This is a genomic window from Hymenobacter oligotrophus (assembly GCF_003574965.1).
Classification (GTDB): domain Bacteria; phylum Bacteroidota; class Bacteroidia; order Cytophagales; family Hymenobacteraceae; genus Solirubrum; species Solirubrum oligotrophum.
Genome location: NZ_CP032317.1, coordinates 1,542,007 through 1,654,579 on the forward strand (window position 1 = coordinate 1,542,007; position 112,573 = coordinate 1,654,579).

The following is a 112,573-nucleotide window of genomic DNA, read 5'->3' on the forward strand; positions in this document are numbered from 1 at the left end:
GCTGCTTTGGAGGCCCTGCCCGAGGTGCTGCACGGCGTGGTGTACTGCCCCGGCTCCATTTTGCTGCGCCCCTTCGAGCGCCTAGGTGCCGAGCAGTTTCGGCAGGACTTCGAGCTGAACGTGGTGGGTGCCGTGCAGGTATTGCAAGCTTGCATGAAGCGCCTGAAGAAAGCCAGCAACGCATCCGTGGTGTTGTTCAGCACCGTGGCGGCCTACAACGGCATGCCCTTTCACGCCAGCATTGCCACGGCCAAGGCGGCGCTCGAGGGCCTCACCCGCTCGTTGGCCTCGGAGTATGCCGGCAGCGGCATCCGGGTGAATGCGCTGGCGCCTTCGCTCACCAACACCCCGTTGGCGGCTGCCTTGCTGAACACGCCCGAAAAGCAGGAAGCCGGGGCCAAGCGCCATCCTTTGCAGCGCGTGGGCCAGCCTACCGACCTGGCCGAAACCGCCGCCTTCCTGCTCTCCGATGCCGCCAGCTTTATCACCGGCCAAATCATCCGCGTCGACGGCGGGTATTCTACACTGAAATAGTTGTTGGGGCTTAGGGATTAGGACTTAGGGTTTAGTGGTTAAGGCTGGAACGGGCAGTTGAGCGCCGAGCCAAACCTCAGCGGCTGCTGGCCTCGCAAGCCTGCTTTCAGCAACCTACCAAGCGCCAGCCCACTAAGCCCCAAGCCCTAACACCTAAGCCCTACCCATGAAAATTGCGCTGTTCTGGCATCGCCGCGACTTCCGGCAGCACGATAACGCCGGCCTAACGGCAGCCCTGCAAAGTGGCTTGCCGGTGGTGCCCCTGTTCATCTACGACACCGACATCCTCGACTACGTACCGCGCCCCCACGACGCGCGCCTCACCTTTATTTACGACGAGGTGGAGCGGCTGGCCCGGCAAACCGAAGCAGCGGGCGGTACCTTTTTGGCTTATTATGGCAAGCCGGTGGAGGTGTTCCGGCAGCTGCTCGACCGCTATGACCTAGGGGCAGTTTTCACCAACGAAGACTACGAACCCTACGCCACCCAGCGCGATACGGAGGTGGCCGAGGTGCTGCAGGCGCGCGGCGTGCCTTTCAAAGCCTACAAGGATCAGGTCATTTTCGCCAAAAACGAGGTGCTCACCAAGTCGGGCACGCCGCACAAGGCCTTTGGTATGTACCGCGACGCGTGGGTGGCCAACCTGCGCGACGAACACCTACGCCCCTACCCCTCGGCCGAGCTGTACCGCGCCGAACACCTAGGCCGCTTAGCCGGTGCGCCGCCCCGGCCCACGCTCGAGCAAATGGGCTTTGAGCGCTACGAGCAGTACGTGCCCACCGCCGAGATACCCGCCGAGAACTTTGTGCGCGATTACCACCTCACCCGCGACCGGCTGGGGCTGGCCAACAGCAGCACGCGCCGCTCGGTGCACTTGCGCTTTGGCACCCTGAGCGTGCGCGAACTGATGCGGCAGGCCCACGAGCTAAACCCCAAGCTGCTGGCCGAGCTCATCTGGCGCGACTACTACATGATGCTGATGTGGCACTTCCCCAACACCGCCCACGAAAGCTACAACCCGCGCCTGCGCCACGTGGCGTACCGCAACCACGAAGCAGAATACCAGCGCTGGTGCGAAGGGCAAACGGGCTACCCGCTGGTGGATGCCGGCATGCGCGAGCTAAACCAAACCGGCTTTTTGCACAACCGTGCCCGCATTGCCGTAGCGGGCTTCCTGAACAAGCATTTGCTGATTGATTGGCGCCTAGGCGAGCGGTACTTTGCCGACAAACTGCTCGACTACGACCTGGCCCTGAACGTGGGCAACTGGCAGTGGGTGGCCGGCACCGGCGTAGTGGCCGCGCCGTGGTTCCGCGTGTTCAGCCCCGACTCCCAGCTCAAGAAATTCGACCCCACGCTGGAGTACGTGCGCCGCTGGGTGCCGGAGTACGGCACCAAAGCCTACCCCGCGCCCATGGTCGAGCACAAGTTTGCACGCGAGCGGGCCGTGCAGGTATTCCGTCAGGCCTACCAAAATCTGCCAATCACCTAGGGCGTGAGAACAGCAGCGTGGAAATCCGTTGGCTACGCCGACCTGCGGTTCCGCGCTACTTCTTCATTGCTGCGCCTCTCGTGCAAGTGCCTGATAACGCAACGCTGCTTTTCAAAACCCTAGGTGCCCACATGACCCAACCGGTTTAGCAGCCCAATTGGCAACCAATGCACCCTGCCGCCGGTTGTGTTAGTGCCATGGAGAAAGACCGCATTAAGCAGGCGTACCTCGACTACGTGCTGCGCAAGAACACGCCGCCCGCCTCGGTTTTCAAGCTCACCAAAAAGCTCGGCATACCGGAGGCGGAGTTCTACCGCTTCTACCCCAACTTCGAGGCCATCGACCGCGAAATATGGGCCGATTTCGGCCGCGTGGCCCGCGAGCAAGCCAGCAAAGAGCCGGTGTGGCCCGAGTATTCGGCCCGCGAAAAGCTACTGGGCTTTTACTTTACGCTGCTCGAAGTTCTGAAGCAAAACCGCAGCTATGCCTTGCAGTCGTTGCGGCGCTACATGCCCGAGGTGCCCGGCCTCACGCCGCGCGTGCTCGACGATTTTCGGCTCGACTTTCAAGCTTTTGTGGGCGGCATTTTGCGCGCCGGCCAAAACACCAACGAGGTAGCCTCGCGCCCGGTGCTGCAAGAGCGGTACCCGCGCTTGTTCTGGCAACAGGCCTTGTTCGTGCTCGGCTTCTTCGCCAACGACGACTCGCTGAACTTTGAGCGCACCGATGCGGCTGTGGAGAAAGCCGTGCGCCTGAGCTTCGACTTGGTAGGCCCTAACACCCTCGATTCGGCGTTCGACCTGGCGCGCTTCCTGATCCAATCGCGCCGCCGCTAATGAGCACTTCCCTTAACAACGGCGCGGCGCCCGGGCCTAGCAACGCGCAGCCGTTGGTGTCGCTGCCTACTACCAAGGTGGCGCGGGCGGCCCGCTTTGCCAAAACCGGCCTGAAAGTAGGCGCCAACTACGTGAAGCACTACGCCAAGCGCGCAGCCGGTGCCGAGGTCAGCCAAGACGACCTACATGCCGCCAACGCGGCCGAGCTCTACGGCGCGCTCAGCCAAATGAAAGGCTCGGTGCTGAAAGTGGCGCAAATGCTGGCCATGGAAAAAAACATCTTGCCCACGGCCTACGCCGAGCAGTTTGCCCAGGCTCAATACCAAACGCCGCCGCTCTCGGGCCCGCTGGTAACCAAAGCCTTCCGCGACGCCTTCGGCAAGTCGCCCTACGAGTTGTTCGATGCGTTTGAGCCCACGGCCCGACAGGCTGCCAGCATCGGGCAGGTGCACTTTGCGCGCTTGGGTGATAAAGAACTGGCCGTGAAGGTGCAGTACCCCGGCGTGGCCGCCAGCATCAAATCCGACCTAGGGCTGGTGAAGCCCGTGGCCCTGCGCATTTTGGGCCTCGACGAAGCCCAGGTGCGTCCTTACCTGGAGGAGGTGGAAACGCGCCTGCTCGAAGAAACCGATTACGCCCTCGAGCTACGGCGTGGGCAAGCCATTGCCGAGCGCTGCGCCCACTTGCCCCACCTCGAGTTTCCGCGCTACTACCCCGAGCTGTCGGCCGCCCGTATTCTGACGATGGATTGGCTGCCGGGCCAGCACTTGCGCGAGTTTCTGGCAACCCAGCCCAGCCAGGCCGTGCGCAACCAACTGGGCCAGGCCCTGTGGGATTTCTATATGTTTCAGCTGAATGAGTTGCGGCAGGTACACGCCGATCCGCACCCCGGCAACTTCCTGCTTCGCCCCGACGAGGGCGGCACCGTGGGCGTGCTCGATTTTGGCTGCGTGAAGGAAATACCCGCCGAGGTGCACGCCATTTTCACGGCCTTGCTCGCGCCCGAAACCCTCGCCGACGAAGCCCGCCTGCTGGGTTTGCTTGAAGACGCCGGTGTGCTGCGCCCGTCTGACCCCGCTGCCCGGCGCGAGTTGTACCTGCGCACCCTGCACGACTCGCTGGCGCTGGTAGGCCAGCCGTTTCGTCAACCCACGTTCGATTTTGGCAACCCGGCTTTTCTGGAGTCACTTTACGCCCTCGGCGACGAGTTGCTGCAGAAGCCCGAACTGCGCCAGGAGCGCGAACCGCGTGGTTCCGAACACTTTATTTACCTAAATCGCACCTACGTGGGCCTGTACGCGCTGCTCACCGAGCTAGGCGCTTTTGTGCGTACCGTGCCGGCTGCCTAGGTGTGGTTTGCGGCTGCGCTGCTGGGCACCCAAAACCAGCAGCCGTTTTGGTGGTTAATTGCGGCCCATGAACCTGCAAGACGAGCTGCTGCGCGAGCATTCGCGTTTGCACTACCAACGCCTCACCGCTTACATCGGAGCCGATGAAACCCGCTTTGCCGCGCTCATGCGCCTGCTTTTTGCGGGCCCCCGGCGCCTAACCCAAATGGCGGCGGGCCTGCTCGGCCACTGCGCCGAAGCTCAGCCCCACCTGCTCGCCACTTATTTACAGGAGCTTCTGCCGTTTTGCCAATTGCCCAACCAGCCCGATGCCGTGCTCCGCAACACCATGCGGGCCCTGCAGTTTGCCGACGTACCGGCCGATGTGCAGGCGCAAGCATTCGATTCATGCCTGGCCGCCCTTGGCAACCCGACCACACCCGTAGCCACCCAAACGTTTGCGCTGTCGGCGGCTACGCGGCTCTGCGAGCAGCACCCCGCGCTAGCCGAGGAGCTGCTGTGGGCCCTCGAGCCCTTGTTGCCGCAAGCGCGCAGCGCTTTGCGGAGCCGGGCCCAAAAGGAGCTGCCCAAACTGCGTCGGCTCCGCTTGGCCCACCGCACCGTATGATTTCCGTGCAAGCCAACCTCATAACCATCCGCAACCCATGAAATACCTCTTCGCTTTTCTGGCAGCCTGGCTGCTAAGCGCGGCTGCCCTGCGGGCCCAACAATCGGCCCCGTGCTGCGTTAAGCCCGCGCCCGATGCCATGCTGGCTTTTGCGCAACTAGCCGCCGACCCGGCCTTCGTGAGCGGGCACGACGCGCCCCTGCCCTTCGACTACACCCCGCAGGCCGCGGGCCAAACCATCAGCTTCGCCACCCCCGACAGCAGCACCGCTTACGGCTACGAGGTAAAACCCGCGCAACCCAACGGCAAATTTTTGTTTGTGATACACGAGTGGTGGGGCCTGAACGACTACATCAAGCGCGAAACCGACCGTTTGGCCGCGGCTATGCCCGGCGTTACGGTGCTGGCCATCGACCTGTACGACGGGAAGTTAGCTACCACCGCCCCCGAAGCCAGCCGCCTTGTGCAAACCGTTGACAAAACCCGGGCGCAGAACATCGTTCGGGGGGCGCTACAACACGCCGGGCCCAAAGCGCCAGTGGCCACTCTGGGTTGGTGCTTCGGCGGTGGGTGGTCGTTGCAGGCGGCTATGCTGGCCGGCAAGCAGGCCGCGGGCTGTGTGATTTACTACGGCATGCCCGAGAAGGACGTGGCCAAGCTGAGAACCTTGAACACTGACGTGCTGGGCATCTTCGCCACGCAAGATCAAAGCATCAGCCCCGCCGTGGTAAAGCAGTTTCAGGCCGATATGAAGCAAGCCGGCAAACAGCTAACCGTGCACAATTTTGAGGCCGCCCACGCCTTTGCCAACCCCAGCAACCCCAAGTACGACGCCGCCGCGGCCACCAAGGCCAATACCCTGGCCCTCGGCTACCTCAAAAAGCAACTCAAGCTCAAAGGCTAGGCTAGGTGCTTTTGCAAGTGAGCCGCCGAGCCACCGCTTCCCTAGGTTGCGGTGGCTTTTTCTTGCGCAAGGGGTTGTTCTTCCGCTATATTCCCTCATCAACCACTCCACCAACACCGCTATGCCCACTGCCACCCTCTCGTTGTTGCTGCACGAGTACGGCGAAAGCCACCAGAACCCCACCAACAAACTGGTGCACTGGGTTTGCGTGCCGCTGATTATGTTTTCGCTGCTGGGTTTGCTGTGGTCGGTGCCGGTGCCGGAGGCGGTGCAGCGCATCAGCCCGTGGCTCAATTGGGCCACGTTGGTAATGGCACTGGCCGTGGTTTACTACGTGCGCCTTTCGGTTCCGCTGGCCCTAGGTATGGTGCTGGTAAGCACGGCCATGGCGCTGGCGCTGCGCGCCGTGGAGGCCCAAGCCCCGCTCCCGCTGTGGGCCGTGTGCCTGATCGTGTTTGTGCTGGCCTGGGTTGGTCAGTTTTGGGGCCACAAGGTGGAGGGCAAAAAGCCGAGCTTCCTGAAGGATGTGCAATTTCTGCTGATCGGGCCGTTGTGGCTGCTGCACTTTGTGTACCGCCGGTTGGGCTGGGCCTACTGATGAGCTAACCCGCTGATTTTATTGCTGATTGCTTGGCTTGAGCGCGCCCCGCCCCTGGTTCTGCTCCGAATCAGCAGCGGGGCGCTTTTGGGTCTGCAATGCCCGACAGGGCAGTAATGGTGCGTTCTGGCTTGCCCTGATAAATTCAATTAAATATTAATTTAAGCTTACATAACACGCGCTGGGTACGTACTTTTTGGTCTTATTGTCAAAAGAGTTTTCCCCCAATTTATGCTACCAGCGTTACGCTTTTTGCAGCAGTGGCTTACGGTGGGGTTGTTGGCTGCTTTGCCAGTGGCCGCAACCCTAGGTCAGGCAGCTCCCCGCACCACCGATCCGGCCAAGGCAAACCCCGAGTACAACGCCCGCAAGCGGCAGTTGGCCGAGCTGCTGCGCGGCAAATACCCACCACCGGCCGCCGCTCGGGCTACCCCGCGGCCCGGTGCGCAAAGCCGCACCGCGGCAAGCCTGCCTCCCTGCGCCGAGCCCTTCGACGCTGCCAACCCCGCAGGATGGACGCAGGTGGAGCGCGGCGACGACCCCTCGCTGGGGCCCATCGCGCTGGGTTTTGGGTTTCAGTATTTCGGCACCACCTACACCCAGGTGTACATCAACACCAACGGCAATATCACCTTCAACAGGGCCTATCCGGCGTTCAGCTCGTCGGGCTTGCCCATTCGTGAGTCCGGCGACGAGGACATAGCCATGCTGGCGCCGTTTTGGGCCGATGTGGACACCCAGAACGATAACGGCGGCGCTGTTTGGTACCGGCTTTTCCCCGACCGCCTGGTAGTTACCTACGACCGCGTTGGCTACTACCTCGAGCAGGCCGATAAACTGAACACCTTTCAGGTTATCATCCGGGCCAACACGGCACCGGGGTTTGCCGGCGACGACGTGACCTTTGCCTACGGCGACATGCAGTGGACCACGGCCATCAGCTCCGGGGGTTCGGGTGGTTTTGGCGGCCAATTGGGTGCCGTGGTGGGCGGCAACGTGGGCGACCAGCAAAATTTCTTCGAGTTCGGTAGGTTCAACCAGCCGGGCAGCGCCCCACCCAATATGCCCGCGCCCAACTCGCCCGGCGGCATCGATTGGCTCGACAACCAATGCATTGGCTTTCAGGTGCGCAGCCGCAACAACCCGCCCGCGGCTGTGGGCCTGGCACAGAGTACTACTTTTATGCTTAACCAAGGCGAAACCCGCAGCCTGACGGCGCAATTCTTTGGCTCGGAAGGCAACCAAAACGTAACCGTTACGCCTAGCCTGGGCGGCCTGTGCAACGCCACGGCCAACCTGGCCAACAACGATTCGCCCCACCCCACGCTCAACTTCAGCGTAACGGGCGCGGCCTGCAACGTTGGGAGCAACACGGTTTCGTTTCGGGTGCAAGACAACGGCACGCCCGCCCAAACGCAAACCTACACCGTTACGGTGGTGGTGAGCCCGGGCGCCAGCGCGGCCAGCGTATGGACGGGCGCAGCCAGCACCGATTACAACGACCCGGCCAACTGGAGCAACAACCGCGTGCCCTCCGCCACCGACGACGTGAGCATACCATCCGGCGTGCCGCGCATGCCGCTGGTAAGCAGCACCGGCGCCGCTCGCAACCTGAGCATTGCCACGGGCGCCGCGCTTGGCGTGGCCGAGAGCGGCGCCTTAACCATTACCGGCAACCTTGCTAACAACGGTACCCTAGGTGGCTTGGGCACGCTGCTTGCCAATGGGCCGGCCGCGCAAACGCTATCCGGCAGCGGCAGTGTTAGCGTGGGCAGCCTCACGGTGGGCGCTGCCGGCGCGCAGTTAGCCGAGCCAGTTGCCATCAGCAAACTCCTGACCTTAACGGGCAACCTGGCGACGAACAACAACCTGACGCTGCTTTCCTCGGCCAATGGTACGGCCACGGTGGTAAACCTTGGCGCAGCCGAAATAACGGGCAACGCCCGCGTTCAGCAGTACATCAGCGGCGCCCGAAACGGCGGTTTGGGTTACCGGCACCTAGCCTCGCCGGTGGCTGGCAGCAGCATTGCGGGTGTGCAGGCAAGCGGCCCGGCCGGTTTTGCGCCAGTGGTAAACCCGGCCTACAACACCGCTCCCCAGCCGGGCAGTGTTATACCCTTTCCGAACCTGTTTTTCTACGAGCAGTCGCGGGTAACGGCCAGCGGCCGGGGCGCAGTGGCCGATTTCGACCTAGGCTGGGTTTCGCCGGGCAGCACCGCCGAATTGCTGGTGCCGGGCCAAGGGTACACCGCCAACATAGCCCCCAACCAAATTATCAGCTTTGCAGGCCAGCCCAACAACGGCACCATTGCCCGCAACGACCTAGGACGCAACGCCGCACCCCAAGCTGGCTGGCATCTGCTCGGCAACCCCTACCCCTCGCCCATCGACTGGAACCTTACCTACGCTGGCGCCACCAACCTCGAGAACACCGTGTACGTGTTCAAATCGAACGGTCCGTACTCGGGCAGTTACGCGAGCTACGTGGCGGGCAGCGGGGTTTCCACCAACGGCGGCAGCAATATTCTGCCGGTGGCGCAAGGGTTTTTCGTGCGCACGAGCACACCGGGCGCAAATGGCAGCCTCACGTTTACCAACGCCGCGCGCGTTGCTGCGCCCTCCAATGCACCGCTCGAGCGCACCACCCATACACACGCGCTTGCCAAAATCAGCCTGAACGGTGCTGGCACCTCCGATCAGGTTGCGGTGTACTTCCGGGCCGGCGCCACGCCCGCGTTCGATTCGGCTTTTGATGCCCACAAGCTTTCGGCCGGTGGCAACATGCTGGCCATCGGCGACAACCCCAACGCGCTGCTTTCCATCAGTGGTTTGCCCTTGCTGGGCTCGGCTCCCGTGGCCGTGCCGCTGCTTACTTACCTAGGCGCGGCCGGCAACTTTACCCTGAAGGCCGACGAGTTATTGAACCTGCCCGCCGGAACTGCCGTGCACTTGCTCGATGCTGCCACCGGCGCTGTGGTCGACCTTCAGAAACAACCCACGTACGCCTTCGCTGCCGAAGCCGGCCTGGCCACCTCCCGCTTTAGCTTGCTTTTCACTCCGGCCCGTCCGCTTGCCACTGCAGGCCTAGGTGCACAGCTTGAGGCAGAGGTGTTTCCGAACCCAGCCCACGACCGACTTTGGATACGCTTGCCCGCGGGCAGCCAAATCGCAGAGGCCGTGCTTTTCAACTCTTTGGGACAAGCGGTGCAGCGTCAAACCATACCCGGTGGCCAAGAGCTGCGCGCCATGCCGCTCCAGCACCTAGCCCTTGGCATATACACGCTCCACTTGCACCTAGGCCAAGCGGTAGTCGTCAAGCGCGTGGTCGTCAATTAGTGGCCTCGTACATTTGCCATTGTATACTTTTCTGAAGCCAATTTCCTATGTACCGCCATTATGTTTCGGCCAGGCTCAAATCGCTTTTTATGCGCATTACAGTGCTTGCGCTGCTTGTGATGCTTGTGAATTCCGTTTCGGCACTGGCCCAGGGCCCTGGCACTGGCGGCCCAACCCCCAACATCCCCAATCCCCCTACCGAAATTCCGATCGACGGCGGGGTGTCGTTGCTTGTGGCTGCAGCTGGCGCACTCGGCATTCGGCAGCTAACCCGGCGCCGCCGCTAAGATTTTTAACGGACAAGTGCCCAAAAAGGCCCGCTGGCAGCGGGCCCTTTTGGGCACTTGTCCGTTGGGCAGCAAGCCCGAGCTTATCTCTGGTCGGCCGATACGGTGGCGCCCACGTTTGCGGCCGTAAGGCGCACCGCTAGCTCGGCCGTTGCGTCGGAAAGCTCGGCCCAATTGGGCAGCACAAAGTACGTCGCCTGAAACCCCTCGCGCACTACGGGCGTGGCTACCACGGCCGCTACCTCAAGGGGCTGACGTACTACTTCCTCGCCAAGGCAATGGTGCAGCTCCGAAGCCGACGACAGCAAACCGGCACCGAACACGCGCAGTTGCTCGCCCTCCTGCACCAGCCCAAACTCGGCCGTGTACCAAAACAGGCGCACCAGCTCTTGCACAGCGGCCGCATCGTGGAGGTGGTGGCGCGCTACCTGCCCAAAATGCTCGAGCCAAGTGGCCCACTCGGGGTCGGTGAGCATGGGCAAGTGGCCAAAAGCATCGTGAAACAAATCGGGCCCGGCAATGTAGTCGAACTGCTGCATGGAGCGCACCCACTGCGTAACCGGGTACCGGCGCTCGGCCAGCAAAGCCAGAAACGTGCGGTCGTCGACGCGGCCCGGCGCGGGCACCACGTCCCAGCCGGTGTGTTGGCGCAGGCGTTGCCCTAGGTCATCGAGGTTGGGGGCAGCGTCGCGGGCGAGGCCCAGGCGAGTGAGCCCGGCCACAAACGGCGCCGCGGCCCGGCGGTGCAGCAGGGCGGTTTGGCGGTCGAAGAGAACCTTCCACACGAGGTGGTCTTCGGCAGTGAAGTGAGGGGCTTGCATACGAACTACTTAGGCAGAAAAAAAGCCCGGCCTCCGTTGAGCGGAGCCGGGCTTAGTTGATTTCAGAGAAGGAAGAGTAGCTGCGGTAGCTTCATTTTCTCACATGCAACGGCACGACTCCGGCCCCGTGAATGGGCTGGACGTACAGCGTAAAATTGCATTTGATGGACTGGTGCAGCATGACTACCACAAAAGTAGTAAGAATTTGCAACGATGCAACTTCGCCTAGGTTCGAGCCAAAATTATTGGGAAAGTGCGGGCTGCTTACTCGGCTTTTTGTCGCTGCCCTACTGGTTCGGAGGTCATGCTCAGTCCCTCGCCCCGCGTGATGGTCAGCGCCAAATTGGCTTGCTGATTGGTCGAAGAATTGACCAGCACCGCCGCCGAGCCGGCCGTAAACCGCAAGCTGGCCCGCGCGCCCGGTTGCAGCGTGGCCTTGCCGAAAATACCGCCGCCGCGGGGCCGCTCTTTGATTTCGACCGGCACTTTGCCTTTGTTCAGGGCCTCTACCTTAAAGGTGCCCTCCTGCGAGCCGCCCAACACAAACTGCTTGCCTGGCTCGATGAACAAATCGGAATGCACCGTGCCGGCCCAACTGTTAAAGGCAATCAGCAGTGCGCAAACCACTGCTGCCCCGGCCGCCCAGGCCGGTTGGCGGTTGCCGAGTTGGGCGGCTGCTACGGGCTCGGCCGCAGCGGCCCGCCGGCCGATGTAGTAATCAAGCGAATAGCGCCCGGGGCCAACAGCCGTTATAACCATAAAGGCCCAAAACAACAGTTGTTGGTAGTACATGCCGGTGATGGGCGACGGGTCTTCGTACCACAGAAATGCCACCACGAAAAACTGGAACGCTAGCTGCAGCCCGCTCCAGCGGGTAAACAAACCTAGGGCAATGAGCAACCCGCCCGCAAACTCGCCCCACACGGCGGCGCCCGCCCAGAAGTAGGGCGACGGGAACGTGAACCCAAGCCCTGCCACTTGCTGCACAAACCAGTCGGGCGGGCCGGGTACCTGGGCATTGGCTACGGCCGCCAGGTTGGTGAGCTTGGGCAGCCCGGCGCCATCGGCAATGGAAAGCCCTAGGTGCAGGCGAAACAAAAGCCAGGCGGCATCGATGGCGCGAGTGGGCAGGGCCGCGGCTGAGAACAAGAGCTTTTTCATGGCAAGGCAGTGAGTTGTTTGAACAGCCCAAAACTGCTTTAGCTACACCCCGAAAGCGCTTCAGGTTATGATTCGGGACGACGCAATTTGTGATTTGAGCCGCGTAGCCGCCTCACTAGGCGTTTCGCCCTTAAGCTTTTTGAACACCCGGTTGAAGGTAGATTTGGAGTTGAAGCCCGACTCCAACGCAATGCCTACCAGCGTATAGTGCTGGTACTTGGGGTCGGTTAGCAGGCGCTCGGCCTCTCCTACCCGGTAGCTGTTCACGAAGTCGTTGAAGTTTTGCCCAAAGCCCGCGTTGATGACCTTCGACAAAGTGGTGGTGTTGGTTTGCAGGCGGGTGGCCAAGTCACCGAGCGATAAGTCGGGCTCGAGGTAGGGCCGCTCGGTGAGCATCAGCTGCTCGAGGCGCTCGGCCCAGCGGAGTTGCTCGGTGGTGGGGGCATCGGTTATGGGTTCGGGTGCCGTTTTTACAACTAGCTCGGGTGCTGCCGGGTCGGCCCCCACCGGTTGTGGCTTGAAATGCAGCGGCACGCGCCCGTGGTGCTGCGCTTGCCACCCGCCGATGCTGAGGTAGTAAATGATGAGCCCCGTGAACAAGTAGCCGTACCAGAACTGAACGTACGACAGCCCAGCGCCGAAATCGACCAACGAAAAAGCCACCGACACTACGGTGCCCACCAGCACGGCCACCAACGCATGGCGCAACCACCGGAAACGCCGCCGCTCGGTATCGGAAAAGTTGTCGTTGAGGTAGCGGGTGTACTGCCGAAACTCCCGGAGCGTGAAATACCCGTAGGCACCTAGCGAAATGTAGTTGAGCAGGCTGGCCACATCGTGCACGGCAACGATGCTGATGAGCGCGCCCTTGGTGCCAAAATGCTCGGGCAAAGGCTGCCCCAGCGCGCGGTGCTGCACCAGTACATCGGCCACGAAGCAGAACACATGCCAGGCCACGTAGGCAGCGGCCGGCGCAAAATGCCACAACTGACCTTTGCGCAGCCGAAACTGCTGGTTGGTAAGGTTGCGGAAGTAGAAATAGAACAAAGGCCCCGCCCCTAGGTGAAAAGAGAACGGGAAGTAGAACATGAAGGTGGAGTACGCGTTGTGCGCGTCGTACCAGCCGGCAAACCCCAGCATCCACTGCGCTACGTTGGCCGTGTACAGCAAAATCAGGAGCCCCAGCCAACGGTCGGCGGGCTCCTCGAGGCGCCAGCTGCGCACCAGCAGCAGCACCCCAAACACGATGCCTTGCACAAAAAACGGCAGCAGCAACGAGCTATACGGGCTAAACTCAAACAACATAAAACGAAGGAAGGGCCGGATGAGGCTATTTCCAACCTCAACCCGGCCCTTTCTGCATTGTTTTGCCGAGCGGTGCTACACCAGCTCGCGTTCAATCAGCTCTTGGCGCAGCGCGTAGGTGCGGCGCATGGCCTCCACCAGCCTTGCCGATTCGTCGAAATCGAGGGTTTGTTGGCCATCCGAAGCGGCGCGCTCGGGCACCGGCGCGGTTTCGTACAAAATGCCGTCGGCACCGGCCATGATGCCGGCCAAAGCCAGCGGGGCCACGTGCTCGCGCAAGCCAATGCCGTGCGAAGGATCGACGAACACCGGCAGGTGGGTTTTCTCTTTCAGAATGGGTACTGCGTTCAGATCGAGCGTATTGCGCGAAGCCGTTTCGAAGGTACGAATGCCCCGCTCGCACAAAATGATGTCCTCGTTGCCGCCCGAGAAAATATACTCGGCCGAGTGCAGCAGCTCCTCGATGGTGCCCGATACGCCGCGCTTCAGCAGCACGGGCTTGTCTACGCCACCTAGGGCGTCGAGCAGGTTGAAGTTTTGGGTGTTGCGCGCGCCCACCTGAAACACGTCGACGTAGTCGTACATCTCCTCTACTTGCGACACCTGCATTACCTCCGTTACGATGCGCAAGCCGTGCTGGCGGGCCAAACGGTAAAAGTCGCGCAGGCCAGCCAGGCCCAAACCGCGGAACGAGTACGGCGACGAACGGGGCTTGAACACGCCGCCGCGCATCAGGCGCACACCGCTTCGCACCAGGTGCTGCATCACGGCCTCCATCTGGCCTTCGTTCTCGATGCTGCAGGGGCCAGCCACAATGCTCAGCGAGCCTTCGCCTAGGTGAATACCGTCGCCGAGGTCAAGCACGGTGGGGTGCACGCGCCACTTGCGCGACACCAGCTTGTAGTCGTCGGACACGCGATGCACGTCGCGCACGCCGGGCAGGGACGCAATGCGGCGCAGGTCAACGTCTTGCGGACCTAGGGCCACGAGGTAAGCCGCGCGCTGCGTATGAACCGGAGTGACTTTGAAACGCAGCTGGCGCAGTTCAGCAACCAAGGCTTCTTGTGCAGCAAACGTAAGCTGGGGGTCGAGGTGAATTATCATGGACCGCTGATGTGGGTCTGGGGAAAGTTTCAGGTGATTGCAGAAGCCCGTTGGCCGCTGCTTAGGTGCTAGCGGATGCTTTGAACAAATTGGCGAGCGGCGGCGTGCGGGTCGTCGGCGCCTTCTATGGCGCGCAGCAAGGCCGAGCCGATGATGGCGCCGTTGGCGTGCTGGCAGGCCTGATTGAACGAGGCCCGATCGGCAATGCCAAAGCCTACTAGGCGCGGGTTGCGCAAGTTCATTTGGGCAATGCGCTGCAGGTAAGCGTCCTGCGCGGTTTTGTCGGCGGTTTGGTTGCCGCCCGTCAGGCCCGGGCCCGACACCAGGTACAGGAACGCATCGGTTAGCTCGTCGAGGCGGCGGATGCGAGCTTCCGAGGTTTGCGGCGTGATGAGGAACACCTTGCGTAGGTTATAGCGGCGGAAGGTTTCCTGGTAGAAGTCGGCGTACTCTTCGGCGGGCAGATCGGGCAGGATTACGCCATCGATACCTGCTTCGGAAGCGCGGCGGCAAAAATGCTCCATGCCTAGCTGCATCACGGGGTTCAGGTAGCCCATCAGCAGCAACGGCGTATCGGGCAAATGCTGCCGAACGCCCTGCAGCTCATCGAGCAAACGGCGCAGCGTCATGCCGTTGCGCAAGGCCACGGTGCTGGTTTGCTGAATCACCGGACCGTCGGCCAAGGGGTCGGAAAAGGGTACGCCTATTTCCAGAATATCAGCACCGGCATCGGCCAAGGTGCGCAGCAGCGGAACGGTGTCGTGGAGGCCGGGGTAGCCAGCCGTAATGTATAGGTTGAGCAGCCCCTGCGACTTGCGCGCAAAGAGGTCGGCGAAGCGGTTGGTCTGAACCACGTTATCGGGCTGAGTTGCGGTTTGCACGGTGCCTGATTGTTGAGTTGAGGGTTGGCGCGGCAGCGCGCATATACTAGGCTAGGTGCAGCTCGCGCAGGTAGGTCTCGAGGTCTTTGTCGCCGCGGCCCGACAGGTTAAGTACCACCACATCCGTGGGCTTCAGCTCGAGCTGATCGAGCGCCGAGAAAGCGTGCGCCGTTTCGAGCGCCGGAATGATGCCTTCGAGGCGGCTGCAGAGCTGCGCAGCTTGCAGGGCGTCTTCGTCGGTAACGGCCACAAACTTAGCGCGACCCGAATCGGCCAGAAAGGCGTGCAGCGGACCAATACCGGGGTAATCGAGGCCAGCCGAAATGGAGTGCGGCTCGGTAATCTGCCCGTGCTCGTCCTGCATCAGCAGCGTGCGGCTGCCGTGGATAATACCCGGCCGACCCAGCACTGAAGTAGCGGCCGATTTATCGGTGTGCACGCCGTGGCCGGCAGCTTCCACGGCTACCAACTGCACGGTGGGCTCGTCGAGGAAGTGGTAAAAGGCACCTGCTGCGTTGGAGCCGCCTCCTACGCAGGCCACCACATAGTCGGGCAGCTCGCGGTCGGCTTGCGCGAGCAGCTGCTTCCGGATTTCTTCGCTTATCACCGACTGCAAGCGCGCTACCAAATCGGGGTACGGGTGCGGGCCCACCACCGAGCCGATGATGTAATGTGTATCGGTGGGGTTTGAAATCCAGTCGCGGATGGCTTCGTTGGTGGCGTCTTTCAGCGTTTGGCTGCCGCTGGTGGCGGGCCGCACTTCAGCCCCCAGCATGCACATGCGGGCCACGTTGGGCTTTTGCCGCTCCATATCCACGGCGCCCATGTACACAATGCACTCCAGCCCGCGCAGCGCGCACACTGTCGCCGTGGCTACGCCGTGCTGGCCGGCTCCCGTTTCGGCAATGATGCGCTTTTTACCTAGGCGCTCGGCCAGCAAAATCTGACCCACGGTGTTGTTCACCTTGTGGGCGCCGGTATGGCACAGGTCTTCACGCTTCAGGTAAATAGTAGCTCCGTAGCGCTCCGAGAGGCGCTTGGCTCGGAACAGCGGCGTGGGCCGACCAACGTAGTCGCGCAGCAGCTGCTGGTACTCCTGCTGAAAATCCGGATCGGCCAGAATGCCTAGGTATTGCTCGCGCAGCTCCTCCACGTTGGGGTAGAGCATTTCCGGGATGAAAGCGCCACCAAACTGGCCGTAGTAGCCGCGGGCAGTGGGTTGAAAGGACATAGTTGGTGTGGTGTTAGCGGATGGATGTAGCCGCCGGGCGCAGCTGGCTCAGCGTTTCGCGGAGCAGCGCCGGGTTCTTCAGGCCAGGTGCTTGCTCGAGCTTGCTGTTGAGGTCGAAACCAGCTAGGCCGGGTAAGGTTAGGGCACCGGCTGCAGCAGCATTGTCGGGTCCTAGGCCGCCGGCCAGCAGGTAAGGCGTGGGCAGGTGGTAGCGGCGCAGCAGCTCCCAGTTGAAGGCTACGCCGTTGCCGCCAGCAGCGGGCCCGGCCGTATCGAACACAAACAGGCTGCAGTGCGGCACGTAGGCCTCTAACTGACTGAAGTCGAACGACTCCCCTACTCCGAACGCCTTGATAACCGCGAGGCCGGCCGCAGCCAGCTCAGCGCACTCGGCCGGCGTTTCGTGGCCGTGGAGCTGCACAGCATCAAGACCAAAGTGCAAAGCAATTCGCCGGATTACGGCTGTGCGCTCGTTTACGAACACTCCTACTTTGATAACCGAAAGGCTGCGCATTTGGGCGGCATCCAGGGTATCCAGCGCATAGCGCGGCGACTTCGGGGCGAAGATGAAGCCCAGCATGTCCACCTCCTGCGCAACCACTTGGGCTACGTTGTCGGGGTACTTCAGGCCGCATACCTTCACCAACGGCCGGTTAGCCGATGCGGTAGGCAGTGCAGTGGTCAGCAACGAGTGAGCAGCAGTCATGGCCTCGGCAACAGTTAGCGCACGGTTTGCAGTTCGCGCAGCTGCTGAATAAGCGCGGCGCAGGCTTTCTCGGGGCGGCTGTTGCGCATGAGTGTTTCCCCGATCAGGAAACCATCAAACCCAGCTTGGCGCAGCACCTGAATGTCGGCGGCGGTGCGCAGGCCGCTTTCGGCTACCCGACCTAGGCGGGCGGGCAGCAACTGGGCCAGCTCCAACGAGCGTTCGATGTTCACCGAAAAGTCGCGCAGGTCGCGGTTGTTCACGCCCACCAGGTCCACGGCCTCAATGGCTACGTCGAGGGTGCGCAGCAGCTCTTCGCGGTCGTGCACTTCGAGCAGCACCTCCAGCCCTAGGTCCTTGGCAAACAGACCTAGGCGACGTACCTCAGTAGGCTCGAGCACGCTGGCAATCAGCAGCACGGCATCGGCACCAATGCTGCGGGCTTCGAGCAGTTGGTATTCATCAATCACAAAATCCTTGCGCAGGATGGGGCACAAGTTGAACTTGCGGGCCGTGGTCAGGTCGTCGTTTTTGCCGCCGAAGAACTCGGTATCGGTGAGGATGGACAATGCCGAAGCCCCGGCCATCATGTAGCCTAGGGTGGTACGCTCCACCTTGGCAAACTCGTTGATCCAGCCTTTCGAAGGCGAGCGGCGCTTAAACTCGGCAATGATGCCGCTGAGCTCGGGCCGGCGCAGGTAGCCTAGCAACGACAACGTAGGCGAGTTGAAGTACTGGCTGCGCTCGAGCAGCGTGGTGGGCACCAAGCTGCGGCGCTCGGCTACCTCCTGCTGTTTGTGGGCCACAATGCGGGCGAGTACATCGGGGGGCGAAATGGTAGTGCTCATGTCGGTTGCCTTGGGCTGCGTGCTCGGGCTTAGGTGCGCGGGCGGCAGTGGCAAGGCATATGTGATGTGTTGAAGAATCGGGAGTAAGCTGGCCTTGGGTTAGGTGTTCAGCAAGGTGGTAAAGGCCTGCCGCGCCCGCCCCGAATCGAGCGACTCGTAGGCGGCCTCCAGCGCATCGGGCAGGCTGATGTTGGGGTTGATGCAGGTGATACCTAGGGCGGCATTGGCGGCTACCACATCGCACTGCGGGCGGGTGCCTTTGCCATCGAGCACATCGCGGAAGATGCGGGCCGAACCTTCCACGGAGCGGCCGCCTACCAGGTCTTCGGTGCGGCACACGGGCAGGCCGAGTTCGGCAGCCGTCAACAGCCGCTCGCCCTCGTCGGAAGTAGCAATTTTTGCGTCGCCGGTAAGCGAGAGTTCGTCGTAACCATCGAGGGCGTGCACCACGGCGTAGCGGGTGCCGCTTTCCTGCAGCAAGTATTGGTACAGTCGCAACAGCTCGAGGCTATACACGCCCAACAGCTGCGCCGTAGGGCGAGCGGGGTTGATGAGCGGCCCCAGCATGTTGAAGAACGTGCGCACGCCTAGGTCGCGCCGAACCGGCGCAATGCGGCGCATAGCCGGGTGAAACGCCGGCGCGTGCAGAAAGCAGATGTTGGCCGCCTCCAGCTGATGGCGCAGCCGATGGGTTGGCGAATCGAAATCGTAGCCGAAATAAGCTAAGATATTAGAAGCCCCCACCGACGACGACACGCCAAAATTGCCGTGCTTCACCACCTTATACCCAGCACCGGCCACCACAAAGCTGGCCAGTGTGCTGATGTTCAGGGTTTCTTTGCCGTCGCCGCCGGTGCCCACGATATCGAGCACTTCGTGGGTGCCCAGCTCCGGGTCGCGGCACAGTTCAAGCAGCGCATCGCGGAAGCCAGCCAGCTCGGGCACCGTAATGGGGCGCATCCGAAAAACGGTCAGCAGGGCGGCAGCTTCGGCGTCGTTCACCTCGCCCTGACCTAGGCGCAGCATCAGCTCGTGGGCCTCGATGCGGCTTAGGTTGTGGTGTTCGAACAGGGCAGTGAGCAGTTGTTTCATATGTGCGGGTGAGCGTAGGCTCGGTTGATGCTTGCGGATTGATTACTTAGCGGCCGGCAGGTCGTGTAACCAGTTCTGCAGCAATCGGTGGCCGTGCTCCGTCAGGATGGACTCGGGGTGGAACTGCACGCCCCGCACGTCGTACTGGCGGTGGCGCAGCGCCATGATTTCACCTTCCTCGTCAAACGCCGTGGCCTCCAAACAGTCGGGCATGGTGTCGGGCTTCACCGCCCACGAATGGTAGCGTCCTACCCGAAAACGCTCGGGAATGCCGGCAAACAGCCGCTCGCCGGGTACCGATACCGTAGCGTCGGTAGCCACGCCGTGGCGCACCGCGCTCAGGTTAATCAGGCTAGCCCCGAAGCTTTCGGCAATGCCCTGATGACCTAGGCACACGCCCAAAATGCGTTTGGTTGGGGCGTAGCGACGGATAAGCTCCGGCATCAGACCAGCCTCCGAGGGAATGCCCGGGCCGGGCGACAGCAGCACGGCATCGTACTGCTCTACTTCATCCAGGTCGAGTTGGTCGTTGCGGCGCACGGTAATCTGGTCGCCGTAGCCCAGTTCGCGCAGCACCTGCACTAGGTTGTAGGTAAACGAATCGTAGTTGTCGAAAACGAGAATAGACATCGGTCGGCAGGTTCTACAGAGGTGGGCGGTTGATCAACCTAGGGATTAGCGAGCGGCTGTGGCAGACTCGGTGGCGCCAAGCTCCACGGGCAGCACTTCGTCGCCGGCTGCGGCAGCTTGCTTAAGGGCCTGGCGTAGCGCAGCCAACTTGTGATGCACCTCGTTCAGTTCCGATTCGATGTCTGACTTCGCTACCACCCCGGCTCCGGCCTGGAAGTAAAGCGTGCGGCCCACGCTCACAAACGAGCGAATGAAAATGGCGTGGTTGAAGTCGCCGTTCAGGCCTAGGTGCCCAATGCAGCCGCCGTACAAGCCACGAGCTGTGGGCTCCAGCTGATCTATCAGCTGCATGGCCCGCACCTTTGGGGCGCCCGAAAGCGTACCGGCCGGGAACGTGTCGGCGGCTACCTGCAGCGGATCGGTGCCATCGGCCAGGGTGGCGGCCACGTGGCTTACCAAATGGATTACGTGCGAGTAGTACTGAATTTCGCGGAAGCGGCGTACCTCCACGGTGCGACCGTGGCGGGCTAGGTCGTTGCGAGCCAGGTCGACCAGCATTACGTGCTCGGCATTTTCCTTGGGGTCGTCGGCTAGCTTCTGCGCCAATGCAGCATCTTCGGCATCCTGCCCGGTGCGGCGGAACGTACCGGCAATCGGGAAGATACTGGCTTCGCGGCCCTCTACGCGCAGCTGCGGCTCGGGCGACGAGCCCAGCAGGCGGTACTGGCCGTAGTCGAAGTAGAACAGGTACGGCGAAGGGTTGATGGCCCGCAGAGCGCGGTATACCTGAAACTCGTCGCCGCGGAAGCGCTGGGCAAAGCGGCGCGACAACACAATTTGAAACACGTCGCCGCGCAGGCAGTGCTGCTGGCCGGCAGCCAATACCCGGCGGAATTCGTCGTCGGTTTGGTTGGTTTCCTCCTCCCCTTCCATGGCAAAGCCAAAGGTGGGCCGCACGGGGCTGCGCACCACGCTCAGCAGGCGCTGCAGGGCCGCATCGTCGGGCTCACTATCGGCCGGGGTGTGTTCAAATATGTGCAGCTCCTGCCGGTAATGGTTAAGCGCCAACACATAGCGGTACAGGCCATAGCGCGCATCGGGCAGCGGGCCTGCCACCGGCTTAGTAGCATCGAACTGCACATCCTCGCAGTACTGCGCCGCGCCGTAGCCGAGGTAACCAAACAACCCGCCCGAAATGAAAGGAAAGTCGGCAGCAGGTGCCTCGAAGCGACGGGCAAACTGGCGCAAGCGGTCCAGCGCTTCGTGGCGCGGATTGTCCAGCGTGCTGCGTTCCTCCGATGTGTCGGGCAGGCGCTCCAGCAACTCGGCGCCGCGCAGCTCAAAGCGAGCTAGCTCATCAAATGCGATGTACGAGAAGGCGTTTTGCTGCGCGTGGTAGTCGGAGCTTTCGAGCAACAAGCAGCCCGGGTACTGGTCGCGCAAGCGCAGGTACAGGCCCACTGGAGTAACAGTATCGGCGGGCAGGCTCAGGTGACGGGTGCGAAGCTTGATGGGTGCTGACATGGCGAGTGAGATTCGAAGCTGGCGTTTGGATTTTTCGGCCGGGCCCGAAAAGCAACAAGCCCGGCTTGTTCGGCCGGGCTTGTTGCTTTGTATCTGGTGGTAGCAGCGGTTGCTGCTTCGACTAGCTTACAGACGCAGGTGCGACCCGTCCGAGATTTCGGCCGTGCCACCACCAAAGCTGCTGCGAAGTCGAGATATTCATGGCTGTGTCGTTTTGACGCTGCAAAAGTACATAGGTTTTCAATAAAGCCAAGCCATGACTACAAAATCATCACTAAAACCGACATCCACTGATGTTTACTCAATAAAAACCGGATTATATGAAAATATGTTAATCCGATCAGGCTTCTATTGCCTTTCACTGCTAAACTAACAACGCACCTAGGGTTTATTGTTTGACCAGCGTTTGGTTAACCGCGTACTTTTTGCCCTTTACCCGTGCTACGTAATTGCCTTTTGGCAGCGCGCTCACGTCGATTACGCTGCTAGCCTCGCGCAAGGCTCTGCGCAGCACCACGCGGCCCGTGGTATCTACCAGCTCCAGGCGCGCCTCGGAAAGGCCCGCGGGCAACTGCACCGTAACCTGCTGGTTGGCCGGGTTTGGGTACATTCCGAACGGTTGTTGTGCCGTAGGGCGCTGGCTGTTTACTGTGCCGGGCGCAAAAAGCCATTGGTGAGCAGCCGGAAACTCGCGCTGCCAAAACCACTCGGCGTGTTGCCCATCGGCGCGCACCTGATAGCTCAGGTCGGTGGCGGCGTAGCCGGCTCGCTGTAGCGAGTCGCGCACGGCCTGCATTAGCGGCACCATGGTTTGGCTTTCCTGCGCGCCGGCTACAAAGTAAAAGCGGGTGGGCGCGGTGGCGCGGTGTTGGCGCAAGTAGTTTTTAAGCTCGGTTTCGGCAAACCAAAACGCCGGCGAAAATACGCCTACCCGTCCAAAAACCTCGGGGTGCCGGGTAGCTGCGTACAACGAAATCAGCCCGCCCATGCTCGAACCAGCAATGCCCGTGTTGGCGCGGTCGATGAGGGTACGGTAATTGGCATCGATATACGGCTTAAGCGTTTGCACCAGAAAATCGACGTACAGACCGCCTTGCCCGCCGCCGTATTGGGCGTTGCGCCAAGGCGAGTACTCATCGAGGCGCGAGCTGCCACCGTTGTCGATGGCCACCACCACGCATTTGCCTGCCGCTACGCCCTGCTGCTCCAGCTTACCTAGGGCTTCGTCCACGCCCCACTCGCCCGAAAAACTGGTGCATTTATCAAACACGTTTTGGCCATCGTGGAGGTAGAGCACCGGGTAGCGCTGCTGCGGGTTGGTGGCGTAGTCGGTGGGCAAATACACCCACACCCGGCGCTTGCGCCCCAGTTGCGGCATATCAAACTCGTTGCTGATCACCCGCACTTGCGGCTGCATAGCCGTCGATTGGCACGGCGCGGGGGCATTGGTTCCTAAGTCCTTCCAGCCCAACACCTGCAAATCAATGGTAGTCGGGCCGGCGCCAATCGTGAGCCGGCGGTTGGGCACATCGGCAAATTGGGCGTCGCTTTCCACGGTCTGCCACGAGCCGCGGGTAAACTTAAACTCAACCGCTCCGCTAACCGCTGCCGGCAGCGTAATCTGGTATCGGCCCGCCGCTCCCGGCTGCAGTTGCCAATCGGCACTGGCCGGGTTCCAGTTATTGAAGCTGCCCGCCACGTACAGCTTGGCCCCGGCGGGGGTATTGGCAGGCACACTGGTGAGCTGCAAGGTGGTTTGGGCCTGGGCCTGACCTAGGGCCAGCGCTAAGCCAACGGCAAACAGAAGGCGCATTGAACGTGGTTGAGTAAAGAAACAGCGCAAGTAAAGCGGCTTCGAGCAAACATTTTTGGCCAGAAGAAAAATTGTGCTGCCTCTCCCCGATCTTCGCATGAGCTTTAAGATCAGCTTTGTTTAATTCAACCCATCGGTATTATACTGCGAAACAATCACTTACCTCAAACGATTTCGGTAGAGTTACCGGCCTCCCGGCATGAAATCCTTTGCATAAACACAGAGGTAAAATCATCCCACAAATAGTACTATGTAATCATCTGTCGCAAACGTTTGCGATACGTGCTTTGATTACTTTAACTTGCGGAGTTTATTTATGAGTCGGAATCAACTCTTCAGGTAACCCCTTCACACCAAATTCTCGGCCATTGCTTCAACCCACATTTGAAACGTCGACGGCTCGCCAAACGCCTGCAAACATCTTCTTCAACCCAGTTCATGTGACCATGAAACACTCCTACCTGCCGAAACTTTGGTTTCTGCTTTTCTTCCTTGTCAGTTGCTGCTTGAACGCGGCTGCCCAAACGGGCGCCGTGAGCGGGCGTATCCTCGACGAAAATCAACAAGGCCTGCCGGGCGTAACCGTGCTCATCGAGGGCACGCAGCTGGGCAGCTCCACCAACGCTGAGGGCCAGTACCTGATCCAGAACGTGCCCGTAGGTCCGCGCGTGGTAGTAGCCTCGTTTGTGGGCTTCTCCACCCAGCGCATTCCGGTAACGGTTACGGCCGGGCAAACGGCAACGGTGGCCAACACGGTGCTGGGCGAAAACACCACCCTGCTGAACGAAGCCGTGGTAATCGGCTACGGCACCCAGCGTCGCCAGGACCTTTCGGGTTCGGTAGAGCAGATTTCGGAGCGCCAGTTTGTGAAGGGCCAGGTAACCAACCCCGAGCAACTGGTACAAGGCAAAGTGGCTGGTTTGCAAGTAACCACCAACAGCGGTGCTCCCGGCGCTGGCTCGGTTATCCGCATCCGCGGCGGCTCGTCGCTGAATGCCGGCAACGATCCGCTGTTCGTAATCGACGGCGTACCGGTTGATAACCGCGACCTGCCCGGCGCTTCGAACCCTCTGTCGCTAATCAACCCCAACGACATCGAGAGCATCAGCGTGCTGAAAGACGCCTCGGCGGCTGCTATCTACGGTTCGCGCGCTTCGAACGGCGTAATCATCGTAACGACCAAAAAAGGCCTGCAAGGCGAAAAGCTGCGCGTAAACGTATCGAGCCAAAACTCGGTAGCCACGCCCGTGCGCTACGTCGATGTGCTGTCGGCTGACGAGTTCCGCGCTCTGGTAAACGAGCGTGGTAATGCCCAGCAGAAAGCTTCGCTAGGTACGGCCAACACCGACTGGCAGAAAGAAATCTTCCGCACGGCCCAAACCACCGACAACAACGTAAGCCTGACCGGTGCCGTTGGCAAGCTGCCGTTCCGTGCCTCGGCCGGCTACCTCGACCAAGAGGGTCTGCTGAAGCGCAACGACCTGAAGCGCTACACCGGTGCTTTGAGCCTGACGCCCGTGCTGCTCGACGGCAACCTGCGCGTTGACATGAACGTGAAGGGTTCGTGGATCGACAACAACTTCTCGAACCAGGACGCCGTGGGCGCCGCTGTGTTCTACGACCCCACGCAGCCTATCTTCTCCTCCGAAGGTCGTTTCGCTCCCTACGGTGGTTACTTTCAGTTCCTCGACAACGGCAGCATCAATACCCTGGCTACGCGCAACCCCGTTGGCCTGATTGAGCAAAACCGCCGCCGCAGCACCGTAAAGCGCAGCATCGGTAACCTTCAGCTTGACTACAAACTGCCCTTCCTGCGCGATTTGAGCGCCAACCTGAACCTGGGCTACGACATTCAGCGCAGCCGCGGTACCAGCGTAACCGACCCCAACTCGGGTCAGTTGACGGGCGCCCGCCTCGGTCGCGGTATTTTTGAGCAATACGCCCGCGACAACAACAACCGCCTGCTCGAAGCCTACCTGCGCTACAACAAGCAGATTGGCGGCAGCCGCATCGAATTGTTGGGCGGCCACTCGTACCAGAGCTTCGATTACAAAGAGTACGTGTTCGACGACCGCGACGTATTCGGTCAGGTCTTCCAACAACCTGCCGACCGTCCGATTAACGGCAAAGATTACTTCGACCCCGGCTACCGCCTGCTGTCGTTCTACGGCCGTGCCAACTACACTCTCAAAGACAAGTACATCCTGACGGGTACTTTCCGCGCCGACGGCTCGTCGCGCTTCTCCGAGGATAACCGCTGGGGCTACTTCCCCTCGGCTGCTTTCGCATGGCGTCTTAAGGAAGAAGGTTTCCTGAAAAACTCGTCGGCCGTTTCGGATCTGAAACTGCGCCTGAGCGTTGGCCAGACCGGCCAGCAGGACATCGGCAACCGCTACTACGACTACATTTCGCTTTACACCCCGAGCCGCAACACGGCGCAGTACCAGCTGGGCAACCAGTTCTCCAACACGCTGCGTGCTGGTCTCTACAACGAAGAGTTGAAGTGGGAAACCTCCACGACCTACAACGCCGGTCTTGACTTTGGTTTCTTCGACGGCCGCATCAGCGGTGCTCTTGACGCTTACCAGCGCAAAACCACCGACCTGCTGAGCTTTATCCAGGTAGCTGCCCTCACCAACCTCTCGAACGAAGGTTTCTTTAACGTAGGCGACCTGGAGACCCGCGGCGTAGAAGCCAACGTGAACTTGGGCATCGTTCGCGGCGACAAATTCGACTGGTCGATCAACGCCAACGCCAACGTTCTGCGCACCGAAATCACGCGCCTGACCAACGTTGACAACCCCAACTTCGTGGGCAACCCCACGGGTGGCATCGCCGGGGGCGTAGGCAACAACATCCAGATCAACTCGGTAGGCTACCAGCCCCAGACGTTCTTCGTATTCCAGCAGGTGTACGACAGCAACGGCAAGCCGGTAGAAGGCCTATACGTTGACCGCAACGGCGACGGCGTTATCAACGGCTCCGACCGCTACCATTACCAGTCGGCTCGCCCGCGCGCTATCCTGGGCTTTGGCACCAACCTAACGTACGGCAAGGCTAGCCTCGCTGCCACGCTGCGTTCGCACCTAGGCAACTACGTGTACAACAACGTACGCTCGCAGTCCTTCTTCGTGCAGAACTCGAACGGTTTCGTGAACAATACCACCGAGGAAGTAAACGATTCGCGTTTTGGTTCGGCTCAGTACTTCTCCGATTACTTCATGGAGAATGCCTCGTTCCTGCGCATGGAAAACATTACGTTGGGTTACAATTTCGGCAACATCTACAAAGATCGCGCGAACCTCAATGTATCTTTCGCTGTTCAGAACTTGTTCACTATCACGAACTACACGGGTCTGGATCCGGAGCCGCAGCGTGATGGTAACTCCGGTATCGATAACACGATTTACCCGCGTCCGCGCACCTTCACGGTTGGTCTGAACTTCGGCTTCTAACGCATTCCTGAAAATGAAAAATAAGTTTATCCGGAGTTTGGCGGCCGTAATGCTTGCGGCTTCGCTGGCACCGCTCTCCTCTTGCGTAGGCGAACTGGAACAGTCGCCCACGTTCTTGGCCAACACCGAAACGGTTTACCGTGACCCGGCCCAGATTCAGCAGGTACTCACCCGCCTCTACGCTACCTTAGCCATCAGCGGCCAGCAGGGCCCGGCCGGCCTGCCCGATATCACCGGCATCGACGAAGGCTTCTCGAACTACCTGCGTCAGTACTGGAAAGCCCAGGAATTGACCACCGACGAGGCCATCATCGCTTGGAACGACGGCAACCTGCCCGACTACAACCGCCTGACCTGGAACGCCAACAACGAGTTCGTACGCGCCATGTACGACCGTATCTTCTACCAGGTAGGCTTGTGCAACGAGTTCATCCGCCAAACGACCGATGCGAAGCTGAGCGAGCGGGGCATTAGCGGCAACGATGCGGCCACCATCAAAACGTACCGTGCCGAGGCCCGCTTCCTGCGTGCCCTTAGCTACTACCACGCACTCGATATGTTTGGGGGCAACGTACCGTTTGCCACGGAAGAGTCGTCGGTAGGTAGCACGCTTCCCACGCAAACCAACGGCGCGGCACTGTTCAACTACATCGAGGCTGAGCTTAAGGCCGCTGAAGCCGACCTGCCCAATGCTGGCCCGAACGCTGCCACCTACGGCCGCGCTACCAAAGCCGCCGCCTGGACGCTGCTGGCCAAGCTGTACCTGAACTCGAAAACCTACCTAGGTGCTTCGAGCCAGGACCGCTGGTCCGACGTTATTGCCAACTGCAACAAGGTAATTGCCGCCAACTACCAGTTGGCGCCGGAATACCGCCTGCTGTTTTTGGCCGATAACGACCGCACCGCTGCTAACCGCGAAATCATCTTCCCGATCAACTTCGACGGCGTGCGCACCAAAACCTTCGGTGGCATGACGTTCCTGGTACACGCTGCTATCGGTGGTAGCATGCGCGCCGCCGACTTCGGCGTGAACGGTGGCTGGTTTGGTTTGCGCACCAAGAAGAATCTGGTCGACCTGTTCCCGGATGCCAACGGCACCGCCGACAAGCGCGCCATGTTCTACACGGCCGGCCAAAACAAGGAAATCAGCGACATCTTCACCTTCACCGACGGCTACGCCGTTACGAAGTACAAGAACGTAACCTCGACCGGCCAAGCCGGCTCCGACGCTACGGGCGACTTCCCCGACACCGACTTCCCGATGTTCCGCCTAGCCGACGTATACCTGATGTACGCCGAGGCAGTACTGCGCGGCGGCACGGGCGGCAGCCAGGCCGACGCCGTACGCTACGTAAACCAGCTGCGCACCCGCGCGCAGGCAGCCCAGGTAACCACCCTCTCGCTCGACGAAATCCTGAACGAGCGTGCGCGTGAGCTGTACTGGGAAGGCCACCGCCGTACCGACCTGATTCGCTTTGGCCGCTTTACCGGTGGTAACTACGTGTGGCCCTTTAAGGGCGGCACGCCCGAAGGCCGGGGTGTATCCGACAACCTGCGGATTTTCCCCATCCCCACCACCGACCTCACGGCCAACCCCAACCTCAAGCAGAACCCCGGCTACTAAAATGTAGTTGGCAGGTCCCGGTGCCCTAGCTGTGGGCAACCACCTAGGGCACCGGGCGCCTGTCTGCCGAATCAACCACGTGTTTTCAAATTCATCGCATATGAACAATCGGCTTACCCAACTTACTGGGCTTTGCGCTGCCGCTTTGCTTTTGCTCGCCTCGTGCGAGAAAGAAGAGGAGCGCGCAATACTGGCCCCAAAAGATGTTCCTGGCCTGACGGCTTCGGCGACCACGCTGAACCTCTCGATGGCTAGCGCCAGCCAACCGGCTGTAACCTACAACTGGACGCCTTCGACGTTTGGTTACGATGCTGCCGTGACGTACACGCTGCAATTCGACAAGCAGAGCGGTGACTTCTCGACGCCTTACGAAGTTGCGGTGGGCTCGGCGCTTACCAAAACCTTCACGGTTGCCGAAATTAACGACCTGCTCATCAGCCGCCTGAAGCTTACGGCCGGTTCGCCGGCGCAGGTGAAAGTGCGCGTAAAATCGAGCGTAGGCGACAAAGTAGCTCCGCTGAACTCGGGCGTTTCGACTTTCACGGCCACGCCGTACTTGGTGGTTATCAACTACCCCTCGCTGTACGTACCTGGCAATTACCAGGGATGGACGCCCGCCACTGCCCCGAAGATTTCGGCCTTCACCAACAACCCCGACTCGTACGAGGGCTATGTGAACATCACCGATGCTTCGCCGGAGTTTAAGTTCACGAGCGCGCCTAACTGGGACAACACCAACTACGGCGACGGCGGCACGGCTGGCACCCTTTCGAGCAACGGCGGCGCTGGCAACCTGAAGGTAACTGGCCCCGGCTATTACCGCCTAAAGGCCAACACCAAGAGCCTGACGTGGGAAAACCTCAAGACTACTTGGGGCGTGATTGGCTCGGCCACGCCAAACGAGTGGAACAGCGACACCCCCCTCACCTTCGACGCTGCCACCGGCACTTGGAGTGCTCGGGTAGCCTTAAAAGTGGGCGAGATTAAGTTCCGCGCCAACAGCGATTGGGGCGTGAACTTTGGCGACGGCGGCAACGGTGCACCCGTGGACGCTATACTCGATTACGGCGGCGACAACATCAAGATCAACACTGCCGGCACCTACACCGTTACGCTCGACCTGAGCAAGCCTGGCAACTACACCTACACGGTGAAGTAAGCTAACGATCGGTCGGCCCGCGGCTGCGCAAGCACCGTTTGGGTGCCGCTTTTGCAAAAGGCCACTGCCTCGGCAGTGGCCTTTTTTGTTGCCACATATTTTTAGCGTGCACCGCACCTAGGGCCACTGACCACCAAGGCGTAGCGGCAGCCGCCCAAACTTTTCTGCCGCTTTGGCCCGGTATTGCAGCGGCAAAACTAGGTACTTGACATAACCTGCCTATTTTCGCAGATAGTCCGGCTTATCCGGTTTCCCCGCAACCCAATCTGCTCTATGATTTTAATTGCCGACGGCGGTTCTACCAAAACCAGCTGGTGCCAGCTCGATTTAGCCAACCCGCAGGATCGTATCCACTTCAACACCGAGGGGTACAACCCGTATTTCATCGACACCGAAGGCATCGTGAAGTCGCTGGATGGTAGCTTGCCCGAAGCCCTGCCGCGCGAGGCCGTAACCCAAGTAAGCTACTACGGCGCCGGCTGCTCCACCGCTGCCAACGTGGGCATTGTGGAGAAGGCTATGCGCCTCACTTTTCCCAACGCCAACGTGTATGTAGGCCACGATTTGCTGGCTGCCGCGCGGGCATTGCTAGGGCGCGAGGCGGGGTTTGCGGCCATTTTGGGTACCGGCACCAACTCGGCTATTTACGACGGCCAGGACATTGCCCACAACATCGACTCGCTTGGTTATTTCCTGGGCGACGAAGGATCGGGCTCCTGGATTGGCAAACGCCTGCTGCGCGACTACATGCGCCGGCTGCTGCCCGATGGCTTGCAGGATGCGTTCAAGCAAGAGTACGGCCTCGAAAACGAGCAGATCTTCGACCGCATTTACAACCAGCCGTTGCCAAACCGCTTTCTGGCGTCGTTCAGCAAGTTTGCCTACGAGCACAACAACGTAAGCTACTGCCGCGACATCGTGGTAGAAGGCTTTGAGGCATTCTTCCAGAATCTGGTTATCCGCTATCCCGATTACCAGAACTATACCTTCAACTGCGTGGGCTCGGTGGGCTACAACTTCCGCGATGCGCTGGCGCAGGTGGCACGGGCCCACGGCATGCAAGTCGGCAAAATCATCCGCTCCCCCATCGACAGCCTTGTCGACTACCACGTGGAAGTAGCGCAAAGCGAATAACGTTTCTTCCCTAGGTCGGCGGCAGTACCGGCGGCAAGCAACAGGGCCGCTCCCAAATGGGAGCGGCCCTGTTGCTTGCCGCCGGTGCCTGAAACGCGTGCGGCACGGAGTATGTGCTGCAGTTCGCGCCAACGCTTGCTGCGGAAGTCATGCATAGCCAACGGATTCGGCAGCCGCTTGCGTTTCTGACGAAAGTATGCGCCAACAAAAAACCCCGCCGGTTTGGCGGGGCTTTTTGGTTGCCTGGGCTACCTAGGTAGCCAGAGCTTGCAGAGCACCTAGGGCTGTACTACCAAGCGGGTGGTGGCGGTGGTAGCACCGGCTTGCACCTTCACGAGGTATACACCCGGTGCAAGGTTGGCCAGCGGCACCTCAACCCCAACGGGGCCCGCAGCCTGGCGGCCCGGCAGGGCTACGCGGCGTACTTCGCGGCCTATGATGTTGAGCACCGTTACCTGCACGGGTGCGGCCGTGGGCAGCGTAAAGAGCACCGTGGCGCGCGAGGCAGCCGGGTTGGGGGCCACCGTGAGGCCAATGGCCGCTACTTGCTGTGCTGCCTTGGAGGAGGTAACGCGGGCCAGGCGGCGCGAGGTGTACACGCGGTACTCGCCGGGCTGCAGCGTAATAGTAGCGTTTACGTCGGTTACCGTGATGCTGTCGTTAGCTAGGTAGTTGTACCACTTGCCGGTCGTCTGGAACTTGGGGTTCACCGTGGCCGACACCACATCGAAGTTGCCGATAACCGCCACGTTCAGGTTCGCGTCGCTGAGGTGGATGGTTTTGGTGGCGCCGGCTACGTTCTGCACAAAGCTCGACGGGTTGTCGAACACGGCGTTGTTTTTCTTCAGCGAAATGAGGTTGCGATACGTGTCGTAGAGTTTGCGGCGGGCCGGGTTGTTGTAGTACTCCCATAGTATGGGCTTGTTGCCCACGCGGCCGTTCTCGTCGATGCTCTTATCGTAACCTACTTCGCCAAACTGCCAGATCATCTTCGGGCCGGGCACCGTGAAGAAGAACGCGGCAGCGGCTTCGTTGCGGGCCAGCGCCGTGTTCAGGTTTTTCACATCGTGGCCGGGTACCTGCTTGCCGAAGCTGAGGTTCTTGAACGTCAGGCGCTCCTCGTCGTGGCTTTCCATGTAGGTTACCAGGTTCGGCTGCGACCAGTTGCGCGTGCCGTAGTAGCCCCAGCTCAAGTCCGACTTGTTGTTCTCCACGTAGCCCATGGTGGCTTCGTTGTAGTTGTGGTTCAGGTTGCCCCACAACATCATGCCTTCGGCGGCCAAAATCTGCTCCTCGCTGTTGTCGGCGAAGTGCTCCAGAATCACGTAGGCGTTCGGGTCGACGCTGCGGATGTGGTTGTTGTAATCCTTCCAGATGGCAATGCGCGAGTCGTCCTTCTGGCCCCACTTGCCTACGTCGCCGCCCGAGTTTACTTGGGTAAAGCCCTTCGAGAGGTCGAAGCGGTAGCCGTCGATCTTGTATTCCTGCAGCCAAAACTCCATCACGCGCTTCGAGAACTCGCGGGTGTAGGGGCTTTCGTGGTTGAAGTCGTACCCTACGTTGAAGGGGTGCGTGGCATCGGGGTTGTGCCAGGGGTTGCTGGCCGTGGGCTTGCCGTTTTCGAAGTACAGCTGCACCATCGGCGACTCGCCGAACGAATGGTTCAGCACCATGTCGAGAATCACGGCCATGCCGCGGCGGTGGCACTCGTCGATAAAGCGCTTCAGCTGGTTTTTGGTACCGTAGTACTTGTCCGGGGCGAAGTAGAACGAGGTGTTGTAGCCCCACGATTCGTTGCCCTCAAACTCGTTTATGGGCATCAGCTCGATGGCATTTACGCCCAAGCGCTGCAGGTAAGCCAGCGTATCAACGAGGGTTTGGTAGTCGTGGCGGGCGATAAAGTCGCGCACCAGCAGCTCGTAAATCACCAGCTTGGTTTTGGCCGGGCGCTGGAAGTTGGTAGCCTGCCAGGTGTAGGCGGCTTGGTTGGTTTGCAGCACCGATACGTTGCCCGTGGTTTTGCCCGTGGGGTAGGCCTTCAGGCCGGGGTACGTTACCTGCGGGATAAAGGGGTCGTCGCTGGGGTCGAGCACCTTTTCGGTGAAGGGGTCGGCGATGCGCAGCGTGCCATCAACCAAGTACTGGTAAGCGTACTCCTGGCCGGGCTGCAGGTTATCGAGCTGCACCCACCACTGCTTGCCGTCGGGGGTTTTCTTCAGGTAGCCGGCGTCGGTGGGTTCCCAATTGTTGAACTCGCCCAGCACAAATACGTGCTGCTTGCCGGGGGCCGTGAGCACCAGCACGGCCGAGGTATTGCCGGGCAGGTAATTGATGCCGTCGCGCATGCCAGCGGGCAGGGCCTGCGTAACCACGGCCGAGCGGGCGTACACCAGCAGGGTTTGCTCGGCGGTTTGCGCGCCGTCGGTGGCTACTAGCTTTACTTCGTTGCGGCCGGGCTGAGCAATGGTCAGCTCTTTGCTGATGGTTGCGGCGTTGGCTTCTTCCTGCAACGTGTTGTTGAGGTACAGCTTCAGGTTCGTGCTCTTGGAGGCTTCGGCCGATACCAGCAGCTTGCCGCCGGTTTCAACGAGCTGCACGCCTTGGGCCGTGGGCGCGGTAAACCGCACCGACAGCGCCGCGCTCTGCTGCACGCTCACCAGAATATCCTTGTTGCCGGTGTCTTTGCCTTCGGGCGAACCGTTGGCGCCGCGGAACACCATGGCCAGCTTCAGGATCTTGTCGGAGGCCGGCAGCTTATCGTAGTAAGTGCGCGGCACGAAGGTGATGGTGTAGAGGTTCGGGTTGCTGGCGCTGCGCGTCATCTTCTCCTTGGCAATGGGCTGGGAGAAGCTAGTGCCCACCACGGCCTTCCAGTCGGAATCGCTGGCGCTCTTGTCGGAAATTACGCCGGTCCAGATGTACACGTCGCCGGTGTAATCCTTCAGGCCACCCGAGCCTTTGGTGGCGTCGAAAGTGATAGTTACCTGGTCGTCGGCTGTGAAAAACGACGGCTGCGTGGTAACCACCTGGGCGCGCACGGTGGCTGCTGCGCTAAGCAGCATTATCCAAAGCACGCCTAGGAGTCGAAGTTTTCTCATAAACGGTGAGGGGTATGGTTGATGGAGAAGTAAATCCTAAAAAAATGACGCAAGGAACAGAGTAAAGGTACTACCGGCCGCAAACGTTACCAACCCTGCTGCTATCTTTTGTGCGTAGCTTTGGCCAGCGCACAACATTTATGGCATGCGGCCCCTGCAACGCGTTTTTCTTTTGATTTTGGGTTGCCTGTTGGCGGTGGCCGGGGCGCGGGCACAGGTGCCGCCGGTGCGGCCCGCCGCAAACGATTCGGTAACCCTACTGGCTCCGCGCCCGGCCCTAGGTGCGGCACCGGCTCCGGTGCCCCGGCACCGCCTGCCGCTGGTAATCGGCACTTTTGCCACGGGGTATGCGGGCACGTATTACGCCCTGAGCCGCGGCTGGTACACGGGCCCGCGCAGCCTCTTTCATTGGTTTGACGATTCGCGCGAGTGGAAGCAGCTCGACAAAGTAGGCCATTTGTGGGGCGCGTTTCACGAGAGCCGCGGCGCCGTGGATTGGCTGCGCTGGGCCGGCCTCACCCCAAAGCAAGCCCTGTGGTACGGCGGCTTCGTGGGCTTTTTGTTGCAAAGCCCCATTGAGTATTTCGACGGCCGCGACCCGGCTTACGGCGCATCGGCTACCGACCTGGCGGCCAACTTTGCGGGCTCGGCGGGGCTGATAGCCCAACAGCTTGCCTGGGGCGAGGTGCGCCTCATGCCCAAAGTATCGTTCCGGAAAACCCCCTACGCCCTGCGCCGGCCCAATGTGCTGGGCAGCAACCTAGGCGAGCGGCTGCTGAAAGACTACAACGGCCAAACCTACTGGCTGTGCGCCGACGTGGGCGCTTTCCTGCCCGAGGGCAGCCGCTGGCCGCGCTGGCTGCAGCCGGCCCTGGGCTACGGCGCGCAGCAAATGCTCTACAACGACGCCGACGCGAACCGCGCCGCCGGCCTCGATGCCTACCGCCAGTACTACCTGTCGTTCGACATTGACCTGCGCCACATCCCCACGCGTAGCAAAGCCCTACGCACGGTGTTTTACGTGGCCAGTATTTTTCACCTGCCCGCGCCGGCCCTGGAGCTCAACCGCAAGCGCGGCTTGGTGTTGCACGGGCTGTATCATTAAGGCACCTAGAGGCTTGGGGCGCGGCGGGCCGGCCACCCGAACCGGTGGGGCCGCTTTTCACGTTTCATTCGCGACCTTTACCCCTACCTGCCCCCTGGCTGCCGCCCCGCCACCTAGGGCAACCCAGACGAAAAACAGCTGATTATGAATATTGGAGACCGTGTGCGCCTGATGTCGGGCCGCGAAGAAGGCATTGTTACCCGCATCCTCGATCAAAACCTGGTGGAAGTAACCATCGACGACTTTCCGGTGCCGGTGCTGCGCTCGGAGTTGGTGCTGGTAGCCCCCGAGGAGTTTAAAGCATTTGGCGGGAGCGAGTTGGCGCCTTCGCAAGTGGCTGCCCCGCGCCCACTTAAGCCGGGCAAGCCGAGCGGCAAAAACACGCCGCCCGCCGTTACCAGCACTACTTCGCCCAGCGGTAGCACGCCCGTGGCACCCAAGCCGGCGCCGGCCCCGCCTGCGCCCAAAGGCCTGTACCTGGCCTTGGTGCAGCAAACCTCGGAGCTGCTGGTGGCGCACCTCATCAACAACACCGATGCCGATGTGCTTTTCACGTTCGGCGAGGAGCGCAACGGCCAATACCGCGCTTTATCGGCCGAAAAACTTGCCCCCAAAACCGTAAGCCAGCCCCTAGGTCATCGGCACCTCAAGGACTTCGACCAGTGGAGCACGGCCGTGGTGCAGTTGCTGCCTGTGCAACTCAACTCGCCCACGCTGTTCGAAACCCTGCTAAAGCGCGTTTCTTTCAAAGCCAGCTCGTTTTACTCAAGCCGCCGCGAGGCACCGGTTATCAAGCGCGAGGCGTTCTTGTTTCAGCTCGACGAAAAACCCGTGGCGCCCATTCCGGTGCCCACCGCCGACGAGCCCAAGCCCGCTGCCGCCCCGGTTGTCGACCCAGTAAAGCTGCGCGACCAAATTGCCGAAAAGCTGCGCGGCGACGCCAAAACCGTGGTACCCGCCCCCAAGCAAGAGCCCGTGAAAGCCATTGTGCCCCCGTCTCACGAGGTTGATTTGCACTTGGAGGCCCTAAAGCCCGAAGGCGTCACCGAAGGCCTCAGCAACACCGCTATTTTGGAGCTACAGGTAAACGCCTTTGAGGATGCGCTGAGCCGTGCCTTGGCCACCAACATGCACGAAATCGTGTTCATCCACGGCACTGGCAACGGCACGCTGCGCAAAGAACTGCACAAGCGCTTGAGCCGCAACCGCGACATCAAGTTCTTCGAGGAAGCCCGCAAGGAGAAATTCGGCTACGGAGCCACGCTGGTACGGCTGAAGTAAGGAATTTGGCCTAGGCGCTGTCATCCTGAGCAAAGCGAAGGACCTTATCACGTTTGGGTAGTAATTACTATCTCGCGTGATAAGGTCCTTCGCTTTGCTCAAGATGACGGAAGATTCGGAACTTATGCCTTATTACGTCTATATCACTACCAACCCTGCGAAAACAGTTCTGTACATCGGCGTAACAAACGACTTGGCAAACCGCCTTGCGCAACACTACGCCAACCGCGGCGAACCAGGCACTTTTGCAGGCAAGTACTTCTGTTACAACTTGCTCTACTTCGAGCAACATCAGAGCAGCCTCAACGCCATTGCCCGCGAAAAGGAATTGAAAGGTTGGACCCGAGCGAAGAAAGACGCGCTGATTGATACCTTGAATCCTGCTAGAGAATTCCTGCAACCCTAACGGCGCCGGACGTGATAAGGTCCTTCGCTTTGCTCAGGATGACAGCAACTTCATATTGCAAATTTTTACCCATGAAACTACCTGGCCTGCTTGCCGCCTCGCTCCTCGTCCTCAGCACCATCCCCTCATTAGCACAGCAGCCCACAGCACCTAGGCTGCCCGTGCCGCGCAACCTCCAGGACACCTACACCAAAGGCACCCGCGCCGAGGACGGCAGGCCCGGCCCCAAGTATTGGCAGAACGCCGCCGACTACAACCTGCGCATCAATTTCGACCCGAACACGCGCCTGCTGGCGGGCACCGTTGACATAACCTACTTCAACAACTGCCCCGACGAGCTCGGCCAGCTGTGGTTTAAGCTCTACCCCAACCTTTACCAAAAGGGCGCAGCGCGGGCCAGCAACATCAAGCCCGAGGATGTGAGCGAAGGCGTGAAAATTGAGCAGCTGAGCATCAACGGCCAGGCCATCGACCTTGCCAAGCTGAACATCAGTGCCACCAACATGCAGGTAATGCTGCCGCAGCCCCTAGGTGCGCGGCAGCAAGCCAAGGTGTCGGTAACGTACTCCTACACGCTCAACAAAGGCTCGCACACGCGCACCGGCGAGGTGGAGCCCGGCTCGCACTTCTTGGCCTATTTCTTCCCGCGCATCGCCGTGTACGACGACATCGACGGCTGGAACAAATTGCCCTACAACGGCCAGCAGGAGTTCTACAACGACTTCGGCAACTACTCGGCCGCCATTACGGTGCCCAAGGATTACGTGGTGTGGGCCACCGGCGACCTGCAGAACGCCAACGAGGTACTCACGAAAAAATACGCCAAGCGCCTGCGCGATGCCGAGCGCAAAGACGAGGTGGTGAAGATCATCGACGAAGCCGATGCCCAGCGCCGCGACATTACCGCCAGCAACGCTCAAAACACTTGGCGCTTCGAGGCCAAGAACGTGCCCGACTTCGCTTTTGCTACCTCCGACCACTACGTATGGCAGTCGACGAGCTTGGTAGTAGACCCCAAAACCAAGCGCCGCACCCGCGTAGATGCCGTGTACAACCCCAAGCACAAGGACTTTGAGGAGGTGGTGCAGTTCGGCCGCAAAACCGTGGAGGCCATGAGCTACACCTTTCCGAAGTGGCCCTTCCCCTATTCCCACGAAACCGTGTTCGACGGCCTCGACCAGATGGAGTACCCCATGATGGTGAACGACAACCCCGTGGAAACCCGCGCCGACGCCATTACGCTCACCGACCACGAAATCTTCCACACGATGTTCCCCTTTTACATGGGCATCAACGAAACGAAGTACGGCTGGATGGACGAGGGCTGGGCAACCATCGGCGAGTGGGTAATTTCAAGCATTATCGACCCCAAGCTGGTTGACGACTATGGCGTGATGCCTTATGCCCGCGCCGCTGCTACCGAAGTCGATATGCCCATCACCACGCTCAGCACGCAGCAAACCGGCACAGCTTTTTTCCTTAACTCGTATCCCAAACCAGCTCTAGGTTACCTCTACGTGCGCGATTTGCTCGGCGACGAGCTGTTCACGAAAGCCTTGCATACCTACATTCAGAACTGGAACGGCAAGCACCCCATGCCGTTCGACTTCTTTAACTCGATGAACGCCGGGGCGGGCCGCAACCTCAACTGGTTCTGGCAGCGCTGGTTTTTCGACGGCGGCTACCCCGACCTAGGCATTGCCAGCGTTACCAAGCAAGGCGCCGGCTACGATGTGGTAGTGGAAGCCGAAGGCAGCAAACCCGTGCCCGTTGACGTGACTGTGACTTACGCCGACGGCACCACGCAACAAGTGCACCGCAACATCGGCGTGTGGGAGTCAGCGCCTAGGTCCATAACCGTGCAAGTGCCCGGCGACAAAGCGGTGAAGAAGGTAAAGTTGGGTAGCACGTACGTGCCGGACAGCAACCCGCAGGATAACGTGTGGGAGCAGAAGTAGGAAAAAACAATATTGTCATTTTTTATCTGTCATCCTGAGCAAAGCGAAGGACCTTATCACGTTTGGGTAGTAATTACTATCTGGCGTGATAAGGTCCTTCGCTTTGCTCAGGATGACAAATGGACCAAGACAGGAAGAATAACTTACCTTTGCCCGCAAGTGATGCGCCGCCCCACCGCTGCGCAACCGGCCTAGGTCGGGAGCGGAGAGGAAAGTCCGGGCAACGCAGAGCACCCTGCTTCCTAACGGGAAGGACGGCGACTGGCGACGGCCGCCGGACAGCCAGTGCCACAGAAAACTACCGCCTAAGCTGCCCTCGGGCAGCCGGTAAGGGTGAAAAGGTGCGGTAAGAGCGCACCAGCGGGCGGGCAACCGTTCCGGCTGGGTAAACCTCAGGGGTTGAAAGGCCAAATAGGCCGGCAGGCGGGGCTTCGGCTCCGCAACGGGCGGCTCGTTCGTTGTCGGCGGGTAGGCTGATGGAGCCCACGCGCGAGTGTGGGCCTAGATAAATGGTGGGGCCGCTGCCCTTTGGGGTGGCGGACAGAACCCGGCTTACAGGCGCATCACCAAAAACACGAAACCGGCCGTCGTTGCAAGTGAGCAACGGCGGCCGGTTTTGCTTTAGCATCCGGGCAATAGCAAGGCAACTGGGCGCGTATTCGCACCGGCTCTAAAAACTAGTTCCCCTCCTCAGATGAGGAGGGGCTAGGGGTGGTTGACCATACGTTTGAGCAGCACCTAGGACTAGACTTTAATTCTAGACTTTCAACCACCCCTAGCCCCTCCTCATTTGAGGAGGGGAACTAGCCCTAGCCTTTAGCCTCACACGCTACTTCTTATTCGCAGCCCGGATGGCTTTAACCTCGGCGGGCGTTACGGCCGATGCTTTGTTGCCGAAGCTGTTGCGCACGTACGTCAGCACGTCGGCAATTTGCTGGTCGGTGAGGTGGGGCTGCGCGGGCATTACGTTGCGGTACTCTTCGCCGTCGATTTCCACGTCTTCGAGGCCGTTGAGTACCACTTTTACCAAGCGGGTTTTGTCGCCCAGCACCCAAGTGGTTTTGCTCAGCGGCGGGTTCATGGTCTCCACCCCGCCCCCATCGGCCATGTGGCAAGTGAGGCAGTTTTGGGTGTACACCGTTTTGCCGGCGGCCAGCATGGCTGCCGAAACAGCTGCCCCGGCGAGTTTGGCTTTGGAGGCGGTTGACTTGGCCTTCGCGGCCGGTTTTTGTTGGGCGGCTGTCGGGGTAGCACCTACTGTCAGCAGACCTAGGGTCGCAATAATCAGCTTGATAGAAGCCATTTACTTTTTGTTGTACACGATGCGGTAGACGGTGCCCTTCTTATCATCGGTGATGTAGAGGGAGCCGTCGGGGCCTTGGGCCAAGCCGCAGGGTTTGTGGTCGGGGCGGCCGGCAGCGGCTTTGGCGGCGTCGCCCGCAAAATTGTCAGCAAATACTTCCCAATCGCCGGAAGGTTTCCCGTCTTTGAAAGGCTGAAACACTACGTAGTAACCCTTCTGCGGCTCAGGGGCGCGGTTCCAGGAGCCGTGAAAGGCAATAAAGGCCCCGTTCCGATACTTTTCGGGGAACATAGTACCGGTGTAAAACAGCAGCGCATTGGGTGCGGTGTGGGCCGGATAAGCTGCCACCGGGTCGATGAAGTTGCCGGTGGCTTCCTTCTTGCCGTCGCCGCCGTACTCGGGCGCTTGCATTTTCTTCTTCTGCAAGCCGTCGTAGTACATATAGGGCCAGCCGGCGTTGTCGCCCTTCTTCAGCGCGTACATGCACTCGGCCGGCAGTTCGGCCGACTGCTTGGTGTCGTACATGGCCGGGAAGATGTCGTGCAACTGGTCGCGGCCGTGCTGCATTACAAACAGCTGGTTGGCTTGCGGGCTCCAGTCGAGGCCCACCACGTTGCGCAGGCCGGTAACGTAGCGCGTGCCGCTGCCGTAGCTCTGGTTCAGCTTATCGGCCCGAAACTGCCAGATGCCCCCGGCCGAATCGAGCATGGGGCAGTTGGGCCGACCTAGGGAGCCGCGCTGCCGGTCGCGCTCCTGGCACGAGTTGGAGTACGCGCCGATATTCACGTACAGGTTGCCGTCGTTGTCGAGGGCAATGGATTTGCTTTCGTGCTGGCGGCGGTTAATCAGGCCCGTTACAATCTTCTCGGGCTTGTCGGGGTTGGTTACCTGACCCTTGTCGTCCAGCTTGTAGCGGAATACTTCCTGATCGGAAGAGGCATAGAGGTAACCGTTTTTCACGGCGATACCCGTGCCCCCGTACTTGCCAAAACCGCTGGCTACTTCGGCTTTGCCACCGGTGCCGGGGCGCAACATCAGAATGCCGTTGCCGGAGGCATTGGGTCGGTTCAGCTTAACAAACATGGTGCCCTCTGGCGTAGTGGCAATATGCCGGGCGCGGCCACCGGTTTCGGCCACTACCAGCGCGCCAAAGCCGGCCGGCAATTTCAGACCCGCGTTGTCGGCGTCGGGCACTACGCGCTCCTCGGGCCGGAGCGCAAACAAGGACAGGCTCCCGACCACCGCCGCAGGCAGCAGCAGGTAACGCGAAACAGCGTTTTTCATGGGGTATTGATGAGCGGTAAACGTGGTTGGTAGCAGACTTTAATACGGCCGCTGAGGCAAAACGAACAGCCGGGCTCCGCAGCCTCCTGGGTGCGGCGCATGCCTGGCGCACCTAGGGCTGTTCGGGCCAGCCGGGCACGCGGGCCCAGTAAACAGCAAAGCGAAGGTAGTAGTTGCCGCCAACGGTGGCGGTTTTCGGCGTATAATTACAACGCCCTCCTTTTCGTTACTTTCGGCCCCGACTGACTTACCCTGAATCCATGCCCCGCATCCTCATCATCGACGACGAAAAAGCCATTCGCTACACGCTCAAGGAAATCCTGGAGTTTGAGAACTACACCGTCGATCAGGCTGAAGACGGACCCGCGGGCTTGGATATGCTCATCAAGGACAAATACGACGTGGTGCTCTGCGACGTGAAGATGCCCAAGATGGACGGACTCGAGGTGCTGGAACGTGCCCAGAAAATTTCGCCCGACACGGCCTTTATCATGGTTTCGGCCCACGGCAATATTGAAATGGCCGTGGACGCCACCAAAAAAGGCGCATTCGATTTTATTCCGAAGCCGCCCGACCTCAACCGCCTACTCGTAACCGTGCGCAATGCCCTCGACCGCACCAAGCTGGTTACCGAAACCAAAACGCTGAAGAAGAAAATCGCCAAGAACTCCGAGATGGTGGGCGACTCGGCGGCGTTGGAGAGCGTGCGCAAGGCCATTACCAAAGTAGCCCCCACCGATGCCCGCGTGTTGATTACCGGCCCCAACGGCGCCGGTAAGGAAATGGTAGCCCGCCAGATACACGAGCAAAGCAACCGCGCCAACGGCCCGCTGATTGAAGTGAACTGCGCCGCTATTCCGTCGGAGCTGATTGAATCGGAGTTGTTTGGCCACGAGAAAGGCTCGTTTACATCGGCCGTAAAGCAGCGCATCGGCAAATTTGAGCAGGCCGATGGCGGCACGCTGTTCCTCGACGAAATCGGCGACATGAGCCTGTCGGCCCAAGCCAAGGTGCTGCGCGCCCTGCAGGAAAACAAAATAACCCGCGTGGGCGGCGAGAAGGAAATTTCGGTGAACGTGCGCGTGCTGGCGGCCACCAACAAAAACCTGCTGCAGGAAATAGCCGACCGCAACTTCCGCGAAGACTTATATCACCGCCTGTCGGTAATCCTGATTCAGGTGCCGGCCCTGAACGACCGCCGCGAGGACATTCCGGCGCTGGCCGAGAAGTTTCTGGCTGACATTGCCAACGATTACGGCAACAAGCCCAAGCGCTTCGCCCCCGATGCCATGCAGTACCTGCAAAGCCTCGATTGGCGCGGCAACATCCGGGAGCTGCGCAACGTGGTGGAGCGCCTCGTGATCATGGGCGGCGACCCCATCAGCGAAGACGACGCCCGCAGCTTTTCAGGCAAATAACTGATGCTGCTAAAAACAAAAACGCCGGCCTGAAATGGCCGGCTTTTTTGTTTCAGAACTCCTTCGGAAGGCTTTAATCCGGTGTAGAACTAGCTTCGCGAATGTCCCGTTTCTGATCTTTCACGCGGCTTTTTTCCTCACGCTTTTGTACCTGGGCGGCCTGCTCCCGTTGCCGGTTTTGGCGGGCTATCAATTGTTGCTCCCTGAGTTGGCGCTTTTGTACCTGCATGGCGCTGCGCTGCTTGCGCAGCTCCGTTTCGCTGTCGTTAACGGCGCGCCGGCTCTCCACGGTTCGTTGGTGCTGGTCGGCCACTTCGTTTTTGGCATCCTGGGCGCGCTGCTTTTGCTCTATTAAGCGTGCCTGCGCCGAATCTGTGGCGGTTTGAGCGTTTACAGCAGTGCTACCGAATCCCTGCAACCCTACAAGGACGAGGAGGGAGAAAAATATGGGGTAATGTTTCATGGTGCGGGTGCGGCTACGTGTACTATGCTTAACGCACTTCACCAGTATTTAAACAACTAATAATCAGTTATTTTCAGCCGAATCATTAATTAAACGTGTTTACCCTGCCAGTTGGCTGCAACCACGGATGTCGGAGTTATCCAAGCGGCCAAGCACCTCGAAGCTGCCATCCGGATGGCGGCGCCCTAGGTCGCGCGTTTCGATGAAGGCGCAACTATCGATGTTGGCCAGGTCAACCACATTGATGGCACCCGATGCACGTTCGAAGTTGGCGCTGAACGGGTCGGTGGGTTCGCGCAGCAGCACCTGCAATGCCGGAGCGGCATAAAAGCGGCCGTGCCCGGGGCTATACGCTTGCGAGAGCAGCTCCGTCATGCCATATTCGGAGTGGATAACCTCTTGACTAAAAGCCGTTGCTAGGTCGGCGTGCAGCTCCTCCCTGATCATTTCGCGGCGGCGGCCTTTCATGCCGCCGGTTTCCAGCACGGCATCGGGTAGGCGCAACGTCCGGTGGTTGGGGTAGGCAGCGGCCAAGTCGAGCAAGGCGTAGGTTACTCCAATCAGCATAATCTTACGGCCGCCTAGGTGGTGCGCCTGCTCGAGCGCCCGCAGCAGCGCGGCGTGGTCGTGCAGAAAAAACGCCTCTTGCTGCGGCTGGCCCGAGGTGCGCACAAAATGCTCGACCATGGCCACCAGCGACGACTCGCCTTGCTCGAGGTACGACGGCAACAAGGTCAGAAACGTCCAGTCGGTTAGGGGGCCGTACTGCTGCTCGAACAAGCGTTGGGCGTGTTGGTAGTACAGCTCAGGGTCGCGCACTAGGTGGCGGCTGCGCTGCATTTGCGTGGTGCCGCTGCTGCGAAATACCTGCACGGGCTGCCACTCGTCGCCGGGCTCGATGGTAACAACCTCCTGCGTTTTGAAAAACTCGATGGGCAGAAAGGGTACATCGGCCAAGCGCTGCACTTGGGCAGGCTGGCAACCCAAGGCCCCCAACCAGTTGCGGTACGCCGCGCAGCATTCGGCCTGGTAGCGAAACAGGTTCAGGGCCAGCTCCTCGGCGGTGTCGGGGCGCACGGCGGCCAGCTCGCGGAGGTATGCAGCACGGAAACTCATCGGGCCAGTAGCGGGTTTAGGAAGAGCATAACAAATGCGCCGGTGCTGCGTTCTGTGGAAGTAAATTGTGTACTTTTTCGGGCCGGATATCGGCAGCACCTGCTTAGCTTTCTCTCTATGCTGCGCATACGTTTACTCATGAGCTTGTTGGCAGTGGCCGCCGCATCGGCGCTGACAGCCTGCGAGAGTGCACCGGATTACCCGGATACGCCCTCCATCGAATTCAGAAGCGTTACGGCTGAGCGCGTTACGCCCACCACCGGCGAAACGCCCTACAACCGAATTTATGTAACCGTGGCCTACAAAGATGGCGACGGCGACCTAGGCTTGTCGGAAGAAGACATTCAGACGCCGCCCTTCAACTCGGGCCGTTACAGCCAGAACTACTTCATTACGATGTTCCGGCAAAACAGCAGCGGTATCTACGAGCAGTACATTCCATCGATTCCGTTCAACGGCCGCTTTCCGCGCATGCTCGAGCCGAACGAGAAAAGCCAGCCCATTCGCGGCGACCTGACGTACGAAATTTACAAAGGCATCGGCTTCACCATCACCGACCCCAACTTCCGTCCCGGCACCAAAATCAAGTTCAACATCCAGATCGTGGACCGCGAGCTGCACGAGAGCAACGTCATCACCACCGACGAGCTGACGCTGCCCTAGGTACGTACCGGGTTAAGCACCCAATGCAACCGCCCCGCCGCCGGCAATGCTGGCAGCGGGGCGGTTTGCTTTTCGGCACCTAGCTCGTTGTCATTTCGAGCGAAGCGAGAAATCTGGGTTGAAAAGGCGTTTGGCTGCCAGCCCTAGATTTCTCGCTTCGCTCGAAATGACAATACGACCGCTCGAAATGATAAGCTGGGCCTAGTAAATGTCGGGGAAACGCTGCGGCTCTACCTCCTGCATCAGCTCGTACACGGTGTCGAACACGTCCTCGGCGTTGGGCTTCGAGAAGTAGTCGCCGTCGGAGCCGTAGGGCGGGCGGTGGGCCTGCGCCGCGAGGCAGCGCGGCTGCGAATCGAGGTAGCGGTAGCCGCCTTGCTCGTCCACGACTTGCTGCATCATGTAGGCGGTGGCGCCACCGGGCACGTCTTCGTCGGCGAACAGCACGCGCGAGGTTTTCTTGATCGACTCCAGCACCACGCCTTCGCGGTCGAAGGGCAGTAGCGTCTGCACGTCGATTACCTCCACCGAAATGCCTACTTGCTCCAGTTGGGCGGCGGCATCGAGCACGATGCGGCACATGGAGCCGTAGGTTACGATGGTGATGTCGGTGCCTTGCTTCAGCACTTCGGGCACACCTAGGGGCAGCGTAAACTCGCCGATGTTGCTCGGGATGCGCTCCTTGAGGCGGTAGCCGTTCAGGGGCTCAATTACGATGGCCGGTTCGTCGCTCTTCAGCAACGTGTTGTAAAAACCGGCGGCCTGTGTCATGTTGCGCGGTACGCACAGGTGCATGCCCCGAATCGAGCCCAGAATCATCTGAATGGGCGAGCCGCTGTGCCAGATGCCCTCGAGGCGGTGGCCGCGGGTGCGCACAATCAGCGGAGCCTTTTGTCCGCCTTTGGTGCGGTACTGCAGCGAGGCCAAGTCATCCGACAGAATCTGAATGGCGTACAGCAGGTAATCGAGGTACTGGATTTCGGTGATGGGGCGCAGGCCGCGCATGGCGGCGCCAATGCCCTGGCCCACAATCGTGCACTCGCGAATGCCGGTGTCGGTTACGCGCAGCTCGCCGTACTTCTCCTGCAGGCCGGCAAAAGCCTGGTTTACGTCGCCGATGCGGCCTACGTCTTCGCCAATGGCGAAAACGCGCGGGTCGCGGGCCAGGATGGCGTCGAAGCAGGCTTGCAACACCTCGCGGCCGTCGACCTGCGGGGCATCGGCGGCAAACTCGGGCTTTACTTCTTCCACGTTCAGCGCCGATTCTTCGCTTTGGCTGAACAGGTGCGAGTTGTAGCGGTCGGCGTTTTCGGCCACGGCTTGCTCGTGCCAGCGGCGCAGCTCGCCGCGGGCGCCGGAGCGCTTCACGTCGCGCACAAGGCGCAGCGAGCGGCGCACGGCGCGCATGATGTCGGCGCGGATGGGCGTGGGGTTGTGCTCGAGTTGGTGGATCAGCTCGTGCAGCTCGTTTTCGCGGCCGGTTTCGGTAGCGAGGTTGTTGAGCAATTGCACGGCTTCATTACGCTCGGCAACGATGGGGTTGAAGAAGGCCTCCCAAGCAGCGGCCCGCGCTTTACGCACGGCATCCTTGGCTTCGTTTTCAATCTGGTCGAGCTCGGCCTCGGTGGCGTGGCCGTCTTGCAGAATCCACTGGCGCATTTGGCGCAGGCAGTCGTACTCCTGCTCCCAGGTGAGGCGGTCTTTGCTCTTGTAACGCTCGTGCGAGCCCGAGGTGGAGTGGCCTTGGGGCTGCGTGAGTTCGGTTACGTGCACCAACACGGGCACGTGCTCGCGGCGGCACACCTCGGCGGCGCGCTGGTATGTGTCGACGAGGGCGGCGTAGTCCCAACCCTTCACCACAAAAATTTCGAAGCCCTGCTCGCCCGGCGCGTTGCGCTGGAAACCACCTAGGATTTCGGAAATGCTTTGCTTGCAGGTTTGGTACTCGGCCGGTACCGAAATGCCGTAGTGGTCGTCCCACACGCTCATGAGCATGGGTACCTGCAGCACGCCGGCCGCGTTAATGGCCTCGAAGAACATGCCCTCGGAGGTGCTGGCGTTGCCGATGGTACCAAAAGCTACCTCGTCGCCGTTGCGCGAAAACTGCGTGAACTGCTGCAGCTCGGGGTTTTGGCGGAAGAGCTTGGACGCATAGGCCAGGCCCAGCAGGCGCGGCATTTGGCCACCGGTAGGCGAAATATCGGCCGAGGAATTTTTGCTGTCGACGAGGGCTTTGAAGTTGCCGTCTTCGTCGAGGAAGCGCGTAGCGAAGTGGCCGTTCATGGCGCGGCCAGCAGTGGCGGGCTCGGCTTCGGCGTCGGGGTGCGCGTACAGCTGGGCGAAGTACTGCTGCAGCGTCAGCTCGCCGGTGGCGAACATGAAGGTTTGGTCGCGGTAGTAACCCGAGCGGAAGTCGCCGGGGCGGAAAGCACGCGCCATTGCCAGCTGGGGCAGCTCTTTGCCGTCGCCGAAAATGCCGAACTTGGCTTTGCCCATAAACACTTCCTTGCGGCCCGTGAGCGAGGCCTGGCGGCTTTCCCACCCTAGGCGGTAATCGCGGAGCAGTTCTTCTTTGCTAAGCGTGGCGGCGGCCGAAGCTACGGCCGATTCGGCAGTGGACATGCAGTTGGTCGTCGGGGAAAATATAGACGGAGCGGACACCCGCCGGATGGGTGCGGGCGGCCCGCCGAAGCCGACGGGCCCTCAAAAGTACGTAAAAGCGGCACGCAAAGTCGATGCCTGGCAAACGAGCGTTAGGTGCGGGCTTCTGATTATATTTGCTGAGGCTGTTTTACCTGGCTGTTCGGGCCCTAGGGCGCGGCGGTTAGCCGTTGGGCAAGCAGCCATTTGTCCTTCATCTACGCCTTTTTGTTATGCTTCGTACCCTTACTACTTCGCTGCTGGGCCTGTGCCTGCTGCTCACGGCTCTAGGTGCTTCGGCCCAGGGTGTGCTCGAGTTCACCCAAACCCTGCACGATTTCGGCAACGTGGCCGAGGGCAGCGTGGCCACGCACGAGTTCAAGTTTAAGAACACCGGCAACCAACCCGTGGTAATTGCCAACGTGCAGGCCTCGTGCGGCTGCACCACCCCCGACTGGACCAAAACGCCCGTGATGCCCGGCAAAACAGGTTTCATCCGGGCCGCCTACAACAGCGCCGGCCGCCCCGGGCAATTCAACAAAACCGTAACGGTAACCAGCAACGCCGCTACGCCCACCATGGTGCTCACCATTAAAGGCGCGGTGGTGGATAAGGCCGAAATGGCCAAGAGCTACACGGCTGCGCAAATCGCCAAGTCGCCCAAGCTCACCCTCGACCGCAAGCTGCACGACTTCGGCAAGATGGAATCGGGCCAGCAGCTCACGGCCAAGTTCACGGTGAAGAACACCGGCAAAAGCGACCTGCAACTGGGCTCGATTACCTCCAACTGTTACTGCGTGTCGCTGCGCAACCAACCCAAGGCCCTGAAGCCCGGCGAGTCGGCTACCATCGAGCTGCAGTATGCGCAGCGCCAGATTGGCCAGATGGCCGATGTGGTTACGCTGCACTCGAACGATATCACCGGCCCCGACGCCACCATCACGCTCAAAGCCAACGTGGTGCAAAGCCTTTCGCAGCAAAGCATGTTGAAAGAAGGCGCAGCGGCGGTACCGTTTAAGTAAGCTTTCGGCCGCTGAAACCACGCCGCAAACGCAAACTAATTTCCTGCTGATGCCACGACCTTAACCGTCGTGGCATCATTTTTTGTAGAGCCCGCCTGGGTGCATTTTGCGCCTTCCTCTCTCAACAACCTCCACCCTACCCAATGCGTGTTTCTCTACCCCTTTTCCTAGGTCTGACCAGCGCGGCCGTGCTCGGCAGCGGCTGCGTCCGCAATATTCAGGTGCCGCAGGCCACGCCGCAATACGGTTTGCAGCTGCGCATTCGGCTGCCGCAAATCAAGCCCAGCACTACGCTTGATACCGTGCGCGTGGCCTTGGAGCTCACCAATACCAACGATGAACCCTACGTGGTATCGAGCCCGGCGCGGCCGCAGGCCACCCTGCCCGTGGCCTACATCGACGGGGCACCTAGGGCTTGGCAAATGCACATGCGCCGCGGCAAGGATGTGCGCGTTACCATACCAGCCCGCGGCACCTACCGCGCCACCTATGATTTGCCCATGAGCGCCTTTGCGGGCGAGCGGCGCGAGGCCGGCAAACAATATCAGCTGCAGCTGCTTTACCACCCCAAGGTGTACGGCCCCAAAGGGCACCGCTCCACGTTCGTCGAAATCCAGAGCAACAGGCTCTCCTTTTGAGTTAGCTCAACAGAACGCTAGGCGGCGGGCATTGCCTATATTTGCGGCCACTTTTCCCCGTCATCACATCCCACCATATTTCCCATGATCATCGGCGTACCGAAGGAAATTAAGAATAACGAAAACCGCGTGGGCGTTACGCCCGCCGGCGTGGCCGAGTTCCGCAAGGCGGGCCACACGGTGTATGTGCAAGCCAGCGCCGGCGAAGGCAGCGGCTTCTCCGATGCCGATTACGAGCAAGCCGGTGCCCTGATGCTGCCGACCATCGCCGAGGTTTATGGCCAGGCCGAGATGATCGTGAAAGTGAAGGAGCCCATTCAGGAGGAGTACCAGCTCATCCGCGAAGGCCAGTTGCTGTTCACTTACTTCCACTTTGCCTCGTCGGAGGAGCTGACGCACGCCATGATCGAGCGCAAAGCTACCTGCTTGGCTTACGAAACCGTGGAGCTGCCCAACCGCTCGCTGCCCCTGCTGGTGCCCATGAGCGAAGTTGCCGGCCGCATGGCTCCGCAAGAAGGCGCTAAGTACCTCGAGAAACCGCTGAAAGGCCGTGGCATTCTGCTGGGTGGCGTACCCGGCGTGCGCCCTGCCAACGTGCTCATCCTGGGCGGTGGCGTAGTAGGCACCAACGCTGCCAAAGTAGCGGCTGGCTTCGGTGCTCAGGTAACCATCATGGACATCAGCCTGAACCGTCTGCGCGAGCTCGACGACATCATGCCGAAGAACGTGGTAACCCAGTACTCGAACGATTACAACATCCGCGCTGCCATCAAGGAGGCCGACCTGATCATCGGTGCTGTACTGATTCCGGGTGCTAAGGCTCCGCACCTCGTTACCCGCGACATGCTGAAGGACATGAAGCCCGGCGCGGTGGTAGTTGACGTAGCCGTTGACCAAGGCGGTTGCATCGAAACCTGCACGCCCACCACGCACGAAAACCCCACCTTCATCATCGACGATGTGGTGCACTACTGCGTAGCCAACATGCCCGGCGCGGTGCCCTACACCTCTACCCTGGCCCTCACCAACGCTACCCTGCCCTACGCCGTTAAACTGGCAAACCTGGGCTGGCGCGAGGCCTGCTTGCGCGACGCTTCGTTGCGCCTGGGCCTGAACGTGGTAAACGGCGAGGTGGTGTACAAAGGCGTAGCCGAGGCTTGGGGCCTGCCGCTCACCAACGTGAGCAAAATCCTGGAGCCCGCCCACGCGTAATGAATTAAGAAGGAATAATGAGGAAGGATGATTGCGTCCGCAGGCCCAATCATCCTTGTTTTGCCTTCTTCCTTCCTCACTATTCCTTCCTCCTTAAAAAAAGCCTCCCCGCACAAGGGAGGCTTTTTGCTAACTCGAATACCTTCTTTCTGCGCGATGCAAGACATCACCTATATCGGCGAGCCGGTTTCCGATTCGGCCACCTTTAAGCTGCTGCCGTTTGAAATGCAGGCGTTTATGCTGCAGCACAACGGCATGGTTGCCTTTTTGGGCGGCCTGCACATTCGGGGTTGCTGCCACGAGCCCGCCTGGCACTCGCTGCGCGAGGCCTGGCAAGGCGAAAACGCGTTTTGGCGCACTTACTCCAGCGTAAAGCAAAGCGACTTGCCTTTTGCCCAGGATGCAGTGGGCAACCAGTTTTTGCTCCGCCGCGGCGAGGTATGGTGGCTCGATACCGAAACCGGCGAAATGGAAAACCTGGGCGTGGACTTCGTGCGGTTTATCCGCGGGGTGGAGCTGTACCCCAACGACGCCCTCGACCTGCAGGCCGTTTCTATGTTTACCAACCTAGGGGCTGTGCTGCAACCCGGTGAGCTGTTGGCCGTGTACCCGCCCAACTGCATCAAGGCCGAAAACGAGAACTTCAACCTCACGCGCATGCCGGTAGATGTGCGCCTGACTTCGTTGGCCAACCTGTACCAGCAAATCCGCCGCCTCAAGCCGGGCCAAAAAATTCGCCTGCGCAAAGACTATTAATAGTTTGTGAGCTAAAGGGGTTGAGGAGTTTAAGAGTTAGTAGGGATTGAGTTTTGGGTAGATGTAAATCAACCCATTAACTACTTCACCCACCTACTTCCACACTCCTCAACTCCTTCGTTTTTATTTCCCCCTCCCTCGCATGCCCTCTTCTTTGCTGCAACTGCTGCTCCGGCGCTTTGCGCTGCTGCTGGCTGCTTACCTGCTGCTGCGCGGCGGGTTTTACGCGGCCAACTACAGCGTATTTGCCGAGGCCTCGGTGGGGCAAACGTTGCTGGCGTTCTGGCACGGCTTCCGATTCGATTTATCGGCGCTGCTGCTGCTCAACGTTCCGTTCTTGCTGTTGTCGCTGATACCGGCCTACGGGCGCACCTGGCAGCGCACTTTGCGCGGCGTGTACCTCACGCTGAACGCGCCCGGCCTGGCCCTGAACATCATCGACAGCCAGTACTTTAAGTTTATCGGGCGGCGCACCTCCGATGAGCTGTTCACCATCACCGGCGACATCGAGCGCCAGGCTGGGCAGCTGGTGTGGCATTACTGGTTTCTGGTGCCGCCGTTTGTGCTGCTGTTTGGGTTGCTGTGGTATTTCTACCCCATGCCCAAAGCCGCCCCGCCAGTGCAAAGCAACCCGCGCGGTGCCCTGCGCCGCATGGCGGTAGCCATGCTGGAGCTTACGCTGGTGGCTGGGTTGGCCGTGCTGGGCATGCGGGGTGGGCTGCAGCTGAAGCCATTGCGGCCTGGCCACGCCTTTGTGCAAACGCCGCCCACCCTAGGTCATTTGGCCCTAAACAGCACCTTTACTTTTATTAAAAGCATTGGGCAGAAGGTGTTGGAGCGGCGCGAGTTTTTCACCAACCCTGCTGCCCTGCAACAAGCCCTAGGTGCCAGCTACCCCGCGCCGCGCCCGCAGCCCGCTACCACCCGCCCCCACAACGTGTTGATTTTGCTGGTGGAAGGTTTTGCCTCGGAGTACAACGGCATCGAAAACCCCGGGCAGCGCAGCTACACGCCGTTTTTCGATTCGCTGGCAACGCAGGGGCTGCTGTTTCGGGAGCACTACGCCAACGGCCGCCGCTCTATCGAGTCGTTGCCCGCCATCTTGGCCGGCTTGCCGGCCCTGATGGAGTCGCCCTATATCACCTCCAACTTCCAGACAAACGAGCTGCACGGCTTGGGCGAGCTGCTGGGGCGCCGCGGCTACGCTACGTCGGTTTTTCACGGGGCCCAAAACGGTACTATGGGCTTCAACGTGTTTGCCAGCAAGGCCGGTATTCAGCAGTACTTTGGCCTGCAAGACTACCCCAACGGCGCCAAAAGCCCCGACTACGACGGGCACTGGGGCATTTTCGACGAGCCGTACCTGCAGTATTTCGCGCAGCAGCTTACGCAGCAACGGCAGCCGTTTTTCTCGACGGTGTTCACGCTCACCTCGCACGAGCCGTTTCCGGTGCCAGCGCAGTACCAAGGGCAGTTTTCGCCGGGCAAGCTGCCCATCCATGCCTCCATCGGCTACACCGATTTTGCCCTGCGGCGCTTTTTTCAAACCGCCAGCAAACAACCTTGGTACCGCAACACGCTGTTCGTTCTGCTCGCCGACCACACTTCGCAAAGCTTGCAGCCCGATTACCAGAACCTGCTAGGCTCGTACAAAACGCCGCTGCTGCTGTTCCACCCCAGCCGGCAACTGCCCGCCGCCGATGTGCACCGCATCACGCAGCAAGCCGATGTGCCCGCCACCGTACTCGATTACCTAGGTTTCGGGGCCGATGCCAGCCAGCTGCTGCCGTTTGGGTATTCGGTGTTCGACAACCGGGTAACCGGTCGTGCGGTGTTCTTATCGGGCAACACTTACTACCTGGTGCACCGCGACTACGTAACCGAGCTGACGACCGACAATCAGGTGCGCCTTTACCCCTACCGCACCCACAATATGCCCGCCCAGCCGCTGGCTCAGCCACCTAGGGATAAACAACAGGCTTACGGCAACGAGCTACGCGCATTGGTGCAATTCTTTACCAATGGGCTGCTTGATAACACTTTGTATCCGAAGCCGGCCACGCCTGCAACTGTAGCGCGGACATTGTAGTCCGCGTCCGCAGAAAGTAATTTCTGACCTAGGGAAATGCAGCGCGGGCTTAATATTCCAGAACGATTCGTGCCGCGCGGTTACGCCCTAACGACGTCGTGCTGGCACATGCGGGCTGAACCGCAGGAAGGCGTCGCCTAGCGCGCGCTACACCGCACTGCAGCACAACGATTGAGTTTACTATATGGGGACGCGGACTACAAAGTCCGCGCTACTTCCAGCAGCTCCAACGCCTCGGCGTAGGTGGGGATAAACGTAAGCGCCTGCGTGGTACGCTCGATGCTGTGCACGCGCCAGCAGCAATGTTGCACGCCGTTGGTTACGAGCAGCAGCGGCGCGCCAATCGTTTGGTTGTAGGTAGCAATTTGCATGGCCACTTGGGCGGTGAGGGGCACGCTGGCCGCTTTGCACTCCACCAGCAGCAGCGGCTGCCCATCGGGGCCTAGGGCGTGCAAATCGGTGCGCTTGCGGCGTTGGTTGTAGGTGTGGCCGCGCTCCAGGCTGAGCAGGCCGCGCGGGTAACCCAGGTGTTCAACCAAGTAATTTACAACGTGTTGCCGCACCCACTCCTCGGGCGTGCACACCACGTTGCGGCGGCGGAGCACGTCCCAGATCAACAGATTCGGGCCCGATTGCGTAACTTTGTAGGCGAAAGGCGGCAGGTTCAACGCTTGCATCACCTCCAAAGGTACTGCTTACAGGCTCCTGCACCCGCTTTTTCGCTCCGCAGAGCCGTCGTTCAATCCCATGCACGACGGTTTTTTTGTACCCGTTGGGGTGCTGGGCGAGCAAGCACCCAGGCACCCGTCGGCAACTGCCGCCCCGCAAACCCGCGTCTCTCAGAACCCAAGACCCTAAGTTCCCACAATACATGAAGACCAAATCAGACATCGTCAAGAACTGGTTGCCCCGCTACACCGGGGTGCCGCTCGAAGACTTTGGCCAGTACATTCTGCTGACCAATTTCATCAACTACGTAACCATGTTCGCCGACCATTTCGGCGTCGAAATCAAGGGCATTGACAAGCCCATGCAAACGGCCACGGCCAACGGCATCACCATCATCAACTTCGGCATGGGCTCGGCCATGGCTGCTACCGTGATGGACCTGCTCGGGGCCATCAAGCCGAAAGCTGCGCTCTTCCTGGGCAAGTGCGGTGGCCTGAAAGGCAAAACCAAAGTTGGCGACCTGATTCTGCCCATCGCGGCTATTCGCGGCGAAGGTACCTCCGACGACTATCTGCCGCCAGAAATCCCCGCGCTGCCCTCGTTCCGCTTGCAGCGTTCGGTTTCCTCGATGATCAAGAAGCACGAGAAGGACTACTGGACGGGCACGGTGTACACCACCAACCGCCGCGTGTGGGAGCACGACGAAAACTTTAAGAACTACCTGCGCCAGATCCGCGCCATGGCCGTGGATATGGAAACCGCTACCATTTTCGTGGTGGGCTTCGTGAACGAGATTCCGCACGGCGCGCTGTTGCTGGTATCCGACGAGCCGATGACGCCCGAGGGCGTGAAAACCGCCGAGAGCGACAAGAGCGTAACGTCGAACTACGTTACTACGCACTTGCAAATCGGTATCGAATCGTTGCTGGAATTGAAGAACTCCGGCGAATCGGTGAAGCACATGCGCTTTGAATAGGCAGTGCACCTAGGCCGGTTGCCCACCCGGCATCGGCTTACGCCAATCCTCACACCGCCACGGCTTCCCGGCCGTGGCGGTGCTTTTTTCGGGGGCTTTCGTTGGTGGCATGCAGTGACCTAACTTGCCGCCTTTCTTCCTCTGCCATGCTCCAACGACTACGCCCCGTGCTGGCGCCGCTTGCGGCGCTGCCCTTGCTGGCGGGCCTTACCGCCTGCCCCACCACCAAATACCCCGCCGACCTCATCGTGTACAACGCCACCGTGTACACCGTCGATTCGGCCTTTACCAAAGCGCAGGCGTTTGCTGTGCAGGATGGCCAAATCATGTTTGTGGGCAGCTCCGATGAGGTGCGGCAACGCTACCGCGGCAAGGAGGAAGTCGACGCCCAGGGCAAATTCATTTACCCCGGCTTTTACGATGCCCACTGCCACTTTTACCGCTACGCCCTAGGTTTGCGCGATGCCGATTTGGTCGGCACCGACTCGTGGAGCGCGGTGCTGGGCAAGCTGCGCGCGCAACGCCTCCAGTACGCGCAAAGCGCGTGGCTCACGGGCCGCGGCTGGGACCAAAACGACTGGACCACAAAGCAATTTCCGACCAAAGACTCGCTTGATCGACAGTTCCCGAATGTGCCCGTGTTTATTGTGCGGGTTGATGGCCACGCGGCCCTCGTCAACCAAAAAGCGCTCGACTTAGCCGGCGTTACGGCCAGCACGCCCATTTCGGGCGGCGTGATTGAGAAAGATGCCCAGGGCCGCCTGACGGGGCTATTGGTCGATAACGCGGTGGATTTAGTGTCGGCCAAAATTCCGGAGCCCACGCCCGCCGAAGCCGCCAAGTTGCTGCTGCAAGCCCAGGAGCAGTGCGTGGAGCTGGGCCTCACCAGCCTGGCCGATGCCGGCTTAGAGCGCAGCCAAATCGAACGCCTCGACGCGATGCAGAAGGCCAACCAGCTGAAGCTGCGCCTCGACTGCATGATTAACCCCACGCCCGCCAATCGGCAGTACTACCTCAAACGCGGCCCTTACCTCACCGACCGCCTCACGGTGAACTCCTTTAAGGTGTACGCCGATGGCGCCCTGGGTTCGCGCGGGGCCTGCCTAATGCATCCTTACGCCGATCAGCCGAAGCAAACCGGGTTTCTGCTGCAATCGGTAGCCGAATACCGTGCGTTGGCAAAGGAGCTGGCAGCCAGTAAGTTTCAGATGAATACCCACGCCATCGGCGACTCGGCCAATCGGGCTTTGCTGGACATTTACGCCGAAGTGCTGCGCGGCCAAACCGACCGCCGCTGGCGCATCGAGCACGCGCAGGTGGTAAGCCGCCCCGACGTGGCCAAGTTTGGCCGCTTCAACGTGGTGCCCTCGGTGCAGCCCACCCACGCCACCTCCGATATGTACTGGGCTGGCGAGCGGCTGGGTGCCGAGCGACTAAAAACCGCCTACGCCTACCAGGACTTGCTTAAGGCCACCGGCCGCTTAGCCCTAGGTTCCGACTTTCCGGTGGAGGCCCTGAACCCGCTGTTCGGCTTTCATGCGGCCGTAGCGCGACAGGATGCCAAGAACTACCCCAAGGGCGGTTTTCAGCCCGAAAACGCCCTCACCCGCGAGCAAGCCCTGCGCGGCATGACGGAGTGGGCCGCCTGGGCGGCTTTCGAGGAGGAGAAAAAAGGCACGCTGCAAGGCGGCAAGTGGGCCGACTTTGTGATTCTGGAGCAGGACCTAATGACTGCGCCCGCCGAACAGCTCCGCAACATCAAAGTGCTGAGCACTTACATCAGCGGCGAGAAAGTGTACGAACGGAAGTAACCAACTGGCATTCCGACGATAGAGCCGGTTATCATGTAATGCGCCTGACTGTCATTTCGAGCGTGAGCGAGGAATCTGGATCAGCAGCCTCGCGTCGGCAGCACCAGATTTCTCGCTCACGCTCGAAATGACAAAACGCCGAACGGCCCCGCCTGCAGCTGCAGGCGGGGCCGTTCAATTTAAATGCCCCAGGTACACCGAGGATACTCGGCACTTGAGGCTGTGCAGCTTAGTGCGCCTGCAGCGGCGTGCCGGCGTGCGGCGCGGCGGGCGGCGGCTGGTTAATGGCCTCGCTGGGGTGCGGCTCGCGCAGTTTTTTGCCACGCAGCGTCAGCAGAAACAACAGGCCCAGGATGAAGAACACAATGAGGGCCAGGATGCTGTACCGCATCGAGCCAAACCACTGCCCGATAATGCCCCACGTGGCGGTGCCGATTACGATGCTGAGCTTTTCGGTCACGTCGAAAAAGCTGAAGTAAGCGGCCGTGTTGTGCGTGTCTTCGGGGATGATTTTGGAATAGGTGGAGCGCGAAAGGCTTTGGATGCCGCCCATGGTAAGGCCGATAACCGAAGCCAGGGCGTAGAACGTCCAGTCGGCCTGCACGAAGTAGCCCGCAATGCAGATAAACGCCCAAATAACCACAGCCCAGCTAAGGGCGCGCGTGTTGCCGATGCGCTCCGACAGCCGGGCGAACAGATAGGCACCTAGGATGGCCACCAGCTGCAGCAGCAAGATGGTGATAATCAGGTCCTGATCGGGCAGGTGCAGCTCGTCTTTGCCGAAGATGGTAGCCACGTACATCACGGTTTGCACGCCCATGTTGTAGGTGAAGTAGGCCAGCAAAAAGCGCTTCAGGTTGGGCAGGTGCTTGAGCTCGTCCCACACCTTGCCTAGCTCTTTGAAACCGTTGAGCAACCAGCCGCTGTCGGGGGCGGCGGCATCGGCGGCGCGGCCCTCGTCGGCGGGCAGGCGGGCGAAGGGAATTTGCGCAAAGCCAGCCCACCAAATGCCCGTGAGCAGGAACGCAATTTGGGTGGCTTTGCCGGCCGTAAGGCCCAACGACTTATCCAAGCCTAGGGCGGGGTGGCCCATAATCAGCCCCAGGCTCAGCAGCAGCAGTATTACCGAACCGATGTAGCCCATGGAAAACCCGCGGGCCGAAAGGCGGTCGTACTGGTCTTCGGTGGCGATGATGGGCAAGTAGGAGTTGTAGAACACGATGGAGCCCGAGAAACCCACCGTGGCAGCGATGAACACGAACGTAGAAGCCGTGAGCGTGCTGGGCGTGAAGAAGTACAGCGCCGCGCACGAGGCCGCCCCCAGGTAGCAGAAGAACTGCAGGAACAGCTTTTTGCGCCCCGAAAAGTCGGCCAGGGCCGTAAGGAACGGGCTGATGAGGGCAATCAGCAGAAAAGCGGCCGAAATGGCGTAGGTAAGCAACGAAGAGCCGGGCACCTGAAAGCCCAAGAATTCAACGGGGCTGTTGCCGTTGCGGCCGGTTATTTCGGACACCACGCCGCTCCAGTAAATCGGGAAGATGGAGGAGGTGATTACGAGCGGGTACACCGAGTTGGCCCAATCATACATGGCCCAGCCCGAGGTAATGCGCTTGTCGTTTTTCGGCACCGCAACGGGTGTGGCGGCCGCGGCCGAGGCAGTTGTCATAAAGTAAGGCAGTAGAAGAATGCCCAAACTACGCAGTTTTACTTATTGCCCGCGTTGCCCTACGGTTAAGTAACGTGCCCGGGTGGCTGCCCAGGCCAACTACGGCGCCGCGCACCTAGGCCGTCGGTGTTTATTTTGCCGCTTCACCAGCCCTTGCCTTGCAGTGCCTGCCTTCACCTCGGCGCGCCGCAACCCTTTGCCCGTCGAGCTGTTTGGCGTTCCGCAGCACCGTACCTGGCGCTGGTTTGCTTAATGGCATACCTGGTTTCGAGTCACCGCGGCATTTACCGGGCTCAAGTAGTAGGCCAGCCCAAGCACCCGCGTTTCAGGCGCGATGTCGGCCAATGTCTCAACCAACTACTTAAGCGTTAACCCTTACTGAAATTAAGTTTTCAATAAATTTTACAAAAAACGTAACCCCCACGCGGCCGCGGCCGTTTGAGGAGGCGTGTTGTACTGTGCGTGCGTGAGCAGTTGGTTTGAGTTCTTGCCGAGCAAGACTTGTGGTGCCGAGGGCAGCAATACCCAACCCCTTGGCGCGCCCCTACCTCGCGTAGTCGTCGCAAACTCAGCTCCTTCCCCCGCTTTCCCATGACTGCCGAAGAATTAGCACAAGCCGGCTTTTACCCCGCCGACTGGGTGCCATCGGGTACTACCTACACGCAGGGCCAGCTGTACGTCCGTATGTCGGCTACCGGCTCCGTGCGCGTGTTTGTGCCGCTCGATTCCGCTGACATTGAAGTTTCGTCGGGCGACCTGTACAATCCCGACATTCACCACCGCGGGCCGGTGCCCACGCTCACCGAGCTGCATCGTATCCTGAAGGCCTAAACCGCCTCTGTGGCGTTAAAACGAGCGGGCCCCGCAGCCAATATTGGCTGCGGGGCCCGCTCGTTTGCTAAAGCAGGATGTTGGGTTAGTCCGACACCGGGTCGCCGAAGAAAAAGCCTGCGTCTTCGAGCGAGGTGGCCACGGCGGCCGCAATTTGGTGCTGCTGCACGTACTCCAGCTCGTCGGGGTAGGCCTCAAAGTACTGTTCCGTTACAAAATCGGCCGCATCCTCGGTGCCCATGGAGGCCCACAGCAGGCGCGGCATATCGAGCCGCCACGAGTGCGACTGAGCACGCACGCGCACAATTTTCATCTTGCACTGAATGCGCACCGTTACCATGGCCATGTCGGGTTCGGCATCGGCCTGAATGACGTAAGAAATGGTGTTGCTCATGTTACGAGGTGGAGAAGCAACCCGGAGGCTGCAGGTACAAAACAAGCAGCTGCATTAGCGCACCCGTTCGGTGCTGTGCTGCTGCAAAGCATTGGTAATGATGCGGTGCACGTGGCAACTGCCCAGCAAGCGGGCCGCCAACGGGTGCCGCTCCCGAAATATGCGGGCCACCAGTTGGGAGGCAGCCCGGGTGCCCATGCTTTCCCAGAGCAGGTAGGGCAAATCCATTTCCCAAACGTCGGGGTGGTCGTTGCCGAGCGTTACGAGCACAAGGCTTACTACCGGCCCATCGGCCTCGGCTACCGCCCGCAAAGTGTACCGGTTGCCCATGCACGAAAAAGTTTAGCCGTTTCTACGTTTAAGAAAATACATTATTGTCAAAGTTTCATCAGTGCGGTTGCGCTGGCGTGCGACCGGCGGCCTTAAGCAGCTATGCTTGGCCAGCTTTGGTACCACCGTTGTGGCAACGGCTTGGGCCTTGGGCAACCCGGCACCCCGAAAAATGACAACAACCCGGAAACAGACAGCTGTTTAACCCTCTTTCGCAGCAATGCACCGTTGGGTTACGGGGGTAAGTACGGTTTTTCAAGCTGAACAAATACGGACGCGGACGCGGCCCGGCTTTACTCTCAACGTAAACCTGAGAATCTGCCTACCACCACCGAATATCTGGCCCGGCCTCAGCCCTTAGGGCTTGGCGTAGCGTGCTACGGCTTGCTCGTTGCAACGGCCGGGGCAAGTTTCCGCTCGTCAGTAGCATCGTCGGCGGCGCGCTTGCGTACGTTCTTCTGAAACCAACCGCTACGCATATGCCACCCGATACCCCCGCCCCTTCCCCCACGCAGCTTATCCGCTACGTGCTGCAAATCGGCAACATGCCCGACAACGACAGCATTGGCCGCGTGCGCGAGTTGCTCGCCGGCCTGGGTTTGCTGGTCGACCAAGTTGGGATTGGGCAGGCCGAAGTGGCCGTGGCCCAAGGCACCAACCCCGGCCCCGAAGGCATACGGCAGGCCCTCGAGGGCAACGGCTTCCGGCTGGAGGCCTGCACCGCCCAACCCGGCTAACACTACGGCCCCACGGCAAACAGCGCGGGCCCGGAGCAATTGCTCCGGGCCCGCGCTGTTTGCCGTGGGGCCGCGCCAGTGGCTTACTGTTCGTTGTCGTAGCGGCGGTACTCCCGGTTTGGGTCGCGGCGGTCGTAACGGTCATGGAAATCGGCGCGGGGCGGCTGCGGGCGGCCGTACGGCTCGCGACCGGGGCCGCGGCTGTTCATACCGATGTTCATGTGGCGGGTATCGGTTTGGTTGCGGCCGCCCTGGTCGTAGTCGCCGCCGCCGTAGCCACCCCTGAAGGGGTTGCGGTCGACGTCGAAATTGCGGTCCGAAAAACTATCGCGGCCGCCGCTGCCCAAACCACCCCTGATGCCGCTTTCGTCGTAGCCGCGGTCTAGGTCGCCGTTGAAGCCGGCAAAACCCTGGCCGTAGCCGCGGTTGGCGCCGCTGTATTCCGAGCTGCCGTAGCCCGAGCCACCTAGGGCCGCGCCGCGGCCGTAGTTGTCGTTGTACTGTTGGCGCGGGCGCGGGTAATCGTCGGCGTCGTTGTTGTTGCGACGGCGTGGCTGCTCGTTGGGGCGGCCAATGTCGCGGCGGCGTCCGTCGTACTGCTCGCCCATTTCGTTGGGTTGGTAGCCCGGCCCCAAGCCGTTGCGGCGGCCCGCCGCCCCACCCGACGAGGTATCCGAAGTTCCGCCGCGCCGGCTAAAGCCGCGGTCATAATCATCGTCTTGGTCTGAGCGGCCAGCGCCTTGTCGGTTGTCGCGGGGGTAGCGCTGGTCGGAGCGGCCTTCGCGGGGGCGGTTGTCTTGGTTGCGCGGTTCGTCGAAAAGGTAATCCGAATAGTAGGTCATGGCGTTTGGGGCGTTGGTCAGATTCCTTTTTTACCGCTGCGCAGGCCGCAATGTTACACATCGGTGCTAGCAACCACCCGCGCTGCCTGCGCCGCGCATCTTCCTTACTACCAATTTATTGCACCGCACATCGTCCACTAACTCGGCTGTAGTGCTGGCCCATAAAGGTCTCTTCCAGCACGCGCCAATGCTCAGTGCGTGCTGGCCGCCGGCCCTAGGTGCGGCCAGGCGTTGGGCTGGCCAAGAGCTTGCCCGGGCAACACAACGCGCGAAGGCCGCTGGCGCATCGGCTCTTCGTCCGGGCACCAACGGCCTCCGCGTTGTGTTGGCCCTCGGCTGCCGCGCGCCGGCAGTGGGGCCGCCACCTAGGGCGCAGCTAGTTGCTACAGCACGGGCTGCGCCTCGAGCGAGGCGGTGGTCAGCTTACTGAGCAGCACATCGGCCACGCCGTCGCCATCGGGCAGGCCTTGCTGGCGCCACAGCTCCACGCCGCGGCGCACCAGCACGCACGAGGGCAACTCGGCCGCATGAAAGCTGCGCACCACCGTGGGGTGGCTTACTTCGTCAATCTTCAGAACCCGAATGGCCGAGCCCAGCTGCCCCTGCAACATATCGAGCGAAGCCTGTAGCGAAACGTGGTGCTGCTTGCCATGCGCGTTAACCACCGGCAGCAGCACCAGCAATACCGCCGCATCGGTGGGCGGTGGCATCGATTTGGATGAGGAGATGGTCATTGCTGGTTAGGTAATATTGCGGAAGTAAAATTGGGTTTTCCGCCATATCCTTGCTATGACATTCGTCATGCTTTGCGGTTGACAAGGGTCAGTTCGGCAATTTTGCGGCAAACCTTCGTACTCTAGTGTTCAGGCAGCTCCCCGCACGCAGCTGCCTTATTTTCGGCCCATGCCCAACAACCCCTACACCAGTGCCCTAACCGACCTGCTCATCAACCAGGCGCAGGAGTTTATTGGTATTTACGATGCGGCGCAAGGCAAATTCATCCGCGCCAACGAGGCCGGCGCCCGGCTGCTGGGCTTTGCCTCCGAGCAGGAGTTTTTGCAGCGTACGCCCGAGGCGCTGCCCCTGGCGCTGCCGCCCGGTGCCAATTGGCCCATGGTGCTGCAAGAGGCGCAGCAAAACGGCCCGCTCGAAGTAGAAATCGACCCGTCGCGCTCCTCCGGCGCGGCCTGCCGCGGCTTGCTCGAGGTTACCCGTTTCGATTCGGACGGCCACCCGTATTGCCTGGTGCGGTTAAGCGAGCAGGGCCGCCTGCAGCAGGCCGAGCGCGAGCTGGCGCAAAGCGTCAGGCGCTTCGAGGCGGTGGTGGCCAACGCCACCATCGGCATTATTATGTGCGACCGAAGCGGCACCATCGTATCGGCCAACCGCCTATCGGAGCAGCAATTCGGCTACGTACCCGGCGAGCTGCTCGGCCAGCGCATCGAAATGCTGGTGCCCAGCGCCATCAGCGGCCACCACGAGTCGCTGCGCAAGTCGTTTAACGCGCACCCCTCGGTGCGGGCCATGGGCGCCCACCGCGGCGACCTAGAAGCCCAGCGCAAAGACGGCTCGGTGTTTCCGGTAGAAGTCAGCCTCAGCTACTTCAACCTCGACGACGAGCTGTATGTCGTGTCGTACATTATCGACATTACTTATAAAAAAGAGGCCGAGCGCGAGTTGGTGGCCCAGCGCCAGCGCGTGGAGCGCCTCAACGCCGAGCTGGAGCAAAAGGTAGCCGACCGCACCCACGCCCTGCTCAGCACGCTGGAGCAGCTGGAGCAACGCTCCGAGGAGCTGGCGCAGGCCCTGGCCGCCGAGCAGGAGCTGGGCGAGTTGAAGTCGCGCTTCGTGTCGATGGCCTCGCACGAGTTCCGCACGCCGCTCACGGCGGTGCTCACCTCGGCCACGCTCATCGAGAAGTACCCCGGCGGCGACCAGCAGGACAAGCGCTTGAAGCACCTGCACCGCATTCGGGCCTCGGTAAACCACCTCAACGACATTCTCGAGGAGTTCCTGTCGGTGGGCAAAATTGAGGAGGGCAAAATCGAGGCCCGCCCCGTGAGCCTCGACATTGCCACCCTGCTGCACGAAACCGTGGCCGACGTACACGGCATGCTCAAGGCGGGCCAAACCATTGCCGAAACCGTGCAGTGCTCGGGCCCGGTGCGCCTCGACCCCTCTTTGCTGCGCAAAATCCTCGTCAACCTCCTCTCCAACGCCATCAAGTACTCGGGCGAAAACTCCGTGGTGCGCGTGCACGCCGATTGCAACGGCCAGCGCCTGCTGCTGCAGGTGCAAGACCAAGGCATGGGCATTTCGCGCGAAGACCAGGAGCACTTGTTCGAGCGGTTTTTCCGGGCCCGCAACGTTACCAACGTGCCGGGTACGGGCCTAGGTCTGTACATTATCGGCAAATACTTGGAGCTCATGGGTGGCCGTATTGAGCTGCAAAGCGAGCTGAACGTGGGCACCACCGTTACCATCACCATTCCCTATGAAAACCATCCTGCTGATTGAGGACAACGACCTCATTCGTGAGAACACCGCCGAAATTCTGGAACTGGCCGGCTACCACGTGCTCACGGCCGAAAACGGCAAAATTGGGGTGGAAAAGGCACTGGCATCGCGCCCCGACTTGGTCATCTGCGACATCATGATGCCCGTGCTCGATGGCTACGGCGTGCTCAACATCTTCAACCAGAACCCGCAGCTGGCCGGCATTCCGTTTATCTTCCTGACGGCCAAAACCGAGCGCTCCGACATGCGCAAGGGCATGGAGCTGGGCGCCGACGACTACCTCACCAAGCCCTTCGACGAGGCCGAGCTGCTGAGCGCCGTAACCGGCCGCCTCAACCGCTTCAAACACCTCAAGCCCGAGTACGACCTGCAGAGCGAAAGCGGCCTGAACGAGTTTCTGGACGACGCCCGCGCCGTAGGCAACCTCGAAAGCTTGTCGGCCGACCGCAAGGTGCACACCGTGCGCAAAAAGCAGGAAATCTACTCCGAAGGCGACGAGCCCACGCGCTTGTACTTCGTGAAAGCGGGCCGCGTGAAAACCGTGAAAACCACCGCCGGCGGCAAGGAGCTGATTACGGGCCTTTACAACGCGGGCGAGTTTTTTGGCTATATGGCCTTGCTCGAGCAAACCAAGCACGGCGACTCGGCCGTGGCCGTCGATGATTCGGAGCTGGTATACATCCCCAAAGACGACTTTACGCAGTTGCTCCTGCGCAACCCCGAGGTGGGCCAGCAGTTTATTCGCCTGCTGGCGGGCCGCGTAAACGAGCGGGAGCAGCAACTGCTGGGCATGGCCTACAACAGCATCCGGCGCCGCGTGGCCGATGTGCTGCTGCGCATGCACGAGCAGCCCGCCGCCGAGGGCGCCGCCGTCATCCAACTCTCGCGCGACGACATGGCCGCTGTAGTGGGCACCGCGCCCGAGTCGCTCATCCGCACGCTCAGCGAGTTCAAGCACGATGGCCTGATTGAGCTAACGAACAAAACCATCCGGGTGCTGCAGCCCGATAAGCTGCGCCGCTCCAATTGGTAACCTAGTACAAAGGGGCCGCCCAGGTGGGCGGCCCCTTTGTGTGTAGCCGGGCCTTGAGCACCTAGGCCGGCGTGCTTACTGGAGCGTGCTGGCCAGGTCGAGCGCAATTTGGCGCTGCTCCGTGCTGCTGATCTGCATCGGGTAGCGGCGTTGCTCTTTGCCGAGCTGCACTACCAAGGCGTAGTTGCCATTGGGCAACTCCTGCAAGTTAAGCTTGCTGCCGAAAGCCGGTTTGCGGCTGCTGCTTTCATAGAGCACTACCCCATCGGGGAGGCGCACAAGTTGCAGGCGGCCGGTTTGCTGCGCGGGGTTGCTTACGCGCACCACGTACACGCCCGCGCTTACTTGCTCTACGTGCACGGGTTGGGCCTCGCCGGGCTGCGGCCAGTTTGCTTTGGCGCGAGCACCTAGGCACAAAATGCCGCCAAGCATCAGCAACCGAATGGGAGTTTGCAGATACGCTTTCATGGGTTTTCCGGGTTTGGTTTGCCATGGCCGGGGTTGTGTATCCGGCTTTGTTGGCGGCAAAGGTCGGCACGGCCTGTTTTCCCGAATTCACCCCACGGTTACGCTTGTGCTACCATTGCGGCCTGACCGCAGCAAAAAAAAAGCCCGTTCCTGACCTAGGAACGGGCTTTGTTGCAGAGAGGATGGGATTCGAACCCACGATGACCTTTTGGGCCATACACACTTTCCAGGCGTGCTCCTTCGACCACTCGGACACCTCTCTGAATGCGGAAAGCTGCGCAAAGTAACGCGGCTTTTCTCAGAAACGCAACCCGCCGTGCGTAGGTTGGCTCGCGGAGATTTCGCCGCGCAGGTCTTGCATCAGCAAATTGCGGGTGGCAACTACATCAAGGCCCAAGCCCAGCACGAACATGAGTTTGGTGATAGCGGCCTCAGTGGTAATGTCTTCGCCGCCAATTACGCCTAGATCGGTGAGGTGGGCGCTGGTTTCGTAGCGGCCCTGTATTACGCGGCCTTCTTCGCATTGGCTCACGTTGAGCACGTGTACGCCGCGGGCGTGAGCATCGCGCAGGCACTGCAAAAACCACGGCGCGGTGGGCGCGTTGCCCGAGCCGTAGGTTTCGAGAACGCAGCCGCGCAGGTCGGGGGCACTTAGGATGGCGCGCACCATGCGCTCGGTGATGCCCGGAAAAAGCTTGAGCACGGCCACGCGGTCGTCGAGGTGCTGGTGCACGCGCAAGGGGCTGCTGGGCAACAGGCGCACGAGGTTGTCGTTGAACTCCAGCTCGATGCCGGCGCGGGCCAAGGGCGGCAGGTTTTCGCTTTTGAAAGCCGAGTAGTGCTGGCTTTCCACCTTTTTGGCGCGGGTGCCGCGAATCAGCACATCGTTGAAAAACACGCACACCTCGGGCACGCGCACGGTACCGGCGCGGGGGTGGCGGGCGGCAGCAATTTCGAGGGCCGTAACCAGGTTGCGGCGGGCATCGGTGCGGATGCGGCCCACCGGCACCTGCGCCCCCGTAAACACCACCGGTTTGCCTAGGTTCTCGAGCAGGTAGCTGAGGGCGGCAGCTGAGTAGGCCATGGTATCGGTGCCGTGCAGCACCACAAAGCCGTCGTAGTGCGGGTAGTGCTCCTCCAGAATGGCCGCCAGCTGCAGCCACTCGGCGGGTGTTACGTTGCTCGAGTCGATGGGCTCGGGTAAGCTCAGCACCGATACGCGCATGCCCAATTGGCGCAGCTCGGGCATTTTCTTCTGAATCTGGGCAAACTTCATGGGCACCAGCTCGCCGCGCCGGTTTACCGACATGCCTACGGTGCCGCCGGTATAAATCACCAGCACCGAGGCCACGGGCTGCTGCCCGGTAGCGGGCTCCACATCCACTATCACGCTGGGCTGAAGAACTTGCTCGGCCACGGTGCTATAGGTTAAACAGTTCGCGGGCGGTGTGGGTGGTGGCCTCGGCCACTTCTTCCACGTCCTTTTTCATCAGCTCGGCTACGCGCTTGGCTACCAAAGGCAAATAGCTGGGCTCGTTGCGCTTGCCGCGGTGCGGCGCCGGGGCCAGGTACGGGCAATCGGTTTCGAGCAGCAGGTGCTCGAGCCCCAGGTGCGGAAGTACTTGGTCGAGGCCTCCATTTTTAAAGGTAGCTACGCCGCCTATGCCCAGCTTGAACCCGAGCTTGATGGCGCGTTCGGCCTCTTCCTTCGTGCCCGAAAAGCAATGATATACACCGCGCAGCGTGCCGTCCTGAGCCTGCTCTACCAGCTCGGCCGTTTCAGTGAAAGCGTCGCGGGTGTGCAGCACAATGGGCAGTTTGTGCTTCTTGGCTAGGTCGAGCTGCACGCGCAGGGCCTCTTGCTGCCAACCTAGGGTGGTTTTATCCCAATACAAATCGACACCGCACTCCCCTACTGCCGCAAACGGGCGCTTGTTCAGCCAATCCTCTACCTGGTACAGCTCGCGCTCAAAACCTTTGTGCACGTGGCACGGGTGCAGGCCCATCATGGCAAAGCAGTGCTGCGGGTGGCGCGCTTCGGTCTCAAGCATGGCATCGATGCTGGTGTGGTCGATGTTGGGCATGAGAATGGTGCTTATCCCGGCGGCGTAGGCGCGGTCGAGGGCCTCGTCGCGGTCCTCCTTAAACTGCTCGGCGTAAATGTGGGCGTGGGAATCGGTAAGAATCACGGGTTGAGGCAGATTTAGCAAACGGCACGGCTGCGGTGTACGATGGCCGTTGCCGGCAAAGCTACGCAGGCTTGTGCTTAAGGGCGGCACCATCTTGTCGTGGCGGGCTGAGACGCGCGCCAGTGGCCCGCCCCCATCGGCTGTTCCGTATTACGTTTTACCTGTCAACCAATTACTCCTTGTACATCCGTCCTTTCCAGTCGAAAGGTTTGCGGCTGAGGCGAAACCACGTCATGCCGGCCGTTACGCCTACTGTATATAGCTCGAAGAAAGGAAGCAAGTGCAAAGGTGGCTTCAGGCCGGCCTTGCGAAACGCACTGGTAGCCAATAAGCCCTGTGCCAGCATTTTAGCGCCCAACACACCTAGGGCCACCAACAAGCCCCACCACCACGCGGCCAGCAACAAGGCCGGGTAAAAGCCCGCGTACAGCAGCAGCCCGACCCGAATGCCCAAGGGTAGTTGCTCCACGCCGCGCATCCAGCGGCGGCGCTGGTGCATCAGCTTGCTCCACGTGGCTATGGGCAGCGACTCGGCCAGCACCAGCGGGTCGTACACGTTCAGCCACCCAAAGCCGCGGCGCAGAATGGCCTGAAACAACTCGTAGTCTTCGGTTACCGAAAAGGGCAGATTCTCGTAGCCGCCGGTAGCCAGGTAGGCCTCGCGGGTAATGAGCATGTTGTTGCCCATGGCCGTTACGGGTTGGCCGCGGTCGGATACCATTTGCACCAGCGACAAAGACATCAGCCAATCGAGGCCTTGCAGCCGATCGAACAACCTAGGGCCGCGCACCACCGTGAGGCCGGTGATGGTGGCCATGCCCGGCTGCCAATACGCCAGCAAACCCTGCACCCACGTGGGCGGCACGGCAATGTCGGCGTCGGTAATGAGGAAAAACTCGCTGGTGGCTTGGCGGGCCAAGTGGGCCAGCACGTTGGCCTTGCCGCGCGCCGAGCCCAGGTGCTCTTCGATGCGGGTAATCCGGAACGTGCCCGCAAAGCCCTGCATGGTAGCCTCGGCAACGGCTGCGGTGGCGTCTGTGCTGCCGTCGTCGCCGAGGAGCACTTCCAGCTGCTCGTGCGGGTACGCCAGTTGCCTGATGCTGCTCAGGCACCGACCAATAGCCTGCTCCTCGTTGCGCGCGGCTATCAGGATGCTAACGCGGGGCATCGGCTGCGGCAAGGGCTGCGGCCTAGGTGGGCGCCGACGCGCAAACAGCCACCACGAGCTGAGCAAAATGCCAAACCACAAAATCAAGTAACCGAGCAGCAGCTGATGAGCCAGCACCATACACAAACAATGCACCGACCTGGGCAAAAACCGCCCGGCCGGGCAGGCAAAGATAGGCCGATACCCCAGCACGGCGTCAGCTCGGCCCGGTACTTTGGGCCAAGCCCCCACCCCCTGCCTGAGCCTGCTCGGCGCCTAATGTGTTGTTTCTTTGCCGGCCCTTACCCCCGCGCTCATGTCTTTTGCTGACATCCGGCTTATTGCCACCGACGTCGACGGCACCCTGCTCAACTCCCGCCACGAGCTTAGCCCCAACTTCTACTCCTTGTTCGAACAGCTGCAAGCCAACAATGTGGTGTTTGCCGTGGCCAGCGGGCGGCAGTACCACAACCTGCGCAGCCGTTTCGCCCGCATTGCCGAGCACGTGGTGTTTGTGGCCGAAAACGGCAGCTACGTGGTGTGGCGGGGTAAGCAGCTGCTGGTGCAGGCCCTGCCGCTGGCAGCCGTGGCCGATGTGCTGCACCTAGCCCGTCGGCTGCCCGGCGTGCAGGCAGTGCTGTGCGGCAAGCGCAGTGCGTATGTCGATTGTGGCACCGACGATTTTTTGGCCCGCATACGCCCGTTCTACGACGCCGTGGCGGTGGTGCCCGATCTGCTGCAGGTAACCCACGACGAGTTTCTGAAAATTGCTTTGTTAGACGAACGAGGCGCCGAAACGCACCTGCTGCCGCACTTTGCACACTTGCAGGGCGAGCTGCAGGTAATGGTTTCGGGCATGCATTGGCTTGATATTGCCCACGGCCTCGCCAGCAAAGGCCGCGCCCTGGCCGCGTTGCAGCAGCAATACGGCATCGGGCCGGCGCAAACCATGGCGTTTGGCGATTACCTGAACGACCTCGACATGATGCAGTACGCCCAGTTCAGCTACGCCATGGCCAATGCGCACCCCCAGGTAAAGCAAGCGGCCCGCTACCTCGCCGCCAGCAACGATGAGTTTGGCGTGGCAGCGGTGCTCGAGCAGGTGGTGGCTTCGCTTCGCACCACCTAGGCAGGCGGCCTTGCTCTTGCCCGCTTGCGCACTGCTCGGCACCTAGGGCCGCTACAGCAGCCCAAACCGGTAGCCCTGCCCGGCCAGCTCGGCCAGGTAACGGGGCAGCACATAGCGCAGGTTGCGGCTGGCTTTCAGGCTATCGTGAAACACTACCACCGAGCCCGGCCGCGTAAGGCGCAACGAGTCGCGCAGGCAGCGCTCGGGCTCGTAGCCGCGGTCGTAATCGCATGTGAGCACGTCCCACATGATGATGCGGTAGGCGGGCTGCAGCGCGCGGTTCAGGGCCGGCGTGATGCGACCGTACGGCGGCCGAAACAACTTCGGGCCGCTGGGTTGCAGCGCCTCAATAGCCTGCTGGCACCGGGCCACCTCGGCCAGGTACGTCGCCTGCGAGTTCGACCAGCCGCTGATGTGGTGGTGGGTGTGGTTGCCCAATCGGTGGCCGGCGGCCAGCACTTGCCGCGCCACTGCGGGATGACGCTCCACGTTGTCGCCCACGCAAAAAAACACCGCTTTGGCCTCAAAAGCAGCCAGTTGCTCGAGTACCCAAGGCGTTTCTTCGGGTATGGGGCCGTCGTCGAACGTGAGGTACACGGTGGGCTCGGCGGCAGTTGGCCCTTGCCAGATAGCGCCGGGCAGCCAGCGCTGCATGACTTCGGGCAAACGGTGCAAACGCATGGGCAAGCAAAGGTGGTGGAGCCTGCAAAAGTAAGCAGCGGCGCTTGTCGGTGGGGCTCAGTGGCTGTGCTTGCGCCTAGGTGCCGGACTGCGTTGGATCGGGCAGCACCTAGCGCAGCTAGGGCTTGACCTACTCATTTGGCACAGGCCATACAGTGCCCGCTCGCTAATTTCAGCACCGATAACCAACCGACTGTCAGCCATTTGTAGTACCGTAAGCTAGTTTACTTTTTTAGTAAACTAGCTTATTACAACCACTCACTGAGCATCTACCGTGGCCTCAACTGCTTGCCAGAGCCGGCGGGCGCTTTCCTGCCAGTCAAAGCGTTTGGCGTTTTGCAAGCCTTGCTGCACCAGTTGTTGGCGGAGGGCGTCGTCCGAATCGAGTTGAATTAGTGCTTGGGCCAGCTCTTGCACCGAAAACGGATCGGCGAGCAGTGCGCCGCCGGGGCCGGCAACCTCAGGCATGGAGCTGCGGTTGGAGGTAAGTACCGGGCAACCGCTTTGCTGCGCCTCCACAATCGGGATGCCGAAGCCCTCGAAATACGGCACGTAGGCGCAGGCGCGGGCCGCAGCATACAGCTGCACCAGCTCTTCGTCGGCCACGCGGCCCGTGAGGTGCACTGCCTGCTGGTGCTGCATCTGCTGGTAGGCATCGAGGATGGGGCCCGCTTTCCAGGCTTTGCGGCCAACTACCAGCAGCTGCGTTTCGGAGTGGGTTTGCTGCTTGAACTGGTCGAAGGCGCGCAGCAGGTTCACGAGGTTTTTGCGCGGCTGCAGCGCCCCCACAAACAAGATGTAGGGCCGCCCCCCGCTGAATTGCTGCCGCACGGCCGCTTGCTCGGCGGCCGGCAGCGGACGAAAGTGGGCATCGGCCGCATTGTACACCACGTCGATTTTGGCGGCCTCGGTGCCGTAGGTGCGTACCAAATCCTGCTTGGTGGCTTCCGACACGGCCACAATGCGGCGCGAAGCGCGCACGTAGCGCGGCGTGAAGTAGTGGTAGTATTTGCGCACCAGCCAGCCTATATCCTGCGGGTAGTGCTCGAAGGCCAGATCGTGCACCACCGTGAGGCGCGGCACCGAGGTATTAAGGGTGGTAAAGCCGTCGGGGCTGAGAAAAACTGCGGGGCGGTGCCGCCGCAGCCAGGCCGCCACCGCCCCCTCAAACCAGGCCACAAACAAAAACGGGTGGCGCGCCGGCGGGTACAGCACGTGCGGCACCACGTTGGACCCAAACACGTAGCGCGGGTCGAAAGCCCGATCGAAGAGGAAATGAAACGTGTGCTCGGGATGCTGGGCCACGAGGTAGCGCAGCGTTTCGTACGTAAACCGGCCAATGCCTTCGAGCGCGTTGCCGGGCAGCAGAAAACGGGTGTTTACGGCAATATCCAAGTTAAGGCGCGTTGGCTAAAGTGCTGAAATATAATTGACAGTGCCCGCCTGGGCTGACTGCTGCCCCCGTTGCGGGCTGAACTGGTTGCGCATCAGCCCCTAGGTTTCAGGAGGCCGCGCAGCTCAGCCACCCGCACCACGCCGGCGGCAAACAGCAACGCCACGAACATTAGTCCGGCCACTACGCTTTCGGCCAGCCACGGCAGCGCCGCCCAGGTTTGCAGCGCGTACCACCCCGCGCACAGACCCGCAAACACGGCCAGCAAGCGGCCCAGCAAGCTCCAGGGCACGGCAATGTTGGCCCGGTACTGCACCAGCCACAGGTAGCCCGCCGAAACCGCCACCGCGCAAATCAGCGTGTTCAGCGCCCCCGCCACGGCCCCGTACCTAGGCAGCAGCACAAAGTTGAGCCCGATGTTGAGGCCGATGCTGCCGGCCACGAGCCAGCTTACCGGTCGCTCAAAATTGGTGCTGGTGAGCAAGGTGCTGTATATGGCAAAAAAGGCGTGCACCAGCACGTTCAGAAAGAGCAGCTTGGCGCACCACGTCATGCGCTGTACCTCCTCGAAGCTGCTGTTCTGAAACTGAAAAAACAGCAGCTCGCCCCGAAACAGAACAAACGCGCACACGAACAGCAGCGGCACAGCGGCTACGCGCTGCCCAAACCACAGCAGCTGCTTTTGCTCGTCGCGGCTACCTAGGGAATGGGCAAACTTGGCGAAGAACAACGGCAGCACCGTCCAGAGGTACATCATTACGGCATCAACCCAGCGGTAGGCACCGGCGTAGTACCCCGCCTCCTGCGCCGACGAGAGCCGCTCCACCATCAGCATGTCGATGCGTTCGTTCATGCCGTAGAGCAGCGTAATAAGGGCAAACGGCAGACTGCCCCGCAGCATTTCGGCGGCCTGCCGGCGCCGGGGGCGCCAGGCCAGCTTGCCAAACAGCCGCGTTACCAGCACGTAGAGCAGCACAAACGTAAAGGCCGCCGCCACGGTGCGGGCGCCCACGTAGTTCTCGAGGCTGATGCCGATGGGCAGCAACGCCAGCACCAGCCCAAACAGCAGCAGCTTTTCGAGCACCGACAGCCACGCGTCGGTGTTGAAGTGCTGGTGCGCCTGCACCGCCCCGCGCAGAAACTGCGCGTACTGCGTAAGCAACAGCCCCACCCCAATGGCGGCCAACAACAGCAGCGTGTGCCCGCGGTAGCCCATCAGCCAGCCGCCGCCCACCATCACCCCCAAAAACGCAACTCCTAGGGCCCCGCGCAAGGGCAGCACCGTTGGGAAGTACTCGGGCAAAAAGCCGGGCTCGGCGGCCACGCGCTTGGTGGTGTGCTGCGTCAGGCCCAAATCGGAAACCGAGGCCAGCACCAACGTAAAGTTTAGCAGGGCCGCAAACGTGCCGAACGCGGCGTGCCCGATGCGGTCTTGCACCACGTTTTCGAGCACTACCCAACCGGGCTTCACCAGCAGGTTCAGGAGCACGGCCAACCCGATATTTCCGAAAAAGCGTTTGATGCGGCAGGTATGGCTTAGGTGGGCCGCAAAGCTACCAAAAAGACGCTCGTACCCGGTTTTTGTGGTAGCTTTGCTTGTTAGAAAACGGCTTTTGCCCCGGCGCAGCCGCTTACTTCCTCTCAATAACCCGCATGTCCGCACGCACTTATTCGTTACTCGGCCTCTGGCCAATCATTCATCGTTGGAAGCGCTTGGTACTTGCGGCTGTGGGCTTTGCGGCCCTGGTAAGCCTGGTGGTAGCGCTGCTGTTGCCCAATATTTATAAGTCGACGGCCATCTTCTACCCCACCAACGCCGTTTACCCCACCAACACCGAAACCTCCGACCTCGACCGCTTTATCACGGAGCAGGGCAACAAGCGCGAAATCAGCAACCGCCCCGAGGACCTCGACCGCCTTATCACCATCGGCAACTCGCAGCCGGTAGCCGAGCAGATTATCCTGAAGTACAACCTGCACGAGCGCTACGACGTGGGCACGCCGGGCAACGAGCTCGACGACCAGGATGCGCTGGAAGAGTTTACTGAAAACCTCGACATCGTGCACAACGAGCGCGACGCTATTGAGCTGACTTTCCTTGATGAGGACAAGAAGCTGGCCGCGCGCATTGCCAACGACCTGATGGGCATGATCGACTCGATCAACCAGCAGCTGACGCTTGAAAACCGCCGCCGCGTGCTCGATTTGTACCGCACGCGCTACACCTACCTCAACAAAGAGTACACCCGTACCAAGGGCGCTCTGCTCACGGCCCGCAAACGCTTCGGCATTTACGGCATGGACCGCGAGTCGCGTTTTCTGGCGCAGGAAATTATCGAGACGCAGGCCGATATGTACCGCGCCGAAAGCGCCGGCGACGCCGGTCGCGCCGCGGCCCTGCGCCGCTCGCTGCGCGCCCTTACCCAAGCCGACGGCGGCAGTGTGATTAACCTAGAGAACTACGTGCAAGGTGCCGACTCCATCAGCACTTTGGAGGCCCGCTTCGAGGACTTGCAGCTGCGCTTGGTGCAGGCGCAAGCCGCTTTCGAAAACGCCGAACTGGCCCTAAAAGGCCGCGTGTCGTCGTTGTACGTGGTGCAAAAAGCCATTCCGGCGGCGCGTAAGTCGCAGCCGGTGCGCTGGCTGATTGTGGCCTCGTCGGTGCTGATTACGTTCGTGCTGTCGGTAATCGTTGTTACCCTGATCGAGCTGTACCGCCGCAACCTAGGTGCCAACCGCCGCACCTACACCGAGGACCCCGTTCTCACCAACACGCTATGATGCAGCTGCTGGCGCGGTTGCGCCCGCGCGATACCGCTGAACGCGTTTTTGTGGCCTTTGTGCTGCTGCTAGTGCTGGGCGGTGCCGTTGGGTTGGGCTTTAAGTCGCCCCTAGGTTTGGCGCCGGCGCTGCTGGCCGTGGGCGTGGGGGTGCTGCTCGTCGATTGGCGCTGGATTTACTACACGCTGCTGTGCACGCTGGCTTTCTCGCGCGAGATTCCGCTGCCCGGCGGCCTCAGCCTCGACGTGCCCTCCGAGCCCATGATGTTGGTGCTGCTTGGGTGCCTGGGCGTGGCGGTGCTCACGGGGCGCAGCGGCCTCACGGCTCGGCAGCTTACGCATCCCATCGTCATCATCCTGGTGCTGATGCTGTTGTGGTCGGCGGTGTCGATGCTGTTTTCGGTTGATACCACCAAATCGGTTAAGTACCTGCTGGCCAAAACCTGGTACATCGGGCCGTTTCTGCTGATTACGCTGATGCTGGTGCGCACGCCCACCGATGTGTGGCGCATTGCGGCTTGCCACACGGCCTCGGCGTGCCTTACGGTGCTGTACGCGGCCCCCAGGCACGCCACCAAGGGCTTCAGCTTCGCCGACATCAACTGGGCCCTGCAGCCCTTTTACATCAACCACGTTATTTACGCCACGGTACTGGCCATGATGCTGCCCTACGCGTGGTACGCGGCGCGCAGCACCCAGGGCGTTTGGCGCTGGCTGTGGCGTGTGGCGGTGGGCGTAATGGTGTTCGGGCTGCTTACCTCCTACACGCGCGCCTCCATCATGTCCATCCCGATTGCGGCGCTGTACTACCTGGTGCTGCGCTGGCGCTACACGCGCGTGGCACTGGTGGCGGCGCTGCTGAGCGTGTCGGCGGGGGTGCTGTATTTCGTGCAGCAAAACAACTTTATGCTGTACGCGCCCGACTACGAGAAAACCATTTTCAACGGCGACGACTTCGGCAAGCACATTGCCGCTACCTACAACCTGCAGGACCTCTCGGGCATGGAGCGCGTGTACCGCTGGGTGGCCGCCGCCCGCATGGTGAGCGAAAAGCCCCTGACCGGCAGCGGGCCGGCCACATTCTACCCGGAGTACAAGCGCTACACGCTCAAGAGCTTCCGCACGTTCGTGTCGGACAACCCCGAGCGCTCGACCACCCACAACTACTTCTTGCTGCAACTAGCCGAGCAGGGCGTGCCCGGCTGTTTGCTGTTCATTACGCTGCTGTCGGCCACGCTGCTGTTGGTCGAGCACTTATACCACCGCGCCGCCGCCCGGCCCGAGGTGCGGCAGGTAATACTGGCGGCGTCGCTATCGTTGATCGTTATTATTTTCCACCTCACGCTCAACGAGTTGATTGAAGTGGATAAGATCGGTTCGTTTTTCTTTATCGGCTTGGCCGTGCTGATGAAGTGCCAGGAATGGCTGAACAACGGCACGGGTAGCAGCCCCGAGCACCTTGCCTAGGTTGCAACGTTTACACATCAACGAAAAGGCCCGCCAGCAACCAAGCTGGCTGGCCTTTTCGTTGGCCTAGGTACCCCGCCGAGCAGGCTAGCGGAAGCGGCAGCTCAGGATGGTGATGTCGTCGGCGAAGTGGTTGCCGTTGGCGTTGAAGGCCTCGATGCGGCGCAGCAGCTCGTCGTGCAGTTTGGGCAGCGGCAAGTAGCGGTTGGTTTGCAGCGTTTCGAGCACGCCGGCTTCGCCAAACTCCTCGTGGTGCGCGTCGAATACCTCGGTAAGGCCATCGGTGTAGCAGAGCAGCATGCTGTGGGCCGCCACCTGCACACTGCCTACTTTCAGCATGGGCAGCTCGTCCATCACGCCCAGCATAATGGTGCCGTCTTTGAGCAGTTGCACGGGGCCGCAGCCTAGGTCGGGCAGCAGCATGGGGTCGTTGTGGCCGGCGTTTACGTAGCGCAGCTCGCGCGTGGTGCGGTCGTACTCGCCAAAGAAAGCCGTGATAAACCGGTCGCCGCCGGAGTTGCGGAAAATCAGGTTGTTCAGCTCGCTTACCACGGTGGCCAAATCGGCTTGCTGGCGCAGCAGCGTACGCAGGCCGGCCTGAAAGTTCGACATCAGCAGCGAGGCCCCCACCCCCTTGCCCGACACGTCGGCCGCACAAAACAGGAAGCGGTTTTTGTCGATGGGCACCACGTCGTAGAAGTCGCCGCCCACGGCCGTGTGGGGCACGTACGTGGCGTGCACCGCTACGTGCTGATCGTTGGGCAGCTTGCTCGGAAAGAGCATGGCCTGTACCTCCTGCGCAATCTCAATTTCCTTGCGCACGGCCGCGGCCTGCACCTGCTGGCGCACCAACCGCCGCGACGACACCGCCCCGAGCAAAATTTGGCTTAGCGAGTCGATAAACGTAACGGCCTCGCGGCGGGCCTCCAGCGAGCTGGTGTAGTTTTGGTGCAGCGGCCCGATGAACACGAGGCCCAGCAGTTGCTCGCTTTGCCGCACGGGCATAACGGTGGCAAAAAAGTCCCAGGGGCGGCCAAGCTCCAGGTCGGCTACGTCGACGGGGTGCTCCGGCGGAAAGCGCTGCAGCTGCTCGGGCAGCGTAATGCCCCGAAAATCGGGCATGCCCGGCCCAAACGCCACGGCGCAGCGCCACTGTTTATCCTCGGCCACGTACACGGCCAGCTGCCGCACGCCCAGTTGGCCCAGCAGCGTAAACTGAAAGATTTTATAGAGGTTTTCGTCGTTTGGCTCGCCGTTGATGGCCTGGGTTATTTCCAGCAGCGCAGCCAACTCCCGCTCCTTGAGCTTGAGCAGCAAGTGCTCTTCCTTGGTAAGCGGACGCAGGGTGTCGGGCATAAAGGCAATTTATATATCAGCGGGGGCGGGGGCTTGGGAGTTGGCGAAAAAACAAGTTGAGCAATCAGGCGCGCGAGGCACCGGCTCAACTCCTAGGTTCAACAACTCTTAACCCAACCCTACCGGAGGGGCGTTTTGGGGTCGTATGCGTCGCGGAGGCCGTTGCCCAGCAAGTTAAAGCTAAGCACCAGCAAGCTAATGGCAAGCCCCGGCAGCAGCGTAAGCCACAAGCCGGCGCGGGTACCCAACAGCTGAAAGCCTTCGTTTACCATGAGGCCCCACGAGGGTGCCGGCGGCTGCACGCCCAAGCCCAAAAAGCTCAGGCCGGCCTCCAGCAAAATGGCCGCCGCGAAGTTGGAAGTGGCAATAACAATCAGCGGACCGAGCAAATTGGGCAGCAGATGACGCACCAACAACCTTGCGGTTGGCAAGCCTAATACGCGGCCAGCCTCCACGAAGGTTTTTTCGCGCAGGCTCAGCAGCTGGCCACGCACCACCCGCGCCACATCCACCCACATCGTAAGTCCCACGGCCACAAAGGATGTCCAGACGCCTTTGGAGCCAAATGCCAGCGAAATGGCAATAACCAGCATGATGCCCGGGATGCTCCACACCACTGTCATCAGGCCAAGCAAGAGCGAATCGAGCCAGCCGCCGGTGTAGCCCGCCACAGCCCCCACGGTTACCCCAATCAGCAGCGAAATGAGCACCGCCACCAACCCGATACCCAGGGAAATGCGCGTGCCCAACAGCAGGCGGCTTAGCTCGTCGCGCCCGGCTTTGTCGGTGCCCAGCCAGTAAGTGCGCTCGATGATGTGCTTTTGCTCGACCTCCTGGCGCAATTGAGCCGCCGGCCCTAGGTGCCTAACTACCTGGCTGAGCAGGTAGCGGCGCGGGGCCTCGGCCAACGTGCCTTTGGCCTGATAGGGCTGCGCAACAAGCGTGTCGCCGGCCACTCGCCAGCCACTAATGGGCAGCTCCTCGTAGCGGGCGGGCGCACCGGCCAGCCAACGTTGCAGCAACGAGGGGTTATCGGCTACCGAGTCGGTAAGCGGCAACCGGAGGATAATGGCCCGAAAGCCCGGCGGTTGTTTTTGCAGCTGCACCAGGCCGTTGTTGGCGTTGGGGGTGGCATCGGGCAGCACGAGGTAGCCCAGCAGCGCCACCAGCGTGCACAGGCCAATAAACAACAGCCCCGCCATGGCGGGGCTGTTGCCCAGCAGGCGCTGCCGTACGTAATACCCGGGGGTGCGAACCGGCGCGGCCGGAGGTGTTGCTGCGGGAGCCGCCATTAGCGGGTGTTGTGTTGAAGCAGGCCTTCCTTGGTGGCCAGGAAAAAACAGTCTTGCCGCACGGCCCCAAACAAGCTGGGCTCGTAGGCCAATTCGGTGTCGGGGTCGGGCCAGAAACAGCGGATGAGGCCTTGCTCCAGCATGCCGCGCAAATGCTGCTCCAACTCGTTGGGCGAGAAGCTGGTGCGCTGCTGCAAATCGTGGAAGGAGCTGACGAAGTAAAGTTCGTCGAGGATGTCGAATTCGGCGTCGGTCACGGAAGGCTCAGCTGATGGTGAACAAAGGTATCATCAGCTAACCTGAATGCGAAGGAAAAGTCACTGGGGTAAGAAAGTACGCCTCCCGAAGCCAGCGTTTGGACTGATTGCCAACAAGCGCACAGGCCATAGCTTTTTGGCGAACACAATGAGCAAGCGGCTTGGCTTTGCACTAGCTGGCCGCGCCGGGCACCCCGACCGACCTAGGCATTTCTGTTTTTTTTGCGGCCATTTGGCGCCCTTTCCAACGGTACCCGCCGCGCAAACCTAGGAGGCCCACGGCCAAGGCGTACGGGGGGTACACAAGCTGCAGCAGCGGCACCAGCATCAGCCATTTGCGGCGCTCGAAAAACCGCAGCACCGGGTTCAGAAAGGCCACATCGGCCCCCAGCTTCAGAGCCCAGGCTGCCAGCACCCACGGCCACACCGAGGCCTGCCAAAGCAGCAACCCAACCAGCGCCCATAAACCTACGTTGGCTGCCAGCACCAACACGGCCAACCCGCGCGAAGCCCCGCTTTGGTAGTGCCGCCACTTGCTGGCCCACCGCACCCGTTGCTGCAGCAAGGCACCTAAGGTAGGCTGCGCGGCGGTGTGCACCGTGGCCTCGGGGTGCTTGAGAAACTGGATGCCTTGTGGGTAGGCCTCGGCCATCTTATGCAGCAGAAATTCATCGTCGCCGCTGGGCACGTGGGCGTTGCCGCCAAAACCACCGACCTCGTAGAAGGCGGCGCGTTGGTAAGCCAAGTTAGCTCCGTTGCACATGGTAGGTGCTCCGGCGCCAATGCTGGCTGCGCCGGTGCCAACTAAAGCTGCTAATTCGAGGCCCTGCAGTCCTGCCAACAATCCCTTACCGGTAAGCAGCACCGAGCCACTCACAAACTGCACCTCCGGATTGCCAAACACCTGCGCATAGGCCGCTAGCCAACCCGCGGGCACGCGGCAGTCGGCATCGGTGCAGAGCACCCACCGCGCACGGGCCTGCGCAATAGCCGCCACGATAGCCGCTTTTTTGCCCGTGGGCTGGCCAGGTTGCTCGGCCAGGCGCAGCAAGCGCAGTACGTAAGGGCTGTTGGCCGCAACTGCCTGCACTACGGCGGCGGTATCGTCGGTCGAATGGTCATCAACCACAACTACCTCGAAGCGGCCACCTTGCTGCAGCCACGTTTGCTGGCCTAGGTCGGTGAGCAGCAGCGGCAGGTTGGCAGCCTCGTTGCGGGCAGCTATCAGCACCGATACCACCGGCGTCTCCCCTGTTGCCGGGGCATGTGGCCTAGGTGCTTGGGGCTGATTGGCAGCTATGGAGAGCTTCAGCCAGTGGTGGCGGTATTGCCAAAATGCGGCGGCGTACACAACTGCGGGCAGGCACGCGGCGGCCGCCAACCAATGGGGCAGCATCATACCACGCGCAGGTGCTTGCGCCGTTTGCGGTTGCGCCGCAGCACTTTTAGGCGCAGCACAAACAGCAGACCAGCCGCGCTGGGCAAGGCAATATTCAGCACCCACAGGCTTAGGCTGGCGCTCAGCACGGGCAGTACGGGCAAACCCAGCAGACCAAACAGATGTGTGGCCGACAGCTCGCGGGCGCCTACATCGGTAAGCGCGTTAAGCGAGGGTACCAACGACTTCAGCAGGAACGTGCCGGCAATGGCGGCCAGCGCGGCACCTAGGGGCGCCTGGGCACCGTAGGCCCACAGCAGCAAGCCGAACTGCGCCGTGAACACGGCATAGCGCAGCCCCGAAACCAACAGCACCTCGTTGAGCACCTTGGCCGGGTAGTGCGGCAGGTTGGCCACGTAGCGCCTAAACCTACCTAGGGGCCGCCACTGCAGCACCGCCTCCAGCAAATAGCGGCTGCGGTAGAGCGGCAACAGCAGCAAGCCCGAGCCCAGCAGAGCCGTGAGCACCAAGCCGCCCACCACCAGGGGGTACGTATGGCCGATGTAGCGCGCTAAAAAGTACAGCCCGCCCGCTGCGCCTGCCAACAGGGTAATTACCAATTGGCAGTAGCGCCCCAGAAACACGGCACCTAGGGCTTCGGGCCGACGGTTTTTGAGCTCGAGTAAGCGGCCGGCGTAGTCGCCCACTCGGTTGGGTGTTACAAAACCCAGGGTAAGCCCCACCAGCACTGCCCGAAAGCTGCGCGCATACGATACGGGCTCAAGGTGCTGCGCCAGGCGCCACCACTTCCAGGCTTCCAGGGCCCAGTTGAGGGGCACCAGCAGCAAGGCCATCACGGCAGGGCCGCGTTTGGCATCGGTAATCAGCCCGCGCCACGCGGCAGAGGTAGCCGCATCGGCCACCACCGACTGCCACAGCAGCCACAGCGTTAGGGCGGTTACGGCCAGCTTGCCAAGCACCACCCACGGCTTAAGGTTGCGGCGACGGGAACCGGCACTGGGTTTATGTGTGTAGCTTTGTACTGAATGGCTACTTACCCCTCCCCCGCTTTGCTCGACCTGCCCAAGATCATTATGGGCATCGACCCCGGCACCCAGATTATGGGCTACGCCGTGATTGAGGTCACCGGCCAGCGGGTGCAGGTGCTGCGCTACGACGTCATCAATCTCAAGGCGTTTGGGTCCAATCACGCAGTAAAACTAAAGAAGATCTTCGACCGGATGATTCAGCTCATTGAGGAGTACCTCCCCGACGAGCTGGCCATCGAGGCTCCCTTTTACGGCGCCAACGTGCAAAGTATGCTCAAGCTGGGCCGTGCCCAGGGCGTGGCCATTGCTGCCTGCCTCTCGCGCGACATTCCGTTTGTGGAGTACGCCCCCACCAAGGTAAAGCAATCGGTTACGGGCTCGGGCGCTGCCAGCAAGGAGCAAGTGGCCCACATGCTGCGCCAAACGCTTACGTTGCCGCCCATGGAGGAAGCGCCTAAACTCCTCGACGCGACGGATGCCCTGGCCGTGGCGCTCTGCCACCACTACCAAAAGGGCAACAACGTAAAGGCCGGCGGCAAAAGCTGGGGCAAGTTCCTGGCCGAAAACCCCGATAAAATGGCCGCACCGGTGGCCGGCAAAAAAGCCGTGGCCGCCCGCAAAAAGCCGGTAGCTAAGGCCTAAGTTACCCATTGATTCAGATACAAACAGCCCCGGCTCCTAGTTACCTAGGGCCGGGGCTGTTTAATTGAGCAGCCACCGAATAGCCGCCGCCGACATACTAATTGAAATCAATCTCGCCGCGCAGGTAGGTAACGGCGAAACCGCTCATCAGCACCCGGTCGCCGCGCAGCTCGCACCACAGGTCGCCGCTGCGGGGCGAGACTTGCCGGGCGTGAAAAGTGGTTTTGCCGAGGCGTTCGGCCCAGTACGGCACCAATTGCGTGTGGCCCGAGCCGGTGACGGGGTCCTCGGGTACGCCCACGCGCGGCCCAAACCAGCGCGACACGAAATCGACGCCGTTGGAGCCGGGAGCGGTGGCAATTACGCCGCGGTACTCCACCTTGGCCAGGTGCGTCATGCTGGGGCGCAGGGCGCGCACCTCGGCTTCGGAGTCGAACACGGCAATGAGGTCGGGGCCAGCGTGGATGCTCAGGGGCGTGGCGCGCAGGCCATCAAGCAAACCATCGGGGTGGTGCTCCAGGTGCTGCGGCGGTTGGGCCGGGAAATCGAGCGTGAGCTGGCCGTTGGCTTGTTGGCGCACGCGCAACGGGCCGCTTTTGGAGTGAAAGGTAAGCTCCTCGGCCGTGGCGCCTAGGTGCCGGAACAGCACGTGGGCCGTGGCCAAGGTGGCATGGCCGCACAGCGCTACCTCCACGGCGGGCGTAAACCAGCGCAGCTCGTACTCGGCCTCGGTGCCCGGGCGCGGCACGAAAAAGGCCGTTTCGGCGAGGTTGTTTTCGGCGGCAATGGCCTGCATGGTTTCGGCAGGCAGCCACGCTTGCAGCGGGCACACGGCGGCGGGGTTGCCTGCAAATACTTTATCGGTGAAGGCGTCGACCTGGTAGATGGGGAGCGTCATGAGGCAGGGAAAGCAGATAAGCGGGGCTAATGTAGCACCCGCCTCAGCATAGTTGCAGCCCACGGCGGGCGTTTGTGGCTAAGCTACTCGGCGGCAATTGTTTCCGCTACTAATGACCCGGGCTCTGCCGCCCTTGCAGCGCTTACCAAGGCTTTATCAGGAATGCGGCGCCTTGGAAGTTTCCTTGGGCATACGCCACCGCCTCCTAGGTGAGGTGGGCTTGATATAGGTAATGGCAATGCCAAACAGCACGATACACCCGCCCACGATGGTGGTGCCGGTAATGTGTTCGCCAAGAAATACCCAAGCCATCAGCCCCGTAACAAACGCTTGGCTCAGGAGGCTTAGCGACACGCGGGTGGGCTCGAGGTGCTGAATAGAGCGGTTGATGGTAAGCCAACCCGCCAGCTGACACACCAAACCCAAGCCCAGCAGCCCCAACCAAGTGTCGGCGGCAAAGTGCCACAGCGGCTCTTGGTAAATCAGGCAGAGCAACAGCAGAAACACGCTAGCGGCTAGCATGTTCCAGAACATAAACGTGAGCGTGTCGATGCGTCGCAGCACGTCTTTGGTCAGCAGAATATAGATGCCATAGAAGACGCTGGATAATACCGCTAGCAGAAAGCCTAGGTCGAACTGCAAGGCCAGGATGGCGGGCAGCCCGGCCAGCAACACCATGCCGCACAAAGCAACCGAGGTGCCAACCCAAAACGAAACGCCGGGCCGGGCCTTCAGAAACACCACACTGCCCAGGCCCACCCACACGGGTGCAAGGTTGGCCAGCAGCGTTGCTACGGTAGCCGACGACAGCCGGATGGAGATGTTCCAGACGGCAATATCCGAGGCGAATACCAAGCCGCCGAGCAAGGAAATAAGCAAATCATGGCGGCTGATGGGCTTGAGCTTGCGGGCCAGCAGCACATACAGCCCCAACACCACCCACGCCACCACAATGCGGTAGAAAGCCGAAGTAAGCCCCGGCACCGGCATGCCCTTCACGAAAATGGGCGAAAGCGAGATGCAGACGATGCCGATAACGAGCAGCAGGCGCGGGTTCATAGGCGGCGAAGGTACTGCACCCGACCGAGGCATAAGGTGGCGGCGACGCTACTTGCTACGGACGCCTGCAAAGCCCAACAATTCTTGCTGCGAAATCGACGCTTTATTGCTTCATCAGAAGATTTGAATAATTATTTCAGGAGCCATGCAACCGCGCAAACAGGTGCCCGGTCAAGCGTGCAGAAGGTTGTTTTATTCCGGAATATCAGCTTTGCTACTTCGCTCTATCAGTACCGTATGCCGCCAATCGAAGAAATAATCGCCGGGTGCCGCCGCAACCACCCGGTGGCCCAACGGCAGTTGTACGACCACTTGGCTTACCGGCTGATGGGCGTGTGCCTGCGCTACAGCCCCACGCGCGCCGAAGCCGAGGACGCCTTGCAAAACGCCTTCGTGAAAATCTTCAGCAACCTGCACCAATACGCCGGGCAGGGCCCCTTCGAAGCGTGGGCGCGCCGCATTGCCGTTACCACCGCCATCAACGCCTACCACCAACGCAAGCAGCGCGGCCCCCACGTGGATTGCGAAGAAGCCGCCGAGCAGGCCCACCCCGATGGCACCCCGCTCGAGCAGCTTTCGGCGCACGAGGTGCTTAGCCTGATGCAAACCCTGCCCCTGGGCTACCGCACCGTGCTAAATCTGTACGCGGTGGAAGGCTACTCGCACGCCGAAATCGCCGAGCTGCTGGGCATTTCCGAAGGCACCAGCAAATCGCAGTTATCCCGCGCCCGCCACCTGCTCGAAGAACGGCTGGTGGCCTCCAACAAGATTGCCTAATTGCCATGACTGAGCACGATCCGCAAGAGTTTTTCCGGGAGCTGCACGATAAGCTCCACGATTTTGGCGCCGAACCGCCCGCCGATGCCTGGGCGGGCATTCAGAGCCGCCTGCCCCAAAAGAAGAAGGACCGCCGCCTGTTTTTTTACCTGAGCACGGCGGCGGCCTTGTTGCTGCTTGGCGTGACGCTCCTAGGTGGTTTCCACCGCTTCAATATGCCCTTCGGGCAAGGAGCACCTGGCGCGGCGCAGCCCGTTGCTGTGGGCGCGGCCAACACCGGTGGGCAAACGGCCAACACTGGAGTGCAGCCGAATGAGCAACCAGCTAATCCAGGCGCCGATAGCTACCGCAACGCCCGTGCTGCGGATGCGCAAACCGCAACTGCGCAAGCCACGCCGGAAGGCGCACCTGCCGAACCGCTTGGTGGCACCTATGCAAGCGCCTCCCCGGCACTGGCCCGCAAGCGCAACACCCTAGGTGCCCCCGATGCCCGCACTGGCCTGGCACCTGCAACCACCTCTCCCAATTACGCAACTGCTGGCAAGGGCGGCCGACGCACCCCGCGTGCAGCTCGGAGTAAGCACCTAGGCGGGTTGGCTGCGGCGCCAGCCGGCAGCACTGCTGCTCGCTCCCGCGCCGGCCGTTTTGGTAAAGGGCAAGCCGTAGCAAGCTTGGGCAGCCGGGCTGCTGCTACCCGCGCCGGCCGCAACACGTTTGCTGCTGCCTCAAATACGGCAGCTTCCCGCGAGCAGGGTTTGTCGCGGAAGAGCCTGCGCCGCGTTGCTCGTCCGAAAACAGGCCAGGCTTTGGCTAGCCTGTCGGGAGCTGAAACCACGGATGCGGCCGCGGCGCGCAAGGGTAGCAGCGGCCGCATCAAGGGTGCAAGTCAATTGCTCGAGCCCACAGCTCCTGCAGTGGCTTTGGTTGAGCCCGAAGAACCGGAAGTGCAACGCACGCGCCGCAACAGCCGCAAGCCGCAAAGCCGCCGGGCGCGCATCATCAAGGGCTTGAGCGTGGAGCTGCTGGCCGGTGCCGCCTACTCTTACCGCCACTTGTCGGGCAGCGGCACCGTGGCGCAACGGCAGCTTACCAGCCTGGAGCGCCCCGCCGTGGGCTACTCGGGCCAGCTGAACGTGGCCTACGCCCTCAACCGCCGCGCCAAAGTATCGGCCGGCTTGGGCTACACCGATTACGCCTCGCGCTACCGCTACCAAGTGCAGAAGAGCAACGGCGGCGTTCTGAAAGTTGATCAGCGCGATGTGTACCGCTTTATGTTGGTGCCGGTGCAGCTGCAGTACAAACTCGCCGGCAACCACCGCTATGCCCTAGGTTGGCTGGCCGGGGGCACGCTCGGGGTGTACGCCGGGGGCCGCACCACCGAAGGCAGCGCCTGCAACTGCACGCAAAACAACGACCCCGCCGCCGACGCCCGCTACCGCTCCTTTACGGTGGCTGCCAACGCCGGCGCCTTCCTCGATTACAACCTCACGCCCGACGTGCGCCTGCTGCTCCGCCCCACCCTGCAGTACCACCTCACCTCGCTTACCGCCCCCGATGCGGGGCTGTTGCAACGCCGGCCCGTGTCGGTGGGCCTGCAAACGGGTTTGTCCTTCAACTTAAAAGAGCCGAAGCGCCCCGCCCCGGCTATTGCTAAACACTAATTCTTGCCGACTTATGAAACGTATCCTTCTCCTCTCCGCGCTGGCCGCTAGCTTGCTTGGCTGCGCCAAAGAAGACATCGTTATCTGCGAAACCGACGGTGGCGTGGTGCCGCCCGTCACGCCTCCCGTCAAGCTCACCAGCATTGCCGCTTTTACTGGCCGGTACGGGGCCGCTCCGCAGCTTTTCTCGCTGTCGGCGCGCACCGCGCAAACCGTGGTAACCGCCAAAGGCAACCGTTTCAGCTTCGCGGCAAACAATTTCATCCGAACCGATAACCAGCCGCTGTCGAACAGCCCCGTACGGGTGCACATCCGCGAGATTATGGGCAAGGCCGATATGGTGCTGTCGGCCATGCCCACGGTGGCTCAGCAAGGCGAGTTGCTCGAATCAGCCGGCGAATTTCAGATTCAGGCCACGCAGGATAGCGTGCCGTTGCGCATCAACGACACCACGCGGGTACGCTTCCAAACGGTACTGCCACCCGTGCTCAACTCGCAGCAGGGCATGCAGCTCTTCGCGGGCAACGGCGTAGGGGGCGGGGCAGCGGGCTGCTTTAGCTGGATTGCACTGCCGAACGCGCCTTTTTTGGCTACGGGCAACGGCTTTGCCGGCTCGGTGCAGGGCTCAATCATGAACGCCGGCCTGGGTTGGATTAACTGCGACCGGTTTGTGGGCCTGCCCATCTCGCCGCCCCTGCCCATCGCCATCAACGCCCCCAACGTCGGCAAAACCAAAACCGCCGTCTTTGTTGTGTTCGATGAGCTAAACGCCGTGCTGCAGCTTTGCATCGACGGCAACAACAACTTCACGGCCAACCAACTGCCCACGGGCGCCAAGGTAAAGGTGCTGGTCATCCACATCGACAACGAGCGCGTGTATTACGCCAAGCAAAGCCTGGTGGTGGGCTCCACCACGGCCGTTACCCTCACGCCCACCGAAACCGATGTTACGGCCATGGTGGCCGACATCCGCACGCTGTAACCAGCCTTAGCCTACCTTATTCCGGTGTTCGATACGGGCCGGCTCCTAGCACCTAGGGGCCGGCCATTTTTTGTGCTAGACTACTTCGCCGCCAATTACCACCTGCGCCACCGGGTTTTCGCCCAGCCAGTACGGCAGCTCGCGGTAGTCGGGCACGTGCAGCAGCAGCACGTCGGCGCGTTTGCCGGGCTCCAGCGAGCCGCAATCCTGCTGCCGGTCGATGGCCCAGGCGGCGTTGAGGGTTACGGCGGCCAAGGCTTCGCGCGGGGTCAGGCCCATTTTCAGGCAGGCAACCTGCAAGGCCAGCCACAGGTTTTTGCTGGGGCACGAGCCGGGGTTGAAATCGGTGCTGATGGCCACGGGCAACCCGGCATCCACAAACTGCCGACCGGGCGCGTACTGGGCTTGGCGCAAAAACATGGGTACCAATGGCAACAACACCGCCACGGTGCGCCCTTGGCCCGCGGCAGCCACGTGGGCGGCGCCCTCGGGCGTGAGGTAGTCGCAGTGGTCGACGCTGGTGGCGCCCAGCTCGGCGGCCATCAGGCAGCCGCCTAGGTCGTGCAGCTGCTCGGCATGGATCTTCAACTTAAAGCCTAGGTCGCGGGCGCGCTGCAGGTAGCGGCGCGCATCGGCCACGCCAAAGGCGCCTTCCTCGCAAAACACATCCACGAACTCGGCTGCGCCTTGCACTTCGGGCAGCACTTCGGCCGCCAAATACGCGAGGTAATCGGCGGGGCGGCCCTTGTACTCGGGGCCGGGCACGTGGGCACCTAGGAAGGTATTGACGATGCGCACGGGCTGCCGCTGCCCCGCTTGCCGGGCCACGCGCAGCAGGCGCAGCTCGGTGGGTTTGTCGAGCCCGTAGCCGGTTTTGGTTTCGAGGGTGGTTACGCCGTAGTGCCGGAAGCCTTTGAGGTGGTGCAGGGCTTGGGCGAGCAGCTCTTCATCCGAAGCCGCGCGGGTTTTGCGCACCGTGCTCAGGATGCCCCCACCCGAGGCCAGGATATCGAGGTACGACTCGCCCTGCAGCTTGCGCTGAAACTCATCGGCGCGGTTGCCGCCAAACACCAAGTGCGTGTGGCACTCCACCAAGCCGGGCATCACCACGCGCCCCGTGGCCTCGATGATGCGGGTGTCGGGGCCGATCAGCGCCTCGTCGAGCTCGTGCATTGGGCCCACGGCGGCAATGCTGCCGCCGTAGCAGGCTACGTACCCTAGGTCGATGATGCGCCACTCCGACATGGCAGCACCAGCCAAGGGCTTATCGGGGGGTGGGCCGACCAGCGTGAGCACCTGCGCGGCGTTGCGGATGAGCAGCGAGTAGGGTTGGGCGATGGGCACTGCGCAGCGAAACCTAGGCTTGGGGTTGGGTGGCGCGGCGGGTGGCGCGCGTCATCTGCTTGATGTACTCGACGCGGCGGAAGCGCAGCGCCGACCAATCGTCGTCAATAGCAATTTGCCGCACCGGCTCGAAGCCGAGGGCGTGCAGCGGCGCCCAGCCGGTGTCGCGGTTGAAGTCGCAGCGGTACATTTTGCTGGTGCCCTTGGGGTAGGCAAACCACACGGCCGCGTCGCCGGCCGCTACGGCGGCTACCTGCGGAGCCAGCTGATCGATTTCGGCCTGCTGCGTAGCAAACACCAAAGCGGCATCCACGTTGTCGGCGGCAGCAGCATCCGCCACCACAGTGCATTGGGCGCGCATGTCGGCCAGCAGGGGCTGCAAATCGGCGGGCAGCTGGAGCACCAGCACCACGGTGCCGGGCTTTAGCAGCATTTTCTCGACGGCTGATTTCATGGCGCTAAAGGTAGCAGAAGTAACTTCTGATGCCCTAGGTGCCCGGTGGTGTTACGCCTGCCAGGGCCTCACCTCGAAGCCGCCATCGGCCCCAATGCGCACGTAGTACAGCTCATCGAAACCCTCGGCGTAGGTGGGCAACTCGAGGCGGCCTCTCGTGCCTAAAATACCTTTGGCGGGCACCTGCTCCGGCGCGGGGCGCTGCTGGTTGCGGAGCAGGGCCTCGCGCGGCACCGATTGAAAGTAATAGCCCACCACCTGGTAGCCAGCCTGCCGGGCTGCGGCAATGTACACCTGCCGCTCGGCCGCCGTGGGGTTGGTGTTATCCACCACAAAACGGGCCTGGGTTTCGAGGCAAAACTGCAGCAGGCGCCGCTCGCGGTTGCGGGTGCGGAGCAAATCGAGGCTGATGCGCACGTGCGAGTTGAAGAACCGCTGCTTGTAGAACGTGGACTTGCCCGTGGCCTGAATACCACAGAAAACGATGGCCTGCATAGCGTGAAGAAACAGAGGCGGTTACCTACCGCAAATTATTGGTAGTCCTGAAGACGAGGTTCGTATACTTTTTCCAACTCGTCTTTGGTTTTCACTACCTCATCTGATTATTATAGACGAACTTAACCGCAAGAGCCCATGAGACCTATTGCCAACTCACTGCCCCTGCTCACGATAGTCTCTGCGCTGCCCAACGAAGCCGTTGAACGTTCTATTCGGCCCACCGATGAGGCCACTTTTGTGGTTAGCCCCCTGCGGATACAGGCAAGCACGCCAAGCCCCAAAAGCAGCGCTGCCTCCACGGGCTTTATGGTAGCATCGTCGGCCGAGCCCGAGCCCACACCGCCCGAAGCCACCAACCCCAAGCTGCACAAGTACGACGAGTTCGTGAAGTTTTACCTCGATTGCATGAACCGCGCCTAAGCCACGCCAGCCCTTGCAACCGCGCTACTCCCTCCCGCGGTTGCGCGTACGCCCGGCTGCGGCTGCCCATCGGGCGGCTGCAGCCGGGCGTATTTGCTGTTGCGTGCGCGGTGGCCCTAGGTCCAGTACTTCACGGGCGCCTGCGGGAAGCTCTGCTGCCACTCGCTGTAGAAGAACTCCTTGAGGCGGCGCATGTCGTCGGGCTGGTACACGTACTTGTGGCTGCCAAACTTATTGCGCTTCACGGTGCGCTTGGCCTCGTCGAGGTCGAGGGAGGTGTTGGGATACCACTGCAGCAGCATGTCCTTGGAGCCGGGCGTAAAGCGGTGGCTGATGAACTCGGCCGTGAGGTCGCAGTCGAAATCGAGCGTAGCCTCCAGGCGGTCGAACAGCTGGCGGTACTCCTGCTCCCAGTTAGGAATGGGCATGATGGGCGCCAGCACCACGCCCACGGGGTAGCCGCCACCGCCCTGCTCCTTGGGCAAGGCCAACTGGCGCAAGGCCTGCAAGCGCGCTTCAACGGAAGCCGTGCCGCCCTCGAGCTTGCGGGCTACCGACTCGGCGTTGAGGCTGACGCGGGCCCGCGTGTGGCCGTTGTGGGGCAAGTCGAGCAACGAACCCACCTGGTCGTACTTCGATACGAAGCGCAGGCGGGCACCCTCGCGCTGCCCGTAGTAGCGTACGCACTCGGCCAGGCTGCCGGTGAGGTGCTCAATGCCCAGCACATCGGTGTAGCAGCTCACCTCGAAGCTGGTAAGCCGTCCGGACTGCTCGTAGCTGGCGGTGTTTTGCAGCAGGCTGGGCAGGTTGGCAAACACGCGCACCACCGGCGGACCCTGCAGCGAGCCTGCCAAGTAGCAGTACTGACAGTGCGCGGGGCAGCCTTCGGCCAGGTTCATCTGCCAATCGGCCGAAGGGGGCGTGGGCTGCAAGCGCAGCGCACTCGGCGGCGCCTTCACCACGGCCAGCGTGCTTTTGGCACGGCGGTAAGTGTCGCGTTCGTCGGTGCCGCGCAAGCCGGTAAGGCGGTTGCTCTTGAGCACCTCCACCTCCAGGTCGTGCTGCAGCACGCGCTGATATATCTGCTGGCCAAACTCTTCGTCGAGGGCGTCGGGCGTGAAGAGCACGCGCTTAGGCAGCCAAAGCTTGGCGCTGTGGGTGCGTACCAAAGGCTCGGGCTGAGCAATGGCCGGGGCGTTGAGAACGGGTAACGTGAGCTGGTCGATCATCATTAGCCACAACACCGCGCAAGCATTATAAGCTCCATTCAACACATCAAATACTCAATATTTACTCACTGATATACAATAACTTATAGTAACATTTGCTCATACATAATGCTAACCTTTTTACCAGACTACCTGCCCGTTTTGCACGGTGCGTAAAACCCTGCCGAACCAGCGGCAAGGCCCAAGCCAAACCCGCCTTGGCCGTTGCCGGCTTAGCCCTAGGTGCCTCGCGGTGGCCCGGCCCGAGGCACCTAGGTGGCAGTAATTGTTAGCGCCATCGGCACGCCACCCCATTCAGTGGCCCCTACGCCTCTTCGGCTGCACCGCGAACAATACGGTTGGCCACAGTGGCCTTCGGCCTGGCGCATGGTTCTTTCGATGCTAATTACCTAGCAACCGTAATTCCGTCATCAGCTAAGCCAATTCTGAAATTTCAGCTCAAGAATTAACTCAGCCAACATTTATTTTGATTTTTACTTCAATACTTACACAGTAAGTATTTGAAAAACAACATTGTATTTAAGCAAGTACAACCATAACAACGCCTCGATAGTTAAGGCAATATGCCTGCTATTGACGCTCCACTTATCCTCACCCTTTCGCTCGACAAAAAGTCGTTCGACTACTTCAACGCCTTGCGGCAGAAGCACTTTCCGCCGGAGCGCAACTACCTCGACGCCCACTTTACGCTCTTCCACCACCTGCCCAGCGCCGAGTACGATGCCATTACCGCCACGCTGGCAGCTCGGGCCCACGCCCAGCCTCCCCTACCAATGCGGGTAACGGGGTTGCAGTTTTTGGGGCGTGGGGTAGCGTTTGCGCTCGAGGCCCCCGAGGCCGAAGCTTTGCACCGCGAGCTGCAAGCTCTGTGGCGCGAGCAGCTTACCCCACAAGACCAGCAGCGGCGGCGGCCGCACGTTACCATTCAGAACAAGGTAACGCCCGCTGCGGCCCGCCAGCTGTACGAGCAGCTAAGCGCCTCGTTTCAGCCGTTCGAGGCTACCGGCACGGGCTTGCAGCTGTGGGCTTACCGCAACGGCCCTTGGGAGCTGCTGCGAAGTTTCGCGTTTGGCGCCTAGGTTTGCGGCGCGCTCCGTGCCGGGGCAACCCCGCGTTTAGCGGCGCGTTCGTACGGTCATCCACCCTTCCGCAAGCCCATGAAAGCTCTGCTGCTCATCGACATTCAGAACGACTTTGTACCGGGCGGGGCGCTGGCCGTGCCCGGGGGCGACCAAATTATTCCGCTGGCCAACGCGCTGCAACCGCGCTTCGAGCTGGTGGTGGCCACCCAGGATTGGCACCCGCGCACGCACAAAAGTTTCGCGGCCAACCACCCGGGCAAGCACGAGTTCGAAACCACCGAATTGCACGGGCTGGAGCAAGTGTTGTGGCCGGTACACTGCGTGCAGGGCACGTCCGGCGCCGAGCTGCACCCGGCACTCGACACGCAGCGCATCGAGGCTATTTTCCGGAAAGGCACCGACCCTGAAATCGACAGCTACAGCGGCCTGTTTGACAACGGCCACCGGAAGGCTACGGGCCTGGCCGATTACCTGCGCGGCAAAGGCGTGCGGCAGGTGTACGTGGCCGGCTTGGCCGGCGACTACTGCGTGTACTTCACGGCCAAGGATGCCCTACGCGAGGGCTTCGAGACTTACCTGATTGAGGATGCCGCGCGGCCCATTTCGGCGGAGGGTTACGAGCAGGCCAAGGCTGATATTGAGCGCCTAGGCGGCCGGTTGGTAAGCAGCGCCGCGGTGCTAAGCCAGCAAGCCGCCACCTAGGCTATTTTGGTTTTGCGCACGGGGCTGTACACCGCCCGCAGCCCCAATAGGAGTGCAATGGGCCGCAGCAAGCCAAACAATATGTTTTGCACCCAGCGCGGCGGCTCGGCAAGCCGAAACTCACCCTCGAACTCGCCGGCCAACAGCGACGATTGCAGCACGCCGGGCACGCCGCCGGGCGTTACCAACCCAGCCTGCGCCAGGGTGAATACCGTTTCCAGAAACTCCTCGGTGCGCAGGGCGGGCCGGGTAGTCCAGCGCACAGTGGCGCGGGCTTCGGAGCTGTTCCACATGCTGTGTACTTGGCCGGGCGCAATGCGTAGCTCCTCGCCGCAGCGTAAGGTGCGCAGGGTGCCATCGAGGCGTACCGTTACCTCGCCTTGCAGCACCTCGAAATGTTCTTCTTGCGTGGGGTGAAAGTGCGGCTGGGGCTCGAGGCTCCGTCCGCGGTAGCTTGATTCGACGACCAACTCGGCGCCGCAGCTTTGGCGAGTAGTCGTCAGGAAATAAATGCTTTGTCCGGTAATCGGGTTTTCGATGAACTGACCTTGATAAGCCATGGCGTTGCACAGGTAGATAGGCGGAAAACAAACGGGATAGGTGGTGGCTAGGTAAGCGCCCTAGGTGCGCAAGCAGGCAAGTCAATTCGCCAACCAGTAAGGGCAGTGGCCGCGAAAATTCATCTAAATTCTCCCTGCAAAAATACCGTGCGCAAGCAGCTGCGTCATCCACATAAACATGTGAAGCCGGGTGGTTTAGGCCTCGCATAGCCATGTAGCCGAGCTGCTGCGGCCACAACCTTTGCCGTAGGCGCGGGGTACAGCATGAAGCCTGCCGCTGGCCGGCAGCGGCCTACCTATGCTGTTCTGCTTATGTCCGACCTAGGCCTCGACCTCCCCTACCAGCTCGATATTGCCTTACGCACGGCCGCCGTAATCCTGGGCGGTTTGGCGGCCGGGCTGCTGCTCAAGCTGGCCATCTTCGCGGTGTTGCGTACCTACAGCCACCGCCCCAACGACCCCGTGCTGCTGCAATCGGTGGTGCGGCGGCTGAAGCGCCCGAGCGGCTACTTTTTGCCCGTGCTGGTGCTGTCGTTTGTGCTGCCGCTGGCCCCGCTCGCGCCCAAGCCTTTCGAGGTAATGCGCCGAATCGTAGAAACCGGCCTGATTACCTCGTTTGCGTGGTGCCTGGTGCGGCTGGTGCGGGTGGTGCAAGACATGGTGCAGCACCACTACCGCCTCGATGAGGGCGACAACCTGCGCGTGCGCAAACTGTTTACGCAGTTGCAGTTTGTGCGCAAGTTTGTGGTGTCGCTGATCGTGTTTCTGGCCGTGGCATTGGTGCTGATGAGCTTTGCCACAGTACGCAAAATTGGTACGGGGCTGGTCACCTCGGCGGGCATCGCCAGCGTAATTGTGGGCTTTGCGGCCCAGCGCTCCATCAGCAACTTGCTGGCCGGCTTTCAGATAGCCTTTACCCAACCCATCCGGCTCGACGACGTGTTGGTGGTGGAGGGCGAGTGGGGCCGCGTAGAGGAAATTACCTTCACCTACGTGGTGCTGCGCATCTGGGACGAGCGCCGTTTGGTGCTGCCGCTCAACTACTTTATCGAGAAACCTTTCCAGAATTGGACGCGCACTACCTCGCAGCTGCTCGGCACCGTGCACCTGCAAACCGACTACACTATTCCGGTAGACGAGGTGCGAACGGCCCTGCAGCGCATTGTGGAGCAAAGCCAGTACTGGGATAAGCGCCTGTGCGTGCTGCACGTAACCGACTCCAAAGACCGAACCCTGGAGCTGCGCGCCCTGGTTAGTGCGGCCAGCTCGGGCGACATTTGGGAGCTGCGCTGCGAGGTGCGCGAAAAGCTGCTCGGCTTTGTGCAGCAGCATTACCCGCAGTGCCTGCCCCGCATCCGTACCAGCACCCCGGAGCCTAACGCCCTAGGTGCTGCCGCCGAAGCATAGCCCCAATCAACAGACCAGCTAACCACCAAGCGCTTCCACTCCGGCCAGAAATGCGCTTGTTCAACTCAACAAAAAAAGCTGCGTTTTCGGTGCTTAAGGCCAGAAGTCGCACTTAGGAGTTGCCAAAGCCGGCCTCCCGCTAGCCGTTTGCCATGCCCTAGGTGCGGTGCCACCGAGGAGCTTGCGGCACCAATCTTGTTCGTTTCGCATTGCGTATCTTGGGGGTGCCAACTGGCTCGGTTACCCTACTCCGCTGCCTTATGAAATTTCGCTTTTTCGTTGCCCTAGGTGCCCTGCTGCTCTCGGCCGGTGCAGTGCTGGCACAAGATGCCCAAGAGGCGCCTGCGCTGGGTTTGCGCGCGCCGCTGGTGTCGTACAACGTGCAAGCCGGGGCCTCGTTTGCGGGCCGCTACGGCTCGGCTTCCTACCTCAGCCCGCAGGCCAATTTTCAGGTAAGCAACCGCCTCACGCTGTTTGCCGGCGGCACGTTTATGCGCCTGATGCCGGGTGCGGCGCACTACCCCGCCAGCACCGAGGGCGGCGCGCCGCGCGCCAGCCTGCGCAACGGCACCAACCGCTACCTGCTCTACGGCGGCGGCACCTATGCCCTCAGCCCGCGCCTGGCCCTTACCGGCAGCGCCTGGAAAGACCTGACGCCCGGTTTGCCCAACATGGGCCCGGCCGTAAATCCTTACGCGGGCTTCGGCAACCTAGGGCAGGGCGTAAACCTGCGCGCCGATTACAAACTCACCGAGAACATCTCGGTTTCGGGTGGGGTGCGCGTGGTGCAGGGCGCCTCCTCGGCGCCGGGGCTCAACCCCATACTTTACTCGCCCGTGGGGTACTAACCTAGGCGGCCTGATACTCAGAAGGAAAGCAAAGCCCGGAATTTCTCCGGGCTTTTTCTTTGTTTGATGCTCTACATTTGCGGCCCGAATAGGTGCCGTTGGGGGCTGTGGGCGCAAGCCACGGCCTGCGTGGCGGGCTAGTTGGCCAGTTGCTGCATCAGCCAAACCCGCGCTTAGCTGCTGCGGCCGGCCCCTACGGTCGGCCTTTTGGCGTGTGGCCTCGCCCGAGTTTGTGGCCCCCAACCAAATACCTTTTTGCGCGTTGCACGTATTCTGCAAGGCTTTCCCCAACGCCTCATGACTTCTATAGATAACTCTTCCGAACAATCCCTCGACGTAGTGCTCGTTGGGGCCGGCATCATGAGTGCCACCCTGGGCATGATGCTCAAGGAGCTGCAGCCCGAGCTGAGCATTGCCGTGGTGGAACGCCTCGACGTAGCCGCGGCCGAAAGCTCCGACGCCTGGAACAACGCCGGCACGGGCCACTCGGCCTTTTGCGAGCTGAACTACACCCCCGAAAAAGCCGACGGCTCGATTGACACGAGCAAGGCCATCAAGATTGCCGACCAGTTCGAGCAGTCGAAGCAGTTTTGGGCTTTCCTTGCCGAGAAGTACCAGGTAACCGGGCTCAGCCGCTTCATCAACCACATTCCGCACCTCAGCTTTGTGTGGGGCGAGGAGAACGTGAACTTCCTGCGCAAGCGCCACGCGGCCCTCACGCAGTCGCCGCTGTTCAAGGGCATGGGCTACTCCGAAGACCGCGAGCAACTGCTGAAGTGGATGCCCTTGGTGATGGAAGGCCGCGACCCTAGCCAGAAGGTAGCCGCTACCTGCATGGACATGGGCACCGACGTCAACTTCGGCTCGCTCACCCGCGGCATGTTTCACTTGCTGCAGGAGAAGCCCAACGTAGCCTTCCATTTCAACCAAGAGGTAACCAAGCTGCGCCGCAAGGACGACGGCACTTGGCGCATCAAAGCCAAAGACCGCGCCACCGGCGACACCCTGAAGCTGCGGGCCCGCTTTGTGTTTATTGGGGCGGGCGGGGGCTCGTTGCCGCTGCTCATTAGCTCGGGCATTCCGGAGGCCGCTGGCTTTGGCGGCTTCCCCGTGAGCGGCCAGTGGCTGAAGTGCGTGAACCCCGAAGTAATTGAGCGCCACCAAGCCAAGGTGTACGGCAAGGCCGAGGTAGGCTCGCCGCCCATGTCGGTGCCGCACCTGGATACCCGCATGATCAACGGCAAGCGCGAGCTGCTGTTTGGGCCCTACGCCGGCTTCACCACCAAGTTCCTGAAGAAAGGCTCGTTCCTGGATTTGCCGCTGAGCATCAAGCTCAGCAACATGCGCCCCATGATCATTGCCGGCCTCAAGAACATCCCGCTCACACGCTACCTCATCGATCAGGTGCGTCAGTCGCCGGAAGACCGCTTTGCTTCGCTGAAGCAATACCTGCCCGAAGCCCGCTTTGAGGACTGGGAGCTGGAAATTGCCGGCCAGCGCGTGCAGGTAATCAAGAAAGACAAGAAAGCGGGCGGCGTGCTCGAGTTCGGTACCGAGGTGGTAGCCGCTTCCGATGGCTCCATTGCTGCGCTGCTGGGTGCCTCGCCGGGTGCCTCCACAGCCGTGAGCATTATGGTGGGCTTGATTGAGCGCTGCTTTCCGCAGCAGGCCCGCACGCCTGAGTGGCAGGCCAAGTTCAAGGAAATGATTCCGTCGTACGGCGTATCGCTGCACGAGCACCCGCAAATGGTGGAGGAAATCCGGGAGTACACCGGCCGCGTGCTGAACCTGATGGCGGCCGAGCCCACCGAGGCAAAGTAACCTAGGCAAAACCTTGAACCTAAACAGCAAAAGGGCCGCCCACGCGCACGTGGGCGGCCCTTTTGCGTAAGCAGCAAGGCGGCACCTAGGGCTAAATCAGGGGCTGCTCGTCTTCCACAAACGATTTGATGAGGCAAATCAGCGGCTCGTCGACCTCGGGGTGCACCACCGTGGGCAGCAGTTTCTGGTTGGCTTCGGCTTGGTCGATGAGGTGTCGGAAGTCGCCTTCGGCCACGTTCTGAAAGCCCATGGTCCAGTCCGAAAACATACGGTTTTCGATGGGGCCATCGGCCAGGGTAATCACGTTAGTGTGGCGTACGTCGTGCTGAATGGCCTCGTACAGCTCCTGCACCACCGGCTCCTCGCCTTCCAGAATCTGCAGAATGTTGCCATTGCTATACAGCAGCAGCCCGGTAATGCCGATGCGCCGGTTTTTGCGCCGCGCGTGGTCGAGCATCACCCACAGGGCTTCGGCTGAAAAAGGCTCGACGGCGGTGCTTTGGTATACGATGTGGTGCATGGTCGTAACCGGCTGCGAAGGAAATGGAAGCACGAGCCGCGGCTGCCACACCGCGGCGGCACCCTGCCGCCGGGCAGCTAGCCAATATGCCAATCCTGTCCGCCGAAAGCAAATTTATTCTGGCATTAATACCATCACATTAAGTACCCTAGGTTGCAGACTCCGAGTATTGCCGCCGGGGCAGGTATACCTCGCCCAGCATGCAGCGGGCACTGCCGCCCCCAATGGTTTCGATGGTGGGTATGGCCAGCGGCACCAGTTGGCAGTGGCGCTGCAGTTGCTCGCGCTGGGCCTGGGTTAGTGCCGCTTGCGCCTGCCCCGATAGCACCAGCAGCGCTTTGCCAGCCCCGGATTGCAAGGCCAGCATGTTGCCGGCAAACTGCGCCACCTGCCCTAGGCTGATTTCAACCAGCTCGTGGCCGGTGCTGCCCAACTCCGCCTTTACTTGGGCGCGCTCGGCGGCGTCGGTAATGCTTTCGAGGCACACCACGGCAAACTGCGGGCCCACACACATCATTACGTTGGTATGGTAAATGGCTTGGCCCTGTGCATCGTGCGCCCGAAAAGCCACCGTGCGGTACCCCAGCATATCGGCCACTTGCCCGAACAGCGCGGCATCGGTGCGCGGCGACAGGCAGGCGTAGGCCACGCGGTTGGGGTGGTCGAACACGATGCTGCCTGTGCCCTCGAGGTACTGCCCTAGGTTTTCGTACGCCGATAGGTCGACTACTTCGCGCACTTCAAACTCGCTGCCCAGGGCCGCCAAAATATCGGGCCGGCGCTCGGTGCGGCGGTTGGGCGTGCACATGGGGTACAGCACGGCACGGCCATCGGGGTGCAGCGTAAGCCAGTTGTTCGGAAATACGGCATCGGGCTTGGGCGGCTCGGCGGTATCCTCGAACACCAGCACCTCTACCCCTTGTGCGCGCAGCGTAGCCACGGCTGCCTCAAACTCGGCGTGGGCTTGCTGCTGCACCAGCTCGGCGCCGAGGTGGCCGTGGGCTTGCTGAAACGAATTGGAAACGGCGGTTTCGGCATTGAAGCCAAACCGGGCCGGACGAACAACAAATACGGTACGGGCTGCCTGCATAAGCCCAAAGGTAGCCTACGGCTTGGTTGCCGCCACGGCGTACACCAACGGGGCTTTATCACCCAGGGGCCCAATGTGGTAGCGCCCCTCGCCGGCCGGCACCGTGTGGGCAAAGCAGTCGTAGGGCGAGTAATCGTACTCGGAGAAATGCGTGAGCTGCAGCCCCTTCCCCAACAGGCTGCCAATCACCTCGCTCAGGCTATGGTTCCAGGTAATGGATTGGTGTACCAAGGGCGCCTCGCGGTCGGCGTAGGTGCCGGTTTCGGTTTCCTCGATGGCGCCCGCGTTGAAGTAGCTGTACTGCACGTGGGTGAAGTCGTTATTGAACATCCAAACCACCGGGTGAAACTCCACGAGCAGGAATTGCCCGCCCGGTTTCAGGTAGCGCGCTACCACCTCAGCCCAGCGGCCTAGGTCGGGCAGCCAGCCGATTACGCCGTAGCTGGTAAACACCACATCAAACTGCTGCTCGGCGGGCAAGTGCTGGGGCAGCTCGTACACATCGGAGCGCACAAACTCCGCCGTGAGGCCCAGTTCGGTGTTCAGCCGGCGAGCCGCGGCAATGGCTTCGTCCGACAGATCGACGCCGGTTACCTGCGCCCCCAGCCGCGCCAGCGACAACGAATCCTGCCCGAAGTGGCACTGCAGGTGCAGCACCCGCTTGCCGGCCACCTTGCCCAGCAGCTCCAGCTCGATGCTGTTCAGCGACGATTTACCGGCCCGGAAGCCTTCCACATTGTAAAACTCCGACGTTAGGTGGTGCTCGGTACGGGCGTTCCAGAGGGCACGGTTCAGTTCGAGGTAGGTATTGGTTGCGTCCATAGCAAAACGGCGGCGAGTGGCGCAAGTGCATTGTTGCGGGTCCGCCAAATAGAATATGCAGGCAAATATATTTATCCACAGCTATCCACATGAAAATGTGGACAATACAATTTCACTCCGACAGCCGATTGTTCCTGCTTAGCTGGCATTAGGCCTGGGCCTTGGTTACGAAGGCTCAAAAACATAACAAAGCCTTAACAACCAATAACATGCACAAGGCTGGCAGTAGCCGTACATTATAATACCGCTGCAACGCATGTGCCGCACGTTGCCAGCGCGCCACCAATGGCAAGCCGGCGCTGAAACAACCTTTTGATTTTCAGGCCATGTATTCCTCACGCAAGTACGAACGAGCCGTCAGGCGCAACGACCTAGTGCTCTACCTCGTCATGGCCGCTGCTGCGGCCTGCGCGCTCATCTATTCGTTGTAACCCTGTTAAGCACTTAGGGCCGCTGCGCGGCCCCGGCCTGGCCCACCACCGCAAACAGCGGATCGGAAAATCCGCGCGGGCGCGGGCTGCGGTCGAGCAGCTCGATGCCGTGCCAGTTGCCGGCCGCTTGCAGGTATTGCCCTACCAGTTGCAGGTGGCCTTGGTCGCTGAGCTGGTGCCAGGCGGCTATGGCTTTGGTGGGGAAGCAGCGGTTGGAGAAAGTAATGACCAACGGCGCGCCGGGCTGCAACACGCGGCCTAGCTCCTGCATTACCGCCACGGGCTGCGTAAGATAATCAACGGACACGCAAATGGCGCCGCCGCCAAACTCGGCGTCGGCGAAGGGCAGCTGGGGTTGCTGATTGAGGTCTTGCACCACGTAGGCTTGCAGGCGCGGGTTGGCCCGCAGCTCGGCCTCGTTCATGCCCAGGCCCACCACGCGGCCGTACTGCACCTCGGGCGGCAGGTGGCTTACCCAGCTGCTCATCAAATCGAGCAAGGTGCTACCCGCGGCAAAATACTCGCGGTAGAGCTGCGTAACGGCCGCAATGGCGCCCTCATCAATGTGCGTAACAAAGCGCGGCTGCCGGTAAAACTGGGCATCGGGCGTTTCGTCGACGCGCCGAAAGGCATTGGCCGAGAATAGCTGGTTGGGGTCGGAGCTCATAGGCAAGGCGGCTGATGTAGCAACAACGGCCACCGGGTCCCAGGGTTTGGCGGGCGGGCATTGCCCGCAAGCTCAACCATTCTATTTTTAGTGCATGAAAATGCCTGCCCTCGTTCGTGCCCTGCCGTTGCTCTGCCTTAGTGCTTTCTCGGCGGTTGCCGTGGCCCAAACCAAGCCCACACCTAAAGCTTCTGCCAAAGCCCCCATTAAAGCTCCCGCGCCGGCCGCGGCGCCCTGGAAAGGCACTTTGGTGCACGGTTACACCGACGACATCAACGTGTATGATTTCGCATCGAAGGCCGACCGCACGGTGCTGGAGAAAGCGCAGCAGCCGTTTTGCGCAGCCGATGGCGACATCTACTACGTAAACGACGCTTTTCCGAAGGGGAAGTACCTGATCAAGAAGAGCAACCCCTCGGCCTCGCAGTTTCGCAACGTGCTCGATATGAGCGCCGACAACCCCGAGTACAAGCAGGCCTTGGCCGACTACAGCGTAATCAGGGGCACGGGTATTTCGGCTATTCTGAGCAGCATGTACGACCCCAAAGTGTCGCCCGATGGCAAGTACCTTTCCGTAACGGTGCTGGGCTACGCGGGCCAGGCGTTTCCGAAAAACTGCGTGGCCGTGTTCGACAAGGCCACGGGCAAGCTCGTCACCAAATTCGACGACAAGTATTACGGCAACTGGCTGCCCGATGGCCGCTTGCTGATGAGCGGCGCCCACAAAACCGTCAGCACCGATGGCAGCATTTACACCTCGCCGCAACCGGGCATATTCCTCACCGATGCCAGCCTGAGCAACCCGCAGCGCATCGACCAAGGCCTCGACGACCCGGCGCCCTACCACGCCACCGCCAGCCCCGATGGCAAGCGCGTAGCGTTTGTGTTAAATAACCACGTGTGGGTAATGAACCTCGACGGCAGCAACCTGAAACAGCTCACGGCCGCCGACAACGACAACATCGAAACCTACCCTACTTGGTCGCCCGATGGCAAGCACGTGGCCTGCTGGGCTTACAAAACCTTCGAGCGCAGCTACTACACGGCCATTGCGGTGGTGCCCTCCTCGGCTGCCGCGCCGGTGGTGCTGTCCGATAAAGCCGCCGTATGGCCCCGCGACACCAAAGGCTACCGCATCAGCGGCGGCAGCAACCAGTTTTCGTGGCGCTAATGCCCGAGCCCTAGGTGGCTGCCTTGCTTACTGCTGAAAGAGCCGGCCGCACAAGCTGGCTTTTTTAATTAGGCGTGGTTAAGGCGTGGCTTGCAGGGCGTCTTTGCGCATCCAGCCGCGCGAGGTTACGCCTTCCCAATTCGTGAAGGTTACGTACACGGCGTCGCCCTGCTCCTCGCCCAGGCGCACCTTATCGCCGCGCACGCAGTGGGCCTTGCGGCGGTCGGTGAGGTCGGGCGAGTTGTAGAAATAAGAACGCTCAGCGGCCACCACGGCCCGCCCCGCGCCAGCGGCCGGTTGGCGGCGCGCCGAGCGGGGCGGGGCGCTGGGCGCTGGGTTCTCCAGCTCGTAGTTATAGGGCTCATCGGGCTGTGGAGTTGGTTGGGGGCTGGGCTGCGGACGTTGGGCTGTGCGGCCGCGCTGGGTAGCGGCAACAGTAGGTTTGCGGGCCAGGCGGCCCAGGTCATCGGCCTTTAGCCAGCCGGTGGCCGTGGCGCCGTTGGGCTGCTTAAAGCTGGTTTTTACGTAGCGGTTCACCACGTCGTCGGCATACAGCACGTCGCCGCGCAGCAAGTAGCGGCCGTTGGGTTTCTCAGCGCGGGGTGCATCAAAAAAATAGGCTCGCTCGGCCGTAACCCGAAACCAGCTGCCGGGCCCCACCAGAAGGTTATCGTCGGCGTAATCGTCGGGTGCGGTGGCGGGTTCGGCGGCTTCGCGTTGGGCGGTAGCGGGGTCGGTTTGCAGTTCCGTGTCGCGCGGTTTGTCGCCCGAGCAGGCAGTGGCTAGTAGCGCAAAGGCCAGCACTGCCCCCGCAGCGGCAAGCCGCCTCAGGCCACCTAGGCACGGGCGCCAATGTTGCGGAGTAGTTGTTGGGGCTGTGGCTGAGGGGTGCTGCGTCATGAGCGTTGGGGGCAGACGTACGGCTTGTTGCTGGTACGTACGCAGATTGTGGCCCTAGGTGGCAGCGCCGGCGGCACCTGCCCACACCTAAGCCCGCGCTCGGCAGTGCCGCCTCACGCTTTGGCTTGCGCGGCCGTAGTTGGCTGTTTGCCGAGGCGGCTACCCAGCGCAAGGCGCAAACTAAACAAGGCCAGCAGCAAGGTTACGGGCGTAAAGGCGGCCTTCTCGAAGCGGTTAGTTGAAAACAAATTGCCAACGGTGTTGAGCGCAAACACCCCCACCATTAGCCACAACGCCACGCGAATTACGGTGGCGTTTATGGCCAGCTTAAGCCAGCCCACCCGCACGGCCACCACTGCCCAAATCAGCAGGTTGATGGCAATAGAAACCGACTCGAGCACCAGCAGTTGCTGCGCGTCTTTTTGGCCGCCACCCCACACAATGTCGGATGGCACAACGCGGGCCAGCACCAACAGGTGAAACACCACCGATAGGCTAGTTATAAGCAAGATGCCGTAGGCGGCAACGCGTTCGGAGAGTAAAGTTTTCAAGGCTATTGGCGGGTCAGGTTCCGGATTCTCTTACTAAAGCGGAGCGCCACGAAGTAAGCAGTTGGGAGGCGTAAACCGTTGGGCTTAACTCGATTTGTGGTAAACCACCTAGGGCTCCGCACGTTAAGAGTAGCTGCTCCTCCCCGGCAATGCAGTCTTACTCACCCACAAAATCATTGCAATGGCAAAGGAATCAGCCAGCAAAGCCGCAGCTGCGCACAAGCCCGCCGCCAAACGGACGCCGGACGACACCTACACCGACCCCAAGCTGCGCGAAAAGCTAAAGGCACAGATTATGGCCGGCGACAAAGGCGGCGAGGCCGGCCAGTGGAGCGCCCGCAAATCGCAGCTGCTCACCCGCGAGTACAAAAAGGCCGGCGGAGGCTACAACAACCGCAAACCCACCGAAGCGCAAGCGCACCTGCACGAGTGGACGGAGCAGCACTGGCAAACGGCCGACGGCAAACCGGCCCAACGCGCCCGCGGCACCGCCCGCTACTTGCCCAAGGAGGCTTGGGAGCAACTAACACCGGCCCAGCAAAAAGCCACCGACGCCAAGAAACGCGCCGGTTCGCGCGCCGGCAAACAACACGTGGAGAACACGGCTGCGGCCAAAGCAGCCAACCGCAACGCCAGCCAGCACGACTAACCCACGGCCGCCGCAGGCACTTTTTCATCACCCACAACCACACCCCGCATGGCTACTCCCCACAACAACGACGACATTCGCAAGCAGTTCAAGGACGACGTGAACATGACCGCCCCGGAGCTCGAGAAATGGCTACGCACCGACGAATCGAAATCGGTGGGCCAGGACAGCGGCGACGGCAACAGCATTGGCCGCCACTCCGGCGAGCGAATTGTGCAGATACTGCATAAAAAGCAAGCCGACCTCACGCCCGACGACGAAGAACACATGCACCGCGTGCACAGCTACGTGAGCCGCCACCTGGCCCAAGGTCCGCACGATGCGAAAGACGTGGAAAACTCGCGCTGGCGGTACTCGCTCATGAACTGGGGCCACGACCCATTGAAGGACAAACGCAGCAAGTAGCCGCCAGCCCTGGCTGCTCCAAGGCCGCTCCTGCCCAGGGGTGGCCTTTCTTGTTGCTAGCTGCCAGCGCCTTAACAACCAGCGCGCACCTAGGGCCCGAAAGTTATTGCGGGCGTGAGCAACCTAGGGGCTGGCCTTTGGTTATACACCTCATTCCCTAACTACTCCAAGCAAGCATATGGAAAACCTAACCGGGAAAGTTGCCCTGGTAACCGGCGCTGGCAAAGGCATTGGCCGCGCCGTAGCCGTGGCATTGGCCAAAGAAGGCGCCCACGTGGGCCTGCTGGCCCGCTCCGAAAACCAGTTGCAGGAAGTGGCCGCCGAAATTGCCGCCCTGGGCGGCAAGGCCGCCGTAGTAACCGCCGACGTAGCCGACCGCCTGGCCGTGGAGGCCGCCGTGGAGCAAGTGCGCCAGCAGCTCGGGCCCATCGATATCCTCATCAACAACGCGGGCATTGGCACGTTTGCCAAGCTGCTCGACATGCCCGTGGAGGAATGGGAGCGAATTATTCAGGTGAACCTGCTGGGCACCTACTACACAACCCGCGCCGTGCTGCCCGATATGCTTGCCCGCCAGGCCGGCGACATCATCAACGTGGCTTCCACGGCCGGCCAGCGGGGGGCCGCCACCACCAGCGCCTACAGTGCCTCCAAGTTTGGGGTGCTGGGCTTTACGGAGTCGCTGATGCAGGAGGTGCGCAAACAGAACATTCGCGTATCGGCGCTTACGCCCAGTACGGTGGCTACCGAGCTGGCCATCAGCAACAACCTTACCGACGGCAACCCCGAGCGCGTGATGCAGCCCGAAGACCTGGCCGAGTTCATCATCGCGCAGCTCAAGCTCAACCGCCGCATCTTCATCAAAGAAGCCGGCATGTGGTCGACGAATCCCTAGGTGCCCCGGGCCCGCAGCCCGTGCGGCAGCGGCCGGGCACAACAAAAAAAGGAGCCCCCGGGCGGGGGCTCCTTTTTCATGCAGTTAAGCGAGGGAGCTTACAGCTGAGCGCGACGCACCTTTACGGCGTTCAGGCCCTTACGGCCTTGCTCTACCTCAAACTGAACCGTGTCGTTGTCGCGAATTTCGTCGATAAGGCCGGTTACGTGGACGAAGATGTCCTGACCAGTGGCGGCGTCGTTGATGAAACCAAAGCCTTTGATTTCATTGAAGAATTTTACGGTTCCTGTTGACATGATGCTTTAGGAAATGGATGAAAAGAAAGCAACTGGCAACGGAACACTACTTGGATTCTGCAAGCGAATGATGGTAGGTGACACGAGGCAACTTGCCTTAAACATTGTAAACGTAAGCCTTTTATTTGGACTGGCTAGTAAAAACCATCAGAACCATTGGTGGCTGCGTTGTACGAGGAGCTAACCAGCAGCCACTTTCTTAAGTTCAAAACCGGCTTAATTAATGAAAATAACGGCTCCAACTCTCTGCAAACAGGGTTTCCGCTCTTGGCAACTTTTGGCTCGGGGCGCCGGCTTTATTTTCCTGAGCCGGCAATAAATATGCGTGTGCACCAGTCAGGCAGCTAGGCTTGGCGCGCGAGCGGGCAACCTTCGGCCGGGTTTGCGGTATTACCTCCGCATTGTGGCGCTGGCTACCGCTACTTGGTTGGTAGCGGAACAGGCCCGGGCGCTATACTTACTTTTTGCTTTGCATTAATGGCTACTTCGGCTTCTTCTGCTTTCAATTCTGCAACGCCGGTTGTTGTACTGGCCGGCGCTACCGGCGGCCTAGGTCGGCGCATTGCGTACCACCTGCGGCAGCGCGGCGCTGCAGTGCGGGCCTTGGTGCGCCAAGGCAGCGGCACCAAGCCCGAGGCCGAGGAGCTCCGCCAATTGGGCGCCGAGGTGCACGAAGTAAACTACGGCAGCGTGGCCGAAATGGCCCAAGTATGCGCCGGAGCCAGATGCGTGGTATCGGCGCTGTCGGGCCTGCGCGAAGTAATCGTGGAGGCGCAACGCCTCTTGCTGCTGGCCGCCGTGGAGGCCGGCGTGCCGCGCTTTATCCCCTCCGACTTTTGCATCGACTACACCAAGCTGCCCGGGGGCTCGAACCGCAACCTCGATTTGCGCCGCGAGTTCGGCCAGCGCCTCGACCAGGCCCCCATCCGGGCCACGTCCGTCCTGAACGGCATGTTCACCGATTTGCTTACCGGGCAGGCGCCGGTAATCCTGTTTGGCCCGCGGCGGGTGCTCTACTGGGGCAACCCCGATCAGCCCATGGACTTTACCACCCTCGACGACACCGCCGCCTTCACGGCCGCTGCCGCCCTCGATGCCGACACGCCCAGGTACCTGCGCGTGGCCGGCGAGGTAGCCACCACGCGCGATTTGCAAGCGGCGGCCACCGCCGCCACCGGCCAGCCGTTTAAGTTGCTGCGCCCCGGCGGCCTGGGTGCGTTTGGGGCTGTCATCAAGCTCACCCGCGCGCTGGCGCCCAGCCACGGCGAGGTGTTTCCGGCCTGGCAAGGCATGCAGTACATGCACAACATGCTCAGCGGCTTGCCCAAGCTCGAGCCGCTCGACAACCACCGCTACCCCGAAATCCGGTTTACATCGGTGCGCGAAGTACTGGCCACTCGTCAGTAGCCGGCGGGCGGCTTTTTATAGTACTATCAGTGCAGCCTCAACGGGTGCCCCGCCGAAAATCTACCGTCTGCACCTAGGGCAGCCTGGTTGGGCGCCTACTTTGTGAGTTGCCAGCTGAAGCCCACGCCCTTGGCCTCGTCGGTGCGCATATCGGGGTACTTGGGCTTGGCCGGCTCGGGCTGGGCGTAGGGTAGCTGCGTACCATCGGGCGCCACCACCGTAAGGTTGGTATAGGGCACGAACACGTAGATTTTGTCGCCGGGCATAGCGGCCCGCACCCAGGCCGACAGATCCACGTCGGGTTTGTAGGCCCGGATGGTTGGCAACACAGGGCGCCCCGCCCGCAAAAGCGTCAGCTCGGCGTACTTGCATCGGTAATTTGCCTTCTCGGAACAGGCCGGGTCGGAGCTCAGCTGCAACCGTACTGCCGAAGCCATTGCGGCGCCCGCAGCGGTTACGGTTTCGCCGTTGCGCAGCACCGACACCACAGGTTTAGGACAACCAGACTGAGCTTTCGCCCAACTAAAAGAGGCCAGTAATAGCAACGGAAGGAATACCTTTTTCAGCATAGGATAGCCGCGCGGCTGTGTTAATTAGTCAGTGTAAAGCGACGTGTTGCAGCTGTTTCATTCACGACGCTGCTTGCCAACGCAACATAGCGGTTTCCCTTGCCGAAGCTCATCCGTCAGCGCTTAACATATCCGGTACCCTCCGCTATTGCCGGTGCCCAATGGCGCAGTGCAGTTACTGCAAACCGCTTAGCCCCCCCGCCGGTGTGCGAACTAAGAGCTTTCGCGACCTAAGCCAAGCGCAAGGACTTACCCGAGTGTTTCGGTTCGCGTAAGCCGATTGCCAAGGTTGGCGCCCTAGCCGCTAGGCACTTGCCGGCCGCGCCAAATGGCTCATGACTACTACGCTGGGCGCGGTGCAATTGCATCGCTCCGCATTCAGAAAGCGAACATCAGGAACATTTTTTCGTATTTACTTTGCATCTCAAAGTTCTTTACATTCCTTTGCAACACCAACCGCTTGCCCAACACGCCGCCCGCTAACCCAGGCCCGGCGCACGCTCAAGCAACTAACCACCTGACGTTTCTCAGCTTTCAACAACCAACCCTTACTCCCATGACGCTGCGCCTCAAAAACATTGCTGTCGTTACCACCGCAACCGCTCTCCTCCTGCTTATCCCCTTCGTGGCGATGCGGTTTAACACCGGCGTAAATTGGACTTTGTCTGACTTTGTAATTGCCGGAGCGCTCATCTTCACCACGGGCCTTGTGGGCATGGCGGTGCTCAGCCAGCAGAACAACCTGCTCTACCGCCTGGCCGGCGGTTTGGCCGTGGCTGCGGGTTTCCTGTCGTTGTGGGCAAACTTAGCGGTCGGCATCATCGGGGGCGGGCCCAACGTGGCCAACCTCATGTTTGCCGGGGTGTTCCTTACGGTGTTCATCGGCTCGGCTTCGGCGCGCTTGCAGCCGCAGGGCATGGCCAAAACCATGTTCGCGGCGGCCGGGGTGCAGTTTCTGGTGCCCGTGCTCGCGCTGCTGATCGGGCAATCGGGCCCGGTTGACACGGAAGGCATGGCCGCCAACATGATTTTTGGGGCCATGTGGGCCGGCTCGGGCTGGCTGTTCCGCGAAGCCAGCGCCATGCGCACGGCCTAGGTCGTTCGGTGCCGCCCGCGGCCCGGCAGCCTTCGCCGCTGCTTCGAGCCGCGTAATTAGGGCGCGAACGGAGCCACCCCACCCTGCCATACGGCCTACCAACACGTAATTTGCTTTAACGAACCGCGCCGCCCAGGATTACCTAGGCGGCGCGGTTCGTTGAGGCAGGCACTTGCTTTAAGCTGGCCTAGTGAGTGAGGCTTAAGCGTTTTGGGGTTAACCAGTTGTATGCGGTGCCGAACGCCAGACCCACGAAAAAGTAAACTACCAACAGTGCGCAAAAAGGTAACTATGCAAATCTAATGGTAGTGCTTGAATGCGACAGGCGTAGAACCGGTTCTCCCGGCCAGGTATTTTAGCGTTTTGGGTCTGCGTAAGTCGTCGAATTATACTTTGTGACTCAAACCCTTGAGCTGCACCACCAGCACGCTGTTGGTATAACGCGCGCCAATGATGACGTGAGCTAATTTATTCCCTTACTTTGACTCGCTCCGTCCATCCTTATTGTGATAATGATTTCGCGAATCTCTTCTTTGCAAAGCCTAGTGGTGCTGGGATTATGCGGAGCCTTGTTCTTCCACCTGATGGGGTGTGGGGTATATGTGCCAACCTTAGGGCCAGTATCGATGGTGCAGCAGCGGGGACAGGCCGAAGTAGGCGCTATTTACCGTCCGCTTACCATGGCAGAAGCCTATGCTGTTTACTCGCCGGTAAAGCACCTACTCGTGGCGGGTAGTGCATCGAAACTCTGGAGGCCTGTGAGTGGCGACACCGATGCTACATTCCGACAAGCTGATGTGGGCCTAGGTTATTATACCACTTTTGGTAGCCGGCAGCATTGGTATGTCAGCGGTCTGGGAGGTTACGGCGCCGCTGTTTCAAACGTGCGGTACCAAGCCGAAGGAAGCTTATCGCCAATCAAGGACTATAGAGCACGTTACAACCCCGCGTACGGACAAATCCAGATTGGCTTTCAGAATGATGTGTGCGCTCTTGGAACAGCACTGCGCCTAACCAACCTGCACTATACTACGCTTACCCTAAATGGACAACATCCCACTGAACCCGTCGGCGACTTGTATCTGGGAACGTACTTGTATGCACGATTAGGGAGGGGGCCCATACAATTTCAGATCCAGGCAGGTGCATCGCGCCCGCTTCCTAGCGCCGCCGAAGGAACGGAGTATGAGTTAAACACCTCTTCGCCGGCTTTTGGAATCGGGGTGGTATTCCGACCGCACTTGCTAGGTCATAAAGGAAACGCGCCTAGAATCCGTTGAGTCATTTAGCTTCGTTCAGCATTTAAGTGGCTCGTCAAGCGAAAGAGTACCGCTCCTAACATAGAAAAGGACGGTACTCTTTCGCTTGTAGCCAATGACGCTTGAACTCGGCGCTCTGCTTACAACTGCAAGGCTTGGGGGATTTCTTTCAAAAACTGGCGGCAAAATCAGTTTCGGCCCGGAATCTTCGCCCCGCGCTCCTGGGCTACCTGCTGGGCCAGCTCGTAACCCGCATCGGCGTGGCGAAAGACGCCCATGCCGGGGTCGGTGGTGAGGACGCGGCGCAGGCGCTCGGCCTTTTCGGGAGTGCCGGTGGCTACGATTACCATGCCCGCGTGGGTGCTGTTGCCGATGCCCACGCCGCCGCCGTTGTGCAGCGAAACCCAGTCGGCGCCGGAGGCGCAGTTGGCTAGGGCGTTGAGCAGAGGCCAGTCGGCCACGGCGTCGGAGCCGTCCTTCATGCCTTCGGTTTCGCGGTTGGGCGAGGCCACGGAGCCGCAGTCGAGGTGGTCGCGGCCGATGACGATGGGCGCTTTTACTTCGCCGCGGGCTACGAGGTCGTTGATGACGAGGCCAAACTTTTCCCGCTCGCCGTAGCCTAGCCAGCACACGCGGGCGGGCAGCCCGATGAAGGGCACCTTGGCTTGAGCTTTCTCAATCCAACGGCGCAGCATCTGGTTTTCGGGGAAGGTTTCCAAAAGGGCGCGGTCGATGCGCAGGATGTCTTGCGGGTCGCCGGAGAGGGCCGCCCAGCGGAAGGGGCCCTTGCCCTCGCAGAACAACGGACGGATGTAGCCGGGCACGAAGCCGGGGTACAGGAACTGGCCGTGCTGATCGCGCACTTGCAGGCCGCCTTTTTCGGCCTGGCCGCGCAGGTTGTTGCCGTAGTCGAGGGCCACGGCGCCGGCGGCTTGCATGTCGATTATGGCCTGGCAGTGCTTCACGATGGAAGCCAGGGCCCGGCGCTTGAACTCCTCGGGGTTGTCTTTGCGCAGCTGCAGTACCTCCGTGATGTCGCCCTCGGGAATGTAGTCCATCAGGTCGTGAGCCGAAGTCTGGTCGGTGACGATGTCGGCCTTGTAGCCGCGCTGCAGCAGTTCGGGCAGCACGGTGGCGGCGTTGCAGGTCAGGCCAATGCTCCAGCCTTGGCGCTGCTGCTTGTACTGCTGGCACAGCTCGAGGGCGTGCTCCAAGTCGCGGGCTTGCTCGTCCACGTAGCCTTCGCGCACCTTTTGCTTCACGCGGGCGTCGATGGGCTCGATTACCAGGCACACACCGTCGTTCATGGTAACGGCCAGGGGCTGGGCGCCGCTCATGCCGCCCAGGCCGGCCGTAACGGTGATGGTACCGGCCAAGGTACCGCCAAAGTGCTTATCGGCCACGGCGGCGAAGGTTTCGTAGGTGCCCTGCAGAATACCCTGCGTGGCGATGTAAATCCAGGAGCCGGCCGTCATCTGCCCGTACATCATCAGGCCCATGCGGTCGAGCTCGTCGAAGTACTCTTGGGTGCTCCAGGCGGGCACCAAGTTGCTGTTGGCAATGAGTACCCGCGGGGCGTGCGGCCAGGTGCGGATTACACCCACGGCCTTGCCCGACTGCACCAACATGGTTTCGTCGGCTTCGAGGTTTTGGAGGGTGTTTACAATAGTCTGGTACTCCTTCCAGTTGCGCGCCGCGCGGCCGGCGCCGCCGTACACGATCAGCTCGTCGTACACCAGGCTCACGGCGGGGTCGAGGTTGTTCTCGAGCATGCGCAGGGCGGCTTCGGCTTCCCAGGTTTTGCAGCGCAGCGTGGTGCCGTGCTGGGCACGCACGGTTTGCTGGGGCTTGTACTGGTAATACATGGGCCGTTTGGCCGTGGGCTGCGGGGCGTTGGCGTCGTCGGAAGCGCTGGTGGCTTCGAGGTTGAGCTCGGGGGTTTCGAAGGCGGAGTTTGGCATGATGGGTGGGAGAAACAGGGGCTTGGGTGGAGCAGCAAGATATGCTTTTGGCCGCATGCCCAAACACGCCTGGTTGCGTTGTGCCCAGGCCCTAGGAGTCCGGCGTGCACGCCCCGGCCGGCAGCCCAAAGGCGCACCCCGGCCCTCTCCTACTCCTAAAAGCAGCCTGCGCACTCGGCAAGCTCGACATTAGCAAAGTGCTATCGAACCCAGCTTACTGTTGAG

At 61.1% G+C, this 112,573-nt stretch carries 101 protein-coding genes, 1 tRNA gene and 1 other RNA gene (1 of these 103 cut by a window edge); 50 read left to right on the top strand and 53 right to left on the bottom strand.

Annotated features, from left to right (window positions below; all coding sequences use genetic code 11):
* From D3Y59_RS06560 to D3Y59_RS06600, 9 genes are all read left to right on the top strand, one after another.
* Positions 1–534, top strand: partial view of an SDR family NAD(P)-dependent oxidoreductase gene (locus D3Y59_RS06560; RefSeq protein ID WP_119444326.1) — the 3' portion only. 180 nt of this gene lie to the left of the window's left edge; only the last 534 of its 714 coding nucleotides appear in the window; its start codon lies beyond the left edge, outside the window; the stop codon is at positions 532–534.
* 166 nt (positions 535–700) lie between these two features.
* Entirely contained in the window at positions 701–2,026 is a 1,326-nt protein-coding gene (locus D3Y59_RS06565) for a cryptochrome/photolyase family protein (RefSeq protein WP_119444327.1), read from the top strand.
* Positions 2,027–2,223: 197 nt separating this feature from the next.
* Complete coding sequence (locus D3Y59_RS06570) at positions 2,224–2,862, top strand: TetR/AcrR family transcriptional regulator (RefSeq protein ID WP_119444328.1); 639 nt, start codon at positions 2,224–2,226, stop codon at positions 2,860–2,862.
* Positions 2,862–4,211, top strand: coding sequence for an ABC1 kinase family protein (locus tag D3Y59_RS06575; RefSeq protein ID WP_119444329.1), 1,350 nt, complete (start codon positions 2,862–2,864; stop codon positions 4,209–4,211). The genes D3Y59_RS06570 and D3Y59_RS06575 overlap by 1 nt, the downstream gene beginning before the upstream one ends.
* A gap of 67 nt (positions 4,212–4,278) precedes the next feature.
* On the top strand, positions 4,279–4,818 hold the full coding sequence (locus tag D3Y59_RS06580; protein ID WP_119444330.1) for a hypothetical protein: 540 nt from the start codon (positions 4,279–4,281) through the stop codon (positions 4,816–4,818).
* Between the two features lie 37 nt (positions 4,819–4,855).
* A complete protein-coding gene (locus tag D3Y59_RS06585; protein WP_119444331.1) occupies positions 4,856–5,722 on the top strand; it encodes a dienelactone hydrolase family protein in 867 nt (288 codons plus the stop codon).
* 121 nt (positions 5,723–5,843) lie between these two features.
* A complete protein-coding gene (locus D3Y59_RS06590) occupies positions 5,844–6,320 on the top strand; it encodes an Mpo1 family 2-hydroxy fatty acid dioxygenase (RefSeq protein WP_119446358.1) in 477 nt (158 codons plus the stop codon).
* Positions 6,321–6,551: 231 nt separating this feature from the next.
* Entirely contained in the window at positions 6,552–9,656 is a 3,105-nt protein-coding gene (locus tag D3Y59_RS06595) for a nidogen-like domain-containing protein (RefSeq protein WP_119444332.1), read from the top strand.
* A gap of 119 nt (positions 9,657–9,775) precedes the next feature.
* On the top strand, positions 9,776–9,943 hold the full coding sequence (locus tag D3Y59_RS06600) for a PID-CTERM protein-sorting domain-containing protein (protein ID WP_394340470.1): 168 nt from the start codon (positions 9,776–9,778) through the stop codon (positions 9,941–9,943).
* 83 nt (positions 9,944–10,026) lie between these two features.
* Here D3Y59_RS06600 and D3Y59_RS06605 read toward each other — a convergent pair whose 3' ends face one another.
* The 12 genes from D3Y59_RS06605 to D3Y59_RS06660 form a co-directional block, all read right to left on the bottom strand.
* Positions 10,027–10,764 (bottom strand): phenylalanine 4-monooxygenase, encoded by a 738-nt coding sequence (locus tag D3Y59_RS06605; protein WP_119444333.1) that lies wholly within the window; start codon positions 10,762–10,764, stop codon positions 10,027–10,029.
* Between the two features lie 264 nt (positions 10,765–11,028).
* The gene (locus D3Y59_RS06610) at positions 11,029–11,925 is read right to left on the bottom strand and encodes a DoxX family protein (RefSeq protein ID WP_119444334.1); all 897 of its coding nucleotides are present in this window, start codon (positions 11,923–11,925) and stop codon (positions 11,029–11,031) included.
* 60 nt (positions 11,926–11,985) lie between these two features.
* A complete protein-coding gene (locus D3Y59_RS06615; protein ID WP_119444335.1) occupies positions 11,986–13,230 on the bottom strand; it encodes a helix-turn-helix domain-containing protein in 1,245 nt (414 codons plus the stop codon).
* A 75-nt stretch (positions 13,231–13,305) separates the two neighbouring features.
* A complete protein-coding gene (locus D3Y59_RS06620) occupies positions 13,306–14,334 on the bottom strand; it encodes a bifunctional 3-deoxy-7-phosphoheptulonate synthase/chorismate mutase (RefSeq protein ID WP_119444336.1) in 1,029 nt (342 codons plus the stop codon).
* 68 nt (positions 14,335–14,402) lie between these two features.
* Complete coding sequence (trpA, locus tag D3Y59_RS06625; RefSeq protein WP_240410556.1) at positions 14,403–15,215, bottom strand: tryptophan synthase subunit alpha; 813 nt, start codon at positions 15,213–15,215, stop codon at positions 14,403–14,405.
* 46 nt (positions 15,216–15,261) lie between these two features.
* A complete protein-coding gene (gene trpB, locus D3Y59_RS06630; RefSeq protein ID WP_119444337.1) occupies positions 15,262–16,446 on the bottom strand; it encodes a tryptophan synthase subunit beta in 1,185 nt (394 codons plus the stop codon).
* A gap of 13 nt (positions 16,447–16,459) precedes the next feature.
* Positions 16,460–17,152, bottom strand: coding sequence for a phosphoribosylanthranilate isomerase (locus tag D3Y59_RS06635; protein ID WP_119444338.1), 693 nt, complete (start codon positions 17,150–17,152; stop codon positions 16,460–16,462).
* A gap of 14 nt (positions 17,153–17,166) precedes the next feature.
* Positions 17,167–18,000, bottom strand: a complete 834-nt coding sequence (trpC, locus tag D3Y59_RS06640; RefSeq protein ID WP_119446361.1) for an indole-3-glycerol phosphate synthase TrpC — start codon at positions 17,998–18,000, stop codon at positions 17,167–17,169.
* 99 nt (positions 18,001–18,099) lie between these two features.
* Positions 18,100–19,092, bottom strand: coding sequence for an anthranilate phosphoribosyltransferase (trpD, locus tag D3Y59_RS06645; protein WP_119444339.1), 993 nt, complete (start codon positions 19,090–19,092; stop codon positions 18,100–18,102).
* 42 nt (positions 19,093–19,134) lie between these two features.
* A complete protein-coding gene (locus tag D3Y59_RS06650; RefSeq protein ID WP_119444340.1) occupies positions 19,135–19,722 on the bottom strand; it encodes an anthranilate synthase component II in 588 nt (195 codons plus the stop codon).
* A 45-nt stretch (positions 19,723–19,767) separates the two neighbouring features.
* Entirely contained in the window at positions 19,768–21,246 is a 1,479-nt protein-coding gene (locus tag D3Y59_RS06655) for an anthranilate synthase component I family protein (RefSeq protein ID WP_119444341.1), read from the bottom strand.
* A 388-nt stretch (positions 21,247–21,634) separates the two neighbouring features.
* A complete protein-coding gene (locus D3Y59_RS06660) occupies positions 21,635–23,059 on the bottom strand; it encodes an alpha/beta hydrolase-fold protein (protein ID WP_162910604.1) in 1,425 nt (474 codons plus the stop codon).
* Positions 23,060–23,505: 446 nt separating this feature from the next.
* Between D3Y59_RS06660 and D3Y59_RS06665 the strand changes: the two genes are divergently transcribed.
* The 4 genes from D3Y59_RS06665 to D3Y59_RS06680 all read left to right on the top strand — a co-directional run bounded on the left by D3Y59_RS06665 (position 23,506) and on the right by D3Y59_RS06680 (position 30,431).
* Positions 23,506–26,514 (top strand): SusC/RagA family TonB-linked outer membrane protein, encoded by a 3,009-nt coding sequence (locus tag D3Y59_RS06665; RefSeq protein WP_119444343.1) that lies wholly within the window; start codon positions 23,506–23,508, stop codon positions 26,512–26,514.
* A 13-nt stretch (positions 26,515–26,527) separates the two neighbouring features.
* Positions 26,528–28,138, top strand: coding sequence for a RagB/SusD family nutrient uptake outer membrane protein (locus D3Y59_RS06670; RefSeq protein ID WP_119444344.1), 1,611 nt, complete (start codon positions 26,528–26,530; stop codon positions 28,136–28,138).
* 100 nt (positions 28,139–28,238) lie between these two features.
* A complete protein-coding gene (locus tag D3Y59_RS06675) occupies positions 28,239–29,297 on the top strand; it encodes a SusE domain-containing protein (RefSeq protein ID WP_119444345.1) in 1,059 nt (352 codons plus the stop codon).
* Positions 29,298–29,570: 273 nt separating this feature from the next.
* On the top strand, positions 29,571–30,431 hold the full coding sequence (locus D3Y59_RS06680; protein WP_119444346.1) for an N-acetylglucosamine kinase: 861 nt from the start codon (positions 29,571–29,573) through the stop codon (positions 30,429–30,431).
* A 278-nt stretch (positions 30,432–30,709) separates the two neighbouring features.
* On the opposite strand, the gene D3Y59_RS06685 is transcribed toward D3Y59_RS06680, so the two are convergent.
* A complete protein-coding gene (locus tag D3Y59_RS06685) occupies positions 30,710–33,529 on the bottom strand; it encodes an alpha-amylase family glycosyl hydrolase (RefSeq protein ID WP_240410557.1) in 2,820 nt (939 codons plus the stop codon).
* Positions 33,530–33,701: 172 nt separating this feature from the next.
* Between D3Y59_RS06685 and D3Y59_RS06690 the strand changes: the two genes are divergently transcribed.
* The 5 genes from D3Y59_RS06690 to rnpB all read left to right on the top strand — a co-directional run bounded on the left by D3Y59_RS06690 (position 33,702) and on the right by rnpB (position 38,850).
* A complete protein-coding gene (locus D3Y59_RS06690; protein WP_240410558.1) occupies positions 33,702–34,634 on the top strand; it encodes a YfiM family protein in 933 nt (310 codons plus the stop codon).
* A 144-nt stretch (positions 34,635–34,778) separates the two neighbouring features.
* A complete protein-coding gene (locus D3Y59_RS06695; protein WP_119444349.1) occupies positions 34,779–35,915 on the top strand; it encodes a Smr/MutS family protein in 1,137 nt (378 codons plus the stop codon).
* 103 nt (positions 35,916–36,018) lie between these two features.
* On the top strand, positions 36,019–36,321 hold the full coding sequence (locus D3Y59_RS06700; RefSeq protein ID WP_240410559.1) for a GIY-YIG nuclease family protein: 303 nt from the start codon (positions 36,019–36,021) through the stop codon (positions 36,319–36,321).
* A gap of 71 nt (positions 36,322–36,392) precedes the next feature.
* Entirely contained in the window at positions 36,393–38,279 is a 1,887-nt protein-coding gene (locus D3Y59_RS06705; RefSeq protein ID WP_119444350.1) for a M1 family metallopeptidase, read from the top strand.
* A gap of 159 nt (positions 38,280–38,438) precedes the next feature.
* Positions 38,439–38,850: RNase P RNA component class A (gene rnpB, locus D3Y59_RS06710), an RNA gene on the top strand.
* 258 nt (positions 38,851–39,108) lie between these two features.
* On the opposite strand, the gene D3Y59_RS06715 is transcribed toward rnpB, so the two are convergent.
* Positions 39,109–39,582 carry a c-type cytochrome gene (locus D3Y59_RS06715; protein ID WP_119444351.1) on the bottom strand — a complete coding sequence of 158 codons (474 nt, stop codon included), beginning with the start codon at positions 39,580–39,582 and terminating at the stop codon, positions 39,109–39,111.
* Positions 39,583–40,866 carry a PQQ-dependent sugar dehydrogenase gene (locus D3Y59_RS06720; protein ID WP_119444352.1) on the bottom strand — a complete coding sequence of 428 codons (1,284 nt, stop codon included), beginning with the start codon at positions 40,864–40,866 and terminating at the stop codon, positions 39,583–39,585.
* Between the two features lie 260 nt (positions 40,867–41,126).
* On the opposite strand from D3Y59_RS06720, the gene D3Y59_RS06725 reads away from it, so the two are divergent.
* Entirely contained in the window at positions 41,127–42,284 is a 1,158-nt protein-coding gene (locus tag D3Y59_RS06725) for a sigma-54-dependent transcriptional regulator (protein ID WP_119444353.1), read from the top strand.
* A 73-nt stretch (positions 42,285–42,357) separates the two neighbouring features.
* Here the strand turns inward: D3Y59_RS06725 and D3Y59_RS06730 are convergent, their stop codons facing one another.
* The gene (locus D3Y59_RS06730; RefSeq protein WP_162910605.1) at positions 42,358–42,747 is read right to left on the bottom strand and encodes a hypothetical protein; all 390 of its coding nucleotides are present in this window, start codon (positions 42,745–42,747) and stop codon (positions 42,358–42,360) included.
* Between the two features lie 99 nt (positions 42,748–42,846).
* On the bottom strand, positions 42,847–43,863 hold the full coding sequence (locus D3Y59_RS06735) for an acyl-CoA synthetase family protein (protein ID WP_119444355.1): 1,017 nt from the start codon (positions 43,861–43,863) through the stop codon (positions 42,847–42,849).
* A gap of 117 nt (positions 43,864–43,980) precedes the next feature.
* Between D3Y59_RS06735 and D3Y59_RS06740 the strand changes: the two genes are divergently transcribed.
* Positions 43,981–44,526: a hypothetical protein gene (locus D3Y59_RS06740; protein ID WP_162910606.1), complete on the top strand. Its 546-nt coding sequence runs from the start codon at positions 43,981–43,983 to the stop codon at positions 44,524–44,526.
* Between the two features lie 201 nt (positions 44,527–44,727).
* Here D3Y59_RS06740 and D3Y59_RS06745 read toward each other — a convergent pair whose 3' ends face one another.
* The gene (locus D3Y59_RS06745; RefSeq protein WP_119444357.1) at positions 44,728–47,148 is read right to left on the bottom strand and encodes an alpha-ketoacid dehydrogenase subunit alpha/beta; all 2,421 of its coding nucleotides are present in this window, start codon (positions 47,146–47,148) and stop codon (positions 44,728–44,730) included.
* A 251-nt stretch (positions 47,149–47,399) separates the two neighbouring features.
* Here D3Y59_RS06745 and D3Y59_RS06750 point away from each other — a divergent pair, with 251 nt between their 5' ends.
* From D3Y59_RS06750 to D3Y59_RS06770, 5 genes are all read left to right on the top strand, one after another.
* Positions 47,400–48,188 carry a DUF1573 domain-containing protein gene (locus D3Y59_RS06750; RefSeq protein ID WP_119444358.1) on the top strand — a complete coding sequence of 263 codons (789 nt, stop codon included), beginning with the start codon at positions 47,400–47,402 and terminating at the stop codon, positions 48,186–48,188.
* Between the two features lie 143 nt (positions 48,189–48,331).
* On the top strand, positions 48,332–48,826 hold the full coding sequence (locus D3Y59_RS06755; protein WP_162910607.1) for a hypothetical protein: 495 nt from the start codon (positions 48,332–48,334) through the stop codon (positions 48,824–48,826).
* Positions 48,827–48,910: 84 nt separating this feature from the next.
* Positions 48,911–50,038, top strand: coding sequence for an alanine dehydrogenase (gene ald, locus D3Y59_RS06760; RefSeq protein WP_119444360.1), 1,128 nt, complete (start codon positions 48,911–48,913; stop codon positions 50,036–50,038).
* Positions 50,039–50,194: 156 nt separating this feature from the next.
* Positions 50,195–50,794 (top strand): SMI1/KNR4 family protein, encoded by a 600-nt coding sequence (locus D3Y59_RS06765; protein ID WP_119444361.1) that lies wholly within the window; start codon positions 50,195–50,197, stop codon positions 50,792–50,794.
* A 142-nt stretch (positions 50,795–50,936) separates the two neighbouring features.
* Positions 50,937–52,883 (top strand): LTA synthase family protein, encoded by a 1,947-nt coding sequence (locus tag D3Y59_RS06770; protein WP_119444362.1) that lies wholly within the window; start codon positions 50,937–50,939, stop codon positions 52,881–52,883.
* A 197-nt stretch (positions 52,884–53,080) separates the two neighbouring features.
* Here D3Y59_RS06770 and D3Y59_RS06775 read toward each other — a convergent pair whose 3' ends face one another.
* The gene (locus D3Y59_RS06775) at positions 53,081–53,560 is read right to left on the bottom strand and encodes a type I restriction enzyme HsdR N-terminal domain-containing protein (protein ID WP_119444363.1); all 480 of its coding nucleotides are present in this window, start codon (positions 53,558–53,560) and stop codon (positions 53,081–53,083) included.
* Positions 53,561–53,754: 194 nt separating this feature from the next.
* On the opposite strand from D3Y59_RS06775, the gene D3Y59_RS06780 reads away from it, so the two are divergent.
* Together D3Y59_RS06780 and D3Y59_RS06785 are read left to right on the top strand one after the other, a co-directional pair.
* Positions 53,755–54,528 (top strand): AMP nucleosidase, encoded by a 774-nt coding sequence (locus D3Y59_RS06780; RefSeq protein ID WP_119444364.1) that lies wholly within the window; start codon positions 53,755–53,757, stop codon positions 54,526–54,528.
* A gap of 146 nt (positions 54,529–54,674) precedes the next feature.
* Complete coding sequence (locus tag D3Y59_RS06785) at positions 54,675–56,339, top strand: amidohydrolase (protein WP_119444365.1); 1,665 nt, start codon at positions 54,675–54,677, stop codon at positions 56,337–56,339.
* Positions 56,340–56,568: 229 nt separating this feature from the next.
* Here D3Y59_RS06785 and D3Y59_RS06790 read toward each other — a convergent pair whose 3' ends face one another.
* The gene (locus tag D3Y59_RS06790) at positions 56,569–58,005 is read right to left on the bottom strand and encodes an MFS transporter (protein ID WP_119444366.1); all 1,437 of its coding nucleotides are present in this window, start codon (positions 58,003–58,005) and stop codon (positions 56,569–56,571) included.
* A 591-nt stretch (positions 58,006–58,596) separates the two neighbouring features.
* On the opposite strand from D3Y59_RS06790, the gene D3Y59_RS06795 reads away from it, so the two are divergent.
* The gene (locus D3Y59_RS06795) at positions 58,597–58,836 is read left to right on the top strand and encodes a hypothetical protein (RefSeq protein WP_119444367.1); all 240 of its coding nucleotides are present in this window, start codon (positions 58,597–58,599) and stop codon (positions 58,834–58,836) included.
* A gap of 85 nt (positions 58,837–58,921) precedes the next feature.
* Here D3Y59_RS06795 and D3Y59_RS06800 read toward each other — a convergent pair whose 3' ends face one another.
* A complete protein-coding gene (locus D3Y59_RS06800) occupies positions 58,922–59,230 on the bottom strand; it encodes a hypothetical protein (RefSeq protein WP_119444368.1) in 309 nt (102 codons plus the stop codon).
* 54 nt (positions 59,231–59,284) lie between these two features.
* Positions 59,285–59,560, bottom strand: coding sequence for a hypothetical protein (locus D3Y59_RS06805; protein ID WP_119444369.1), 276 nt, complete (start codon positions 59,558–59,560; stop codon positions 59,285–59,287).
* A gap of 479 nt (positions 59,561–60,039) precedes the next feature.
* Here D3Y59_RS06805 and D3Y59_RS06810 point away from each other — a divergent pair, with 479 nt between their 5' ends.
* Entirely contained in the window at positions 60,040–60,297 is a 258-nt protein-coding gene (locus D3Y59_RS06810; RefSeq protein ID WP_119444370.1) for a hypothetical protein, read from the top strand.
* Between the two features lie 83 nt (positions 60,298–60,380).
* Here the strand turns inward: D3Y59_RS06810 and D3Y59_RS06815 are convergent, their stop codons facing one another.
* Positions 60,381–61,139, bottom strand: a complete 759-nt coding sequence (locus tag D3Y59_RS06815; protein ID WP_119444371.1) for a hypothetical protein — start codon at positions 61,137–61,139, stop codon at positions 60,381–60,383.
* A 383-nt stretch (positions 61,140–61,522) separates the two neighbouring features.
* Positions 61,523–61,873 carry a thioredoxin gene (locus D3Y59_RS06820; protein ID WP_162910608.1) on the bottom strand — a complete coding sequence of 117 codons (351 nt, stop codon included), beginning with the start codon at positions 61,871–61,873 and terminating at the stop codon, positions 61,523–61,525.
* Between the two features lie 169 nt (positions 61,874–62,042).
* On the opposite strand from D3Y59_RS06820, the gene D3Y59_RS06825 reads away from it, so the two are divergent.
* Positions 62,043–63,656, top strand: a complete 1,614-nt coding sequence (locus D3Y59_RS06825) for a sensor histidine kinase (protein WP_119444373.1) — start codon at positions 62,043–62,045, stop codon at positions 63,654–63,656.
* Positions 63,634–64,689 carry a response regulator gene (locus D3Y59_RS06830; protein ID WP_119444374.1) on the top strand — a complete coding sequence of 352 codons (1,056 nt, stop codon included), beginning with the start codon at positions 63,634–63,636 and terminating at the stop codon, positions 64,687–64,689. The genes D3Y59_RS06825 and D3Y59_RS06830 overlap by 23 nt, the downstream gene beginning before the upstream one ends.
* A 75-nt stretch (positions 64,690–64,764) precedes the next feature.
* On the opposite strand, the gene D3Y59_RS06835 is transcribed toward D3Y59_RS06830, so the two are convergent.
* From D3Y59_RS06835 to D3Y59_RS06855, 5 genes are all read right to left on the bottom strand, one after another.
* Positions 64,765–65,157, bottom strand: coding sequence for a hypothetical protein (locus tag D3Y59_RS06835; RefSeq protein WP_162910609.1), 393 nt, complete (start codon positions 65,155–65,157; stop codon positions 64,765–64,767).
* A gap of 174 nt (positions 65,158–65,331) precedes the next feature.
* Positions 65,332–65,419: transfer RNA gene (locus D3Y59_RS06840), tRNA-Ser, on the bottom strand.
* 36 nt (positions 65,420–65,455) lie between these two features.
* Positions 65,456–66,574 (bottom strand): asparaginase, encoded by a 1,119-nt coding sequence (locus D3Y59_RS06845; RefSeq protein ID WP_240410560.1) that lies wholly within the window; start codon positions 66,572–66,574, stop codon positions 65,456–65,458.
* A 4-nt stretch (positions 66,575–66,578) separates the two neighbouring features.
* Complete coding sequence (locus D3Y59_RS06850) at positions 66,579–67,346, bottom strand: TatD family hydrolase (protein WP_240410561.1); 768 nt, start codon at positions 67,344–67,346, stop codon at positions 66,579–66,581.
* Between the two features lie 172 nt (positions 67,347–67,518).
* Positions 67,519–68,634 carry a glycosyltransferase gene (locus D3Y59_RS06855; RefSeq protein ID WP_119444377.1) on the bottom strand — a complete coding sequence of 372 codons (1,116 nt, stop codon included), beginning with the start codon at positions 68,632–68,634 and terminating at the stop codon, positions 67,519–67,521.
* Between the two features lie 175 nt (positions 68,635–68,809).
* On the opposite strand from D3Y59_RS06855, the gene D3Y59_RS06860 reads away from it, so the two are divergent.
* On the top strand, positions 68,810–69,622 hold the full coding sequence (locus D3Y59_RS06860) for an HAD family hydrolase (protein WP_119444378.1): 813 nt from the start codon (positions 68,810–68,812) through the stop codon (positions 69,620–69,622).
* Positions 69,623–69,673: 51 nt separating this feature from the next.
* Here the strand turns inward: D3Y59_RS06860 and D3Y59_RS06865 are convergent, their stop codons facing one another.
* The 3 genes from D3Y59_RS06865 to D3Y59_RS06875 all read right to left on the bottom strand — a co-directional run bounded on the left by D3Y59_RS06865 (position 69,674) and on the right by D3Y59_RS06875 (position 73,185).
* Positions 69,674–70,303 carry a polysaccharide deacetylase family protein gene (locus tag D3Y59_RS06865; RefSeq protein ID WP_119444379.1) on the bottom strand — a complete coding sequence of 210 codons (630 nt, stop codon included), beginning with the start codon at positions 70,301–70,303 and terminating at the stop codon, positions 69,674–69,676.
* 258 nt (positions 70,304–70,561) lie between these two features.
* Complete coding sequence (locus D3Y59_RS06870; RefSeq protein ID WP_119444380.1) at positions 70,562–71,698, bottom strand: glycosyltransferase family 4 protein; 1,137 nt, start codon at positions 71,696–71,698, stop codon at positions 70,562–70,564.
* Positions 71,699–71,790: 92 nt separating this feature from the next.
* Positions 71,791–73,185: an oligosaccharide flippase family protein gene (locus tag D3Y59_RS06875; protein WP_162910610.1), complete on the bottom strand. Its 1,395-nt coding sequence runs from the start codon at positions 73,183–73,185 to the stop codon at positions 71,791–71,793.
* A gap of 164 nt (positions 73,186–73,349) precedes the next feature.
* On the opposite strand from D3Y59_RS06875, the gene D3Y59_RS06880 reads away from it, so the two are divergent.
* Together D3Y59_RS06880 and D3Y59_RS06885 are read left to right on the top strand one after the other, a co-directional pair.
* Positions 73,350–74,477, top strand: a complete 1,128-nt coding sequence (locus D3Y59_RS06880) for a GumC domain-containing protein (protein WP_119444382.1) — start codon at positions 73,350–73,352, stop codon at positions 74,475–74,477.
* Entirely contained in the window at positions 74,474–75,943 is a 1,470-nt protein-coding gene (locus D3Y59_RS06885; protein WP_119444383.1) for an O-antigen ligase family protein, read from the top strand. The genes D3Y59_RS06880 and D3Y59_RS06885 overlap by 4 nt, the downstream gene beginning before the upstream one ends.
* Before the next feature lie 87 nt (positions 75,944–76,030).
* On the opposite strand, the gene D3Y59_RS06890 is transcribed toward D3Y59_RS06885, so the two are convergent.
* The 5 genes from D3Y59_RS06890 to D3Y59_RS06910 all read right to left on the bottom strand — a co-directional run bounded on the left by D3Y59_RS06890 (position 76,031) and on the right by D3Y59_RS06910 (position 81,206).
* The gene (locus D3Y59_RS06890; protein ID WP_119444384.1) at positions 76,031–77,299 is read right to left on the bottom strand and encodes a PP2C family protein-serine/threonine phosphatase; all 1,269 of its coding nucleotides are present in this window, start codon (positions 77,297–77,299) and stop codon (positions 76,031–76,033) included.
* A gap of 119 nt (positions 77,300–77,418) precedes the next feature.
* On the bottom strand, positions 77,419–78,591 hold the full coding sequence (locus D3Y59_RS06895) for an ABC transporter permease (RefSeq protein WP_240410562.1): 1,173 nt from the start codon (positions 78,589–78,591) through the stop codon (positions 77,419–77,421).
* The gene (locus D3Y59_RS06900) at positions 78,591–78,848 is read right to left on the bottom strand and encodes a hypothetical protein (protein ID WP_119444385.1); all 258 of its coding nucleotides are present in this window, start codon (positions 78,846–78,848) and stop codon (positions 78,591–78,593) included. Before D3Y59_RS06900 ends, D3Y59_RS06895 begins: the two co-directional genes overlap by 1 nt.
* Before the next feature lie 172 nt (positions 78,849–79,020).
* Complete coding sequence (locus D3Y59_RS06905; RefSeq protein ID WP_119444386.1) at positions 79,021–80,247, bottom strand: glycosyltransferase; 1,227 nt, start codon at positions 80,245–80,247, stop codon at positions 79,021–79,023.
* On the bottom strand, positions 80,244–81,206 hold the full coding sequence (locus tag D3Y59_RS06910) for a lysylphosphatidylglycerol synthase domain-containing protein (RefSeq protein WP_162910611.1): 963 nt from the start codon (positions 81,204–81,206) through the stop codon (positions 80,244–80,246). Before D3Y59_RS06910 ends, D3Y59_RS06905 begins: the two co-directional genes overlap by 4 nt.
* A gap of 66 nt (positions 81,207–81,272) precedes the next feature.
* On the opposite strand from D3Y59_RS06910, the gene ruvC reads away from it, so the two are divergent.
* Complete coding sequence (gene ruvC / locus D3Y59_RS06915) at positions 81,273–81,917, top strand: crossover junction endodeoxyribonuclease RuvC (RefSeq protein WP_119446365.1); 645 nt, start codon at positions 81,273–81,275, stop codon at positions 81,915–81,917.
* A gap of 97 nt (positions 81,918–82,014) precedes the next feature.
* On the opposite strand, the gene D3Y59_RS06920 is transcribed toward ruvC, so the two are convergent.
* Positions 82,015–82,815 (bottom strand): PhzF family phenazine biosynthesis protein, encoded by an 801-nt coding sequence (locus D3Y59_RS06920; RefSeq protein WP_119444388.1) that lies wholly within the window; start codon positions 82,813–82,815, stop codon positions 82,015–82,017.
* A gap of 156 nt (positions 82,816–82,971) precedes the next feature.
* Positions 82,972–83,874, bottom strand: coding sequence for a DMT family transporter (locus tag D3Y59_RS06925; protein WP_119444389.1), 903 nt, complete (start codon positions 83,872–83,874; stop codon positions 82,972–82,974).
* 237 nt (positions 83,875–84,111) lie between these two features.
* On the opposite strand from D3Y59_RS06925, the gene D3Y59_RS06930 reads away from it, so the two are divergent.
* From D3Y59_RS06930 to D3Y59_RS06940, 3 genes are read left to right on the top strand one after another with little or no spacing between them, the layout of a single operon-like run.
* Entirely contained in the window at positions 84,112–84,651 is a 540-nt protein-coding gene (locus tag D3Y59_RS06930) for an RNA polymerase sigma factor (protein ID WP_119444390.1), read from the top strand.
* Between the two features lie 5 nt (positions 84,652–84,656).
* Positions 84,657–86,312, top strand: a complete 1,656-nt coding sequence (locus tag D3Y59_RS06935; RefSeq protein ID WP_119444391.1) for a hypothetical protein — start codon at positions 84,657–84,659, stop codon at positions 86,310–86,312.
* Positions 86,313–86,325: 13 nt separating this feature from the next.
* The gene (locus tag D3Y59_RS06940) at positions 86,326–87,294 is read left to right on the top strand and encodes a hypothetical protein (protein ID WP_119444392.1); all 969 of its coding nucleotides are present in this window, start codon (positions 86,326–86,328) and stop codon (positions 87,292–87,294) included.
* A gap of 75 nt (positions 87,295–87,369) precedes the next feature.
* On the opposite strand, the gene hutI is transcribed toward D3Y59_RS06940, so the two are convergent.
* The 3 genes from hutI to D3Y59_RS06955 are packed head-to-tail and all read right to left on the bottom strand — an operon-like array spanning position 87,370 to position 89,587.
* Positions 87,370–88,638: an imidazolonepropionase gene (gene hutI / locus D3Y59_RS06945; RefSeq protein WP_119444393.1), complete on the bottom strand. Its 1,269-nt coding sequence runs from the start codon at positions 88,636–88,638 to the stop codon at positions 87,370–87,372.
* 13 nt (positions 88,639–88,651) lie between these two features.
* Positions 88,652–89,092, bottom strand: a complete 441-nt coding sequence (locus D3Y59_RS06950; protein WP_119444394.1) for a hypothetical protein — start codon at positions 89,090–89,092, stop codon at positions 88,652–88,654.
* A gap of 51 nt (positions 89,093–89,143) precedes the next feature.
* Positions 89,144–89,587, bottom strand: coding sequence for an AAA family ATPase (locus tag D3Y59_RS06955; RefSeq protein ID WP_119444395.1), 444 nt, complete (start codon positions 89,585–89,587; stop codon positions 89,144–89,146).
* A gap of 138 nt (positions 89,588–89,725) precedes the next feature.
* Here D3Y59_RS06955 and D3Y59_RS06960 point away from each other — a divergent pair, with 138 nt between their 5' ends.
* Complete coding sequence (locus tag D3Y59_RS06960) at positions 89,726–90,010, top strand: hypothetical protein (protein WP_119444396.1); 285 nt, start codon at positions 89,726–89,728, stop codon at positions 90,008–90,010.
* A 116-nt stretch (positions 90,011–90,126) separates the two neighbouring features.
* Here the strand turns inward: D3Y59_RS06960 and D3Y59_RS06965 are convergent, their stop codons facing one another.
* Positions 90,127–91,242: a spore photoproduct lyase family protein gene (locus D3Y59_RS06965; protein WP_240410563.1), complete on the bottom strand. Its 1,116-nt coding sequence runs from the start codon at positions 91,240–91,242 to the stop codon at positions 90,127–90,129.
* A 560-nt stretch (positions 91,243–91,802) separates the two neighbouring features.
* On the opposite strand from D3Y59_RS06965, the gene D3Y59_RS06970 reads away from it, so the two are divergent.
* Positions 91,803–92,318 (top strand): 2'-5' RNA ligase family protein, encoded by a 516-nt coding sequence (locus tag D3Y59_RS06970; protein ID WP_119444397.1) that lies wholly within the window; start codon positions 91,803–91,805, stop codon positions 92,316–92,318.
* A 78-nt stretch (positions 92,319–92,396) separates the two neighbouring features.
* The gene (gene pncA / locus D3Y59_RS06975; RefSeq protein WP_119444398.1) at positions 92,397–93,023 is read left to right on the top strand and encodes a bifunctional nicotinamidase/pyrazinamidase; all 627 of its coding nucleotides are present in this window, start codon (positions 92,397–92,399) and stop codon (positions 93,021–93,023) included.
* On the opposite strand, the gene D3Y59_RS06980 is transcribed toward pncA, so the two are convergent.
* Complete coding sequence (locus D3Y59_RS06980) at positions 93,020–93,583, bottom strand: cupin domain-containing protein (RefSeq protein WP_119444399.1); 564 nt, start codon at positions 93,581–93,583, stop codon at positions 93,020–93,022. The genes pncA and D3Y59_RS06980 overlap by 4 nt on opposite strands.
* A 312-nt stretch (positions 93,584–93,895) precedes the next feature.
* On the opposite strand from D3Y59_RS06980, the gene D3Y59_RS06985 reads away from it, so the two are divergent.
* The 3 genes from D3Y59_RS06985 to D3Y59_RS06995 all read left to right on the top strand — a co-directional run bounded on the left by D3Y59_RS06985 (position 93,896) and on the right by D3Y59_RS06995 (position 97,659).
* Positions 93,896–94,990 (top strand): mechanosensitive ion channel family protein, encoded by a 1,095-nt coding sequence (locus tag D3Y59_RS06985; protein ID WP_119446367.1) that lies wholly within the window; start codon positions 93,896–93,898, stop codon positions 94,988–94,990.
* 260 nt (positions 94,991–95,250) lie between these two features.
* Positions 95,251–95,838 (top strand): hypothetical protein, encoded by a 588-nt coding sequence (locus D3Y59_RS06990; RefSeq protein ID WP_119444400.1) that lies wholly within the window; start codon positions 95,251–95,253, stop codon positions 95,836–95,838.
* 297 nt (positions 95,839–96,135) lie between these two features.
* A complete protein-coding gene (locus tag D3Y59_RS06995) occupies positions 96,136–97,659 on the top strand; it encodes a malate:quinone oxidoreductase (RefSeq protein ID WP_119444401.1) in 1,524 nt (507 codons plus the stop codon).
* A gap of 91 nt (positions 97,660–97,750) precedes the next feature.
* Here D3Y59_RS06995 and D3Y59_RS07000 read toward each other — a convergent pair whose 3' ends face one another.
* The 4 genes from D3Y59_RS07000 to D3Y59_RS07015 all read right to left on the bottom strand — a co-directional run bounded on the left by D3Y59_RS07000 (position 97,751) and on the right by D3Y59_RS07015 (position 101,189).
* Positions 97,751–98,179, bottom strand: coding sequence for a BLUF domain-containing protein (locus D3Y59_RS07000; RefSeq protein WP_162910612.1), 429 nt, complete (start codon positions 98,177–98,179; stop codon positions 97,751–97,753).
* Between the two features lie 148 nt (positions 98,180–98,327).
* Entirely contained in the window at positions 98,328–99,269 is a 942-nt protein-coding gene (ctlX, locus tag D3Y59_RS07005) for a citrulline utilization hydrolase CtlX (RefSeq protein ID WP_119444403.1), read from the bottom strand.
* Between the two features lie 15 nt (positions 99,270–99,284).
* The gene (locus tag D3Y59_RS07010; RefSeq protein WP_119444404.1) at positions 99,285–100,091 is read right to left on the bottom strand and encodes a class I SAM-dependent methyltransferase; all 807 of its coding nucleotides are present in this window, start codon (positions 100,089–100,091) and stop codon (positions 99,285–99,287) included.
* 444 nt (positions 100,092–100,535) lie between these two features.
* Complete coding sequence (locus D3Y59_RS07015) at positions 100,536–101,189, bottom strand: class I SAM-dependent methyltransferase (protein ID WP_119444405.1); 654 nt, start codon at positions 101,187–101,189, stop codon at positions 100,536–100,538.
* 94 nt (positions 101,190–101,283) lie between these two features.
* On the opposite strand from D3Y59_RS07015, the gene D3Y59_RS07020 reads away from it, so the two are divergent.
* On the top strand, positions 101,284–102,360 hold the full coding sequence (locus tag D3Y59_RS07020) for a TolB family protein (RefSeq protein ID WP_119444406.1): 1,077 nt from the start codon (positions 101,284–101,286) through the stop codon (positions 102,358–102,360).
* Between the two features lie 78 nt (positions 102,361–102,438).
* Here the strand turns inward: D3Y59_RS07020 and D3Y59_RS07025 are convergent, their stop codons facing one another.
* Together D3Y59_RS07025 and D3Y59_RS07030 are read right to left on the bottom strand one after the other, a co-directional pair.
* Positions 102,439–103,260, bottom strand: coding sequence for a hypothetical protein (locus D3Y59_RS07025; RefSeq protein WP_162910613.1), 822 nt, complete (start codon positions 103,258–103,260; stop codon positions 102,439–102,441).
* Between the two features lie 113 nt (positions 103,261–103,373).
* Entirely contained in the window at positions 103,374–103,811 is a 438-nt protein-coding gene (locus tag D3Y59_RS07030) for a hypothetical protein (RefSeq protein ID WP_119444408.1), read from the bottom strand.
* A gap of 181 nt (positions 103,812–103,992) precedes the next feature.
* On the opposite strand from D3Y59_RS07030, the gene D3Y59_RS07035 reads away from it, so the two are divergent.
* The 3 genes from D3Y59_RS07035 to D3Y59_RS07045 all read left to right on the top strand — a co-directional run bounded on the left by D3Y59_RS07035 (position 103,993) and on the right by D3Y59_RS07045 (position 105,760).
* Entirely contained in the window at positions 103,993–104,460 is a 468-nt protein-coding gene (locus D3Y59_RS07035; protein ID WP_119444409.1) for a DUF5872 domain-containing protein, read from the top strand.
* Between the two features lie 48 nt (positions 104,461–104,508).
* Positions 104,509–104,865 (top strand): DUF3140 domain-containing protein, encoded by a 357-nt coding sequence (locus D3Y59_RS07040; RefSeq protein ID WP_119444410.1) that lies wholly within the window; start codon positions 104,509–104,511, stop codon positions 104,863–104,865.
* A 178-nt stretch (positions 104,866–105,043) separates the two neighbouring features.
* Positions 105,044–105,760, top strand: coding sequence for a 3-ketoacyl-ACP reductase (locus D3Y59_RS07045; RefSeq protein ID WP_119444411.1), 717 nt, complete (start codon positions 105,044–105,046; stop codon positions 105,758–105,760).
* 98 nt (positions 105,761–105,858) lie between these two features.
* Here the strand turns inward: D3Y59_RS07045 and D3Y59_RS07050 are convergent, their stop codons facing one another.
* The gene (locus D3Y59_RS07050; protein ID WP_119444412.1) at positions 105,859–106,056 is read right to left on the bottom strand and encodes a cold-shock protein; all 198 of its coding nucleotides are present in this window, start codon (positions 106,054–106,056) and stop codon (positions 105,859–105,861) included.
* Between the two features lie 477 nt (positions 106,057–106,533).
* Here D3Y59_RS07050 and D3Y59_RS07055 point away from each other — a divergent pair, with 477 nt between their 5' ends.
* The gene (locus tag D3Y59_RS07055; RefSeq protein WP_119444413.1) at positions 106,534–107,463 is read left to right on the top strand and encodes an NmrA family NAD(P)-binding protein; all 930 of its coding nucleotides are present in this window, start codon (positions 106,534–106,536) and stop codon (positions 107,461–107,463) included.
* A 95-nt stretch (positions 107,464–107,558) separates the two neighbouring features.
* On the opposite strand, the gene D3Y59_RS07060 is transcribed toward D3Y59_RS07055, so the two are convergent.
* Positions 107,559–107,951: a hypothetical protein gene (locus D3Y59_RS07060; protein ID WP_119444414.1), complete on the bottom strand. Its 393-nt coding sequence runs from the start codon at positions 107,949–107,951 to the stop codon at positions 107,559–107,561.
* A gap of 637 nt (positions 107,952–108,588) precedes the next feature.
* Here D3Y59_RS07060 and D3Y59_RS07065 point away from each other — a divergent pair.
* Complete coding sequence (locus D3Y59_RS07065; protein ID WP_119444415.1) at positions 108,589–109,128, top strand: hypothetical protein; 540 nt, start codon at positions 108,589–108,591, stop codon at positions 109,126–109,128.
* A 1,447-nt stretch (positions 109,129–110,575) separates the two neighbouring features.
* Here the strand turns inward: D3Y59_RS07065 and hutU are convergent.
* On the bottom strand, positions 110,576–112,348 hold the full coding sequence (hutU, locus tag D3Y59_RS07070) for a urocanate hydratase (RefSeq protein WP_119444416.1): 1,773 nt from the start codon (positions 112,346–112,348) through the stop codon (positions 110,576–110,578).
* Between the last annotated feature and the right edge of the window lie 225 nt (positions 112,349–112,573).

What these genes read in the sequence shown, in the direction of transcription:
- D3Y59_RS06565 (WP_119444327.1), top strand. Translation starts at nt 701, where the DNA reads ATGAAAATTGCGCTGTTCTGGCATCGCCGCGACTTCCGGCAGCACGAT.
- D3Y59_RS06570 (WP_119444328.1), top strand. Translation starts at nt 2,224, where the DNA reads ATGGAGAAAGACCGCATTAAGCAGGCGTACCTCGACTACGTGCTGCGC.
- D3Y59_RS06575 (WP_119444329.1), top strand. Translation starts at nt 2,862, where the DNA reads ATGAGCACTTCCCTTAACAACGGCGCGGCGCCCGGGCCTAGCAACGCG.
- D3Y59_RS06580 (WP_119444330.1), top strand. Translation starts at nt 4,279, where the DNA reads ATGAACCTGCAAGACGAGCTGCTGCGCGAGCATTCGCGTTTGCACTAC.
- D3Y59_RS06585 (WP_119444331.1), top strand. Translation starts at nt 4,856, where the DNA reads ATGAAATACCTCTTCGCTTTTCTGGCAGCCTGGCTGCTAAGCGCGGCT.
- D3Y59_RS06590 (WP_119446358.1), top strand. Translation starts at nt 5,844, where the DNA reads ATGCCCACTGCCACCCTCTCGTTGTTGCTGCACGAGTACGGCGAAAGC.
- D3Y59_RS06595 (WP_119444332.1), top strand. Translation starts at nt 6,552, where the DNA reads ATGCTACCAGCGTTACGCTTTTTGCAGCAGTGGCTTACGGTGGGGTTG.
- D3Y59_RS06600 (WP_394340470.1), top strand. Translation starts at nt 9,776, where the DNA reads ATGCTTGTGAATTCCGTTTCGGCACTGGCCCAGGGCCCTGGCACTGGC.
- D3Y59_RS06605 (WP_119444333.1), bottom strand. Translation starts at nt 10,764, where the DNA reads ATGCAAGCCCCTCACTTCACTGCCGAAGACCACCTCGTGTGGAAGGTT.
- D3Y59_RS06610 (WP_119444334.1), bottom strand. Translation starts at nt 11,925, where the DNA reads ATGAAAAAGCTCTTGTTCTCAGCCGCGGCCCTGCCCACTCGCGCCATC.
- D3Y59_RS06615 (WP_119444335.1), bottom strand. Translation starts at nt 13,230, where the DNA reads ATGTTGTTTGAGTTTAGCCCGTATAGCTCGTTGCTGCTGCCGTTTTTT.
- D3Y59_RS06620 (WP_119444336.1), bottom strand. Translation starts at nt 14,334, where the DNA reads ATGATAATTCACCTCGACCCCCAGCTTACGTTTGCTGCACAAGAAGCC.
- trpB (WP_119444337.1), bottom strand. Translation starts at nt 16,446, where the DNA reads ATGTCCTTTCAACCCACTGCCCGCGGCTACTACGGCCAGTTTGGTGGC.
- D3Y59_RS06635 (WP_119444338.1), bottom strand. Translation starts at nt 17,152, where the DNA reads ATGACTGCTGCTCACTCGTTGCTGACCACTGCACTGCCTACCGCATCG.
- trpC (WP_119446361.1), bottom strand. Translation starts at nt 18,000, where the DNA reads ATGAGCACTACCATTTCGCCCCCCGATGTACTCGCCCGCATTGTGGCC.
- trpD (WP_119444339.1), bottom strand. Translation starts at nt 19,092, where the DNA reads ATGAAACAACTGCTCACTGCCCTGTTCGAACACCACAACCTAAGCCGC.
- D3Y59_RS06650 (WP_119444340.1), bottom strand. Translation starts at nt 19,722, where the DNA reads ATGTCTATTCTCGTTTTCGACAACTACGATTCGTTTACCTACAACCTA.
- D3Y59_RS06655 (WP_119444341.1), bottom strand. Translation starts at nt 21,246, where the DNA reads ATGTCAGCACCCATCAAGCTTCGCACCCGTCACCTGAGCCTGCCCGCC.
- D3Y59_RS06660 (WP_162910604.1), bottom strand. Translation starts at nt 23,059, where the DNA reads ATGCGCCTTCTGTTTGCCGTTGGCTTAGCGCTGGCCCTAGGTCAGGCC.
- D3Y59_RS06665 (WP_119444343.1), top strand. Translation starts at nt 23,506, where the DNA reads ATGAAACACTCCTACCTGCCGAAACTTTGGTTTCTGCTTTTCTTCCTT.
- D3Y59_RS06670 (WP_119444344.1), top strand. Translation starts at nt 26,528, where the DNA reads ATGAAAAATAAGTTTATCCGGAGTTTGGCGGCCGTAATGCTTGCGGCT.
- D3Y59_RS06675 (WP_119444345.1), top strand. Translation starts at nt 28,239, where the DNA reads ATGAACAATCGGCTTACCCAACTTACTGGGCTTTGCGCTGCCGCTTTG.
- D3Y59_RS06680 (WP_119444346.1), top strand. Translation starts at nt 29,571, where the DNA reads ATGATTTTAATTGCCGACGGCGGTTCTACCAAAACCAGCTGGTGCCAG.
- D3Y59_RS06685 (WP_240410557.1), bottom strand. Translation starts at nt 33,529, where the DNA reads ATGAGAAAACTTCGACTCCTAGGCGTGCTTTGGATAATGCTGCTTAGC.
- D3Y59_RS06695 (WP_119444349.1), top strand. Translation starts at nt 34,779, where the DNA reads ATGAATATTGGAGACCGTGTGCGCCTGATGTCGGGCCGCGAAGAAGGC.
- D3Y59_RS06700 (WP_240410559.1), top strand. Translation starts at nt 36,019, where the DNA reads ATGACGGAAGATTCGGAACTTATGCCTTATTACGTCTATATCACTACC.
- D3Y59_RS06705 (WP_119444350.1), top strand. Translation starts at nt 36,393, where the DNA reads ATGAAACTACCTGGCCTGCTTGCCGCCTCGCTCCTCGTCCTCAGCACC.
- D3Y59_RS06715 (WP_119444351.1), bottom strand. Translation starts at nt 39,582, where the DNA reads ATGGCTTCTATCAAGCTGATTATTGCGACCCTAGGTCTGCTGACAGTA.
- D3Y59_RS06720 (WP_119444352.1), bottom strand. Translation starts at nt 40,866, where the DNA reads ATGAAAAACGCTGTTTCGCGTTACCTGCTGCTGCCTGCGGCGGTGGTC.
- D3Y59_RS06725 (WP_119444353.1), top strand. Translation starts at nt 41,127, where the DNA reads ATGCCCCGCATCCTCATCATCGACGACGAAAAAGCCATTCGCTACACG.
- D3Y59_RS06730 (WP_162910605.1), bottom strand. Translation starts at nt 42,747, where the DNA reads ATGAAACATTACCCCATATTTTTCTCCCTCCTCGTCCTTGTAGGGTTG.
- D3Y59_RS06735 (WP_119444355.1), bottom strand. Translation starts at nt 43,863, where the DNA reads ATGAGTTTCCGTGCTGCATACCTCCGCGAGCTGGCCGCCGTGCGCCCC.
- D3Y59_RS06740 (WP_162910606.1), top strand. Translation starts at nt 43,981, where the DNA reads ATGCTGCGCATACGTTTACTCATGAGCTTGTTGGCAGTGGCCGCCGCA.
- D3Y59_RS06745 (WP_119444357.1), bottom strand. Translation starts at nt 47,148, where the DNA reads ATGTCCACTGCCGAATCGGCCGTAGCTTCGGCCGCCGCCACGCTTAGC.
- D3Y59_RS06750 (WP_119444358.1), top strand. Translation starts at nt 47,400, where the DNA reads ATGCTTCGTACCCTTACTACTTCGCTGCTGGGCCTGTGCCTGCTGCTC.
- D3Y59_RS06755 (WP_162910607.1), top strand. Translation starts at nt 48,332, where the DNA reads ATGCGTGTTTCTCTACCCCTTTTCCTAGGTCTGACCAGCGCGGCCGTG.
- ald (WP_119444360.1), top strand. Translation starts at nt 48,911, where the DNA reads ATGATCATCGGCGTACCGAAGGAAATTAAGAATAACGAAAACCGCGTG.
- D3Y59_RS06765 (WP_119444361.1), top strand. Translation starts at nt 50,195, where the DNA reads ATGCAAGACATCACCTATATCGGCGAGCCGGTTTCCGATTCGGCCACC.
- D3Y59_RS06770 (WP_119444362.1), top strand. Translation starts at nt 50,937, where the DNA reads ATGCCCTCTTCTTTGCTGCAACTGCTGCTCCGGCGCTTTGCGCTGCTG.
- D3Y59_RS06775 (WP_119444363.1), bottom strand. Translation starts at nt 53,560, where the DNA reads ATGCAAGCGTTGAACCTGCCGCCTTTCGCCTACAAAGTTACGCAATCG.
- D3Y59_RS06780 (WP_119444364.1), top strand. Translation starts at nt 53,755, where the DNA reads ATGAAGACCAAATCAGACATCGTCAAGAACTGGTTGCCCCGCTACACC.
- D3Y59_RS06785 (WP_119444365.1), top strand. Translation starts at nt 54,675, where the DNA reads ATGCTCCAACGACTACGCCCCGTGCTGGCGCCGCTTGCGGCGCTGCCC.
- D3Y59_RS06790 (WP_119444366.1), bottom strand. Translation starts at nt 58,005, where the DNA reads ATGACAACTGCCTCGGCCGCGGCCGCCACACCCGTTGCGGTGCCGAAA.
- D3Y59_RS06795 (WP_119444367.1), top strand. Translation starts at nt 58,597, where the DNA reads ATGACTGCCGAAGAATTAGCACAAGCCGGCTTTTACCCCGCCGACTGG.
- D3Y59_RS06800 (WP_119444368.1), bottom strand. Translation starts at nt 59,230, where the DNA reads ATGAGCAACACCATTTCTTACGTCATTCAGGCCGATGCCGAACCCGAC.
- D3Y59_RS06805 (WP_119444369.1), bottom strand. Translation starts at nt 59,560, where the DNA reads ATGGGCAACCGGTACACTTTGCGGGCGGTAGCCGAGGCCGATGGGCCG.
- D3Y59_RS06810 (WP_119444370.1), top strand. Translation starts at nt 60,040, where the DNA reads ATGCCACCCGATACCCCCGCCCCTTCCCCCACGCAGCTTATCCGCTAC.
- D3Y59_RS06815 (WP_119444371.1), bottom strand. Translation starts at nt 61,139, where the DNA reads ATGACCTACTATTCGGATTACCTTTTCGACGAACCGCGCAACCAAGAC.
- D3Y59_RS06820 (WP_162910608.1), bottom strand. Translation starts at nt 61,873, where the DNA reads ATGACCATCTCCTCATCCAAATCGATGCCACCGCCCACCGATGCGGCG.
- D3Y59_RS06825 (WP_119444373.1), top strand. Translation starts at nt 62,043, where the DNA reads ATGCCCAACAACCCCTACACCAGTGCCCTAACCGACCTGCTCATCAAC.
- D3Y59_RS06830 (WP_119444374.1), top strand. Translation starts at nt 63,634, where the DNA reads ATGAAAACCATCCTGCTGATTGAGGACAACGACCTCATTCGTGAGAAC.
- D3Y59_RS06835 (WP_162910609.1), bottom strand. Translation starts at nt 65,157, where the DNA reads ATGAAAGCGTATCTGCAAACTCCCATTCGGTTGCTGATGCTTGGCGGC.
- D3Y59_RS06855 (WP_119444377.1), bottom strand. Translation starts at nt 68,634, where the DNA reads ATGGTGCTGGCTCATCAGCTGCTGCTCGGTTACTTGATTTTGTGGTTT.
- D3Y59_RS06860 (WP_119444378.1), top strand. Translation starts at nt 68,810, where the DNA reads ATGTCTTTTGCTGACATCCGGCTTATTGCCACCGACGTCGACGGCACC.
- D3Y59_RS06865 (WP_119444379.1), bottom strand. Translation starts at nt 70,303, where the DNA reads ATGCGTTTGCACCGTTTGCCCGAAGTCATGCAGCGCTGGCTGCCCGGC.
- D3Y59_RS06880 (WP_119444382.1), top strand. Translation starts at nt 73,350, where the DNA reads ATGTCCGCACGCACTTATTCGTTACTCGGCCTCTGGCCAATCATTCAT.
- D3Y59_RS06885 (WP_119444383.1), top strand. Translation starts at nt 74,474, where the DNA reads ATGATGCAGCTGCTGGCGCGGTTGCGCCCGCGCGATACCGCTGAACGC.
- D3Y59_RS06890 (WP_119444384.1), bottom strand. Translation starts at nt 77,299, where the DNA reads ATGCCCGACACCCTGCGTCCGCTTACCAAGGAAGAGCACTTGCTGCTC.
- D3Y59_RS06895 (WP_240410562.1), bottom strand. Translation starts at nt 78,591, where the DNA reads ATGGCGGCTCCCGCAGCAACACCTCCGGCCGCGCCGGTTCGCACCCCC.
- D3Y59_RS06905 (WP_119444386.1), bottom strand. Translation starts at nt 80,247, where the DNA reads ATGATGCTGCCCCATTGGTTGGCGGCCGCCGCGTGCCTGCCCGCAGTT.
- ruvC (WP_119446365.1), top strand. Translation starts at nt 81,273, where the DNA reads ATGGCTACTTACCCCTCCCCCGCTTTGCTCGACCTGCCCAAGATCATT.
- D3Y59_RS06920 (WP_119444388.1), bottom strand. Translation starts at nt 82,815, where the DNA reads ATGACGCTCCCCATCTACCAGGTCGACGCCTTCACCGATAAAGTATTT.
- D3Y59_RS06925 (WP_119444389.1), bottom strand. Translation starts at nt 83,874, where the DNA reads ATGAACCCGCGCCTGCTGCTCGTTATCGGCATCGTCTGCATCTCGCTT.
- D3Y59_RS06930 (WP_119444390.1), top strand. Translation starts at nt 84,112, where the DNA reads ATGCCGCCAATCGAAGAAATAATCGCCGGGTGCCGCCGCAACCACCCG.
- D3Y59_RS06935 (WP_119444391.1), top strand. Translation starts at nt 84,657, where the DNA reads ATGACTGAGCACGATCCGCAAGAGTTTTTCCGGGAGCTGCACGATAAG.
- D3Y59_RS06940 (WP_119444392.1), top strand. Translation starts at nt 86,326, where the DNA reads ATGAAACGTATCCTTCTCCTCTCCGCGCTGGCCGCTAGCTTGCTTGGC.
- D3Y59_RS06950 (WP_119444394.1), bottom strand. Translation starts at nt 89,092, where the DNA reads ATGAAATCAGCCGTCGAGAAAATGCTGCTAAAGCCCGGCACCGTGGTG.
- D3Y59_RS06955 (WP_119444395.1), bottom strand. Translation starts at nt 89,587, where the DNA reads ATGCAGGCCATCGTTTTCTGTGGTATTCAGGCCACGGGCAAGTCCACG.
- D3Y59_RS06960 (WP_119444396.1), top strand. Translation starts at nt 89,726, where the DNA reads ATGAGACCTATTGCCAACTCACTGCCCCTGCTCACGATAGTCTCTGCG.
- D3Y59_RS06965 (WP_240410563.1), bottom strand. Translation starts at nt 91,242, where the DNA reads ATGATGATCGACCAGCTCACGTTACCCGTTCTCAACGCCCCGGCCATT.
- D3Y59_RS06970 (WP_119444397.1), top strand. Translation starts at nt 91,803, where the DNA reads ATGCCTGCTATTGACGCTCCACTTATCCTCACCCTTTCGCTCGACAAA.
- pncA (WP_119444398.1), top strand. Translation starts at nt 92,397, where the DNA reads ATGAAAGCTCTGCTGCTCATCGACATTCAGAACGACTTTGTACCGGGC.
- D3Y59_RS06980 (WP_119444399.1), bottom strand. Translation starts at nt 93,583, where the DNA reads ATGGCTTATCAAGGTCAGTTCATCGAAAACCCGATTACCGGACAAAGC.
- D3Y59_RS06985 (WP_119446367.1), top strand. Translation starts at nt 93,896, where the DNA reads ATGTCCGACCTAGGCCTCGACCTCCCCTACCAGCTCGATATTGCCTTA.
- D3Y59_RS06990 (WP_119444400.1), top strand. Translation starts at nt 95,251, where the DNA reads ATGAAATTTCGCTTTTTCGTTGCCCTAGGTGCCCTGCTGCTCTCGGCC.
- D3Y59_RS06995 (WP_119444401.1), top strand. Translation starts at nt 96,136, where the DNA reads ATGACTTCTATAGATAACTCTTCCGAACAATCCCTCGACGTAGTGCTC.
- D3Y59_RS07000 (WP_162910612.1), bottom strand. Translation starts at nt 98,179, where the DNA reads ATGCACCACATCGTATACCAAAGCACCGCCGTCGAGCCTTTTTCAGCC.
- ctlX (WP_119444403.1), bottom strand. Translation starts at nt 99,269, where the DNA reads ATGCAGGCAGCCCGTACCGTATTTGTTGTTCGTCCGGCCCGGTTTGGC.
- D3Y59_RS07010 (WP_119444404.1), bottom strand. Translation starts at nt 100,091, where the DNA reads ATGGACGCAACCAATACCTACCTCGAACTGAACCGTGCCCTCTGGAAC.
- D3Y59_RS07015 (WP_119444405.1), bottom strand. Translation starts at nt 101,189, where the DNA reads ATGAGCTCCGACCCCAACCAGCTATTCTCGGCCAATGCCTTTCGGCGC.
- D3Y59_RS07020 (WP_119444406.1), top strand. Translation starts at nt 101,284, where the DNA reads ATGAAAATGCCTGCCCTCGTTCGTGCCCTGCCGTTGCTCTGCCTTAGT.
- D3Y59_RS07025 (WP_162910613.1), bottom strand. Translation starts at nt 103,260, where the DNA reads ATGACGCAGCACCCCTCAGCCACAGCCCCAACAACTACTCCGCAACAT.
- D3Y59_RS07035 (WP_119444409.1), top strand. Translation starts at nt 103,993, where the DNA reads ATGGCAAAGGAATCAGCCAGCAAAGCCGCAGCTGCGCACAAGCCCGCC.
- D3Y59_RS07040 (WP_119444410.1), top strand. Translation starts at nt 104,509, where the DNA reads ATGGCTACTCCCCACAACAACGACGACATTCGCAAGCAGTTCAAGGAC.
- D3Y59_RS07045 (WP_119444411.1), top strand. Translation starts at nt 105,044, where the DNA reads ATGGAAAACCTAACCGGGAAAGTTGCCCTGGTAACCGGCGCTGGCAAA.
- D3Y59_RS07050 (WP_119444412.1), bottom strand. Translation starts at nt 106,056, where the DNA reads ATGTCAACAGGAACCGTAAAATTCTTCAATGAAATCAAAGGCTTTGGT.
- D3Y59_RS07055 (WP_119444413.1), top strand. Translation starts at nt 106,534, where the DNA reads ATGGCTACTTCGGCTTCTTCTGCTTTCAATTCTGCAACGCCGGTTGTT.
- D3Y59_RS07065 (WP_119444415.1), top strand. Translation starts at nt 108,589, where the DNA reads ATGACGCTGCGCCTCAAAAACATTGCTGTCGTTACCACCGCAACCGCT.
- hutU (WP_119444416.1), bottom strand. Translation starts at nt 112,348, where the DNA reads ATGCCAAACTCCGCCTTCGAAACCCCCGAGCTCAACCTCGAAGCCACC.